This window comes from Pseudomonas sp. NPDC087614, from assembly GCF_044743485.1.
GTDB lineage: Bacteria > Pseudomonadota > Gammaproteobacteria > Pseudomonadales > Pseudomonadaceae > Aquipseudomonas > Aquipseudomonas baetica_A.
In genome coordinates this window covers 1-102,065 of sequence record NZ_JBIUWN010000014.1, presented here as the reverse complement: position 1 = coordinate 102,065, position 102,065 = coordinate 1, and the positions used below count along the sequence as shown (strand labels likewise).

Annotated in this window: 82 protein-coding genes and 1 pseudogene; 32 read left to right on the top strand and 51 right to left on the bottom strand. The window is 59.6% G+C overall.

All coding sequences use genetic code 11. The annotated features are described in order from the left end of the window. Positions 1-129: 50S ribosomal L9 C-terminal domain-containing protein (locus ACIOWA_RS08350; protein ID WP_401136324.1), on the top strand; the 129-nt coding region annotated here is incomplete at its 5' end. A gap of 121 nt (positions 130-250) precedes the next feature. Next, positions 251-1,648 carry a replicative DNA helicase gene (gene dnaB, locus ACIOWA_RS08345; RefSeq protein WP_339433667.1) on the top strand — a complete coding sequence of 466 codons (1,398 nt, stop codon included), beginning with the start codon at positions 251-253 and terminating at the stop codon, positions 1,646-1,648. A 43-nt stretch (positions 1,649-1,691) separates the two neighbouring features. Here dnaB and ACIOWA_RS08340 read toward each other — a convergent pair whose 3' ends face one another. Next, a complete protein-coding gene (locus ACIOWA_RS08340) occupies positions 1,692-6,413 on the bottom strand; it encodes an NEL-type E3 ubiquitin ligase domain-containing protein (RefSeq protein ID WP_401159238.1) in 4,722 nt (1,573 codons plus the stop codon). A gap of 52 nt (positions 6,414-6,465) precedes the next feature. Next, positions 6,466-9,189 carry a hypothetical protein gene (locus ACIOWA_RS08335; protein WP_401159236.1) on the bottom strand — a complete coding sequence of 908 codons (2,724 nt, stop codon included), beginning with the start codon at positions 9,187-9,189 and terminating at the stop codon, positions 6,466-6,468. A gap of 188 nt (positions 9,190-9,377) precedes the next feature. Here ACIOWA_RS08335 and ACIOWA_RS08330 point away from each other — a divergent pair, with 188 nt between their 5' ends. The 4 genes from ACIOWA_RS08330 to ACIOWA_RS08315 all read left to right on the top strand — a co-directional run bounded on the left by ACIOWA_RS08330 (position 9,378) and on the right by ACIOWA_RS08315 (position 18,797). Further along, positions 9,378-11,690: a YgiQ family radical SAM protein gene (locus ACIOWA_RS08330; RefSeq protein WP_339433670.1), complete on the top strand. Its 2,313-nt coding sequence runs from the start codon at positions 9,378-9,380 to the stop codon at positions 11,688-11,690. A 363-nt stretch (positions 11,691-12,053) separates the two neighbouring features. Next, positions 12,054-15,329, top strand: a complete 3,276-nt coding sequence (locus tag ACIOWA_RS08325) for a DUF2126 domain-containing protein (protein ID WP_401159234.1) — start codon at positions 12,054-12,056, stop codon at positions 15,327-15,329. A gap of 88 nt (positions 15,330-15,417) precedes the next feature. Next, entirely contained in the window at positions 15,418-17,904 is a 2,487-nt protein-coding gene (locus ACIOWA_RS08320) for a circularly permuted type 2 ATP-grasp protein (RefSeq protein ID WP_339464591.1), read from the top strand. Beyond that, positions 17,904-18,797 carry a transglutaminase family protein gene (locus ACIOWA_RS08315; protein ID WP_339431779.1) on the top strand — a complete coding sequence of 298 codons (894 nt, stop codon included), beginning with the start codon at positions 17,904-17,906 and terminating at the stop codon, positions 18,795-18,797. The genes ACIOWA_RS08320 and ACIOWA_RS08315 overlap by 1 nt, the downstream gene beginning before the upstream one ends. Positions 18,798-18,925: 128 nt before the next feature. Here the strand turns inward: ACIOWA_RS08315 and ACIOWA_RS08310 are convergent, their stop codons facing one another. Both ACIOWA_RS08310 and ACIOWA_RS08305 read right to left on the bottom strand, forming a co-directional pair. Further along, positions 18,926-19,105 carry a hypothetical protein gene (locus ACIOWA_RS08310; protein ID WP_339431780.1) on the bottom strand — a complete coding sequence of 60 codons (180 nt, stop codon included), beginning with the start codon at positions 19,103-19,105 and terminating at the stop codon, positions 18,926-18,928. A gap of 68 nt (positions 19,106-19,173) precedes the next feature. Continuing rightward, positions 19,174-19,761 carry a TIGR00730 family Rossman fold protein gene (locus tag ACIOWA_RS08305; protein ID WP_339431781.1) on the bottom strand — a complete coding sequence of 196 codons (588 nt, stop codon included), beginning with the start codon at positions 19,759-19,761 and terminating at the stop codon, positions 19,174-19,176. 343 nt (positions 19,762-20,104) lie between these two features. On the opposite strand from ACIOWA_RS08305, the gene azu reads away from it, so the two are divergent. After that, complete coding sequence (azu, locus tag ACIOWA_RS08300) at positions 20,105-20,551, top strand: azurin (RefSeq protein WP_401159231.1); 447 nt, start codon at positions 20,105-20,107, stop codon at positions 20,549-20,551. A 179-nt stretch (positions 20,552-20,730) separates the two neighbouring features. Here azu and nadE read toward each other — a convergent pair whose 3' ends face one another. The 5 genes from nadE to ACIOWA_RS08275 form a co-directional block, all read right to left on the bottom strand. After that, on the bottom strand, positions 20,731-21,558 hold the full coding sequence (nadE, locus tag ACIOWA_RS08295) for an ammonia-dependent NAD(+) synthetase (RefSeq protein WP_339431784.1): 828 nt from the start codon (positions 21,556-21,558) through the stop codon (positions 20,731-20,733). A 4-nt stretch (positions 21,559-21,562) separates the two neighbouring features. After that, positions 21,563-22,786: a nicotinate phosphoribosyltransferase gene (pncB, locus tag ACIOWA_RS08290; RefSeq protein WP_401159229.1), complete on the bottom strand. Its 1,224-nt coding sequence runs from the start codon at positions 22,784-22,786 to the stop codon at positions 21,563-21,565. 49 nt (positions 22,787-22,835) lie between these two features. Continuing rightward, on the bottom strand, positions 22,836-23,090 hold the full coding sequence (locus tag ACIOWA_RS08285; RefSeq protein ID WP_339431785.1) for a hypothetical protein: 255 nt from the start codon (positions 23,088-23,090) through the stop codon (positions 22,836-22,838). Next, positions 23,083-23,352, bottom strand: a complete 270-nt coding sequence (locus tag ACIOWA_RS08280; protein ID WP_339431786.1) for a hypothetical protein — start codon at positions 23,350-23,352, stop codon at positions 23,083-23,085. The genes ACIOWA_RS08285 and ACIOWA_RS08280 overlap by 8 nt, the downstream gene beginning before the upstream one ends. A 135-nt stretch (positions 23,353-23,487) precedes the next feature. Then, complete coding sequence (locus ACIOWA_RS08275) at positions 23,488-24,954, bottom strand: alanine/glycine:cation symporter family protein (RefSeq protein WP_339464594.1); 1,467 nt, start codon at positions 24,952-24,954, stop codon at positions 23,488-23,490. Between the two features lie 174 nt (positions 24,955-25,128). Here ACIOWA_RS08275 and ACIOWA_RS08270 point away from each other — a divergent pair, with 174 nt between their 5' ends. Further along, the gene (locus ACIOWA_RS08270) at positions 25,129-25,938 is read left to right on the top strand and encodes a helix-turn-helix domain-containing protein (protein WP_401159226.1); all 810 of its coding nucleotides are present in this window, start codon (positions 25,129-25,131) and stop codon (positions 25,936-25,938) included. A 35-nt stretch (positions 25,939-25,973) separates the two neighbouring features. Here the strand turns inward: ACIOWA_RS08270 and ACIOWA_RS08265 are convergent, their stop codons facing one another. Then, complete coding sequence (locus ACIOWA_RS08265) at positions 25,974-26,870, bottom strand: LysR substrate-binding domain-containing protein (RefSeq protein WP_339431789.1); 897 nt, start codon at positions 26,868-26,870, stop codon at positions 25,974-25,976. Between the two features lie 162 nt (positions 26,871-27,032). Here ACIOWA_RS08265 and ACIOWA_RS08260 point away from each other — a divergent pair, with 162 nt between their 5' ends. The 8 genes from ACIOWA_RS08260 (at position 27,033) to ACIOWA_RS08225 (ending at position 36,985) form a co-directional block, all read left to right on the top strand. Then, positions 27,033-28,523 (top strand): aldehyde dehydrogenase family protein, encoded by a 1,491-nt coding sequence (locus ACIOWA_RS08260; RefSeq protein WP_339431790.1) that lies wholly within the window; start codon positions 27,033-27,035, stop codon positions 28,521-28,523. 159 nt (positions 28,524-28,682) lie between these two features. Further along, positions 28,683-29,966: an NAD(P)/FAD-dependent oxidoreductase gene (locus ACIOWA_RS08255; RefSeq protein ID WP_401159224.1), complete on the top strand. Its 1,284-nt coding sequence runs from the start codon at positions 28,683-28,685 to the stop codon at positions 29,964-29,966. A 368-nt stretch (positions 29,967-30,334) separates the two neighbouring features. Next, positions 30,335-31,468, top strand: coding sequence for an ABC transporter substrate-binding protein (locus tag ACIOWA_RS08250; protein ID WP_221733066.1), 1,134 nt, complete (start codon positions 30,335-30,337; stop codon positions 31,466-31,468). A 178-nt stretch (positions 31,469-31,646) separates the two neighbouring features. Next, complete coding sequence (locus ACIOWA_RS08245; RefSeq protein ID WP_221733065.1) at positions 31,647-32,561, top strand: ABC transporter permease subunit; 915 nt, start codon at positions 31,647-31,649, stop codon at positions 32,559-32,561. 3 nt (positions 32,562-32,564) lie between these two features. Continuing rightward, the gene (gene livM, locus ACIOWA_RS08240) at positions 32,565-33,866 is read left to right on the top strand and encodes a high-affinity branched-chain amino acid ABC transporter permease LivM (protein WP_401159222.1); all 1,302 of its coding nucleotides are present in this window, start codon (positions 32,565-32,567) and stop codon (positions 33,864-33,866) included. Further along, on the top strand, positions 33,863-34,735 hold the full coding sequence (locus tag ACIOWA_RS08235; RefSeq protein WP_339538214.1) for an ATP-binding cassette domain-containing protein: 873 nt from the start codon (positions 33,863-33,865) through the stop codon (positions 34,733-34,735). Before livM ends, ACIOWA_RS08235 begins: the two co-directional genes overlap by 4 nt. After that, on the top strand, positions 34,732-35,448 hold the full coding sequence (locus tag ACIOWA_RS08230; RefSeq protein WP_339431794.1) for an ABC transporter ATP-binding protein: 717 nt from the start codon (positions 34,732-34,734) through the stop codon (positions 35,446-35,448). Before ACIOWA_RS08235 ends, ACIOWA_RS08230 begins: the two co-directional genes overlap by 4 nt. 772 nt (positions 35,449-36,220) lie before the next feature. Continuing rightward, complete coding sequence (locus ACIOWA_RS08225; RefSeq protein WP_339431795.1) at positions 36,221-36,985, top strand: SDR family oxidoreductase; 765 nt, start codon at positions 36,221-36,223, stop codon at positions 36,983-36,985. 53 nt (positions 36,986-37,038) lie between these two features. Here the strand turns inward: ACIOWA_RS08225 and ACIOWA_RS08220 are convergent, their stop codons facing one another. From ACIOWA_RS08220 to ACIOWA_RS08190, 7 genes are all read right to left on the bottom strand, one after another. Further along, the gene (locus tag ACIOWA_RS08220) at positions 37,039-38,172 is read right to left on the bottom strand and encodes an AGE family epimerase/isomerase (protein ID WP_339431796.1); all 1,134 of its coding nucleotides are present in this window, start codon (positions 38,170-38,172) and stop codon (positions 37,039-37,041) included. A gap of 175 nt (positions 38,173-38,347) precedes the next feature. Further along, entirely contained in the window at positions 38,348-38,920 is a 573-nt protein-coding gene (locus tag ACIOWA_RS08215; RefSeq protein ID WP_401159219.1) for a HupE/UreJ family protein, read from the bottom strand. 27 nt (positions 38,921-38,947) lie between these two features. Beyond that, complete coding sequence (gene ureG / locus ACIOWA_RS08210; protein WP_339431798.1) at positions 38,948-39,562, bottom strand: urease accessory protein UreG; 615 nt, start codon at positions 39,560-39,562, stop codon at positions 38,948-38,950. A 23-nt stretch (positions 39,563-39,585) separates the two neighbouring features. Beyond that, positions 39,586-40,260, bottom strand: coding sequence for an urease accessory protein UreF (locus ACIOWA_RS08205; protein ID WP_339431799.1), 675 nt, complete (start codon positions 40,258-40,260; stop codon positions 39,586-39,588). Further along, positions 40,257-40,757 carry an urease accessory protein UreE gene (gene ureE, locus ACIOWA_RS08200; protein ID WP_339431800.1) on the bottom strand — a complete coding sequence of 167 codons (501 nt, stop codon included), beginning with the start codon at positions 40,755-40,757 and terminating at the stop codon, positions 40,257-40,259. The genes ACIOWA_RS08205 and ureE overlap by 4 nt, the downstream gene beginning before the upstream one ends. Before the next feature lie 300 nt (positions 40,758-41,057). Continuing rightward, positions 41,058-41,690, bottom strand: coding sequence for a TetR family transcriptional regulator (locus ACIOWA_RS08195; RefSeq protein WP_339431801.1), 633 nt, complete (start codon positions 41,688-41,690; stop codon positions 41,058-41,060). A 171-nt stretch (positions 41,691-41,861) separates the two neighbouring features. Continuing rightward, complete coding sequence (locus tag ACIOWA_RS08190; RefSeq protein WP_401136272.1) at positions 41,862-42,284, bottom strand: hypothetical protein; 423 nt, start codon at positions 42,282-42,284, stop codon at positions 41,862-41,864. Between the two features lie 384 nt (positions 42,285-42,668). Here ACIOWA_RS08190 and ACIOWA_RS08185 point away from each other — a divergent pair, with 384 nt between their 5' ends. Beyond that, on the top strand, positions 42,669-44,744 hold the full coding sequence (locus tag ACIOWA_RS08185; RefSeq protein ID WP_401159216.1) for an AsmA family protein: 2,076 nt from the start codon (positions 42,669-42,671) through the stop codon (positions 44,742-44,744). A gap of 59 nt (positions 44,745-44,803) precedes the next feature. Here ACIOWA_RS08185 and ACIOWA_RS08180 read toward each other — a convergent pair whose 3' ends face one another. Then, complete coding sequence (locus ACIOWA_RS08180) at positions 44,804-45,334, bottom strand: bacterioferritin (protein ID WP_221732851.1); 531 nt, start codon at positions 45,332-45,334, stop codon at positions 44,804-44,806. Positions 45,335-45,591: 257 nt separating this feature from the next. Between ACIOWA_RS08180 and ACIOWA_RS08175 the strand changes: the two genes are divergently transcribed. Continuing rightward, on the top strand, positions 45,592-46,470 hold the full coding sequence (locus ACIOWA_RS08175; RefSeq protein WP_401159214.1) for an alpha/beta fold hydrolase: 879 nt from the start codon (positions 45,592-45,594) through the stop codon (positions 46,468-46,470). A gap of 96 nt (positions 46,471-46,566) precedes the next feature. On the opposite strand, the gene ACIOWA_RS08170 is transcribed toward ACIOWA_RS08175, so the two are convergent. Next, positions 46,567-47,454, bottom strand: a complete 888-nt coding sequence (locus ACIOWA_RS08170) for a DMT family transporter (protein ID WP_401159212.1) — start codon at positions 47,452-47,454, stop codon at positions 46,567-46,569. A 96-nt stretch (positions 47,455-47,550) separates the two neighbouring features. Between ACIOWA_RS08170 and ACIOWA_RS08165 the strand changes: the two genes are divergently transcribed. The 3 genes from ACIOWA_RS08165 (at position 47,551) to ACIOWA_RS08155 (ending at position 49,931) form a co-directional block, all read left to right on the top strand. Next, positions 47,551-48,345: an AraC family transcriptional regulator gene (locus ACIOWA_RS08165; protein WP_401159210.1), complete on the top strand. Its 795-nt coding sequence runs from the start codon at positions 47,551-47,553 to the stop codon at positions 48,343-48,345. 63 nt (positions 48,346-48,408) lie between these two features. Continuing rightward, positions 48,409-48,714 (top strand): PsiF family protein, encoded by a 306-nt coding sequence (locus tag ACIOWA_RS08160; protein ID WP_401159208.1) that lies wholly within the window; start codon positions 48,409-48,411, stop codon positions 48,712-48,714. 203 nt (positions 48,715-48,917) lie between these two features. Then, complete coding sequence (locus ACIOWA_RS08155; protein ID WP_221732846.1) at positions 48,918-49,931, top strand: AI-2E family transporter; 1,014 nt, start codon at positions 48,918-48,920, stop codon at positions 49,929-49,931. A gap of 134 nt (positions 49,932-50,065) precedes the next feature. Here ACIOWA_RS08155 and ACIOWA_RS08150 read toward each other — a convergent pair whose 3' ends face one another. Further along, on the bottom strand, positions 50,066-51,340 hold the full coding sequence (locus tag ACIOWA_RS08150) for an Hsp70 family protein (RefSeq protein ID WP_401159205.1): 1,275 nt from the start codon (positions 51,338-51,340) through the stop codon (positions 50,066-50,068). Positions 51,341-51,632: 292 nt separating this feature from the next. On the opposite strand from ACIOWA_RS08150, the gene ACIOWA_RS08145 reads away from it, so the two are divergent. Both ACIOWA_RS08145 and ACIOWA_RS08140 read left to right on the top strand, forming a co-directional pair. Further along, positions 51,633-52,580, top strand: coding sequence for a DnaJ C-terminal domain-containing protein (locus ACIOWA_RS08145; protein ID WP_339431810.1), 948 nt, complete (start codon positions 51,633-51,635; stop codon positions 52,578-52,580). 23 nt (positions 52,581-52,603) lie between these two features. After that, on the top strand, positions 52,604-52,909 hold the full coding sequence (locus ACIOWA_RS08140; RefSeq protein ID WP_339431811.1) for a chaperone modulator CbpM: 306 nt from the start codon (positions 52,604-52,606) through the stop codon (positions 52,907-52,909). Positions 52,910-53,057: 148 nt separating this feature from the next. On the opposite strand, the gene ACIOWA_RS08135 is transcribed toward ACIOWA_RS08140, so the two are convergent. Then, positions 53,058-54,185 carry a HAMP domain-containing sensor histidine kinase gene (locus ACIOWA_RS08135; protein WP_339431812.1) on the bottom strand — a complete coding sequence of 376 codons (1,128 nt, stop codon included), beginning with the start codon at positions 54,183-54,185 and terminating at the stop codon, positions 53,058-53,060. A 430-nt stretch (positions 54,186-54,615) separates the two neighbouring features. Here ACIOWA_RS08135 and ACIOWA_RS08130 point away from each other — a divergent pair, with 430 nt between their 5' ends. Further along, positions 54,616-56,244 (top strand): hypothetical protein, encoded by a 1,629-nt coding sequence (locus ACIOWA_RS08130; protein WP_401159202.1) that lies wholly within the window; start codon positions 54,616-54,618, stop codon positions 56,242-56,244. Between the two features lie 163 nt (positions 56,245-56,407). Here ACIOWA_RS08130 and ureC read toward each other — a convergent pair whose 3' ends face one another. From ureC to cbiE, 25 genes and pseudogenes are all read right to left on the bottom strand, one after another. Further along, entirely contained in the window at positions 56,408-58,108 is a 1,701-nt protein-coding gene (gene ureC, locus ACIOWA_RS08125; protein ID WP_339431814.1) for an urease subunit alpha, read from the bottom strand. Between the two features lie 142 nt (positions 58,109-58,250). Further along, a complete protein-coding gene (locus ACIOWA_RS08120; RefSeq protein WP_007915947.1) occupies positions 58,251-58,556 on the bottom strand; it encodes an urease subunit beta in 306 nt (101 codons plus the stop codon). Next, positions 58,556-59,089 (bottom strand): GNAT family N-acetyltransferase, encoded by a 534-nt coding sequence (locus ACIOWA_RS08115; RefSeq protein ID WP_339431815.1) that lies wholly within the window; start codon positions 59,087-59,089, stop codon positions 58,556-58,558. The genes ACIOWA_RS08120 and ACIOWA_RS08115 overlap by 1 nt, the downstream gene beginning before the upstream one ends. A 5-nt stretch (positions 59,090-59,094) precedes the next feature. Continuing rightward, complete coding sequence (locus ACIOWA_RS08110) at positions 59,095-59,628, bottom strand: GNAT family N-acetyltransferase (RefSeq protein ID WP_401159200.1); 534 nt, start codon at positions 59,626-59,628, stop codon at positions 59,095-59,097. 9 nt (positions 59,629-59,637) lie between these two features. After that, entirely contained in the window at positions 59,638-59,940 is a 303-nt protein-coding gene (gene ureA, locus ACIOWA_RS08105) for an urease subunit gamma (protein ID WP_339431817.1), read from the bottom strand. Positions 59,941-59,982: 42 nt separating this feature from the next. Beyond that, on the bottom strand, positions 59,983-60,822 hold the full coding sequence (locus ACIOWA_RS08100) for an urease accessory protein UreD (RefSeq protein WP_339431818.1): 840 nt from the start codon (positions 60,820-60,822) through the stop codon (positions 59,983-59,985). A 30-nt stretch (positions 60,823-60,852) separates the two neighbouring features. Further along, positions 60,853-61,551, bottom strand: coding sequence for an urea ABC transporter ATP-binding subunit UrtE (gene urtE, locus ACIOWA_RS08095; RefSeq protein ID WP_401159197.1), 699 nt, complete (start codon positions 61,549-61,551; stop codon positions 60,853-60,855). Positions 61,552-61,597: 46 nt separating this feature from the next. Beyond that, positions 61,598-62,467 (bottom strand): urea ABC transporter ATP-binding protein UrtD, encoded by an 870-nt coding sequence (urtD, locus tag ACIOWA_RS08090; RefSeq protein WP_401159194.1) that lies wholly within the window; start codon positions 62,465-62,467, stop codon positions 61,598-61,600. Continuing rightward, a complete protein-coding gene (urtC, locus tag ACIOWA_RS08085) occupies positions 62,464-63,543 on the bottom strand; it encodes an urea ABC transporter permease subunit UrtC (protein ID WP_339431819.1) in 1,080 nt (359 codons plus the stop codon). Before urtC ends, urtD begins: the two co-directional genes overlap by 4 nt. Then, a complete protein-coding gene (gene urtB / locus ACIOWA_RS08080; RefSeq protein WP_401159192.1) occupies positions 63,543-65,045 on the bottom strand; it encodes an urea ABC transporter permease subunit UrtB in 1,503 nt (500 codons plus the stop codon). The genes urtC and urtB overlap by 1 nt, the downstream gene beginning before the upstream one ends. 162 nt (positions 65,046-65,207) lie before the next feature. After that, on the bottom strand, positions 65,208-66,473 hold the full coding sequence (gene urtA, locus ACIOWA_RS08075; RefSeq protein WP_339431821.1) for an urea ABC transporter substrate-binding protein: 1,266 nt from the start codon (positions 66,471-66,473) through the stop codon (positions 65,208-65,210). 326 nt (positions 66,474-66,799) lie between these two features. Next, on the bottom strand, positions 66,800-67,810 hold the full coding sequence (locus ACIOWA_RS08070; RefSeq protein WP_401159189.1) for a FecCD family ABC transporter permease: 1,011 nt from the start codon (positions 67,808-67,810) through the stop codon (positions 66,800-66,802). After that, positions 67,807-68,754 carry an ABC transporter substrate-binding protein gene (locus ACIOWA_RS08065; RefSeq protein ID WP_339464600.1) on the bottom strand — a complete coding sequence of 316 codons (948 nt, stop codon included), beginning with the start codon at positions 68,752-68,754 and terminating at the stop codon, positions 67,807-67,809. Before ACIOWA_RS08065 ends, ACIOWA_RS08070 begins: the two co-directional genes overlap by 4 nt. Continuing rightward, on the bottom strand, positions 68,751-69,539 hold the full coding sequence (locus tag ACIOWA_RS08060; RefSeq protein ID WP_339431824.1) for an ABC transporter ATP-binding protein: 789 nt from the start codon (positions 69,537-69,539) through the stop codon (positions 68,751-68,753). Before ACIOWA_RS08060 ends, ACIOWA_RS08065 begins: the two co-directional genes overlap by 4 nt. A gap of 113 nt (positions 69,540-69,652) precedes the next feature. Further along, positions 69,653-71,776, bottom strand: a complete 2,124-nt coding sequence (locus tag ACIOWA_RS08055; protein WP_339431825.1) for a TonB-dependent receptor — start codon at positions 71,774-71,776, stop codon at positions 69,653-69,655. A gap of 150 nt (positions 71,777-71,926) precedes the next feature. Continuing rightward, positions 71,927-73,306, bottom strand: a complete 1,380-nt coding sequence (locus ACIOWA_RS08050; RefSeq protein WP_339431826.1) for a PepSY domain-containing protein — start codon at positions 73,304-73,306, stop codon at positions 71,927-71,929. Between the two features lie 176 nt (positions 73,307-73,482). Further along, on the bottom strand, positions 73,483-75,600 hold the full coding sequence (locus ACIOWA_RS08045) for a TonB-dependent copper receptor (RefSeq protein WP_339464601.1): 2,118 nt from the start codon (positions 75,598-75,600) through the stop codon (positions 73,483-73,485). A gap of 83 nt (positions 75,601-75,683) precedes the next feature. Beyond that, positions 75,684-76,130 (bottom strand): DUF2946 domain-containing protein, encoded by a 447-nt coding sequence (locus ACIOWA_RS08040; RefSeq protein ID WP_339538207.1) that lies wholly within the window; start codon positions 76,128-76,130, stop codon positions 75,684-75,686. A gap of 21 nt (positions 76,131-76,151) precedes the next feature. Continuing rightward, complete coding sequence (locus ACIOWA_RS08035) at positions 76,152-76,631, bottom strand: copper chaperone PCu(A)C (RefSeq protein WP_339507616.1); 480 nt, start codon at positions 76,629-76,631, stop codon at positions 76,152-76,154. Between the two features lie 48 nt (positions 76,632-76,679). Next, a complete protein-coding gene (locus ACIOWA_RS08030) occupies positions 76,680-77,078 on the bottom strand; it encodes a DUF2946 domain-containing protein (protein WP_339431830.1) in 399 nt (132 codons plus the stop codon). A 112-nt stretch (positions 77,079-77,190) separates the two neighbouring features. Beyond that, positions 77,191-77,514: a DNA-binding protein gene (locus ACIOWA_RS08025; protein ID WP_401159242.1), complete on the bottom strand. Its 324-nt coding sequence runs from the start codon at positions 77,512-77,514 to the stop codon at positions 77,191-77,193. A 4-nt stretch (positions 77,515-77,518) separates the two neighbouring features. Continuing rightward, a pseudogene (locus ACIOWA_RS08020) lies at positions 77,519-77,853 on the bottom strand (type II toxin-antitoxin system RelE/ParE family toxin). A gap of 56 nt (positions 77,854-77,909) precedes the next feature. Continuing rightward, complete coding sequence (locus ACIOWA_RS08015) at positions 77,910-78,635, bottom strand: cobalt-precorrin-6A reductase (protein ID WP_401159185.1); 726 nt, start codon at positions 78,633-78,635, stop codon at positions 77,910-77,912. Beyond that, positions 78,632-79,729, bottom strand: a complete 1,098-nt coding sequence (locus ACIOWA_RS08010) for a cobalt-precorrin-5B (C(1))-methyltransferase (protein WP_339464605.1) — start codon at positions 79,727-79,729, stop codon at positions 78,632-78,634. Before ACIOWA_RS08010 ends, ACIOWA_RS08015 begins: the two co-directional genes overlap by 4 nt. Then, positions 79,722-80,933 carry a precorrin-6y C5,15-methyltransferase (decarboxylating) subunit CbiE gene (cbiE, locus tag ACIOWA_RS08005; RefSeq protein ID WP_401159182.1) on the bottom strand — a complete coding sequence of 404 codons (1,212 nt, stop codon included), beginning with the start codon at positions 80,931-80,933 and terminating at the stop codon, positions 79,722-79,724. Before cbiE ends, ACIOWA_RS08010 begins: the two co-directional genes overlap by 8 nt. Positions 80,934-81,065: 132 nt before the next feature. On the opposite strand from cbiE, the gene cobG reads away from it, so the two are divergent. The 5 genes from cobG to ACIOWA_RS07980 all read left to right on the top strand — a co-directional run bounded on the left by cobG (position 81,066) and on the right by ACIOWA_RS07980 (position 92,780). After that, positions 81,066-82,364: a precorrin-3B synthase gene (cobG, locus tag ACIOWA_RS08000; RefSeq protein ID WP_401159180.1), complete on the top strand. Its 1,299-nt coding sequence runs from the start codon at positions 81,066-81,068 to the stop codon at positions 82,362-82,364. After that, the gene (locus ACIOWA_RS07995; protein WP_339431835.1) at positions 82,357-82,983 is read left to right on the top strand and encodes a precorrin-8X methylmutase; all 627 of its coding nucleotides are present in this window, start codon (positions 82,357-82,359) and stop codon (positions 82,981-82,983) included. Before cobG ends, ACIOWA_RS07995 begins: the two co-directional genes overlap by 8 nt. Then, positions 82,980-83,714 carry a precorrin-2 C(20)-methyltransferase gene (locus ACIOWA_RS07990; RefSeq protein ID WP_401159178.1) on the top strand — a complete coding sequence of 245 codons (735 nt, stop codon included), beginning with the start codon at positions 82,980-82,982 and terminating at the stop codon, positions 83,712-83,714. The genes ACIOWA_RS07995 and ACIOWA_RS07990 overlap by 4 nt, the downstream gene beginning before the upstream one ends. Continuing rightward, positions 83,714-85,402: a precorrin-3B C(17)-methyltransferase gene (cobJ, locus tag ACIOWA_RS07985; RefSeq protein ID WP_401159176.1), complete on the top strand. Its 1,689-nt coding sequence runs from the start codon at positions 83,714-83,716 to the stop codon at positions 85,400-85,402. Before ACIOWA_RS07990 ends, cobJ begins: the two co-directional genes overlap by 1 nt. 307 nt (positions 85,403-85,709) lie before the next feature. Continuing rightward, positions 85,710-92,780 carry a TcdA/TcdB pore-forming domain-containing protein gene (locus tag ACIOWA_RS07980; RefSeq protein ID WP_401159174.1) on the top strand — a complete coding sequence of 2,357 codons (7,071 nt, stop codon included), beginning with the start codon at positions 85,710-85,712 and terminating at the stop codon, positions 92,778-92,780. 131 nt (positions 92,781-92,911) lie between these two features. On the opposite strand, the gene ACIOWA_RS07975 is transcribed toward ACIOWA_RS07980, so the two are convergent. After that, positions 92,912-93,508: a MarC family protein gene (locus ACIOWA_RS07975; protein ID WP_221732815.1), complete on the bottom strand. Its 597-nt coding sequence runs from the start codon at positions 93,506-93,508 to the stop codon at positions 92,912-92,914. Between the two features lie 232 nt (positions 93,509-93,740). Between ACIOWA_RS07975 and ACIOWA_RS07970 the strand changes: the two genes are divergently transcribed. From ACIOWA_RS07970 to ACIOWA_RS07960, 3 genes are read left to right on the top strand one after another with little or no spacing between them, the layout of a single operon-like run. Further along, on the top strand, positions 93,741-94,541 hold the full coding sequence (locus ACIOWA_RS07970; protein WP_401159171.1) for a hypothetical protein: 801 nt from the start codon (positions 93,741-93,743) through the stop codon (positions 94,539-94,541). Between the two features lie 21 nt (positions 94,542-94,562). Beyond that, entirely contained in the window at positions 94,563-95,300 is a 738-nt protein-coding gene (locus ACIOWA_RS07965; RefSeq protein ID WP_339538200.1) for a hypothetical protein, read from the top strand. Further along, positions 95,297-95,938, top strand: coding sequence for a hypothetical protein (locus ACIOWA_RS07960; protein ID WP_401159169.1), 642 nt, complete (start codon positions 95,297-95,299; stop codon positions 95,936-95,938). Before ACIOWA_RS07965 ends, ACIOWA_RS07960 begins: the two co-directional genes overlap by 4 nt. Positions 95,939-95,960: 22 nt before the next feature. Here ACIOWA_RS07960 and ACIOWA_RS07955 read toward each other — a convergent pair whose 3' ends face one another. From ACIOWA_RS07955 to ACIOWA_RS07940, 4 genes are all read right to left on the bottom strand, one after another. Then, positions 95,961-98,735: a response regulator gene (locus tag ACIOWA_RS07955; protein WP_401159166.1), complete on the bottom strand. Its 2,775-nt coding sequence runs from the start codon at positions 98,733-98,735 to the stop codon at positions 95,961-95,963. A 99-nt stretch (positions 98,736-98,834) separates the two neighbouring features. Next, positions 98,835-100,130: a phosphoribosylamine--glycine ligase gene (purD, locus tag ACIOWA_RS07950; RefSeq protein WP_401159164.1), complete on the bottom strand. Its 1,296-nt coding sequence runs from the start codon at positions 100,128-100,130 to the stop codon at positions 98,835-98,837. A gap of 173 nt (positions 100,131-100,303) precedes the next feature. Then, positions 100,304-101,911, bottom strand: a complete 1,608-nt coding sequence (gene purH / locus ACIOWA_RS07945; RefSeq protein ID WP_339431843.1) for a bifunctional phosphoribosylaminoimidazolecarboxamide formyltransferase/IMP cyclohydrolase — start codon at positions 101,909-101,911, stop codon at positions 100,304-100,306. 82 nt (positions 101,912-101,993) lie between these two features. After that, positions 101,994-102,065 (bottom strand): helix-turn-helix domain-containing protein (locus ACIOWA_RS07940; protein WP_401159240.1); only part of this gene is annotated, 72 nt, incomplete at its 5' end.

The window sequence follows — 102,065 nt, the reverse complement described above, 5'->3', positions numbered from 1 at the left end:
GTTGAAGTTGCGAAAAGCGAAGTTCGTCTGCCGAACGGCACCATCCGCAACGTAGGCGAATTCGACGTAGCCGTGCACCTGCACGCCGAAGTTGAAGCCACCGTACGCGTTGTCGTGGTAGCAGCTTAAGTAACACCTGATCGGCTGGCGGCTTGCCCGTCAGACGGTTAACATCGGGCACGATCCTGTCTACAGGTCGTGCCCTTTGTCTTTCTGGTACTCCCGTTTTCAACCCTGACTCCAAGTGGCCATGAACGAAATATCCGCTCCTGAGCAATACGATCTGCAAACCGCCGCCCTGAAGGTGCCGCCGCATTCCATCGAAGCCGAACAGGCTGTACTCGGTGGTCTGATGCTGGACAACAACGCCTGGGAACGCGTGCTCGATCAAGTCTCCGACGGCGATTTCTATCGACATGACCACCGTTTGATTTTCCGTGCGATCGCCAAACTGGCCGATCAGAACATGCCGATCGATGTCGTGACCCTTGCCGAGCAATTGGACAAGGAAGGTCAGACGTCGCAAGTCGGTGGCCTCGGTTATCTCGGCGAACTGGCGAAAAACACACCGTCCGTCGCCAACATCAAAGCCTATGCACAGATCGTTCGAGAGCGAGCGACCTTGCGCCAGTTAATCGGCATCAGCACTGAAATTGCCGACAGCGCCTTCAACCCGGAAGGCCGTACGGCCGCCGAGATTCTCGACGAAGCCGAACGCCAGATCTTCCAGATCGCCGAGGCCCGGCCTAAAACCGGTGGCCCGGTCGGCGTAAACGATTTGCTGACCAAAGCCATCGACCGCATCGATACGTTGTTCAACACCGACAACGCCATCACCGGCCTGTCCACTGGTTATACCGACCTCGACGAGAAAACCAGCGGTCTGCAACCGTCCGACCTGATCATCGTCGCCGGTCGTCCGTCGATGGGTAAAACCACCTTTGCGATGAACCTGGTGGAAAACGCCGTGTTGCGCAGTGAGAAGGCCGTGCTGGTGTATTCCCTCGAGATGCCAGGCGAATCGCTGATCATGCGTATGCTGTCCTCGCTTGGCCGTATCGACCAGACCAAGGTGCGTTCCGGCCAACTGGAAGACGATGATTGGCCACGCCTGACTTCAGCGGTGAACCTGCTCAACGATCGCAAGCTGTTCATCGATGACACCGCCGGTATCAGCCCGTCGGAAATGCGCGCGCGTACTCGACGTCTGGTGCGTGAGCACGGCGATGTCGGCCTGATCATGATCGACTACTTGCAACTGATGCAGATCCCCGGCTCCAGCGGTGACAACCGGACCAACGAGATTTCCGAAATCTCGCGATCCCTGAAAGCCCTCGCCAAGGAATTCAACTGCCCGGTAGTGGCTCTGTCGCAGCTCAACCGTTCCCTGGAACAACGCCCCAACAAGCGCCCGGTAAACTCCGACTTGCGCGAATCCGGAGCGATCGAGCAGGACGCCGACGTGATCATGTTTGTGTACCGGGACGAGGTGTATCACCCGGAAACCGAGCACAAGGGCATCGCCGAAATCATCATCGGCAAGCAGCGGAACGGCCCTATCGGCTTTATCCGCCTGGCGTTCATCGGTAAATACACGCGTTTCGAAAACCTCGCGCCGGGCAGTTACAACTTCGACGACGACGAGTGATGGCTGGCCGAAATCATTCGGCCAGCGCTCCTCTTTTTGCGTGTTATTCAGTTGTGCCGTCTGCCTCCTCGTCAGTGTTGGTGGCAGGATGCTCGCTCAGTTCCTGTCGGGACAACGACTCGATCAGTGCCTCTTCCTCGGTCGCCAGTGATTTTTGCAGCGCCCTGGATTGTGCGTCGTAATCGTTAAACCCAAGCGTGTTGGCTACGTGCGCGTCGTCGAGGGTGGCTTGTCGATCCTGGAACGTCTGGCGGTGCGCTTCGAATTGTGCCCGGTACTTATGAGTGATGAATTCCTGCCAGAACTCCCTCGACACCAACGCCTTGAATTCTTCAGGGGAGTTATCCATAGCGATGACTTTTTTGTACGCCGCATTCAATTGCGCTTTTGACACATTGGCCAGCCGGGCAAATCCCATTTGTTCGGGTTGTCCCGGCAGTTGCAGCCGGTCTTTCAGGAAGTATCGATAGGCGAGTCTGATTTCGACTTCCTCTGACACGTGTGGCGCTGGAGCGGCCGCGCCCCTCTGGGGCCCCCTCGCTTCGATGATTCTTGCCTCACGCTGCGCAATGTCCGCCGATGCGATTTTGTCGACTTCATGCAAGCGGAACAACGCTTTGGAAAGCGCAGACAATTGCGGGCCCCGTGCTTCGTCTTGAGCCTGGGCACGCGCATCGTGCGCCATTGCCCGGGTTTCCAGATTAGCGAACGTGAAGGCTGCCCGATCACAGCAGGCTGCTTCGCCGGCCCGATCAAATACCTCCTTGCGCAGGCGTTCGGACGCCGGATTGTTTTCGGTAATGCTGTCGATCAGCTTCCAGACCCGGCGCTGAAGCTCATTGTGGCCGTCGGGAACCTCGAGCAAGCGTGCAAGCGTATTGAACAGACCATCCGAGCGTTGTTCATCACGCAGTGTTTGCCATTGGACTCTTCTGGCTGATACCTGATCTTCCGATAGCCCTATTGTCCAGCGCGTCATTGGATCATTTGCCGCAATCCGGATGACTGCCCGGACATGGCCGCGCGCCGTAGCGACCAGATCGCGCTGGCTGGTCATCGGTATCTGGGCTTCGATAAGACGGTTGTTGTATTGTTCCAGCCGCGTGCGGGTGGCCGCTGACAATGGATTGTTAGTGATGCTGGTCACGTTATTGACCCGCGCACTGTTGGCGAGTCGTTCAGCCGGCGGGGTTATGACCGCATCGGGGATTTCCTCGATCCGGTTGTTGTTCAGATTCACAATGCCCAGCAGTGGCTGATCGGCAAGCCCGGCAGGGAAGGTGTTGATGCCTGTGTTTGCCAGATCAATCTCGCGCATGTCGGTTATCAGGGTGAAGTCCGGGGTGATACCGAGTTGCGGATTTTCGTGCAGCCACAAGGCTCGCAATGTTGTGCGCTGCGACAAAACGCGGGCAGTGTCGGCGGTCAGGATAATCCGGTTGTTCTGCAGAAACAGGCGAGTCAGCCCATTCATTTCTCCAACTGCAGGAGGCAATTCACGCAATTGGTTGTGCGAAAGATCCAGCCAGCGCACATGGCGAAAATGGGTCAGAAAACCTTCTGGCGAGGTGCTCAGATTCATGTTGCTCAGTTTGAGCGAGCCGACGTGACTGAAGTCCGCGTCGATGTCTGGCAGGCTCGGCAGGCGCAGGCCGCCGAGATTCAGTTCCAGGCCGATGGGTGTACCGTCATTGGCATGTTTTTGCGGTGTTTCCCCCCTCCAGCAACTCAGAATCCGCTCACTTGCCATGACACGGTCAGGGCGGGTTCGCGCGTTGACCGCTAACTGATTCGCCCGAATGTAGCCCCCGCGGTTGCCGCCTCCAGAAAAAACCCAATCGTCGAGCTGACTTTTCAGTACGCGGTGTTCCCGTTCAAGACTTTGGAGTTTCGTTGCTGCCGCGGTTTCACTCTCAAAGCTCCAGAGGTATTCCCTGCACTTCTTGATGTCCTTGCCTGGAAATAATCGCCGATACCGCTGCGCCGGGGAGTTGTCGGTATCAAATATCACTCCATGGTAAGAGGTCAGCAGATCGGGGTGTTCCTCGTTCACTCGACGCCAGTAGTCGTCGAATTTTCTCCAGTAATCGGCAGGGAAATGGTTGCCACCGAGTGACGCGGCTCTATTGATCCGGGCGATCGTCAGCAACTGTTCAGGCGCAGGATTGATAAATGCCTGCGGTACTTCATTCAAGCGATTATTGTGCAGATCAAAAATGAGCAGCCCGGTCTTGTCCTGCAATCCAGTCGGCCATTGATTGATTCCCGTGTTATTCAGCATCAGGTATTTCAGCTTGGACATCTTGCTGAAGTCAGGGGTGAGCGTGAGCGTTGGGTTGTCAGAAAGGTTGATGATCTCCAGATGACTCATGGCGCTGAGCGTTGCAGCGCTTTGCTCGTCCAGTGCAAGGTAGTTGTTGCTCAGGTTCAGATTGTTCAATTTGTCCATCGCGCCAATTTGCCCGGGTAACGTTTCAATCCTGGATCGGGTAATGGACAAACGCTCCAGATTGGGAAAACCGGACAGAAATGTATCGGCATCGCCCGACCAGATAACAGCGCTGAGACTGAGTTGCTTTACATGACTGAAGTCCACGCTCAGGGCCGGGAGTGGCGCGTTGATGGAAGGCAGCTTGAGTATTTCGTCCGAGTCCTGAAGCCAGCAGTTCTTGAGGGTTTGGGCGACACGTTGCGCCTGTATTTTCGCCGGCGTGTCGACGGCGGACGGCTCGGGTTGACTGTCGGCGACATAGGCATCGAGCTGGCTTTCCAGTACGTCCAGTTCCTGAAGGCGTCGACCCAGTTTGGCTTCTGTCTCAGGGTCCAATCCGATAAAAAACTCTCTGGCCTCTTGTGCCGACTTGTCCGGGTACAGCCGCTGTACGTTAGCGACCTCAGGGATATCACCGTCAAGCCTGAACGCACCGGGCAGGCTGTTGGTGCCCAGCCCTGGATGATCGGCTGTGACACGTTGCCAATACAATTCAAGCGTTTTCCAGTAGCCGGCAGGGAATGGATTGCCCTCAAACAGCGTGACGCTGTTGATCCGGGCGATCGCTTCGAACTGATCAGGGGAGGGGGAAAGGATGGCCGATGGGACTTCTGTCAGCCGGTTCCTGCGCAGGTCGACGTGTTCGAGTCCGGTCTGGTGCTGCAAGCCGATAGGCCACTGATCCAATTGTGTATTGCTCAGGTTCAGGGTCTTGAGTTCGCTCATGCCGGTGAAGTCAGGTGGCTTGCCCAACGGGTTGTCCGACAGATCAAGGTTCTTGAGTTGGCCGAGTGCGCTCAGTTTTGCCGCGGTTTGTGCATTGAGCACAATACGGTTCGAACTCAGATCCAGTGTGCTCAGGTGGGGCATATGAGTAACGGCGGCGGGCAGTGTATCGAGCGACGAGTGGGTCACTGTCAGACGCTCCAGGCCGGAGAATCCACTGAGGAATGTATCGGCGGTGTCTGACCAGGTGACGGCGTCCAGATCCAGGCGCCGGATATGGCTGAAATCCGCTGTTAATGCCGGCAGCGTTCCATCGCCCGGCTCAAGTCGAAATGTATCCCCTGTCTGCTGGCGCCAGCAGCGCTTGATGTCATTGGCGACCTGTTGTGCCCAGCCTTTTGCTGTTGCCTGGGGCGAAGCGGTGGACGTGTTTCTGATCCAGATCTTCAGTTCGGCCTTGAGTGTCTTGTAGTCGGTTTCGCGACGGGTCAAGACGTCGCGGACATCACTGCCCAGTGAGCGGATAAAGTCTCTGATCTGATCCTCGGTGTGATCCGGGAACAGTTTTCGGGCACGGGACTCTGGGCTGCGCAGTCGAGTGAGCATCAGCGAGAGTCTTTCCGGCAGGCTCAGGGATGTTGTGGGGTTGGCGTCACTGCGCACCATCCCGCCGGCACCGGCTACCGTAATCCCGACCCAGCCTTGTATGGCATCGAAAACGATGGGCTCCGACCTTCCCGGGCGTGTCGCGACATACAGATTGCCGTTGTCGCTGGACACAGGATCTTCGCCTCGCACGATACGCATTACGGTGGCCAGCGGGGTTGATGCGTCTGGATCGTGCAGTACCTGGTACGTGTGATTCTCGATCACCACGTAGAGTTTGCCGTCGAACTGATGCAGGCCATTGCTATCGGGTGTTGCGTCACTCAAGTCCAGCCCGGTGCGGAAAGCCTCCAGGCGTGTGGAAGATAACGCAAAGGTAATGGGCTCGAAGTCTTCCAGCGGGTGCCACAGGCCGCTGGCGGTGTCACGCAGCATCACCGGACCTGTCGGTTTCGACTCTTTCGCCAGGGCGGCCCGGTACAGTCCCGTGTCCGGATCTTGCTTGACCGGCACGATGGCGCCCCCCGGCTCGTCGACGTATCGGCGCCCCCTGTATGTCCTGAAACCCTCGGCATCGGCGGCCGCCAACGTGGGCGGCGCGCTGATCCGGTAATGCTCCAGCGACTCCACAGCGGGTGTGGGGGTGGCACCGAGCGTCATTGTTTCAGTTGTTTCGTGAACCGTGATCTGTGGTGCCGGCCTGATTGCATCGAGATCGACACCGCCGGTGTTTCTGCCCGATACCGTCGGATTGTCACCCAGGTGCAGGGGGGGCGCGCCAGTGTTGATGCGCGGCGTATTTTCTTGCGGCGATGGGCCTGGGCGATGGTGTATATCGACAGTGGCGTTGCCTCTGACGGGTGGTTTTGGTGACATTCTTTCTTCCTTGATGGGGTGTTTATCCGCGCCCGCGAGGGCGTGCTGATAAGCGTTCGGCGTCATTGCCTGTTTGTGCTGGGGCTACATCAAAGCCTGCTGTTCGGGCTTTGCGCATTTACTCGGAGGCTGCGGCGTGACTGTCTGCCAGGGCGAATATTTTGCTCGCTGTTCTGCCATCGAACCTTTGCCGCCAGATGCCGACGTGCGGCAAACCGGCCCGTTCATCTCGGCGCTGAGACTCGATACCTCGTCTGCTTTGTTCAAGCGTCTTGAGATGAGCGCCATCGACCTTGAAGCTCAGAGGCAGGCTCTTCTCGGCGTCGTAGTGAAAATGCGCGTGCCACAACGGCGTGTTATCGGCGCTGTCGCTGATCGAATAAACATCCAGAAACGACCTTTTCTGGCCTTTGCCCGATTGTTTGCGATCAACGATCTTGCTTGCCTTGAGCTCGTTACGATCCAGCAGATAGTTCAGGCGCATGATGTCCAGCACGTCTTTGTTCTTGTACATCCGCACCAGCGTTTTCTGGCCTAGTTCTGTCAACGAAACGGCGGCGGCGCGCAACTGTCCGGCCAGGTTGATGATCACTCGATCTTCAACATCTGTATCGTGGTTTTCCAGTTGCCTTGCCTGTTGATTGAGCAGATCGGTTTCCTTGCCCAGATCTTCGACGATCTTTGTCGGGTTAGTGTTTTGGGCTTCTTGTGTTCTCGCGTTGGCCGCGTGATCTTCGACCCTGGCCAGTAACCGGTTCGCCTCGCCAATGAGTTGTGGCCGTGGCGTTCGGATAAGCGGAGGAAGCACGGGCAGCCATTCGTCTTCTATTTTTTTGTAGCGCCTGGGAGGCGAATCGGGTCGCAGCAGGTCGGGAACCTTGATGGTGATGGTGCCGTCCAGTGCGGTTTCCGTTTCCCCGACCAACACTCTGTAAGTGCCGTGCTGACGGGTGCGGAATATTTTCCTGGCGCGCGCGGGAGGGGCTGACGCCTCGTTGATAGGTTGCGGCGGGATAAAGTCGAAATCAATGTCTTGGTCGAGGCTCGGCAGATCGTGAGCTCGCTCGGACGCGTCAAGAATTTCGGTCAACTTGTTTTCGATTTTTTTCTCGATGGGATCGATCAGGGTAACGATCTCCCTGATGTATTCGGCGTTGGGATGCTCCGCGGCCAGCAGTGTTTCAAAGCGGGTTTTATCTCCCTTGATTTGATCAAGGGCCAACAGCAGTGCCATTGGATGCTCTCGTTGCGGAGCGTTTTGCAAATCTCCGGTGATCAGATCGATGGCCGAGAGCGAGGGCATGGTCGTGTTTGGCGCATGGTCGGGAGTGTCCGCAAACAGGTGAACGTAAAGGGTCAGTTTGTTGAAGTTGATGCGCTCGGTATCGTGCACCTGGAGGCGTAGTTCGGCGAGTCGAGGGGCTGCTCCGGGTGAGGCTTTTCTGATCTGCTCCATCACCGCCTGGCGCTCTTCGAGAAACTTCAGTTTCTTGTTCAGATGTTTGATGGTTTTCTTGCAGTTTCCGGCACTCAAATCTGTCACCGAAGGCCGGACCCTGAGATCCATGACGGCCATCAGTCTGTTGAGATATTCCACGCGTTCTATCCGGAAGGTATGCAGCTCTTCCTTGAACACCCCGCTTGCTTTGACGAGGGGGAGCCAATCCTTGTTATCAACGAGCGACTGAATAAAGTCCGTCTGTTTTTTGATGTGCTTGAGCAGGTGTACCTCAAGCGCGATCAGGCCCGCCGTTTTGGCCGCGCCATCCGGCAAGTCGCGGACCTGGCCCCAAAGTGTGTCGTAATGTTCAGATGATTCGGTCAGAGCCCGGTGAGCATCCGCGAAAGGTTGGTAACGTTGCATCAGGAGCGCCAGGTTGGCTTGCAGGCCCTCATTGCGGCGCATGCCGCCCCTCAAACCCGTGAGGATGGAAACCCAGGTGTTCTCCTCGCTCCGAATGATCGCCCGGGTTTCGCCACTGCGACTGGCGCGGTAGATGTTCGCGCTATCGGAGGCAACGGGATCCTTGGGGTTAACAATGCGCCACACCTTTTGAGTCGGCGTGGACGCGTCAAGGTCCTGCATGACCTGATACGCGTGGCTGTCGATGACCACATAGAGCTTGCCGTCGTGGCGAAACAGGCCGTCACTGCCAGGCTCGACACCGCTGAAATCCAGATCCGAGCGAAAAGCGTTCAGCCTTGCCTGCGTCAGTGGGAGCCTGCTTGAGTCAACGTCATTGAGCGGATGCCAGAGGTCGCTGTCGGTGTCGCGCAGCAATACCGGACCGGAGGGAAGCAATTCGCTCGAAAGTCGCGCCCGATACAGTCCGGTGTCCGGATCCACTGCGACAAGAACGGTACCGCCATCGGGCACGTCGACATACCGGCGTTTGTTGTAAACCCTGAAACCTTCGCTGTTGGCAGCCGGTAACCCTTTCACGGCTTTGAGCCAGTAGTTCTTCAGCGGCTGATGGATGACGGAAGGCGCTGCAATGGGAGACGGCGTCAGATGAATCATGACGGCAGGGGCCGGTAGTATTGCGTCAAGGTCTGTATCGCCCGGCAGTCTGGCCGGCGGCTTCGCAGGGTCGACAGCGATCCATGGATCGAAGACTTTGCGGCCCGCAGCGTCAGGATGCGGTGCGTCGATGTCCGTTCGTCGATTCGGTCTGATATGGACATCCACATTCAAGTGGGGGCCATTACGAGGTGGTTTTCCTGCCATGTTTTTCATCCTTGAAAAATGCCCTCCGGCTTTCGCGCAAGGGCTTGTTTTATTTGGCATCGTGCCGGTTTGCATGATTGCGCAGGTGGCGGTGGAGCTGTCGGCAGCACCCATCCATGGGCGCCTGACTGGCGTTTGGCATCATTGCCAGTGTCTGGCGGGTCGAAAGCCGCCGTAGCCTTTTCTGCTTGAAGCACAGAAGAGGGGGCTGAGATTAACAACCGACCATTGCCGTCGGAATTGGTCAAATTTTGTGCTATATTCCGCGCCCGCGATTTTTCATCTCAACACCGGTCGTCGACATGCAAGCAGCCAAGCCGTTATTTGACTATCCAAAATATTGGGCCGAATGTTTCGGGCCAGCGCCATTCCTGCCAATGAGCAGGGAGGAGATGGATCAGCTTGGCTGGGATTCGTGTGACATCATCATTGTTACGGGAGATGCCTACGTCGATCACCCGTCGTTTGGCATGGCAATCATTGGCCGGCTGCTGGAGTCTCAGGGCTTTCGCGTCGGGATCATTGCGCAGCCGAACTGGCAGTCCAAAGACGACTTCATGAAGCTCGGCGAGCCGAACCTGTTCTTCGGGGTCGCGGCCGGCAACATGGATTCGATGATCAACCGCTACACCGCGGACAAAAAGATCCGTTCCGACGACGCCTACACCCCGGGCGGCATGGCTGGCAAACGTCCGGATCGGGCCAGCCTGGTTTACAGCCAGCGCTGCAAAGAGGCGTACAAACATGTGCCGATCGTGCTCGGCGGCATTGAAGCCTCCCTGCGCCGTATCGCTCACTACGATTACTGGCAGGATCGCGTGCGCAACTCGATCCTGATCGACGCCAGCGCCGACATCCTGCTGTACGGCAACGCCGAGCGAGCCATCGTTGAAGTCGCGCAGCGCCTGTCCTATGGTCACAAGATCGAAGACATCACCGACGTGCGCGGCACCGCGTTCATTCGTCGCGATACGCCGAAAGACTGGTACGAAGTCGATTCCACACGCATCGACCGTCCGGGCAAGGTCGACAAGATCATCAACCCGTACGTGAATACCCAGGACACCCAGGCCTGCGCCATCGAGCAGGAAAAGGGCCCGGTCGAAGATCCGCAGGAAGCCAAGGTCGTGCAGATCCTGGCCAGCCCGCGCATGACCCGCGACAAGACCGTGATCCGCCTGCCGTCGGTTGAAAAGGTTCGTGGTGATGCCGTGCTTTATGCCCACGCCAACCGCGTGCTGCACCTGGAAACCAACCCGGGCAACGCCCGTGCGCTGGTGCAGAAGCATGGCGAAGTCGACGTCTGGTTCAACCCGCCGCCGATTCCGATGACCACTGAGGAAATGGACTACGTGTTCGGCATGCCTTACGCCCGTGTCCCGCACCCGGCATACGGCAAGGAGAAAATCCCGGCCTACGACATGATCCGTTTCTCGGTGAACATCATGCGTGGCTGCTTCGGTGGCTGCACCTTCTGCTCGATCACCGAGCACGAAGGCCGGATCATCCAGAACCGTTCCGAAGAGTCGATCATTCGCGAAATCGAAGAGATCCGCGACAAGGTGCCAGGTTTCACCGGTGTCATTTCCGACCTCGGCGGCCCGACCGCGAACATGTACCGCATCGCCTGCAAAACGCCGGAAATCGAATCCGCGTGCCGCAAGCCGTCCTGTGTGTTCCCGGGCATCTGCCCGAACCTGAACACCGACCACTCGTCGCTGATTCAGCTGTACCGCAGTGCCCGTGCGTTGCCGGGTGTGAAGAAGATTCTGATTGCTTCCGGCCTGCGTTATGACCTCGCGGTCGAGTCGCCGGAGTACGTCAAAGAGCTGGTGACCCACCACGTCGGTGGTTACCTGAAGATCGCCCCGGAACACACCGAGGAAGGTCCGCTCAACCAGATGATGAAACCGGGCATCGGCAGCTATGACAAGTTCAAGCGCATGTTCGAGAAGTACACCAAGGAAGCCGGGAAAGAGCAGTACCTGATTCCGTACTTCATCGCTGCGCACCCGGGCACCACCGACGAAGACATGATGAACCTGGCCCTGTGGCTCAAGGGCAACGGCTTCCGCGCCGACCAGGTGCAGGCGTTCTACCCGTCACCGATGGCCACCGCCACCGCGATGTACCACTCGGGCAAGAACCCGCTGCGCAAGGTCACTTACAAGAGCGACGGCGTGACCATCGTCAAGAGCGAAGAGCAGCGTCGTCTGCACAAGGCGTTCTTGCGTTATCACGACCCGAAAGGCTGGCCGATGCTGCGTGAAGCGCTGACCCGCATGGGCCGTGGCGATCTGATCGGACCGGGCAAGGATCAACTGATCCCGCTGCATCAGCCGTCCACCGACAGCTACCAGAGCGCCCGTCGCAAGAACTCGACGCCGGCTGGCAGCCATAAAGTGGCGAAAGAGGGCAAAGAGAAAACCACCAAGATTCTCACCCAGCACACCGGTCTGCCACCGCGTGCCAGTGATGGTGGTAATCCGTGGGACAAGCGTGAACAGGCCAAGGCGGCGGCGTTCGCCCGCAACCAGCAGGCCGCCAAGGAGCGCAAGGACGCGGCCAAGGGCAAAGGGCCGAAACCGGCGCGCAAACCGGTGGTGCCACGCTAAGTCGCTTTTTAGCTCAACAGAACGCCAACCTTCGGGTTGGCGTTTTGCATTTCAGGGCTCGGGAAATGTGGTGAGGCTACTGACGCCTTCGCGAGCAAGCCCACACAGGAGATTTGGGGGCGGTTTCAATATGTGTATTCAACACCAATCCAATGTGGGAGCGGGTTTGCTCGCGAAGAGGCCAGAACAGGCGACCTTGATCGCATGCCTGCCACAAATAGAAGCAAACTCCCCAAACCATTTCCCCGCATTGCCCGATTTTGGTGCTGTACTGCCCAAAGCATTCCGGGAAAGCGCCCAAGCCTCTGTATGGCATAAGTCTTGCGCGCTTTCGAATACGCTTAGGCTCGCAGGAGGCACGCCGTGTCGATTCATGTCGCATTGCATCACGTCACGCATTATCGCTACGACCGCGCTGTCGAACTCGGCCCGCAGATCGTTCGCCTGCGCCCGGCCGCCCACAGCCGCACGCGAATTCTCTCGTATGCGCTGAAAGTCTCGCCCGAGCAGCATTTCATCAACTGGCAGCAGGACCCACAGGGCAATTACCTGGCGCGATTGGTGTTCCCCGAGAAAACCGATGAGTTGCGCATTGAGGTCGATCTGCTGGCCGAAATGGCCGTTTTCAATCCGTTCGACTTCTTCCTCGAACCCTATGCCGAGAAAATCCCCTTCGCTTACGCCGCCGATGAGCGCAAAGAGTTGGCGCCGTACCTTGAAACCCTGCCGCTGACGCCGACGTTCGAAGCCTATCTGGACGCGATCGACCGCACGCCGTTGCCGGCCGTGGACTTTCTGGTGGCGCTCAATCAGCGTCTGAGTGAAGACATCGGCTACTTGATCCGCATGGAGCCGGGTGTGCAAACCCCGGAGCACACCCTCGAACACGCCTCCGGCTCCTGCCGCGACTCGGCGTGGTTGCTGGTGCAACTGCTGCGCAACCTCGGACTGGCGGCGCGTTTCGTTTCCGGTTACCTGATTCAGCTCACTGCCGACGTGAAGAGCCTCGACGGTCCCAGCGGCACCGACGTCGACTTCACCGACCTGCACGCCTGGTGCGAAGTGTATTTGCCAGGTGCCGGCTGGATCGGCCTGGACGCCACGTCCGGGCTGTTCGCCGGCGAAGGGCATATCCCGCTGGCCTGTAGCCCCGATCCCTCCTCGGCGGCACCGATCAGCGGCATGGTCGAACCTTGCGAGACGCAATTGAGCCACGAAATGTCCGTGGAGCGAATCTGGGAGGCGCCACGCGTTACCAAGCCTTACACCGATGAGCAGTGGCTGGCGATTCAGGCACTGGGCCGGCAGATCGATGCCGACCTGCTGGAAGGCGATGTGCGCCTGACCATGGGCGGCGAACCGACCTTCGTGTCCATCGATGACCCGGATGGCGCCGAATGGAACACCGCCGCGTTGGGGGCGGACAAACGTCGGCTCTGCGCCGAACTGTTTCAGCGCCTGCGCAAGCATTACGCGCCGAAGGGGCTGGTGCACTTCGGTCAGGGCAAGTGGTACCCCGGCGAGCAACTCCCGCGCTGGTCGCTGAACTGCTATTGGCGCCGCGATGGTGCGCCGATCTGGCACAACGATGCGTTGATCGCCGACGAGCAACAGGATTACGGCGCCGATGGCGAGCTGGCCGGACGCTTTCTGGCGAGTGTCGCCGAACGCCTGAAACTGCCCACACATTTTGTATTCCCTGCCTATGAGGACAATTTCTATTACCTCTGGCGCGAGGGTGCGTTGCCGAGCAACGTCAGCGCCGAAGATTCGCGTCTGGAGGAGCCTTTAGAACGCGCACGCCTGCGCAAGGTATTCAGCCAGGGTCTGGATAAAGTGATCGGCCAAGTGCTGCCGCTCGCACGCACCGCTAAAGGTGATCAATGGCAGAGCGGGCGCTGGTATCTGCGCGACGAACATTGCCGTCTGGTGCCGGGAGATTCACCGCTGGGCTACCGCTTACCGCTCGGTTCGCAGCCCTGGGTGAAGGCGGCGGAGTACCCGTTCATCCATCCCCAGGACCCGAATCAGGACTTTCCCGAACTGCCGGATGCCGCGCAACTGAACAGTCACGGTGAGCCCGCCACGGTTGACGAGCGCACACCGAAAATCGACGAGTCCGCCGATTGGCTGACCCGCACCGCGTTCTGCGCCGAAGCCCGCGAAGGGCGGTTGTACCTGTTCATGCCGCCGCTGGAACGGGTCGAGGACTATCTGGAACTGGTCGCGGCCATCGAGGCCACCGCCGAAGAACTGCATTGTCCGGTGCTGCTGGAAGGCTACGAACCGCCGAGCGATCAGCGTTTGAGCAACTTGCGCATTACCCCTGATCCGGGCGTGATCGAAGTGAACGTGCAGCCTTCTGCGACCTGGGACGAGTTGGTCGAACGCACCGAGTTTCTCTATGAAGAAGCGCGGCAAACCCGCCTGACCACCGAGAAGTTCATGATCGACGGTCGTCACACCGGCACCGGCGGCGGTAACCATTTCGTCCTCGGCGGCGCGACACCGGCGGATTCGCCGTTCCTGCGTCGTCCGGATCTGCTGCGCAGCCTGATCAGTTACTGGCATAACCATCCGTCATTGTCGTATCTGTTCTCCGGATTGTTCATCGGCCCGACGTCCCAGGCGCCACGGGTCGACGAGGCGCGTAACGACGCCTTGTACGAGCTGGAAATTGCCTTCGCGCAGATGCCGGCCCCGGGTGAGGAATGCGCGCCGTGGCAGGTGGATCGACTGCTGCGCAATCTGCTGATCGACGTCACCGGCAATACTCACCGTGCCGAATTCTGCATCGACAAACTCTATTCACCGGATGGCGCCACCGGGCGCCTCGGATTGCTGGAATTGCGCGCCTTTGAAATGCCACCGCACGCCCGCATGAGTCTGGCCCAGCAACTGTTGTTGCGAGCGCTGGTCGCACGGTTCTGGCGCGAGCCTTATGCGCCGCCGAAACTGGCGCGGTGGGGCACTGAACTGCACGATCGTTTCCTGTTGCCGCACTTTATCGAACAGGATTTCGCCGACGTCATCGTCGAACTCAACAACGCCGGTTATCCGTTGCGCGCCGAGTGGTTCGCGGCGCATCTGGCGTTTCGTTTTCCCAAGGTCGGTGACTACGCCGTCAACGGCATCGAGCTGGAACTGCATCAAGCGCTTGAACCGTGGCATGTGTTGGGCGAGGAGGGTACGGCGGGTGGCACGGTACGGTACGTCGATTCATCGCTTGAACGTTTGCAGGTCAAGCTCAAGGGCTTGCCGCCGCAGCGGTATCTGCTGACCTGCAACGGCATTGCCGTGCCGTTGCACCCGACCGGGCGTGTGGGCGAATTCGTCGCGGGTGTGCGCTATCGGGCCTGGCAGCCGGCCAACTGCCTGCAACCGACCATCCCGGTACACGCGCCGCTGGTGTTCGACCTGCTCGACACCTGGATGCAACGCTCGCTGGGTGGCTGCCAGTACCACGTCGCCCACCCCGGCGGGCGTAATTACGAGACGCTGCCGGTCAACGCCAACGAAGCGGAGAGTCGGCGCATGGCGCGTTTCTTCCGTATCGGACACACACCGGGGAAACTTCCCATACCTGATCTGACAATCTCCGACGAGCTACCGATGACGCTCGATTTACGACGTTTCTAGATCGTGCGCGACGCCCGGATTTTTCGTATATCCGGGCGTCATGTGCCTGCGTTAGTCTGACCGTTCCTTGCTGTCTGCCGAGCTTTCCATGCCTGACCTGCTAGACCGCTACCCGCTGACGGCGGGCACCTACCACGAACTGCTCGATGGCAGTGGTGCGGTGCGCCCGCACTGGCAACGCCTGTTCGACCAATTGCAGCGCAGCAGTCCGGCGCTACTGCTGCAGCGTCAGGCGTTGCTGGCCCGGCAGATTCAGGAAAACGGTGTGACTTACAACGTCTATGCCGACCCCAAAGGGGCCGATCGCCCGTGGGAGCTGGACCTGCTGCCGAACGTGATCGCTGCGGATGAGTGGCAGCAATTGTCGGCGGGGATCGCTCAGCGTGCGCGACTGCTCAATGCGGTGCTGGCGGATCTGTACGGCCCGCAGCGGCTGATCAGGGAAGGCCTGCTGCCGGCGGAACTGGTGTTCGGGCACAACAATTTTCTCTGGCCGTGTCAGGGCATCGCGCTGCCGGAGCAAGCCTTTGTGCATCTGTACGCCGTGGATCTGGCGCGCACCCCGGACGGGCGCTGGTGGGTCACGGCGGATCGCACTCAGGCGCCGTCCGGCGCCGGTTATGCGCTGGAAAACCGCACCATCGTGTCGCGGGCGTTTCCCGAGTTGTACCGCGATCTCAAGGTGCGGCATCTGGCCGGTTTCTTCCGCACCCTGCAAGAAACCCTGGCTCGTCAGGCGCCTTGCGATGACGACGCACCGCTGGTGGTGTTGCTCACGCCGGGGCGCTTCAACGAAAGCTATTTCGAACATTTGTATCTGGCCCGCCAGCTTGGCTATCCCTTGGTCGAGGGCGGCGACCTGACGGTGCGCGATGCCACGGTGTACCTGAAAACCCTCAGTGGTTTGCGCCGGGTGCACGCGATCATGCGTCGGCTCGATGATGACTTCTGCGATCCATTGGAGCTGCGCACGGATTCTGCACTCGGTGTGCCGGGGCTGCTGGAGGCGGTGCGTCAGGGCCGGGTGCTGGTCGCCAATGCGCTTGGCAGCGGCGTGCTGGAGTCCCCGGGGTTGCTGGGGTTTTTGCCGAAGATCAACCAATACCTGTTTGGCGAAGAACTGATCCTGCCCTCCATCGCGACCTGGTGGTGCGGTGAAGCGCCGGTGTTGGCCCAGGCTTTGGAAAAACTGCCGGAATTGCTGATCAAACCGGCCTTTCCCTCGCAAAGTTTTGCACCGGTATTTGGCCGTGATCTGAGTGATAAGCAGCGCAAGAGCTTGTCCGAGCGCATGCAGGCACGGCCTTATGCCTATGTAGCGCAAGAATTGGCCCAGCTGTCCCAGGCACCGATCTGGCAAGCCGAAGACGGCCAGTTGCAGCCCCGCGCCATCGGGATGCGCATGTACGCCGTGGCCGGTAGTGACGGGTATCGGGTGCTGCCGGGTGGTCTGACCCGAGTGGCGGCCGACGCCGATGCCGAAGTGGTATCGATGCAGCGCGGCGGGGCGAGCAAGGACACCTGGGTGCTGGGTGATCGAGCGCCAAGCGGCGAGCAATGGAAGACTCAACGCAACGTCGGTGTACACGATCTGGTGCGACGCGACCCTTACCTGCCGTCGCGGGTGGTGGAAAACCTGTTCTGGTTTGGCCGTTACTGCGAGCGTTGCGACGACAGTGCGCGACTGCTGCGGATCATGCTGGCGCGTTACGTCGACGGCGATGACCCGCAAGCTTTGCTGGCCGCGGTCGATCTTGGTGAACGGCTGGCGCTGTTGCCGGACGAAGGTGAGCTGCCAGAGCGCTTGCTGGCTGCGTTGCTCGGCGAGGACTGGTCGTTCAGCCTGCGTTCCAACTTGCAACGCTTGCAGTGGGCCGCTTCGCAGGTGCGCGGCAAGCTCTCGCGGGAAAACTGGCAGGCGCTGGTGGAATTGCAGCGTGAAGCCACGCAACTGGATACCGACGAGCCGGACTTCGGCGAGTTGCTGGATTTCCTCAATCGTCTGGTGATGTCGCTCGCTGCGCTGTCCGGGTTCGCGCTGGACGACATGACCCGCGATGAAGGCTGGCGCTTTCTGATGATCGGCCGGCGCATCGAGCGTCTGCAATTTCTGAGCAGCAGCCTGGCGGCGTTTCTGCGTGGCGCAGGGGCGTTCGATCAGGCGGGGCTTGAATGGTTGCTGGAGTTGGGTAACAGCAGCATCACTTACCGCTCGCGCTACCTGGCGGTGGCGCAGTTGATTCCTGTGCTCGACCTGTTACTGCTTGATGAGCAGAACCCGCACGCGGTGTTGTTCCAGTTGAAACTGGTGACCCGCACGTTGAAGCGTTTGAACGATGATTTCGGTGTGCCAAGGGAGGCCGGGCTGGCGCAACTGGTCGAGCGACTGGGGCGTTTTGATCTGGGGTGTCTGGAGAATCCGTTGTTTGGTGAATCCAGCGTGCGGTCGGCGCTTGAGGGGCTGGCGGATCTGCTGCAGGAGGTCGCCGACGCCAGCGGGCAAGTATCGGATCGTCTGGCCCTGCGCCATTTCGCCCATGTCGATGATGTCAGCCAGCGCACGGTGTCCGTCTGATGAACGCGCATTACCAGATCTTCCACGACACCTGTTATCACTACGACAGCCCGGTGTCCCTTGCGCAACAACTGGCGCACCTGTGGCCGCGTGAGTGCGCCTGGCAACGCTGCACCGAACAGCAATTGCTGATCAGTCCAGAGCCGACCGCGCGTCGTGATGAACAGGATGTGTTCGGCAATCCATTGACCCGACTGGCGTTCGAGCGGCCCCACGATGAATTGCAGGTCAATGCCCGGCTCACGGTTGAAGTGCTGGCGCGGCCAGTATTGGATTTCAATCAATCCCCGGCGTGGGAACTGACGCGCAATGCGCTGACCTACAGCAGCCAGCCGCTGCCCGCCGACCTGCTTGAGGCGTGCCGTTACCGATTCCAGTCACCGTATGTGCATCTCAAGCGCAGCTTCGTCGAGTTCTCGCAAAGTTGTTTCCCCCCAGGCAGGCCTTTGCTGCTGGGCGTGCAGGACCTGATGCAGAAGATTTTCAGCGAGTTCACCTTCGATGCCGAGGCGACGCAGGTAGCGACGCCGCTGGTGGAGGTTCTGGAGCGTCGACGTGGGGTTTGTCAGGACTTCGCTCATCTGATGCTGGCGTGCGTGCGATCACGCGGATTGGCGGCGCGTTACGTCAGCGGGTACCTGTTGACCCAGCCGCCTCCAGGGCAGCCACGGTTGATCGGCGCCGATGCGTCGCATGCCTGGGTTTCGGTGTTTTGTCCGGTGCTGGGGTGGGTGGATTTCGATCCGACCAACAACGTGCAGCCTGCGCTGGAGCACATCACGTTGGCGTGGGGCCGGGATTTTTCCGATGTGTCGCCGTTGCGGGGAGTGATTCTGGGCGGCGGGAGTCATGATCCGGATGTACGGGTCACGGTCATGCCACTGGAGTCATAACCATCAAATGTACGAGCGGGCTTGCTCGCGAAGGCCATTTCCCAGTGACATTCAGGGGTGAATGTCACGACGCTTTCGCGAGCAAGCCCGCTCCCACAGGAACTCTGTTCAACAATTGCGCAAACGGCTCAGGCGTCTGGCGCCAGATCTTTCGGTGCATCAACATCATCATCTGTCGCCACTTCACCGTCAGGGTTCAGTGCTGCTTCTTCAGCCATTTGTTTTTTGCGCAGAAGCTTTTCCTCTTTCTTCTTTTCCTTTTCCAGGTCTCGTTGACGTTTGGCGAAGGAGTAATTGGGTTTGGCCATGGGCGATCCTCTGGGGTCGAAGGTGAGGTTGAGCGGCGCGTATTCTGCCCTGTATCGATGCCTGACGGTTAGCCGGGTTTTTGGTCGACCCACTTTGGCGTGACGGTCGGCCTCCATTGATCGAGGGCATCGAGCAGCGTTTGTGGCGATTCGCTCACTTGCAGCATGTCACGGTGTGGCCCGCGAACGAAGCCTTCGCCGACGATGTGGTCGAGAAATGCAGTGAGTTTGCTGTAAAAGCCGTTCACTTCCAGCAGGCCCAGCGGTTTGCCGTGGTAGCCGAGTTGGCCCCAGGTCCAGACTTCAAACAGCTCTTCCAGCGTGCCGAGGCCGCCGGGCAGGGCGATAAACGCGTCGCTCAGTTCAGCCATGCGTGCCTTGCGGGCGTGCATGCCATCGACGACTTCAAGGCGAGTCAGGCTTTTGTGGCCGATCTCCTTGTCCATCAGGCTTTGCGGAATGATCCCGATGACTTCGCCGCCGGCGGCCAGCGCGGCGTCCGCCACCAGGCCCATCAGGCCCACGGCGCCACCGCCATAAACCAGCGTCAACTTGCGCTCGGCGAGGGCTCTGCCAAGGGCCTGGGCGGCTTCGGTGTAAGCCGGATCAGTGCCAGCATTGGCACCGCAAAACACACAAACGGATTTCAGGGACATGCCTTTCTCCTGGGGCGATCAGTCGCACAGGGTAATGGCTGGCACGCCGCGCTCCAAGGTCTAAACTTCGCGCTGGGGTGTTTCGCAGGTGCCGCTGGCACCACAGGCATACGCGGCAAGCAGGCTGCACAACAGGCTGTTAAAGATCATGACTGGCACTCCGTATCAATGAGATGCGCCGATCATAGGTTCTGCCGGCTGATCTGGCCGTTAGATTGTCTCGATGAGTCTCATAGCCTGAAAGTTGTATACAATTTTTGACTCAAGTCATAGGAACTTGCGAGGATTTCAGGCAGTCTTCCAACCATTAGTGTTTTTGTTAACCCTGCCTTGGAGATTCACCATGTTTTCCAAAGTTGTTGCGGTATCCCTGCTGGCGCTGGCCAGCAGCCAATTGATGGCTGCCGAGTGCAAAACCACCGTTGACTCCACCGATCAAATGTCCTTCAACACCAAGGAAATCGTGATCGACAAGAGCTGCAAGACGTTCACCGTCGAACTGACTCACTCCGGCAACCTGCCGAAGAACGTGATGGGCCATAACCTGGTCATCAGCAAAGTGACCGACATGCAGCCGATCGCTACCGACGGCCTGGCGGCTGGCATCGACAAAAACTACCTGAAAGAAGGTGATGATCGCGTGATTGCGCACACCAAGATCATTGGCGCTGGCGAGAAAGACTCGCTGACCTTCGATGTATCGAAACTGGCTGCCGGCACCGATTACGGCTTCTTCTGCTCGTTCCCGGGCCACATCTCGATGATGAAAGGCACCCTGACCGTCAAGTAAACAGGTCGCGGGCAAGCCCGCTCCCACAGGTTTTGTGTCGGTCACCTATTCTGTGAACAACTCAAACGCTGTGGGAGCGGGATTGCTCGCGAAGAGGCCATCAGCCTCGATAAAGTTTTTGGCCAAAGAAAAGCCCGCTGAGGATCGCTCCCCAGCGGGCTTTTTCGTTCACTCACCGATCACGGCGCAAACGGCATCACGCGCTTGTGATGGGTCTTGTTGTAGGTCGCGACGATGATGTCGAAGGCTTCTTCACGCACCGCCTCGCCATGCAGGAAGGCATCGATCTCGGCATACGTCACGCCGTGGGACGCTTCGTCCGGCTTGCCCGGCGACAGGTCCTCCAGATCCGCAGTTGGAACCTTCTCAACCAGCGACTCCGGTGCACCAAAGTGGCGGGCAATCGCGCGCACCTGGTTTTTTACCAAACCGCTGAGCGGTGCCAGGTCGCAGGCACCGTCGCCGAACTTGGTGAAGAAACCCATTACTGCTTCCGCCGCATGGTCAGTGCCGATCACCAGCCCCTGCGCCGCGCCAGCGATGGTGTACTGAGCCACCATCCTCATCCGCGCTTTGGTGTTGCCGAGGACGAAATCCACCGACACCGCGTGTTTGCCTTCAAACGCCGCGACTTCACTGGCCAGCGACTTTACCGCCGGACCGATATTGACCGTGTGGCGCTCGTCCGGGGCGATGAAATCCACCGAGGCTTGGGCATCGTGTTCGTCGAACTGGGTTTCGTACGGCAGGCGCACGGCGATGAACTTGTAGCGGTTGTCGCCACTGCGCTCACGCAGCTCGCGCATGGCGCGCTGTGCCATCAAACCGGCGGTCAACGAGTCGACACCGCCGCTGATGCCCAGCACCAGGGTCTTGAGTCCGGAATGGGTCAGACAATCCTGGATAAAGGTGATGCGCCGGGCAACTTCGGCCTCAAGGGCCTGGTGGTTGGCGAACGGCGGCTGGACCTTGAGCTGTTCAGCAATCTCACGCTGTACGGCTTGCATGAATTCACTCCTTGCTAGATGGACTGGAATCGGCAGGAACCTGGAAAACATGTCGCAAATAGGCGACGAAATTCGGGTCTTTGCATTGCGACTTGCCTGGCTCGTCGGAGATCTTCGCCACCGGTTGGCCGTTGCAGGCGGTCATTTTAAGCACGATGCTCATCGGTTCGACACCCGGAATGTCACAGGTCAGGTTGGTACCGATGCCGAAGCTCACGTTGATCCGACCGTGCAGCGCCCGGAATATCTCCAGCGACTTGGGCAGTGTCAGGCTGTCGGAGAACACCAGCGTCTTGCTCATCGGGTCGATACCGAGCTTGTGGTAATGGGCGATGCACTTTTCGCCCCACGCCACGGGATCTCCGGAATCATGGCGCAAACCGTCGAAAAGCTTGGCGAAGAACAGGTCGAAGTCACCGAGGAAGGCATCGGTGGTGATGCAGTCGGTGAGGGCGATCCCCAGCAGACCACGGTACTCGCGCACCCAACAGTCGAGCGCGGCAATCTGGCTGTCGATCAGCCGCGGTCCGAGTTGCTGGTGCGCCATGATCCATTCGTGGGCCATGGTGCCTAGCGGCTTCATGTCCAGTTCGCGGGACAGGTGCACGTTGCTGGTGCCGACGAAACGCCCGGGGAAATCGTGCTTGAGCACGTTCACCACTTCTTCCTGCACGCGGTAAGAGAACCGGCGACGGGTGCCGAAATCCGCCACCTGCAATTGCGCCAGTTCGTCTGCCGAGGCGTTGGCGGTCAGCCAGTCGAACTTGCGGTAGAGCTGCTCACGCGCTTGTTCGAGCACGGTTTCGCGGTAGCGATAGCGGTTGCGCACTTCGCTGACGATGGCCAGCAGGGGCACTTCGTAAAGGATCACATGCAGCCAGGGCCCACGCAGGCGGATGAACAGCTCGCCGTTCTCGATGCCGGTGTGCACATAACGCAGGTTGAAGCGGAACAGCCCGAGAAAACGCAGGAAATCCGGTTTAAGGAAGGAGATGCGCTCAAGAAAACTCAGTTGATCGGCGCTCAGGCTCAGCTCGGCCAAACGCTCGATCTGATAGCGAATCTCCGCCAGATACGGGCGCAGATCTTCGCTGTTACGGCAACGAAACTCCCATTCGACTTCGACGTTGGGGTAGTTGTGCAGCACCGCCTGCATCATGGTCAGTTTGTAGAAGTCGGTGTCGAGCAGGTTCTGCACGATGCGATCGGCAAACACACTCTCGCTCATAACGGGTCTCCAGGTACGCCGCGCCGTTGCGCGGGCTCAATCAGTGGCGCTAGTGGCGCATATCAGCGGTGGGGATTGCCAGTGCTTTTTTGCTTTCAGGGGAAAGATCCTCTGATGGTATACATCTCAGCCCACAGAACTTATACGTTTTCGGTTGCACCTCCAGCGCGGCTTGAATGACCTGTTCAAGTCGGTCACCGCTTTTTAAGTAGTCAGCCAATAGAGAGTGTTTTGGTATTAAATTGATTTCAACTGCTTTAATCAAAGCGGCTCTGAGCATTTCGTGGGTGACGATTTTATACATGAATGACACCGCCTTTGAAGGTGATCTGTTCCAGCGTGTCGACGCCGTCCTGAAGTAATACGTAAGCCGGAAGTATCAGTCTATAAAAGTCAGAATCATTGGTGCCTTTAATGGTAACTAAAGTGAATGACTCCAAGAGTCCGGTGGCGGCGCGAATTCTGAAACAGGCATCTTCAAATAATTGGTTGGGCGTGGCGTGTGAATCTATGAAGTATGTAGGGTTATTGGTTGCATTTGCTTTTAGGGGGCAAAAACGATTCATGAGGTAAAGTCCTTCCGTTTGTTTTAGGCGTGACAGATCGAAGGGTTTATAGTTCTTTAGATATGATGTTTGCAGTGTGTTGGTGTAGTTGCTGCAAAGCCATTAATTGTTTTAATGGCTTTGCACCTGCCCGGTCTAAGCCTGTATGGGCTGTTTGCTTACGCTTGAGGAAAGAGCGGGTTCGCTACGAATCATTGTGCCTGAGCCGTCGTGCTGCGGCGGCCACGCTAAAGGATCAAGATCCAGATCAAGGAATTTGCTTGGGTCGAACACAGGCGTCTTGATGCCAGCACGGCGTTGTTCGTCGTAGTCGCGCAGAACACGCATGCTGATGTTGAAGAGCAGAAACATGGCTACCAGGTTGACAAGCGCCAGCAGCGTCATGGTGATGTCTGCAAAAGCCAGAACAGTCGACAGATCTTCGACGGAGCCCCAGAACACCAATATCAACACCAGCACACGATAGAAAATCAGCATTTTTCGAGGTTCATCCAACATGAACCGCAGGCTGTTTTCTCCCAAGTAATAGTTGTAAAGCATTGCCGTGAATACGAATAAGGCAAGCACCACGCTGATAAACATCCGTCCCCATTCCCCGACGATGGCTGCCAGCGAGTTTTGTGCCAGAGCAATCCCGTCACCTTCAAATCCCGGTGTGTAGAACCCTGATAGCAAAATCAGGAGCGCAGTACAGGTGCAGATTACGAATGTATCGATGAACACACTCAGTGCTTGTACCGCGCCTTGTGCAACCGGGTGGTCGATCTTCGCGACTGAGGCGACATTGGGAGCACTGCCCAGTCCTGCCTCGTTGGAAAAAACACCGCGTCTGACACCCATGATGATTGCGCTGCCCACCAATCCACCAAACGCCTGATCCAGACCGAATGCGCTTTTGATGATGGTCATCAGCATTGCCGGAACCTGATCGAACTGCAGAACGATCACATAGGCTGTTACGCCGACGTAGGCGAGAACCTTTATAGGAACCAGAAGGTCGGCTACTGCCGCGATACGTTTTATCCCGCCTACGAAGACAGCTCCCAGCATGAAAGAAATTGCGAGCCCCGACCACATAGGCGGCAGGCCAAACGCATTTTTTAGCGAGTGTGATACGGCATGGGACTCGAGACCATTGATTGCAAAACCAAAGGTCACCAGCAATAACACGGCCGCGACCAACCCGAGCCAGCGCTTGTCCAGACCGTGCTGGATGTACCAGGACGGCCCACCTCGATACAGGCCTTTGCCATCGCTACGTTTATAGAGTTGTCCCAACGTGCATTCGAAGAAGCTGCTCGACATGCCCAGAAGAGCGGTCATCCACATCCAGAACACTGCACCGGGTCCACCCATGCTCACTGCAATCCCCACCCCGACGATATTGCCGGTACCGACACGTCCGGCAAGGCTGAGTGTCAGCGCCTGAAATGAACTCAATTGATGGCTGTCGGTATGCCAACTGCCCCGCAAAATACCGAACATATGGGGGAAGTATCTGAGCTGGACAAATCCTGAGCGGACAGTGAAATAGACTCCCAGTCCAAGAACCAAAGGTATCAATACCTTGCTCGACAGAAAGTCGTTGATGACGTCTAGCATTCGAAGCTCCTTGCTATTTAGAGTGCTGGCGAATTAATGGTGTTGTCAGTCCTGAAGCCTTTCAGGGCTCGTAATATCCAGCCGTATTTCAATTGATGCAATTTCGCAAGTTGCTTAAATGTGATGCGAGTTGCTGCTATGGTTGCTGTCTCTTGATTTTTGTTGAGTCGATCTATGTGCGAGTTTTTTTCTGCTAACTTGAGGCTGCTGTGTAGTCACTACAGATCTGTCGCGGAAGTTTGTAGGAAACTTCGAATTAATCGTGGGCAATTCAATAAGTATCTGTGTGGGAAAAGCATCCCCACACCTTTCAACCTCAAGCGAATCTGCGACTTTTTTGGCGTGGAAGCGTTTGAAATAGCGCTGCCATCGGAGCAATTCGTTGCCTTGATTGGCGTTAGGGCCAATAAAAATCAGGCCTCGGGAGAGGTGAGAGCATCACGGATCATGCATGAACACCTGCGCGAACAGTCCTCACCTGAGCTGAAAGCCCACAGCGGTTATTACTACGAGTATTACAACGCAATGACTGAGCCCGGCTCTATTCTGTGTTCGCTTGTGCATGTACGGGAGGAGGGTGACGACGTTGTCTATGAGCGAAACGAGCGCTTACAGATCGCCGGGGTTGGCGATGATTTCGAGACGTATCGATATTTGGGTGTTGCCTATTACCTGCGCGATCGCTTGTTTTTCGTCGATTATGAATCGCTGACGTCAAACGAGATCAGCCAAACCATCCTCATCCCAAGTTTCAAAAGCTGTATCACTCGGCTCAATGGTTTGAAGCTTGGGGTTTCTGCAGCCGATCATCGTGCTCCTTCATGTTCAAGGGTTGTCTGGGAGTATCTCGGGCAGGAAATCAATCGGGCCGATGCCTATCGGCGCGTAAGGTTGTACAAGGCCAATGATTGCGCTATCGACGCCGATCTGCGCGCACGCCTTGCTCAAGCTCAGGTTGTGGACGGTCTGTTTGTTATTGCCTGACCCCGTCCGTGTAGGAGCTGGCGCAGGGAATGGGATCAGGGGCTATCGATCTGTTCCAGCATCCACTTCACAAAATCGCGCACCTTGGGCACTTCCGCCGAGTGTTCCGGGTAGGCCAGGTAATAGGCGTCGGTGCTGGGCATTGCATGCTGCCAGGGAATGACCAGTTTGCCGTCGGCCAATTCCTCTTCCACCAGAAACCTCGGTAATAGCGCTACACCGCAGCCGACTTGTGCGGCGCGAATGCACATATAAAAGGTTTCGAAGCGCGGCCCGTGGTAGCTGTGCTCGGTCTGGTAACCCTGATTGTCGAACCAGTCGTGCCAGGCCTGTGGGCGCGACGCATTTTGCAGCAGCACCAGATCGGTGAGTTGCGTCGGGTCAGTGAACGGTGTTTGCGGCAGGCTGCCAGGCGCGCAGACCGGCACAAGCTCTTCGCCGAACAGCTTCAGGGATTCAGTGCCGGGCCGCGAACTCTGGCCGAAATAGAACGCCAGATCACTGCGCCCTTGCAGCAAATCATCGGCTTCCTGCTCGTTGCACAGATCCAGATGAATCGACGGATGGCGCAAACGCCAGCCCTTCAGGCGCGGCACCAGCCAGCGAGCGCCGAAGGTCGATGGCGTCGAGACGCGCAGGACTTCGGTCTCACCGCCGTAGGAGCGCAGGTAATGGGTCGACATCTCTACCTGTGTGAGGATTTTTCTGACTTCGACCAAGTACAAATCCCCGGCGGGCGTCATCTGCAAACGGCGACGCACGCGACGAAACAACAAGTGCTGCAACAATTCCTCAAGCTGCGCGACCTGTTTGCTGACAGCGCTCTGCGTCAGGTTCAGCTCCTCGGCGGCGCGGGTGAAACTCAAGTGCCGGGTCACGGCCTCGAAGCACTGCAACGCGGTGATCGATGGCAAGTGGCGTTTGTTCAGCATGGCGGATCCTTTTCTTGTCTTTCTATGCTCAGCATGAATAAACGGAATGATATCTCGCGTAAAGGTCGTTTGTTGCCTTGCCGTTGGGACGCTACAACTAAAGGCCTGCCCGGTCGTGAAAAAGCGGCCGCACACATTCAGTTTTTGCTTGAGGAGTGACCCATGGTTGCCGCATTGCTTGATCGTCTTGGTGTAAACCCGGCCCTTTATCAGAACGGCAAAGTGCCGGTGCATTCGCCGATCGACGGCAGCCGGATTGCCGCCGTGAACTGGGAAGGCGCGGCTGAAGTCGAGCAGCACATCAGTCGCGCAGATCATGCGTTCGAGGCGTGGCGCAAGGTGCCGGCGCCGCGTCGCGGGGAACTGGTGCGTCAATTCGGCGAAGTGCTGCGTGAATACAAAACCGATCTCGGCGAACTGGTGTCGTGGGAAGCCGGCAAGATTACTCAGGAAGGCCTGGGTGAAGTGCAGGAGATGATCGACATCTGCGACTTCGCCGTCGGTCTGTCGCGCCAGTTATACGGTTTGACCATTGCTTCCGAGCGCCCGGGCCACCACATGCGTGAGACCTGGCATCCGCTGGGCGTGGTCGGGGTGATCAGTGCGTTCAACTTCCCGGTCGCGGTGTGGGCGTGGAACACCACGCTGGCGCTGGTTTGCGGTAACCCGGTGGTGTGGAAACCGTCGGAGAAAACCCCGCTGACGGCACTGGCGTGCCAGGCCCTGTTTGATCGCGTGGTGAAGAATTTCACTGACGCCCCGGCGAACCTCTGCCAGGTAATCATCGGTGGCCGTGACGCCGGTGAAGCCCTTGTCGACGACCCGCGTGTGGCGCTGATCAGCGCCACCGGTAGCACGCGCATGGGCCGCGAAGTGGCGCCGAAAGTCGCTGCACGATTCGCCCGCAGCATCCTTGAGCTGGGCGGCAACAACGCGATGATCCTCGGCCCAAGCGCTGATCTGGACATGGCGGTGCGCGCGATTCTGTTCAGCGCGGTCGGCACTGCCGGTCAGCGTTGCACCACGCTGCGTCGCTTGATCGCCCACGAATCGGTCAAAGAAGAAATCGTCACCCGCCTCAAGGCGGCTTACGCCAAAGTGCGCATCGGTCATCCGCTGGAAGGCAATCTGGTGGGCCCGCTGATCGACAAGCACAGTTTCGAGAACATGCAGGATGCGCTGGAGCAGGCATTGAGCGAGGGCGGTCGCGTGTTTGGCGGCAAGCGTCAACTGGAGGATCAATTCCCCAACGCCTACTACGTTTCGCCGGCCATCGTTGAAATGCCGGAGCAGAGTGATGTGGTGTGCAGCGAAACCTTCGCGCCGATCTTGTACGTGGTTGGCTACAGCGATTTCCAGGAAGCGCTGCGTTTGAACAACGCGGTGCCACAAGGTCTGTCGTCGTGCATTTTCACCACGGACGTGCGTGAGGCCGAGCAGTTCATGTCGGCAGTCGGCAGTGACTGCGGCATCGCCAACGTCAACATCGGCCCCAGCGGCGCGGAAATCGGCGGCGCGTTTGGTGGCGAGAAAGAGACCGGCGGTGGTCGTGAGTCGGGCTCGGATGCGTGGCGCGCCTACATGCGTCGTCAGACTAATACCGTGAACTACTCGCTGGAATTGCCGTTGGCGCAGGGCATCACCTTCGACTGATACCTTCAGTCAGATGGATAACCCCTTGTGGGAGCGGGCTTGCTCGCGAAGGTGTCGGGTCAGTCGACTTAGACGTTGTCTGATATACCGCTTTCGCGAGCAAGCCCGCTCCCACATTGTTGAACAGTGTGTTTGTTAGGTTTCTGTTGGAGTCTGGCAATGCCGTTACGCGAAGAATGTCTGTGGGAAAAACTCACGCCGCAAAGGCCCGATAACACCGCGCTCAAGGGTGAGGTCAACGTCGATGTCTGCGTGATCGGTGCCGGGTTTACCGGGTTGTCGGCGGCGCTGCATCTGTTGGAGAAAGGCAAAAGCGTTTGCGTGCTGGAAGCCCATCGCGCCGGTCACGGCGGTTCCGGTCGCAACGTCGGATTGGTCAACGCCGGTATGTGGATCCCGCCGGACGAGATCGAAGCCGGGTTCGGCGAAGCCGTTGGCAGCCAGCTAAACCGCATGCTCGGTGCGGCGCCGGCGCTGGTGTTCAGCCTTGTGGATAAGTACAACATCGATTGCCAGTTGCGCCGCGAAGGCACCCTGCACATGGCCCACAACGCCAAGGGGGAGGCGGATCTGCGCAGTCGTGAGCAACAATGGAAACGCCGTGGTGCCCCCGTCGAATTGCTGACCGGCAAGGCTTGCGAGCAAGCCACCGGCACACAGAAAATTGCTGCTGCGTTGCTCGACCGTCGCGCGGGGACGCTTAATCCGATGGCCTATGTCACCGGGCTGGCGAATGCGGTGATGGGGCTCGGCGGGCAGATGTTCGATCACTCCCCGGTCACTCGTCTCGAGCGTGTGGGCCCGAAATGGTCGGTACAGACCGAACAGGGTTCGGTGCTGGCCGAGCAGGTTGTCATCGCCTCCAACGCCTACACCGAAGGCGACTGGACCGAGCTCAAGCGCACTTTCTTTCCCGGTTTTTACTATCAGGTTGCCTCGGTGCCTTTGAGCGAAGACGCCGCACAGCAGATCCTTCCGGGCGGGCAGGGCTCGTGGGATACCCGGCAAGTGCTCAGCAGCATCCGCCGCGACAAAGACGGGCGGTTATTGCTTGGCAGTCTCGGTAATGGCAATCAGAAACCGACGTGGTTCCTCAAGGCCTGGGCCGACCGGGTGCAGCAGCATTACTTCCCCAATCTGAAGCCGGTCGAGTGGGAGTGCACCTGGACCGGGCGCATCGCGTTTACGCCCGATCACTTGATGCGTCTGTTCGAGCCGGCACCGGGACTGGTGGCAGTCACCGGTTACAACGGCCGGGGTGTGACCACGGGCACGGTGGTCGGCAAAGCCTTCGCCGACTATCTGTGTAACGGTAATCCTCAAGCCCTGCCGATTCCCTTTGCACCGATGCAGCCCCTGTCTGGCGCGGGGTTGCGCAGTTGCCTGTACGAGGCCGGATTCTCGCTGTATCACGCGGGCCAGTGCCTGCGCATTGTCATTTGAATGTTGAAAGATGTTGCGTAACGCGGCGCTTTTGCGCGTAGCGACTAGCCTGTAATGGTGCGGGTTGTAGCAGTCCCGCACCAGCAGTGTGCAGTTCGGTGACGCGAGCGGTTACAGGCTGGTTGCACGTCGTTTGGTGCCGCGGTTGCAATGATGGCGCACGCGGGTTGCGCCTGAAATTTTAAAAGGTTTCACCTTCCGCGGTTTAGACGGTTGCACGCCCAATGAAAATGGGAACGAAACAGTCGAAATAACAAGAAAGCAGCGACTTTTTGAAGAATAAAAAACCGATGGCACGGCCCTTGCTCTGAGCATTCAGTGAAATGAAGTCGCAGTGCCAACTAAAAAAAACCTTGGAGCACCACCTCATGTCCCAGACGTTTTACAAGAAAGGCTTTCTGGCCCTCGCAGTGGCTACTGCGTTGGGTGTTTCTGCGTTTGCTCAGGCTGACATCAAAATCGGCGTAGCGGGTCCAATGACGGGCGCCAACGCGGCATTTGGCGAGCAGTACATGAAGGGCGCCCAGGCGGCAGCCGATGCGGTCAACGCGGCCGGTGGCGTCAACGGGGAGAAAATCGTTCTGGTCAAGGGCGATGACGCCTGCGAACCGAAGCAGGCTGTGACGGTCGCCAAGGACCTCACCAACCAGAAAGTCGCCGGCGTGGTCGGTCACTTCTGCTCCTCTTCGACCATTCCAGCGTCGGAAATCTACGACGAAGCCGGCATTATTGCGATCACCCCGGGCTCCACCAACCCGCAAGTGACCGAGCGCGGCCTGAGCGCCATGTTCCGTATGTGCGGACGTGACGACCAGCAGGGCATCGTCGCCGGCGACTACATTGTCGACGTGCTCAAGGGCAAAAAAGTTGTTGTTCTGCACGACAAGGACACCTACGGCCAAGGTCTGGCTGACGCCACCAAGGCTCAGTTGATCAAGCGCGGCGTGACTCCGGTTCTTTACGAGGGCCTGACCCGGGGCGAAAAAGACTTCAGCACCATCGTGACCAAAATCCGTGGCGCTGGCGCCGACGTCGTCTATTTCGGTGGTCTGCACCCGGAAGCCGGTCCTCTGGTTCGCCAACTGCGTGAACAGGGCTTGAAAGACGTCAAGTTCATGTCCGACGACGGCATTGTGACCGACGAACTGGTGACCACCGCCGGTGGCCCGCAATTCGTCGATGGCGTCCTGATGACCTTCGGCGCCGACCCGCGTCTGCTGCCAGACAGCAAGGCGGTCGTCGATGCGTTCCGCAAGGCCGGCACCGAGCCTGAAGGCTACACCCTCTACGCTTACGCCTCTGTACAAGCCCTGGCTGCAGCCTTCAACGGCGCCAAGTCCAACGACGGCGAAAAAGCGGCTGTATGGCTGAAGAAAAACCCGGTCAAGACCGTCATGGGCGAGAAATCCTGGGACGCCAAGGGCGACCTGAAAGTCTCCGACTACGTGGTTTACGAATGGGACAAGGACGGCAAATACCACCAGCTGGAAAAACAGAAGTAAGGGCTGACGCGATCACCTGAACGCCATAAACCCCTGTGGGAGCGGGCAAGCCCGCTCCCACAGGAGGCGGTGGCGATAGGTAAATCGCGCTCTGACATTGCTCCGACGTAAATCTGTATTTTCCCTAGAAGAGCCGCACGCCTCAGGTGTGCAGGTTCTCACTGCGTGAGATTGCGTTATGGATGGTATTTTCCTGCAGCAACTGGTCAACGGCCTGACCCTCGGGTCGGTCTATGGCCTGATCGCCATCGGCTACACAATGGTCTACGGCATCATTGGCATGATCAACTTCGCCCACGGCGAGGTTTACATGATTTCCGCTTACCTGGCGGCAATCAGTCTGGCTCTGCTGGCTTACTTCGGTATCGAATCCTTCCCACTGCTGATGCTCGGCACGCTGATCTTCACCATCGTCGTCACGGCGGTCTATGGCTGGGTCATCGAGCGTGTAGCCTACAAACCCCTGCGTAACTCCACCCGACTGGCACCGCTGATCAGCGCCATCGGTATTTCCCTGATCCTGCAAAACTATGCACAGATCGCCCAAGGCGCGAAGCAACAAGGCGTGCCGACCCTGCTGACCGGTGCCTTGCGTGTCGACATCGGCACCGGCTTCGTGCAACTGACTTACACCAAGATCTTCATTCTGGTCGCGGCGTTCGTGGGCATGGGCCTGCTGACCTACGTGATCAAGTACACCAAACTCGGTCGTATGTGCCGCGCGACCCAACAAGACCGCAAGATGGCTTCGATCCTGGGGATCAACACCGACCGGGTGATTTCCTACGTGTTCATCATCGGTGCGGCCATGGCGGCGCTGGCGGGCGTACTGATCACCATGAACTACGGCACGTTCGACTTCTATGCCGGTTTCATCATCGGCATCAAGGCGTTCACCGCCGCGGTGCTTGGCGGGATCGGTTCATTGCCCGGTGCGATGCTCGGCGGGATCATCCTCGGGATCTCCGAGTCGCTGTTCTCCGGCCTGGTCAACTCCGACTACAAAGACGTGTTCAGCTTCTCGCTGCTCGTACTTGTTCTGGTCTTCCGGCCGCAGGGCCTGTTGGGCCGTCCTCTTGTGTCGAAGGTGTAAGCGATGTCTTCAACCACTCAAAAAAACATCGATATCAAAAAAAGCCTGGTTGAGTCGATTCTTGCCGGCCTCATTGCCTTGGTCGTGTTTGGCCCGATTGTCGGCGTCGTACTCGACGGCTACAGTTTCAACCTCGAATCGACCCGTGTGGCGTGGATTATCGCCATCGTCATGGTTGGCCGATTTGCCCTCAGCCTGTTCCTGCAAACGCCCAAGGGGCTGAAGATTCTCGACGGATTCGAGAGCACCAGTTCCGGCGTGCATGTGCTGCCAGCCGATCACAAATCAAGCCTGCGCTGGATCATCCCGTTACTGATTCTGCTGGCCGTGGCCGTGCCGTTCTTCTCTAACTCCTACCTGCTTGGCGTGGTCATCCTCGGGTTGATTTACGTGTTGCTGGGCTTGGGCCTGAACATCGTGGTGGGCCTGGCCGGTTTGCTCGATCTGGGTTACGTGGCGTTCTACGCCATCGGTGCCTACGGGCTGGCGCTGGGTTACCAGTATCTCGGTCTGGGCTTCTGGACCGTGCTGCCGCTGGCGGCGATCACGGCTGGCCTTGCCGGCTGTATCCTCGGTTTCCCGGTCTTGCGCCTGCATGGCGACTATCTGGCAATCGTGACCCTGGGCTTCGGTGAAATCATTCGTCTGATCCTCAACAACTGGTTGTCCCTGACGGGCGGCCCGAATGGCATGTCGGCACCGCTGCCGACCTTTTTCGGTCTGGAGTTCGGCAAACGGGCGAAGGAGGGTGGGATACCGTTTCACGAGTTCTTCGGCATCGCCTACAACTCTGACGTGAAGTATTACTTCATTTACGCGGTGTTGTTCCTGGTGGTGCTGGCCGTGCTGTACATCAAGCATCGTCTGGTGAAGATGCCGGTCGGCCGCGCCTGGGAAGCTTTGCGTGAAGATGAAATCGCTTGCCGTTCGATGGGCCTGAACCACGTACTGGTCAAACTGTCGGCGTTCACCATCGGTGCGTCGACGGCCGGTCTGGCCGGTGTGTTTTTCGCGACCTACCAAGGTTTCGTCAACCCGACCTCGTTTACCTTCTTCGAGTCGGCGCTGATCCTGGCCATTGTCGTGCTCGGCGGCATGGGCTCGACCATCGGTGTGGTGATTGCGGCGTTCGTGCTCACGGTGGCCCCGGAACTGCTGCGCGGCTTCGCCGAATATCGCGTGCTGCTGTTCGGCATCCTGATGGTGTTGATGATGATCTGGCGACCACGAGGGCTGATCCGCATCAGCCGTACCGGGGTCACTCCACGCAAAGGTGCCATTCACTACGAGAGGACTGCGCCATGAGTGAAGTCGTACTCTCTGTTGAAAAACTGATGATGCATTTTGGTGGCATCAAGGCGTTGAGCGATGTCAGCCTGAAGGTCAAACGCAATTCGATCTTCGCGCTGATCGGCCCCAATGGCGCCGGCAAGACCACGGTGTTCAACTGCCTGACCGGGTTCTACAAAGCCTCCGGTGGCAAGATCGAACTCAATGTGCGCGGCCAGAAGACCAACGTCATTCAATTGCTGGGCGAGTCGTTCAAACCGACCGATTTCGTTTCGCCGAAAAGCTTCCTCAGCCGGATGTACTACAAGATGTTCGGTGGCACCCATCTGGTGAACCGCGCAGGCCTGGCCCGCACGTTCCAGAACATTCGCCTGTTCAAGGAAATGTCGGTACTGGAAAACCTGCTGGTGGCCCAGCACATGTGGGTCAACCGCAACATGCTGGCCGGCATCCTCAACACCAAGGGCTATCGCAAATCCGAAAGCGACGCGCTCGATTGTGCGTTCTATTGGCTGGAAGTGGTCGATCTGGTGGACTGCGCCAACCGTCTGGCCGGTGAGCTCTCCTACGGCCAGCAACGCCGACTGGAGATCGCCCGGGCCATGTGCACACGGCCGCAGATCATCTGTCTCGACGAACCGGCCGCCGGCCTCAACCCTCAGGAAACCGAAGCGCTGAGCGCGATGATCCGGCTGCTGCGCGACGAGCACGATCTGACCGTGGTGCTGATCGAACACGACATGGGCATGGTCATGAGCATTTCCGACCACATTGTGGTGCTGGACCACGGTATCGTTATCGCCGAGGGCGGGCCCGAAGCCATCCGTAACGATCCAAAAGTGATTGCCGCCTATCTGGGCGCCGACGAAGAGGAGCTGGTATGACTCAACCGATCCTCGAACTCAAAGACCTCGACGTGTTCTACGGTCCGATCCAGGCACTCAAGGGTGTTTCGCTGCAGATCAATGAAGGCGAAACCGTCAGCCTGATTGGCTCCAACGGCGCGGGCAAGTCGACGTTGCTGATGTCGATCTTCGGCCAGCCGCGAGCGGCGAGCGGGCAGATCCTCTATCAAGGCGTCGACATTACCCACAAGTCTTCGCACTACATCGCCTCCAACGGCATCGCGCAGTCGCCAGAAGGACGACGGGTGTTCCCCGACATGACCGTCGAGGAAAACCTGTTGATGGGCACCATCCCGATTGGCGACAAACACGCCAAAGAGGATATGCAGCGCATGTTCACGCTGTTTCCACGGCTTGAAGAACGGCGCAATCAGCGAGCGATGACCATGTCCGGCGGCGAACAGCAGATGCTCGCCATCGCCCGCGCCTTGATGAGCCGGCCAAAGTTGTTGCTGCTCGATGAGCCGAGCCTGGGCCTGGCGCCGATTGTGGTGAAGCAGATTTTCGCCACTCTGCGCGAGCTGGCGAAAACCGGCATGACCATTTTCCTCGTCGAGCAGAACGCCAACCATGCGCTGAAGCTGTCGGATCGGGCGTATGTGATGGTCAACGGCGAGATTCGCCTCACGGGTACGGGGAAAGAGTTGCTGGTGAACGAGGAGGTGCGTAACGCCTATCTGGGCGGGCACTGAGTTATCCCCAGATACACACAGCCCCGGCGACGCAAGTCCCGGGGCTTTTTCATTCCTCGAACCACCACAGCCCCCTGTGGGCGCAAGCTCGCTCCCGCAGTTGATATGCGCAAGTTCCAGAATTGTGGAAAACAAATTCCCCAACCTGCCAAAGCGCGACATATAGACGCTGCAATTGGCTGTTTTTCCACAGTTTTGACTTGTCCCCGTTTGCTGTGGAGCCGGCTGTGAATAACGTGGTAGTAGCTGGCTGCGAGCCTTTGAAACCGTGGCTTTCAGGCGTGTGATTGTTTTTTGATCAGGCTTTTTTGCGTGAGTGACAGACGCCGTTGTCAACCTTTTTATGGGGCGTGTATTGCCGTCGACCCGAGGTTGGTCAGGCTGTGGATAAGTCTGTGATTAAACTCTGGAAAGACTCCGCTAAGCGGCGTAATGACTGGCTTCGCGCAATCATCGCGGTGACTGCTCGGTCGTGCAAAATGCCATGTCCCGCACATCTGCCGCTTCAGGGTCAAGCAAAAAACTTTCTATTCGTCCCGCAAAGCCTTGTGTGGCGAGGCTTTACGCGTTTCCACTTGCCCCCGGAAACTGTGGAAGGGCCTGTGGATAACGTGCGTGCACATGGCTACAAGCCACGTTCGCTATAGCGTTGGCGCTGCTGGTTGTTTTTTGCACAGTTCGCGAGTGTTGCTCGTGATTGCGAGGCCGGGCATGCTGCCACCTGATTTTCTATTTCAAGGGCTGCCTTGGCGGCCGAAGCAAGGAGAACACGATGTCCAACACCCTGTTTATCACCGGCGCGACGTCCGGTTTTGGTGAAGCCTGTGCCCGCCGTTTTGCCGAGGCTGGCTGGAAACTGGTGCTGACCGGCCGTCGTGAAGAACGCCTCAATGCCCTGTGCGCCGAACTGTCCAGGCAAACCGAAGTGCATGGCCTGGTGCTCGATGTGCGTGATCGCAAGGCGATGGAGGCGGCGATTGCCAACCTGCCGCCATCGTTCGCCAAGCTGCGTGGCCTGATCAACAACGCCGGTCTGGCGCTGGGCGTCGACCCTGCGCCGAAATGCGATCTGGATGACTGGGACACGATGGTCGACACCAACGTCAAAGGCCTGATGTACGCCACGCGTTTGCTGCTGCCGCGCCTGATCGCCCACGGTCGTGGCGCTGGCATCGTCAATCTTGGTTCTATCGCCGGCAACTATCCGTATCCGGGCAGCCATGTGTACGGCGCGACCAAGGCGTTCGTTAAGCAGTTCTCGCTGAACCTGCGTTGCGACTTGCAGGGCACGGGTGTGCGGGTCAGCAACATTGAGCCGGGGCTGTGTGAAAGCGAGTTTTCGCTGGTGCGTTTTGCCGGCGATCAGGAGCGTTACAACGCGACCTACGCCGGTGCCGAGCCGATCCAGCCGCAGGACATCGCCGAGACGATTTTCTGGGTCATGAATGCGCCGGCGCACATCAACATCAACAGCCTTGAGCTGATGCCGGTGAGCCAGACCTGGGCGGGTTTTGCCATCGAGCGCAACAAGGTTTAGAGCCAGCAGCCTGTGCCGAGCGAGCACGCTTGGCACAGGTCACAGGCAGCCCATCAACGAAGATAGGCCGCCAGTCCGCTGTAGCAGGTCGCAAGGTGATAGGGCGTCGTCGAAGGCATGTCCTTGCGGCTGACGTCACCTTGTTCATCGCGGCACTCATGCCAGCCACCGGCATGCAGAAAGCGCTGTTGCAATGCTTGCAATTGATGCAGCACCACAGCCTCGCTGTCGGGGCGTAAGGTCAGCGCCCGCAGATATTCGGCCTGCGCCCAGATCCGTTGAGTCGAATCTTTCGGGCGTCCGTCCAGTTCCAGATCAAGCATCGCCCGCACGGCGCCGCACGGCTGCTGCACACCGAATTGCTCGGTAAACGCGAACGCCTTGTCCAGCGCCGAATGCAGTTTCGAGCCGCGCAACAGCGCCGAGGATTGCAGCAGGAAGTACCACTCGAACTGGTGCCCCGGCTCGTACCAGTTATCCACAGCCCCGAGCGGTTTCTCCATCAACACGCCATGTTGTGGATCGATGAACCGCTTGTGCATGGCTGTGCATAACTCAACGAGCGCTTGTTGCGTTGCCGCGTCTTCACGCACTGACAATGTCGCGAGAAAGGCTTCGGCCAAGTGCATCAGCGGGTTCTGCAACGGGCCGGTTTGCAGGGTGATCCAGTCGCGCTCAAGGCACGCTTCGTACAAGCCGTCACCGGTCGCAAAACGGCGGCCGATGATTTCCAGTGCGGCATTGAGCGTCGACTCCACCAGCGGCTCACGGGACTTGTCCCAGTAATGTGCGCAGGCGAACAGGATAAAGGCGTGGGTATAGAGATCCTTGCGCTGATCCAGCGGTTTGCCCTGTGGATCAATGCTGTAGAACCAGCCGCCATGTTCGCCATCGTGGAAGTGTCGTTGCAGCGAGCGAAACAGCGCGGCCGCGCGATCTTCGGCGTTATCCACAACCCCGATCAGGCTGGAAAACAGATACAACTGCCGCGCGCAGGCCATCGCCCGATAGCGTTGCGGTGGCAGCGGCTGATGTGCGGCGTCCAGCGCCTCGTAAGGCAGCGCCATGTCGGCGTTCCAGCCCGGGCCTTGCCAGAGGGGCACGATCACGTTGACGAAATGCTGTTGCACGTCGCTGAACAGGGCGGTCAATTCAGGCAGGGACTTGGAGCGGGAAGCGAGGGGCATGGGCGGACGTCGTCACGGCTGGGGCGATTGCGCGACATGGTAGCAGACAGCATGGGGGGAGCGATGCGGTGTCTGATCGGCCGTCTTCGCGAGCAAGCCCGCTCCCACCATGGATTTAGGGTAAACACAAAACCTGTGGGCTTGCTCGCGAAGGGGCCTGCTCAGGCGATAGAAATCAACCGGCCAGCAACCACGCACCCGTCACCGCCGAAGCAGCACCCGCCAGGCGCACCAGCGGCGCAGCAGCCTGAGGCAGAAAACGAACCACCGCATAACCGGCGGCATGCAGCGCAGCGGTCGCCGCCACAAATCCCGTCGCATACGCCCAGGGACTCGACATGTCCGGCAACTCCAGGCCATGCGCGACACCATGGAACAGCGCAAACAACGCCGTCGCCGCCACCGCCACAACCAATGGCGGACGCACCGCCAGCGCAACCGCCAGGCCCAGCGCCAGCACCGACGCCGCAATCCCGCTTTCCAGTGCCGGCAACTCCAGCCCTTCAAAACCGAGCATGCCGCCGATCAACATGGTGCCGACGAAGGTGCACGGCAGTGCCCAACGCGCCGCGCCTTGCTGCTGAGCCGCCCACAAACCGACGGCAATCATCGCCAGCAAATGATCGAGGCCGCCCATCGGATGGCTGATACCCGCGATCAAGCCACTGTCGCCATGCCCTGGGTGAGCAAAGGCCAGCGCCGGGGTCAGCAGCAGCGCCAGGGCGCCCAGAATACGTTTGAATGTCATGGATAAGCTTCCTTGTTGATAAGTGAATCAGGCTGCGGTCAGCAGGCCCTGGCGTTCAATGAAGGCGATGATCGCTTCCAGGCCCTGACCGGTTTTCTGGTTGCTGAACACAAACGGCTTGCCGTTGCGCATGCGTTTTGTGTCGCTGTCCATCATGTCCAGCGAGGCGCCGACCAGCGGGGCGAGATCGATCTTGTTGATCACCAGCAGGTCGGACTTGCAAATACCCGGCCCGCCCTTGCGCGGCAGCTTGTCGCCGGCCGAAACATCGATCACGTAGATCGTCAGGTCGGACAGTTCCGGGCTGAACGTCGCCGAAAGATTGTCGCCGCCGGACTCCACCAGAATCAGATCCAGCCCCGGGAAGCGTCGGTTCAGTTGATCGACCGCTTCGAGGTTGATCGAGGCGTCCTCGCGGATCGCCGTGTGCGGGCAGCCACCGGTTTCCACGCCGATGATCCGCTCCGGTGCCAGGGCTTCATTGCGCACCAGAAAATCGGCGTCTTCGCGGGTATAGATGTCATTGGTGACCACGGCGAGGTTGTAGCGCTCGCGCAGTGCCAGACACAGGGCCAGGGTCAATGCGGTTTTGCCGGAACCGACCGGGCCGCCGATACCGACGCGCAGAGGTTGTGTGTTCATATGCTTCTCCAAAATAACGGGCCCTAGGAACGGAACAGGCGGCTGTACTGGCGCTCATGGGCCATGCACGCCAGGGACAGACCGAACGCGGCGCTGCCGATGTGTTCGGGGTTGATTCGGGTGGCGTCCTGCTGTGCCTGTTGCAGCAGCGGCAGCAGTTCGCTGGTCAGGCGCTGGGCGGCTTGCTGGCCCAGCGGCAGGGTTTTCATCAGAACGGCCAGCTGGTTTTCCAGCCAGCTCCACAGCCACGCGGCGAGGGCGTCCTGCGGGCTGATGCCCCAGGCACGGGCGGCCAGCGCCCAGCCGAGGGCCAGATGCGGTTCGGTGCACTGCTCAAGAAAATCGCGTGCGGGTGCGTCCAGTTCCGGCAAGCCGTTGAGCAGTTGCTGCAACGAGTAACCCATCTGCCGGCTCTCCAGATGCAACTCGCGGGTCTCACGGCTGGCGCGGTGGGTTTCGCAGATCTGCAGCAGTTCGCCCCAGTTTTCATCCGCCGCGGCCTGACAATGGGCGAGCAGCAGCGGCGCTTCGAATCGGGCGAGGTTGAGCAGCAACTGATCACTGATCCAGCGGCGAGCGCTGTCCGGGTTGTTGACCCGGCCGTTATCCACCGCCATTTCCAGGCCTTGGGAATAGCTGTAGCCGCCAATCGGCAATTGCGGACTGGCCAGGCGCAACAGCGCCCAGGCCGGATTCACAGACGCACGCCGAACTGGTGGAGTTTGGGCGCGTAGTTGAAGTCTTCGTCGCCGTGCCGCGAATGGTGATGGCCGCCGCCGTAGGCACCGTGCTCCGGCTGGAACGGCGCTTCGATGGCTTCGACCTGCGCGCCGAGTTGCTCGAGCATCGCCTTGAGCACGTAATCATCGAGCAAACGCAGCCAGCCCTCGCCGACTTGCAGGGCAACGTGGCGATTGCCCAGGTGATAAGCGGCGCGGGTCAGTTCAAAGGCATTGGCGCAGGTGACGTGCAGCAGTTGTTCGGGGCGGGCGCAAACTCGAACGATGCGTCCGTCTTCAGCCTGTAGGCATTCGCCGTCATACAGCGGTGCCTGACCGCGCTCCAAAAACAACCCGACGTCTTCACCTTCGGCACTGAAACAGCGCAAACGGCTTTTGCTCCGTGCTTCGAAGGTCAGGTGCAACTCGGCGGCCCAGAGGGGTTGAGGGTCGATTCTGCGATGAATCACCAGCATCGGAAAGCTTCCAGCAGTGGACAATACTCAGGCTAGAGCAAGGGGCTTGCCAATCGGACGAGATGTAGGAAATCCCTGTCGGAGCGTAGTGGATGTTTCAAGATGTTGCGGGAATTTGAGAGGTTTTGGTGCATGAAGATTTTTACATGCACCAAATGGAGGCCGAGACGCTGATCCAATTGTGGGAGGGGGCTTGCTCCCGAAAGCGGTGTGTCAGGCAGGCATGTTTCGACGGGCACACTGCATTCGGGAGCAAGCCCCCTCCCACAGGAGATGTATGACTATTTGGAGGGAGGAGGGTTATTCGGTACTGCCCAGCCCTTGCCAGTGCTTGAGACCGATAAAGATGAAGCGCAATTGCTGGGTGATCTTCGCCTGAGGCGTCAGATGCTCCGGCAAGGCTTCGGCGGGCGGGTCGATGATGTCCGGCAGGGTGGCGAAAACGGATTTGACGATCAGGTCGGCCATCACGCTCAGGCCGGCTGCGTCCAGGTGCTGAAGCTTGGGCATCAGCCCAAGGTCAGCCGCCAGGTCTGCGCTGATGTTTTCGCGCAAGCGGCCAATCGCCTGTCGCACCGGTTGCGAGCCGCCGTACTGCTCACGGGCCAGAAACAGAAATTGCGAACGGTTGGCGCTGACCACATCAAGAAAGATGCGCACCGACGCATCGATAATGCCGCCCATGACGAATTCGTTGTGGCGCACCAAGCGGATGGTCTCGCGGAAGGTCTGGCCGACTTCACTCACCAGCACCAAGCCCAATTCGTCCATATCGGCAAAATGCCGATAGAAACCGGTGGGCACGATTCCGGCGGTTTTCGTCACTTCGCGCAGGCTCAGGCTGCCGAATCCTCGGCCGCTTTCCATCAAGTGGCGGGCAGCGTCCATCAGGGCGTTGCGGGTCTGTTGTTTCTGTTCGGCGCGGGGCAGCATCGCAGACGTGTTCTTTGGCAGGACAAGCGCCGCACTCTAGCAAATCGGCTTTATCGGCGTCGAACGGCAGCGGGGATGCAACGGAGGGAAATCGCGACTTCTTTAACGCTGTGGCTGAAAAGTCAAAAGCCCAATCGGGGAATTGGGCTTTTTTTCCAGGCCACCACGGGCTTAGCTTAAAGCGGCGTTGCGTTCGATCACACGGTCACCACCACCTTCGGCGAGCGCCTGGCCTTGTGGGGTTTTGTCGTAACCGTCTTCAACCAGGCCTTTTTGTTCAAGGCGGTTGCGACCGTTTTCGGCGAGCGCCTGGCCTTGTGGGGTTTTGTCGTAACCGTCTTCAACCAGGCCTTTTTGTTCAAGGCGGTTGCGACCGTTTTCGGCGAGCGCCTGGCCTTGTGGAGTTTTGTCGTAGCCATCTTCAGCCAGGGTCTGGCCTTGTGGCGTGCGGTCGGAACCGTCAGCAGCAACGGTCTGGCTGAATACGGAGTAGCTGGTTTTGACTTGTGGAGTCGCCTGTTCGGCAGCGGGCAGGGCGAAAGCAGTGCTGGCTAGCATCGACAGGGTAAGGCTGAGCAGTAATTGGCGTTTCATGATGGGTTGCTCCTTGGGAGGGCGATAAAGTGGGTACGAGGGCAATGCTACTCTCGATAAGTCGATATAAAAGTTCATAAACGCAATGGTAATAATCAACAGAATTGATTGTTCTGGCGGGAGGCTCTAGAACGGGCCTTTCAGGGTGACGGTTTTGCACCTTGGTGGGTATTTTCGACCCACTCGCGCCTCACAAAAGTGCGGGGGGCGGTAACGCTGTTCGACCAATCGGTCAGATTTGCGTGGCTTTTTCCGCCCAGATCCGGCTTTCGATTAAACCTGCGGGCCTTTTGCCAGTCACAGAATTCATGAGGGCCGCTTTGGCCCGTCGTTTCAGCCGTTCGCCGTGATGTGGGCGTGCGGTCGTCATCAGGAGCTTTGTGCATGACGCGCACCGGAAAAATCTTCAGTTGGACCTTCGCCACCCTTGTACTGCTCTTGGCCGTGCTGGTCCTGATCATCGTGTTCTTCGACTGGAACCGGATCAAACCGCCGCTCAATGCCAAAGTCTCGCAAGAACTGCATCGACCATTTGTCATTAACGGCAACCTGGCGGTGATCTGGCAGCGTGAACCGGATGAAGGGGGCTGGCGTGCCTGGATACCCTGGCCGCATGTGGTCGCCGAGGACTTGAGCCTGGGCAATCCGGGCTGGTCGAAGACGCCGCAGATGGTCACGCTCAAGCGCGTTGAGCTGCGCATCTCGCCTCTGGCGTTGTTGGCGCAACGTGTGGTCATCCCGCGCATCGACCTGACCGAGCCCAACGCTGAGTTGCAACGCCTGGCCGATGGCCGGGCCAACTGGACGTTCACGTTTGATCCCAAGGACCCGAATGCCGAACCGTCGAACTGGGTGGTCGATATCGGCGCCATCGGTTTCGACAAGGGCCATGTGACGCTTGATGATCAAACCCTCAAGACCAAGCTGGATGTGCTGATCGATCCGCTGGGCAAGCCGATTCCGTTCAGCGAAATCGTCGGTGACAAAGCGGCGAAAACGGCGAAGGACAAGGGCAGCGCGCCACAAGACTACGCGTTCGCGTTGAAGGTCAAAGGCCAATATCACGGCCAGAACCTCACCGGCCAAGGCAAGATCGGCGGGTTGTTGGCGTTGCAGGACGCGAGCAAACCGTTCCCGCTGCAAGCTCAGGCGAAAATCGGCGACACCCGCATTGAATTGGCCGGCACCCTGACCGACCCGCTCAACCTCGGCGCCCTTGACCTGCGCCTGAAACTGGCCGGTGCCAGCCTCGGCAATCTCTACCCGCTGACCGGCGTGACCCTGCCGGATACGCCCCCGTATGCAACCGACGGCCATCTGATCGCCAAGCTGCATGACGCGGCGGGCGCGACATTCACCTATGAGCAATTCAACGGCAAGATCGGCGGCAGCGACATCCATGGCGACCTGACCTACATCGCCAGCCAGACACGGCCAAAACTCAGCGGCGCGCTGGTATCCAATCAATTGCTGTTCGCTGACCTCGCGCCGTTGATCGGTGCTGACGCCAATGACAAGCAAAAGGCCCGGGGCGGCGAGAGCAAGCAACCGGCCGATAAAGTGCTGCCGGTCGAGGCATTCAAGACCGACCGCTGGCGGGCGATGGACGCGGATGTTGAATTCACCGGCAAGCGCATCGTCCACAGTGAAAAACTGCCGCTCACCGACCTCTATACCCATCTGAAACTCGATGACGGTGAGCTCGGCCTGGAACCGCTGCGCTTCGGCGTCGCGGGCGGCAATCTCGACGCACAGATCCGCCTCAACGGGCGCACCGAACCTTTGGAAGGCCGGGCCAGATTGACTGCGCGCAAGTTCAAACTCAAGGAACTGTTCCCGACGTTTGAGCCCATGAAGACCAGTTTTGGTGAGCTCAATGGCGATGCCGATATCAGTGGTCGCGGCAACTCGGTTGCCAAGTTGCTGGGCGGCGCCAACGGCAGCCTGAAGATGCTGATCAACGACGGCGCGATCAGTCGTGAGTTGATGGAACTGGCCGGTCTCAACGTCGGCAACTACGTGGTCGGCAAGATCTTTGGCGACAAGGAAGTGAAGATCAACTGCGCGGCGGCGGACTTCGACATCAAGACCGGTTTGGCGACCACGCGACTGTTTGTCTTTGATACCGAGAACGCGATCATTTACGTCGACGGCACAGCGAACATGGCCACCGAGCAACTGGACCTGACGGTGACCCCCGAATCCAAGGGCTGGCGTCTGATCTCGCTGCGCTCGCCGCTGTATGTGCGTGGCAAGTTCATCAAGCCCGATGCCGGGGTCAAAGCGGTGCCGCTGTTGCTGCGCGGGGCGGGGATGGTGGCGTTGGGGGTGATTGCTGCACCGGCGGCAGGGCTGCTGGCGTTGGTGGCGCCCAGTGGCGCAGAGCCGAATCAGTGTGCGCCGCTGCTTGAGCAGATGAAGGCGGGCAAGGCGCCGGTGACCGTCAAGCCAAGCAAGTAAATCTACAGCGCCTGTCAGGACGCCATCGCGGGTTTGCCCGCGATGGCAATTTCGAAGGTTTAGAGGTCGTTCAGAATGTCCGCCATGTCATCGGCATGTTCTTCTTCCTGAGCCAGAATATCTTCGAAGATACGCCGGGTGGTCGGGTCTTTATCACCGATGTACTGAATGATCTCGCGGTAGCTGTCGATAGCGATCCGTTCGGCCACGAGGTCTTCGTAGACCATTTCCTTCAAGGTGTTGCCGGCCACGTACTGGGCGTGGGACATCTTGGACAACAGGTCGGGGTTGAACTCAGGCTCGCCGCCCAATTGCACAATGCGTTCAGCCAGGCGGTCAGCGTGTTGCGCTTCCTGAATGGCGTGTTCGAGGAATTCGTCGGCGGCCACGCTGGCTTTCAAACCGTTGGCCATGAAGTAGTGGCGCTTGTAGCGCAAGACGCAGACCAGTTCGGTGGCCAGCGATTCGTTGAGCAAGCGCAGCACCTCTTCACGGTTGGCGCTGTAGCTTTCGGTGACGGCACCGTTTTCAACGTGTTGCCGTGCGCGCTCGCGCAGGGTTTGAACATCAGACAAATGCAGGTCGCTCATTTCAGTCTCCTGGAGGCTAATCCGATTGGCGCCACGTTCTACAGTCGTGATCGCCTACCCAGGTTGTGAGTCTTGAGCGACGCAAAAAGTTTTATGGGATTTTTTGCGGTCTTGGCGCCCGTCATCCAAACGCTTACCGGTGGGGCTGATGGTGGCGGGGCGGCAGGCTGCTCATCGAGTTGTCATCTTCAGGGCGGATGCTTGGCGGGCGTTTTGCATGCCTTGCATCCACTCACCGACCACAAGGATGTTTGCCCATGTCGACGCGTTATCCACTGGTGCTGGTGCCGGGCATGCTCGGGTTTATCCGGCTGGTATTTTATCCGTATTGGTTCGGGATCATCAAGGCGTTGCGCCGTGGTGGTGCGACGGTGATTGCCGTGCAGGTGTCGCCGCTCAACTCGACCGAGGTGCGCGGTGAGCAGTTGCTGCGGCGCATCGAGGAGATTTTGCGCGAGACCGGCGCGGCCAAGGTCAACCTGTTCGGTCACAGCCAAGGCTCGCTGACGGCGCGTTATGCGGCGGCCAAACGTCCGGATCTGGTGGCTTCGGTGACCTCGGTCGCCGGGCCCAATCACGGTTCGGAGCTGGCCGATTACCTGCTCAAGCACTACCCCGCGGACAGTGCCAAAGGGCGCGTTCTTGATGCGTTGCTACGCGCTATCGGCTGGATGATGGCGTTACTCGACACCGGTTATCACGGGCCGAAACTGCCGGTGGATATCCATGCCTCGCATCACTCGCTGACGACAGCAGGCGTGGCGCTGTTCAATCAGCGTTATCCACAGGGGCTGCCCGACACCTGGGGCGGGCACGGGCCGGAAGTGGTCAATGGCGTGCGTTATTACTCGTGGTCGGGGACGTTACAGCCGGGCAAGACCGATCGCGGCGGTAATCTGTTTGACGGCACCCATCGCAGCTGTCGGCTGTTTGCCACGACGTTCGATCGTGAGGCGGGGCAGTGTGACGGCATGGTCGGGCGTTACAGCTCGCATCTGGGCACGGTAATTGGCGATGACTTTCCTCTGGACCATTTCGATATCGTCAACCAGTCGCTGGGGCTGGTCGGGAAGGGGGCTGATCCGGTGCGGCTGTTTGTCGAGCATGCGGCGCGGCTCAAGGCTGCCGGGGTCTAGCGGTCAGCCCAAGTGAGCGTTCTTCGCGAGCAAACCCGCCCCCACAGGAAAATGCAGGCCAAATGGGGCAGTGGGCTTGCTCGCGAAGAGGCCGGATCAGGCAACGCGGCGTTTATGGCCCAGCACGGTGGTCCAGCGCTCGGAAAGAATCACCCCTCCCAAGGTCAACAACCCGCCGACCAAGTGATACATCGCCAATTGCTCCTTCAACACCAGCGCCGCAATCAGCGCCGTGATCAACGGCAGCAGGTTAAAGAACAGTGTGGTGCGACTCGGCCCCAGGCGCTGCACCGCCTGCATCCACGCCAATGGCGCCAGCATCGAAGCCAACAGACACGCGTACAACACCAACGGAATGTTCTGCTGGGTCAGGCCGGTTTTCGGCGAAACAGCAAACAGCGGAAACAACACCACAATCGCCACCAGCACCTGCAAATACAGCAACACCAGCGGCGGCAAACGCAGCTGCCATTTCTTCAGCAACGTGCTGTAAACCGCGTAAGCCAGGGTGGCGATCAGCATCATCGCGTCCCCCAGATTCACCCCGTGTTGCAGCAGCGCGCCGAGGCTGCCGGACGACACCACCACCAGCACACCGGCAAACGACAGCACGGCACCGACCAATGCACCGGCGGTCAGGCGCTGGCCCAGGCTGATGATCGCCATGGCCAGCGACATCAAGGGCATCAGCGACAGGATGATGCCCATGTTGGTCGCTGTGGTCAGGGTCGCTGCGAAATAGGCGAGGCTTTGGTACACCGCCATGCCGAGCACCCCGAGCACAAAGATTTTGCCCAGGTTCGGGCGGATCTTCGACCAGTGGGCAATCACCGGTTTGAGCATGAACGGGGTGAACAGCAAGCCGGCGAGCAGCCAGCGGTAGAAACCGATTTCGGCCGGGAAGATCGCGCCGACGGCGAGCTTGTTGATCACGGTGTTGCCGGCCCAGATAAAAATCGCCAGCAGGGGAAAAGCGTATTGCATGCGTTGAAACCAGAACGTTAATGAAGCGTGATTATCCTCTGTCTGGATACAGCCCTATACTTCGAACCGGACAACCTGCCTCTGAAACCGGACAGCATGAACAGCAAACACATCGATCTGCTGGATTTCAGCGAACTGCCGTCGACGGTGTACTTCCGTTACGCCGACTTCAACGCCCACGAATTCGCCGCGCCGCACCGCCATCCGTGGGGCACGCTGGAGTATGCGGCTCATGGCGTGCTGCACATGGACGTCGACGGCAGCCGTTTCATGTCGCCGCCGCAATACGCGGTGTGGGTGCCGCCGCAGGTCGAGCACAGTTTCTACAGCCATCAACCGGTCAATTATCGGGCGGTGTGTCTCGCGCCCAAGGTCTGTGCCGAGTTGCCGGCGCGGGCTTGCACGCTGGCGATCAGCGACATTCTCAAGGCGATCCTCAAGGACTTCGCCGCCCGCGACGTGAAGATCCCCGAACACGATGCCGATCAGCGTCTGGCCCAGGTGCTGGTCGATCAACTGCAACAGGCGCCGGTGCATGAGTGTTACCTGCCGTATGCCAGCAGTCCCGGTTTGCTATCGATCCTCGACGCGTTGCAGGCCGATCCGGGCAACAACCAGCCGTTGGCACAGTGGGCGGCGCAAGTGCATGTCAGCGAACGCACGCTGGCTCGGCAGTTCGTGCGCGAACTGGGGATGAGTTTCGGTGAGTGGCGCCAGCGCCTGCGCTATCTCGCCGCGATCGATGCACTGGAAACGTCGCGCAGCGTGCAGGAAATCGCCTTCGACCTGGGTTACAGCAGTGGCTCGGCGTTTATCGCCATGTTCGCCCGTCAGGCCGGATGTACGCCGGAGCAGTACCGGCGCAGCCACCTGGAAGGCAGGAAGGTGTAACAAGATTTGGCTACACTTCTGCGTAGGCCGCATCCATCGGTGCGGCGACAAGGAGAAAACTCCATGAAGATGTTGCGTGTCCCTTTGTTGATGATCGGTCTGCTGCTGTGCTCCCAGGGTTTTGCCGCCACCGCGCAACAGAACAAAATGACCACCTGCAATGCCGATGCGACCGCCAAGAGCCTGAAAGGCGATGAGCGCAAAACGTTCATGAGCACCTGCCTCAAAGCCGTGCCAGCAGCCAACGATGGCAAGGCGATGACGCCCCAGCAGCAGAAAATGAAAACCTGCAACGCTGATGCGAAAACCAAGGCGTTGACCGGCGATGCACGCAAGACTTTCATGAGTGATTGCCTGAAGAAAAAGTAATCAGCAGGGATATGCGGCGAACGGGCCGGCCTCTTCGCGAGCAGGCTCGCTCCCCCATTGAAATGCGTACCCCAGTGGGAGCTAGCCTGCTCGCGATGGGGCCATTGAGCGCACCCACACTCCTCGCCCCTGCATATTCCTAGTGCTCCCCCCGGATCGCTGGCAGACTGCCCATCCTTTTACGCCGTTCGTTTTGAGGCTGTATGCCAACGTTTTCTCAGCGTCATGTTGTGTTCTGGGTCAGTTGCATCATCATTTTCGGCGGTTTGCTGCTGGTGTTGCCGCTGCGCTTGCTGCCCAGTCTGTTGGCCGGATTGTTGGTGTTCGAATTGGTCAACATGCTCACCCCGCAACTGCAACGGCTGATTGAAGGCCGCCGCGCACGTTGGCTGGCGGTGGCGTTGCTCGGTACGCTGGTGGTCAGTGTGCTGGCGCTGCTCTTCGCCGGCGCCATCAGTTTCCTGCTGCACGAAGCGGAAAATCCCGGGGCGTCGCTCGACAAATTCATGGGCGTTATTGATCGCGCGCGCGGTCAGTTGCCGCCGTTCATCGACGCCTACCTGCCGGCCAGTGCGGCGGAATTTCGCGTGGCGATCGGCGAATGGGCCGGCAAACACCTGGCCGATCTGCAACTGGTGGGCAAGGACGCAGCGCACATGTTCGTCACGCTGCTGATCGGCATGGTGCTTGGCGCAATCATCGCGCTGCAGCGCATACCGGACGTGACCAAGCGCAAGCCGCTGGCCGCCGCACTGTTCGACCGCTTGCACCTGCTGGTGCAGGCGTTTCGCAACATCGTCTTCGCGCAGATCAAGATTTCCCTGCTCAACACCTTCTTCACCGGCATCTTCCTGGCGGTGATCCTGCCGATGTTCGGCATCAAACTGCCGCTGACCAAAACCCTGATCGTGCTGACCTTCCTGCTCGGCCTGCTGCCGGTGATCGGCAACCTGATGTCGAACACCCTGATTACCATTGTCGGTCTGTCGCTGTCGATCTGGGTGGCGCTGGCGGCGCTGGGCTACCTGATTTTTATCCACAAGCTCGAATACTTTCTCAACGCGCGCATTGTCGGCGGGCAGATCAGTGCCAAGTCGTGGGAGTTGCTGCTGGCGATGCTGGTGTTCGAGGCCGCGTTCGGCCTGCCGGGGGTGGTGGCGGGGCCGATTTACTACGCGTATCTCAAGAGTGAGTTGAAGCTGGGCGGGATGGTTTGATTCAGATTTTGTAGTGTTTGAGCGGGCCTCTTCGCGAGCAGGCCCGCTCCCACATTTGACCGCATTGCTTCAGCTAGAATGCAATCCAGTGTGGGAGCGGGCTTGCTCGCGAAGGGCGCACCGCCGATTTCGGATCAGGCCATGGCGCCATAACGCTTCATGGCTTCAATCGCCAGACCGCTGCCGATGCTGCCAAAGATATTGCCTTCGACATGTCGCGCATTCGGCAGCATCGCCGAGACGCTGTTGCGCAGCGCCGGAATGCCGCTGGAACCACCGGTGAAGAACACCGTATCCACCTGACCTACCGATACATTGGCGTCGTTCAACAGTTGCGTGACGCTGCCGCGAACCCGTTCCAGTTGCGCGTCGATGGCTGATTCGAACAGGGCACGGGTCAGTTCCACGCTCAGCCCGGCTTCGATGCGATCCAGCGGCACATGCCGGCTGTCGGTATGCGTGAGCTGAATCTTGGTCTCTTCCACTTCCATCGCCAGCCAGTGCCCGGCGCGTTGTTCGATCAGTTTGAACAGGCGATCGATGCCGCCGGTGTCTTCGATGTCGTAGCGCATGCTACCCAGCGCCAGGCTGGATTTTTGCGAGTACACCGAGTTGATCGTGTGCCAGGTCGCCAGGTTCATGTGGTGGCTGGTCGGCATGTAGGCGCCGCTCTTCATGCGGCTGCCGTAGCCGAACAGCGGCATCAGGCCTTGCAGGCTCAGTTGTTTGTCGAAGTCGGTACCGCCTATGTGCACGCCGCCCGTGGCGAGGATGTCGTCGTGACGGTTATCCACACCGCGACGCTCGGGCGACAGACGCACCAGCGAGAAGTCGGACGTACCACCGCCGATGTCGACGATCAGTACCAGCTCTTCTTTCTCGATGGTCGACTCGTAGTCGAAGGCCGCGGCAATGGGTTCGTACTGGAATGACACTTCCTTGAAGCCGATCTTGCGCGCGACTTCTACCAACGTGTCTTCGGCTTCCTGGTCGGCCAGCGGATCGTCATCGACGAAAAACACCGGACGGCCCAGCACCACTTGCTCGAATTCACGACCGGCGGCGGTTTCGGCACGGCTCTTGAGCTGACCGATGAACAGACCGAGCAAATCCTTGAACGGCATCGCGGTGCCCAGGACGCTGGTGTCGTGCTTGATCAACTTGGAGCCGAGCAGGCTCTTGAGCGAGCGCATCAGCCGGCCTTCGTAGCCTTCCAGGTACTCGTGCAGCGCCAGGCGACCGTACACCGGACGGCGCTCCTCAATGTTGAAGAAGACCACTGACGGCAGGGTGATCTTGTCGTCTTCCAGCGCGATCATCGTTTCCATGCCGGGGCGCAGCCAGCCGACGGTGGAGTTGGACGTGCCGAAGTCGATGCCGCAGGCACGGGCTGGAGAGGCGTTGTTCATGTCTTTCGGGTTCCGGTCAAAAAACGGCCGCGCAGTGTATGTCAGTGCGCGGCAGATTCGAAGGCCGGTCATCAGCTATTTCACGACCAGGCTGGGTTGAAAGTCTCAGCTTTGCCCCAAACTTGCTGGCATGGGCCGGCAGACATACCGGCGGTCGCAAGAACCGCCGCCCACTGCCGATAAACTTCTGTTGCGCCACCCGGTCACAAGTTTGAGATCGGTCAACCCGGCACGCGCAAATAGGCGCATGCTGGCATCGGCGCGAAATCGATAACGGATGGTGACTCCTTCAATGGACTTCAAAGACTATTACAAGATACTCGGCGTGGAGCCGACAGCAGACGACAAGGCCATCAAGGCGGCCTATCGCAAGCTGGCGCGCAAATACCACCCCGATGTCAGCAAGGAAAAAGACGCCGAGGCCAAGTTCAAGGATGCCTCGGAAGCCTATGAAGCGCTGAAAAGCGCGGACAAACGCGCCGAATACGACGAACTGCGCCGCTATGGCCAGCACGGACAACCGTTCCAGGGGCCGCCGGGCTGGCAGAGCCGTGGCGGCTTTGGCGGCGGTCAGGACACCGGCGATTTCTCGGACTTCTTCAGTTCGATCTTCGGCAATCGCGGCCCCGGTTTCGGTGGCGGCGAAGGTCGGCAACAACGCAGTACGGGACGCCGAGGGCAAGACGTGGAAATGGAACTGCCGGTTTTCCTTGAAGAGACGCTTTCGAACGAATCCAAGAAAGTCACCTTCCAGGTGCCGCAATACAACGCTAACGGCCAGCACGTCAGCAACACCACCAAGAGCCTGAACGTGAAGATCCCGGCAGGCGTGGCCGACGGCGAGCGCATCCGCCTCAAAGGCCAGGGCGCACCGGGCATCGGTGGCGGGGCGAATGGCGATCTGTACCTGACGATTCGTTTTGCGCCGCACCCCAAGTTCGATGTCGAAGGCGACAACCTGATCATCACGCTGCCACTGGCGCCGTGGGAGCTGGTGCTGGGGGCTGAAGTGGCCGTGCCGACCCTGACCGGCAAGATCAACCTCAAAGTGCCGGCCGGCAGCCAGAACGGTCAGCGCATGCGGGCCAAGGGTCATGGTCTGAAAAACAAGGCTGGCGAGCGCGGTTACCTGTTCGTGCAGCTCAAGGCCGTCATGCCGAAAACCGCAGACGATGAGGTCATCGCGTTGTGGCAGGAACTGGCGAAGAAAGCCGCCTTCAATCCGCGAGAGAACTTCTGAACCCAGCGACGGAGTAGCCCAACATGAGCAGCCCCCTGATCGTTCAACTGGACATGGCAGAATTCTGTGAGGCAGCCGATTTATCGGACGTCTACGTGATCGAAATCGTCGAACACGGCATCCTCGAACCTCAGGGCGCACAGCCCCGGGACTGGCGTTTCACCGACTACGAACTGGCCCTGGCCAAACGCGCCGCCAAGTTGCGGCGCGATCTGGAGCTGGAGTGGGAAGGGGTGGCGCTGGCGCTCGATCTGCTTGAGGAGGTTCGCCAACTGCGGGCCGAGAACCGCATGCTCAAGCAGCGGTTGGGGCGCTTGGTGGTCGAATAGCTTGTCTGATGTCGATCGGTTGTTTGGGCATGGCCCTTCGCGAGCAAGCCCGCTCCCACAATTGGCATGCGGACTTCGGTGCGCAGTGAAATGCGGACTTCTGTGGGAGCGGGCTTGCTCGCGAAGAACGATAACGCGCTAATCCTGACTAAACGTTTCTGGGCAACACCACGCTGAAGCGCGTCCCGTCAGCCTCGTTCGAGCTGACTTCAATGGTCCCGCCATGGGCGCTGACCACTTCCTTGACGATGAACAAACCCAACCCCAGGCTGGTTGACGGCTGACCGAGTTGCTCGTCGGCGCTGCGCACTAACGGGTCGAAAATCGTGCCAATCGCCTCTTCGGGAATCGGCGTACCGTGGTTATGCACTGACACAAGCACGCTGTCGCCTTCGCCCCTGAGGTCGATCGCTACGTCGCGTTGATTCGAACCATGCTGCAAGGCATTGCCGATCAGATTTTGCAGCAACTGATCGATCCGCCCCGCGTCCCACGTTCCGTGAGTGTCGCCGCTGATTTTCAACGTTGGATGGCACTGCGGATTGCCGGCGCGGGCCTCGGCAATCGCTGCCCTTGCAGCGTCGGCCATGTCCATTGGCACTGACTCGATCGGCAGGCTCTTTCCCAGACGACAGCGCACCAGTTCGAGTAAGTCGCTGACCATCGACGCCATGTGCCGGGCGCCACGCTTGATGTTCAGGGCACAGGTCAGCGCATCTCCCTCCAGACTGGTTTTGCGCAAGAGCAATTCGCTGGACATGCTCACCGCTTGCAGCGGCACGCGCAAATCGTGCCCCAGGATGGCGAGAAAAATGTCCCGCGAACGCTCGACCTGCTCGGCGTAGGCTGCAGTCGACTCGGCCAACGCTTGGTCGATGGCTTCGTTGAAACGGATCATGTCCTGGAAGTACACCATCTCCGGCGTCCCCAGACTTTCGACCCAGCGGCGGATCACGCAGGCGCGCAAGTGGCGAAACTCCGAGGTCATCTGCACCAGATCAAAACCGACGGTGTGGCGCAGTTCGCCATGGCTGGAGCCGGCCTGATTGAGGCTGGGGGTTACTTCCAGGCCTTCACCCTTGGCTTTGGCCGCTTGCTCGTCGGGGCTCTGCGGTTTGTTCATGTCCCGTGCGGCGGCCAGCAGGATGGCCTTGGCGTGATCACGCAGCGCGGTCGAGTCCAGATAATCGGCGGCGGGCGTAATGGTGCCTGCGAACTCCTCCCATTCATCGACGATACGATCAACGTGTTGCCTGATGAATTCGGATAGGCGCATGGCAGGTTCCCTTCTGGATTGTTTCGGGATATTAACCTCTTTGTAGCCCCTGCCACAGTACCGTTGATACGTATCGGAAAGTTTCTATTGTACTGATAGTACTGTTTGGTATTGATTCATAAATTTAAACTTCGAAATTGTGAATGATTGGCTGCTATTTGTGAGCTGTTTCTTGATGATTTTTAGTTGTTTTTATCTGCGAGGTATCTGGTATTTTTATCGTGCATGAAAGAGTTGCAGATGATCTTAAGTGCATGCTTTCCGTTTTATAAGATGTTTTGGTTGTGTTGTTTATATAGCGTCGTACATAAGGATATGTACTTGTCTGATACCGGGCGCGGCAGTTACACAGTCAACAAGCAATCATGCAGCACGCTACTCGGTTACCGATGTCGGTCACTGATAAAACCTATTCAAGGACGAATAATTCATGGTACGAAAACCGCCTTCCAAAGGCCCTGCCTCTGTCGATGGGCACACAGGGCCCACGCCACCGTCGGGCGCTGTCTCGCCGCCTCGCGATACGCTACACCGCTTCGATTTCCTTTCTCCTGACATCGCGCCAGCGCGAAATCTGCGCGGTGACGGCACCGCCGCCGGCGTGACGCCTGATACATCTTTGCCAGCATCCACGGTCACGATCAGCGCGGTCACCCCCCCTCCCGACTTCGCCCGGGCGGTGACTCGAAACACTTTGCCAGATTACGCGTTCAGGGCGTCGGTCCAACTGCCGGAGGCCGACGCGCACGGTTTACGGTCAGTCAAGGGACGTGGTTATGCCGAAGTGTCGGGCGGAGATATCGTGCCTGTCGCAACGGATCCGCAAACCGGTCTGTACCGGGCACGACTGGAAAGCGAACGGTTTGCGTCGGGGCCTGCGCTGGAGCGTGATCCTGTCAGTGGGCAATGGGCCGAGCTGAGTGAATTCGGATCGGGTGCCAGCCGATCCGCCAGCCCTCGGATATTCGCATCTGACAAAACCGTGCAACTGAAACTGTCGGCCGCGCACGAAGTGGAATTCAACGGCGCCAAATACTTCGCCGCCCGGTCACCTGACGCGGGAGACGGGCAGCATTACCTGCTGCGGGTACGCGACCCCCAAAAACCGTCCGAGCTGCTCAGCAGCGGGATCATTGCCACTCCCGATGCGGCGGGTACCTGGCATCGTCGAGGTCGCAAGGGCGGAATGAAGGCCGGGCATTCCGATGAAGAGTTCGAATTGGCGCTGGAATCATTGCCGACGCGATCGGATTCTCCCGATGATGTTTTTGAACTGGCGTCGGAGTCGATGCCGATCAAGCCTTATACCCCTGAAGAACTCAGCAGCATGCGCCACTATGTGCGTTATTCGGGCGAGAACAACAAGCTGGGCTCATACAACCGTGCCAACAATGGTAAATATCCGATCAGGGGAATTGATGGCAAACCGATGTATGTCAGAAGCATTGAGCCAGAAGCGTCCATGGCCAGTGGAAACAGATACACCTCGGAGCAGGTTCTGCCCTACCTGAAGGCGGGTGGTTTTGAACAGGTCGCCAGGTTGTATGAGGAAAAACTGCAGTTACGGACCTTTACTGAAGCAGACATTATCGTTCCCGGCGAAAAGGCTCTGATCGGACAATCGATGGTGGTGGCGAACCGGCGCATCGGCAAAGGGGAAATCATTGGGGTATATGGTGGAGATCTTGTACCTGCCGCTCGCCTGTCACTGGCCGAACAAACATTTGCCATGTACGCAACTACCGGCACTTTTATAGAGGATGGCAGGCCACGGGAATTTTCAATCGTTGTGGCGGGCGACAATATTGTTTCCAGAATCAACACCAACTTCGTATTTAACGCGGCCGGCCGGCCACTGCGACAATCGCCGGGAGGGTATAACGTTGAAACCGTTGCTTTTCGCGTTGACGCCGAAGACCGATCCGGGGGAGAGGTGGTTCGCAGAGGATTAGAGCTGAGTACTGTTTTTGCAACCACGGATATTCCGGCGGGTAAGGAACTAAGGTTGAATTATCACTACTCTCGCGAGATGGTCGCTTTGTTGTTTCCGGCTCCATGATGGAATGTTTGTAATCTCATTGCCGATACAACACTGAGCGGGGCGGATTCAAGAGCGTGGCTGATCTGTGGGTGAGTCATCAGTCCCGCCGTAAATCGGGACACCGTCACCTATGCAGGGATCTCGAGTACGGACACGAGTGTCCGTACTCGGGACGCGGGCTCTAAAACAGAAAGTAGCGTTGAGCCATCGGCAGCGTTTCCGCCGGTTCACACCACAGCAGCACACCGTCAGCCTTGACTTGATACGTCTGCGGATCGACATCGATGTTCGGCAGGTAGTCGTTGTGGATCAGGTCGGTTTTCTGCACCTCGCGGCAACCTTTGACCACGGCGATCTTCTTCTTCAAACCCAATGCTTGGGGCAAACCGGCCTCCTGCGCGGCCTGGCTGATGAAGGTCAGGCTGGTGGCGTGCAGCGAACCACCATAACTGGCAAACATCGGGCGGTAGTGCACCGGTTGCGGGGTCGGGATCGAGGCGTTGGCATCGCCCATCAGGCTGGCAGCAATCGCGCCGCCCTTGAGAATCAGCGTCGGTTTGACACCAAAAAACGCCGGACGCCAAAGCACCAGATCGGCCCACTTGCCGACTTCGATCGAACCGACTTCATGGCTGATGCCATGGGTGATCGCCGGGTTGATGGTGTATTTGGCGATGTAGCGTTTGGCGCGGAAGTTGTCGTTGCCTTCGCCATCCTGCGGCAACGGGCCGCGCTGCTTTTTCATCTTGTCGGCGGTTTGCCAGGTGCGGGTGATGACTTCGCCAACACGGCCCATGGCCTGGCTGTCGGAGCTGATCATCGAGAAGGCGCCGAGGTCGTGGAGGATGTCTTCGGCGGCAATCGTCTCGCGGCGGATGCGGCTTTCAGCGAACGCGACGTCTTCGGCGATGCTCGGGTCGAGGTGGTGGCAGACCATCAGCATGTCCAGGTGTTCGTCGATGGTGTTGCGGGTGAACGGCCGGGTCGGGTTGGTCGAACTCGGCAGCACGTTGGCAAACCCGCAGGCCTTGATGATGTCCGGCGCGTGGCCGCCACCGGCACCCTCGGTGTGATAGGTGTGGATGGTGCGGCCCTTGAACGCGCCGAGGGTGGTTTCGACGAAGCCGGATTCGTTGAGGGTGTCGGTGTGGATCGCCACCTGCACATCGTATTGATCGGCAACGCTCAGGCAGTTGTCGATGCTCGCCGGGGTGGTGCCCCAGTCTTCGTGCAGCTTGAGGCCAATGGCGCCGGCCTTGACCTGTTCGATCAACGGCTCCGGCAGGCTGGCGTTGCCCTTGCCGGTGAGGCCGATGTTCATCGCGAAGGCGTCGGCGGCCTGGAGCATGCGCGCCAGATGCCACGGGCCGGAAGTGCAGGTCGTCGCGTTGGTGCCGGTGGCCGGTCCCGTGCCGCCGCCGATCATGGTGGTGACGCCGCTCATCAGCGCCTCTTCGATCTGTTGCGGGCAGATGAAGTGGATGTGCGTGTCAATGCCGCCGGCGGTGAGGATCATGCCTTCGCCAGCGATCACTTCGGTGCCGGCGCCAATGGCCATGGTCACGTTGGGTTGCACGTCCTGGTTGCCGGCCTTGCCGATGGCGGCGATGCGGCCGTCCTTGAGGCCGACGTCGGCTTTGACGATGCCCCAGTGATCAACGATCAGTGCGTTGGTGATCACGGTGTCGACCACCTCGGCGGCCAGCAACTGGCTCTGTCCCTGGCCGTCGCGGATGACTTTGCCGCCGCCGAATTTCACTTCTTCGCCGTAGGTGGTGAAGTCTTTTTCGACCTCGATCCACAGCTCGGTGTCGGCCAGGCGCACCTTGTCGCCGACGGTGGGGCCGAACATGTCGGCGTAGGCTTGACGGGAGATCTTCATTCGTTCGCCTTGAAATTCAGTTGAGTTTGAGACTGTTCGCTGCGCTCACAGATTCGCGAGCGAGCCCGCTCCCACAAGGGAGCGCGGTCCAAATGTGGGAGCGGGCTTGCTCGCGAAGGGGCCAGAGCAGACACCGCATTACTTAGAGATCACCCATCACCCGTCCGGCAAAACCGAACACCCGGCGATGCCCGGCGTAATCCACCAGCTCAACCTCGCGACTCTGTCCCGGCTCGAAGCGCACCGCCGTGCCAGCCGGAATATTCAGGCGCATGCCACGGCTGGCCGCTCGATCAAAGGTCAGGGCGTCATTGGTTTCGAAAAAGTGATAGTGCGAGCCGACCTGAATCGGCCGGTCGCCGCTGTTGGCGACTTTCAGGCTGACCGTGCGGCGGCCGACGTTGAGTTCGATGTCGCCGGGCTGGATCTGGTATTCACCGGGAATCATCACTGGGCTCCTTGCAGAATCTTGTAGTAGAGGGCGGTTGGCCGGTAGGTGCCGTGCGGGTCACAGGCGTAGTCGGGGATTTCACCTGCGCGGATATAGCCAAGCGCCCTGTAGAAGTCTTCGGCTGGAGAGCCGGCTTCGGTGTCGAGGTAAAGCATGCCGCGTTTGTGCCTTGGGGCTTCAAGCTCCAGGGCGCTCATCAATTGCTGGCCAAGGCCACGCCGACGGGCGTGTTCGCGCACGAGCAGCTTCTGCACTTCGGCGCGATTGAGGCCGTTGGCCTTCTGGCACAGTCCCAGTTGCACGCTGGCCTGCACTTGCTCGTCCTTGACCACCACCCAGAGCAACACGCTGCCTTTGTTGATGTTGTCCTGAACCTCATCGAAATAGGCGCGAGCCTGAGCCGCATCGAGGTCGGCCATGAATCCGACACTGGCGCCATAACCCACTGCATCGAGCAGCAGATCGATCAGGCCCTGACGATAGTGGGCAAAGCTTTCAGCATTGACGCGGCGCAGTTGGGCGGCGTTCATCGATGTCACTCCTTGTTGGCGTCAGGCGGCTGCGCGCCAGGGTTGAGGGTGAGCTGCATGAAGGTCAGGTCGAGCCAGCGACCGAACTTGGTGCCGACTTGCGGCATCTGGCCTGTGGTGATGAAACCGGCGCGTTCATGCAGAGCAATCGAGGCAGCGTTGCCAGTTTCGATGGCGGCGACCATGACGTGTTTGCCACAGGCCCGGGCCCGCTCGATCAGCACGCTCATCAGTTGCGGGCCGAGGCCGTTGCCGCGTTGGTCGCTGCGCACATAAACCGAGTGCTCGACGGTATGACGAAAACCGTCGAATGGCCGCCAGTCACCAAAAGAAGCGTAGCCGAGCACCGCGTTGTCGGCGTCGACGATCACCAGAATCGGATAAGCCTGGGCCTGACGGGCGCTGAACCATGCCTGACGGTTGCCGAGGTCGACGGGCGCGTCGTTCCAGATCGCCGTGGTGTTGAGCACCGCGTCGTTGTAAATGTCGCGGATCGCCGGCAGGTCGGCATGCCGCGCATCGCGAATGCTGTAAGTCATGGCCCGGCCTCAGACGATCGGTTGGTGAACAGTGACCAGTTTGGTGCCGTCGGGGAACGTCGCTTCGACCTGGATCTCGGGGATCATCTCCGGGATGCCTTCCATCACTTGTTCGCGGGTCAGCAGGGTGGTGCCGTAGTGCATCAGCTCGGCCACGGTCTGGCCGTCACGGGCGCCTTCGAGCAGCGCGGCGCAGATGTAGGCCATGGCTTCGGGGTAGTTGAGCTTCACACCGCGCGCCAAACGCCGCTCGGCGACGAGGCCTGCGGTGAAGATCAACAGCTTGTCTTTTTCGCGTGGGGTCAGGTCCATTGTGGATATCCATCAGGGCAGATTGAAAAGTTGTCATGCATTTCAGGTGTTCCAGATTCTTGGGGGCAGGGCGTCGCGGCCTAGCAGGGCGGGGCGCAGCAAGCGCCACAAGTCGATCAGCCAGGCGCGGGCCAGCAGTGCCTCGCTCGCCAGGCAACGGGCAACCAGCAATCCCGGCAACTGCGTCAGATCCCCGCGCACGTCATGGCCCAGCGAGCGGCAGTGTTCCAGCCGTTCGGCATCAATCTCACCGGTCACCAGCAACGTGGCAAACACCGGTTGGCCGTCCAGCCCTATCGGCGAATCGAGCAAACCGTCATCGCCGACAATGCGCTGGCGCTCATGCCAGAGCAATCGACCGTCGCGACGAATATCCAGGTGCGATTGAAAATGCCCGAGGTCGAAACGCTCGCCGCTGGCCGGACGACCCAGCGCCACCACGTCCCAGTAGAACAGCCGCGCATCCCCCTCAAGCTCAATCGAGGTGGTCAGCTCGGCCTGTGCTGCGCTGTAGACGATGGTTTCCTGTGGCAGCCATTCCAGCGTTGCTCCGGCAGCGACTTTCAAGTCGAGCTTTTGAAAGGCCGGGCCCGCGGCGCGATACCACTTGGCCGCGCCGGGGCTGGTGATCTGCGCCCAGGCGTGTGGTTCGACGCGAGCGCTGATGTCCAGCCGATCACCGCCGGCAATGCCACCCGGCGGGTGGACGATGATGTGCTGGCAGACCTCGGGGCCTTCGGCATACAGATGCTTCTGCACCCGCAGCGGGCCGAGGTGCCGGCGCTGCACCGGGCGCGTGCAGTCGCCGAAGCGGGCGTACGCCAACTCCAGCTCGGCATGCCAGCTCGGGGTAAACAGGGCAGTCGTTAAAGGTAAATTCATGTTTTCTGATTATCGTCAGGACGCTACAGGTTAGATCGTAACCAGTCCGCGCACACCCTCGGCTTCCATGTTTTCTCCGCGTCCCTGCTGGACAATTTCGCCCCGGGACATCACCAGGTACTGATCGGCCAGTTCAGCGGCGAAATCGTAGAACTGCTCCACCAGCAGAATCGCCATGTCGCCTCGGGCGGCGAGCTTTTTGATCACCGCGCCAATCTCCTTGATCACCGACGGCTGAATACCTTCGGTGGGCTCGTCGAGGATCAGCAAACGCGGGCGGCTGGCCAGGGCTCGACCAATGGCCAACTGTTGTTGCTGACCACCGGACAAGTCGCCGCCGCGCCGCTGCTTCATTTGTAGCAGCACCGGGAACAATTCGTAGATGAAACCTGGCACCTCTTTGGCTTCGCTGCCGGGAAATCGCGACAGCCCCATCAGCAGGTTTTCTTCCACCGTCAGGCGGCCGAAGATTTCCCGGCCCTGCGGCACATAAGCGATCCCGGCGTGCACCCGCTGATGCGGCTTGAACGTGGTGATCGGTTGGCCTTCCCAATTCACTGCGCCTTCCTTGGCCGGCAACAGACCCATCAGGCATTTGAGCAGGGTGGTCTTGCCGACGCCGTTGCGCCCGAGCAGGCAGGTGACTTCCCCGACCTTCACGTCAAAGCTCAGGCCGCGCAGGATGTGGCTACCGCCGTAGTACTGGTGCAGCTTGTCGACTTGCAGCATGTTCAGAGTCTCCTCAAATCCCCTTGTGGGAGCGGGTGTTTGCAGTTCAGCGGCCCAGGTAGACCTCGATCACCCGCTCGTTTTCCTGCACCTGCTCAAGCGACCCTTCGGCCAGCACGCTGCCCTGGTGCAACACCGTGACGTGATCGGCAATCGAGCCGACAAAGCCCATGTCGTGTTCCACCACCATCAGCGAATGCTTGCCTGCCAGCGACTTGAACAGCTCGGCGGTGAACTCGGTTTCAGCGTCGGTCATGCCCGCGACCGGTTCGTCGAGCAGCAGCAGTTGCGGGTCTTGCATCAGCAACATGCCGATTTCCAGAAACTGCTTCTGACCATGAGAGAGCAAGCCCGCCGGGCGATTGACCGAGGCGGTCAGGCGAATGGTCTCCAGCACTTCGCTGATGCGATCCTTCTGCTCGCCACTGAGGCGCGCACGCAAACTGGCCCACACCGACTTGTCGGTTTTTTGCGCCAGTTCGAGGTTTTCGAACACGCTCAGCGCTTCGAACACCGTCGGCTTCTGGAACTTGCGGCCGATGCCGGCCTGGGCGATCTGCACTTCGCTCATCTGCGTCAGGTCCAGGGTTTCGCCGAACCAGGCCTTGCCGTGGCTGGGGCGCGTCTTGCCGGTGATCACGTCCATCAGCGTGGTCTTGCCCGCGCCGTTGGGGCCGATGATGCAGCGTAATTCGCCGACGCCGATGTACAGGTTGAGGTTGTTCAGCGCCCGGAAGCCATCGAAGCTGACGCTGATCTCTTCCAGGGTCAGGATCGTCCCGTGACGCGTGTCGAGCCCCGGGCCAACGCGCTGGCCAAGGCCGATCGAGTCGCGGCTGGTGCCCTCATCCTTGTTGGGCTCCACGGGAAAAAAGGCCGGTTCGAGCATGAATTCAGCACTTGCCGTGACTCTCATTGTTCACCTCGTTTCTTCAGCAGACCAATCACGCCTTTGGGCAAATACAGGGTCACGATGATGAACAGCGCACCGAGGAAGAACAGCCAGTACTCGGGGAACGCCACGGTGAACCAGCTCTTCATGCCGTTGACCACGCCGGCGCCAAGCAACGGCCCGATCAACGTGCCGCGCCCGCCGAGGGCGACCCAGACCGCCGCTTCGATGGAGTTGGTCGGCGACATTTCGCTCGGGTTGATGATCCCCACCTGCGGCACGTACAGCGCACCGGCCAAGCCACACAACACTGCGCTCAACACCCAGACAAACAGCTTGAAGCCACGCGGGTCGTAACCGCAGAACATCAGGCGGTTTTCCGCATCGCGCAGCGCCGTCAGCACTCGGCCGAACTTGCTTTGCGCCAGACGCCAGCCGATAAACAGACTCGCCACCAGCAGCAACACCGTGGCCAGGAACAGCACCGCGCGGGTGCCCGGTTCCGTGATGCCGAAACCGAGAATCGTGCGGAAATTGGTGAAGCCGTTGTTGCCGCCAAACCCGGTCTCGTTACGGAAAAACAGGAGCATGCCGGCGAAGGTCAGGGCCTGGGTCATGATCGAGAAATACACGCCCTTGATCCGCGAACGGAAGGCGAAGAAGCCGAACACCAGTGCCAGCAACCCCGGCGCCAGCACCACCAGGCACAGGGCCCAGACAAAGCTGCTGGTGCCGGCCCAGTACCACGGCAATTCGGTCCACGACAGGAAGGTCATGAACGCTGGCAAATCATCACCGGCGGCCTGACGCATCAGGTACATGCCCATCGCATAACCGCCGAGGGCGAAGAACAAGCCGTGGCCGAGGGACAGCAGACCGGCGTAACCCCAGACCAGATCCAGCGCCAGCGCGACGATGGCGTAGCAGAGGATTTTGCCAACCAGCGTCAGGGTGTACGCCGAGACATGCAGCGCGTTTTCCGGCGACAACAGCGACAGCAAAGGCATTGCGATCAGTAGCGCGAGGATCACCGCGCCAACGGCAATCGTGATTTTCGGGCCAGCCTTTTGCGTGGCCGTGACTAATAGAGGCTGGTTCATCAGTCGATCACCCGTCCTTTGAGTGCGAAGAGGCCTTGCGGACGTTTCTGAATGAACAGAATGATCAGCGCGAGGATCAGGATCTTGCCGAGCACCGCACCGATCTGCGGTTCGAGAATCTTGTTGGTGATACCGAGGCCGAACGCCGCCAGCACGCTACCGGCCAATTGGCCGACGCCGCCGAGCACCACCACCAGAAATGAGTCGATGATGTAGCTTTGGCCGAGGTCCGGGCCGACGTTGCCAATCTGGCTCAGCGCCACACCGCCGAGGCCGGCGATACCGGAACCGAGACCGAAAGCGAGCATGTCGACGCGTCCGGTCGGCACGCCGCAGCAGGCGGCCATGTTGCGGTTCTGGGTGACCGCGCGCACGTTGAGGCCCAGGCGCGTCTTGTTCAGCAGCAGCCAGGTCAGCACCACCACAAACAACGCGAAGGCGATGATGACGATGCGGTTGTACGGCAGCACCAGATTCGGCAGCACCTGAATGCCACCGGACAGCCATGCCGGGTTGGCCACTTCAACGTTCTGTGCGCCGAACAGTAAACGCACAAGCTGAATCAGCATCAGGCTGATGCCCCAGGTGGCGAGCAGGGTTTCCAGCGGTCGGCCATACAAGTGGCGAATCACCGTGCGCTCCAGCGCCATGCCGATGGCGGCGGTGACGAAGAACGCCACCGGCAGGGCGATCAGCGGATAGAACTCGATGGCCTGTGGGGCGTAGCGCTGGAACATCAGTTGCACCACGTAGGTCGAGTAGGCGCCCAGCATCAGCATTTCGCCGTGGGCCATGTTGATCACGCCCAGCAGACCGAAGGTGATCGCCAGGCCCAGCGCCGCGAGCAGCAGGATCGAGCCGAGTGACATGCCGCTGAACGCCTGGCCGAGTATTTCGCCGATCAACAGTTTGCGTTTCACCTGAGCGAGGCTGGTTTGGGCGGCAGTGCGCACGCCGACATCGGTTTCGACACCGGGTTCAAGCAAGCCTTCAAGACGAGTGCGAGCCAGCGGATCGCCGGTTTTACCGAGCAAGCGCACGGCGGCCAGCCGCACGGCCGGGTCAGTGTCGACCAGTTGCAGATTGGCCAGGGCCAGACTCAGGGCGGCGTGGACGCTTTCATCTGTTTCGCCAGCCAGTTGCTGGTCGAGGAATTTCAGCTGCGCGGGTTTAGCGCTTTTCTGCAATTGCTGCGCGCCAGCCAGACGGATTTTGGCGTCGGCGGCGAGCAATTGGTGGCTGGCCAGAGCGGTGTCGATCAGCCCCCGCAGGCGGTTGTTCAGGCGCAGGGTTTTGGCTTGGCCGTCGACGGTCAGTTCGCCTTGTTGCAGGGCGTTGATCAGCTCGATACGGGCCGGTTCGGGCTGCGCGGCCCATTCTTGCAGCAGTTTGGCCTGTTGCATGGGGTTGGCGGCGACGAAGTCTTCGGCGTCGCCGGCATGGGCGGCCATCGGCAGCAGGAGCGCGATGGCGAGCAATAGACGGTAAAGGGCAGTCAGCATGTCATTGGCCTTACGCGGACAATGTGGGAGCGGGCTTGCTCGCGAATACGATGGGTCAGTCACATTGATGTTGGATGTGCCGCCGTCTTCGCGAGCAAGCCCGCTCCCACAGGGAATTGCATCAGGTCCGGGTTTTGTACTCGGGCCCTGACACCCAGTGGCTCAGTTGCTCTTCACCGCATAATCCGGCTTCTTGTCGTTGCCCTCGATAAACGGGCTCCACGGCTGCGCACGGATCGGGCCTTCGGTCTGCCAGACCACGTTGAACTGACCGTCGCTCTGGATCTCGCCGATCATCACCGGTTTGTGCAGGTGGTGATTGGTCTTGTCCATGGTCAGGGTGTAGCCCGACGGTGCGGCAAAAGTCTGGCCGGCGAGGGCTTCGCGGACTTTGTCGACGTCGGTGGACTTGGCTTTCTCCACGGCCTGAGCCCACATGTGGATGCCGACGTAGGTGGCTTCCATCGGGTCATTGGTCACCGCTTTGTCGGCGCCCGGCAGGTTGTGTTTCTTCGCGTAGGCTTTCCAGTCCGCGACGAACTTCTTGTTCACCGGGTTCTCCACCGACTCGAAGTAGTTCCATGCCGCGAGGTTGCCCACCAACGGTTTGGTGTCGATGCCGCGCAACTCTTCTTCGCCCACCGAGAACGCCACCACCGGTACGTCGGTGGCTTTCAGGCCCTGGTTGGCCAGCTCTTTATAGAACGGCACGTTGGAGTCGCCGTTGACCGTGGAAATCACCGCAGTCTTGCCACCGGCCGAGAATTTTTTGATGTTGGCAACGATGGTTTGATAGTCGCTATGACCGAACGGCGTGTAGACCTCTTCGATGTCCTTGTCGGCCACGCCTTTGGAATGCAGGAACGAACGCAGGATCTTGTTGGTGGTGCGCGGGTAGACGTAGTCGGTGCCGAGCAGGAAGAAACGCTTGGCGCTGCCACCTTCTTCGCTCATCAGGTATTCAACCGCCGGGATCGCTTGCTGATTGGGCGCAGCACCGGTGTAGAACACGTTCGGCGACATCTCTTCGCCTTCGTATTGCACCGGGTAGAACAGCAGACCGTTGAGTTCTTCGAACACCGGCAATACCGATTTACGCGACACCGAGGTCCAGCAACCGAACACCACGGCAACCTTGTCCTGGGTCAGCAACTGCCGGCCCTTTTCGGCGAACAACGGCCAGTTCGACGCCGGATCGACGACCACCGGCTCCAGCATCTTGCCGTTGACGCCGCCCTTGGCGTTGATCTCATCGATGGTCATCAGCGCCATGTCTTTGAGCGATGTTTCGGAGATCGCCATGGTGCCGGACAACGAATGCAGAATCCCGACCTTGATGGTCTCGGCGGCCTGGACAGTCCAGGTCATGCCCATCGCGGCAATGGATGCCGTGAGTGTGAAAGCCTTGATCAAACTGCGACGCTTCATTGTGCGATCTCCATGAACGTTAAAGTTTTTTATGGTTGGCAGATGCGGACGACTGAAGGGTGTTTTGCAAGGGCTGTGCCCGGTCGGGGATGGGCAGGAAAATGTCGGTTTAGAGCGCTTGCGCGTGGGTTGGGTGCACCATGAAGGAACGCTCGTGGAGCGTTGGTGCAGGCGGCCGCGCCAGATTGGGGCGCGATCTGGTGGTAAACAAAAATCAAATGTGGGAGCGGCTTGCTCGCGAAAGCGGTCTGTCAGTCAATGCATAAGGTGACTGGCACGACGCCTTCGCGAGCAAGTCCGCTCCCACAGTTTTGAAAGGTGGAGAGTCAGCGACGGCGCATCAGACCGATGAAGAACAGCCCGCCAATGGCAGCGGTCGCGACGCCGATGGGCAGGTCTTCGGGGGCGATCATTGTGCGCGCGGCCACATCGACCCAGATCAGAAACACACTGCCGAGCAACATGCACACCGGCAGCAAGCGCCGATGTTCGGCGCCGACCAGACGCCGCGCAATGTGCGGCACCATCAGCCCGACAAACCCGATGGAGCCGCTGATCGACACCAGCACCCCGGTCATCAACGAGGCGATGACAAACACCCGCAAGCGTACCGAGCGAGCATTCAGGCCGAGGGTCACGGCGGTCTGCTCGCCCGCCATCAACGCGTTCAATGGCCGCGCCATGCCCAGCAGCAAAAACAATCCGAGCAATACGCTGGCCGCGGGCACCGCGAGCAACTCCCAGCGCGCCAGCCCGAGCCCGCCGAGCATCCAGAACATCACCGCTGAACTGGCGCGGTGATCGCCCATGAACAGCAGCAGATTGGCGATCGCCATCATCACGAACGACACCGCCACACCGCACAGCAGCAAGCGATCGCTGTCGAGCCGGCCATGGCGACTGGCAATCGCCACCACCACGAGCATGCTCAGCAACGCGCCAATGAACGCCGCAATCGGCAAGGTCAGCAGGCCGATGATTTCACCGACGTGCAGCACCACAATCACTGCGCCCAACGTCGCTCCGGATGTCACACCGAGCAGATGCGGATCGGCCAGAGGGTTGCGCGTCACCGCTTGCAGCACCGCGCCGATCAGTGCGAGGCCGGCACCGACCAGCGCCCCGAGCAACATGCGCGGGACGCGGATCAGCCAGACGATATGTTCCTGCCCGGCGCTCCAGTTCAGCTCGCCGAAACCGAGCGTCTTGTGCAGGATAATCCGCCACACCACGTCCACCGGCACCCGCGCCGGGCCGAAGCCGAGCGACACCACACACGACACCAGCAACAGGGCGCCGAGGGCCATCAGCAACAGGGCGTAGCGACGGTTGATCATTCGCCGTGGAAACCTTTGGCCAGTGTTTCAACAGCCAGCACGTTGTCGATTCCCGGTGTGGCCTGCACATACGGAATGACGATAAAGCGCTGGTTCTTGATCGCGTCCACCGATTGCAGGGCCTTGTTCTTCAGCAGGAATGCGATCTTTTGATCGGCGGTGATTTCGCTGTAGTCGACGATCACGATGACCTGCGGATTGTGCTCGACCACGGTCTCCCAGTTGACCCGCGTCCAGCTCGCTTCGACGTCATCGAGAATGTTGCGCCCGCCGGCGGCATCAATCAGCGCTTGCGGCATGCCGAGACGGCCGGACGTCATGGCGCGGTCTTCGCCGCTGTCGTAGAGGAACACTCGCGGCTTGTCGGCGGGCAGGTCTTTGCGGATCTCGGCGACCTGATTCTGCATCCCGGCGATCAGTGCATTGGCGCGATCCTGCACGTCGAAAATCTTCCCGAGGTTGCGCAGGTCGTTATAGGTGTCGTCCAGCGTCGCCGCCGGGCGCTTCATCACGAACGCGCAGGACTCGGTCAGCTCATACACATTGATGCCCAGCGGTTGCAGGGTTTGCGGCGTGAGATCGCCGCCCACGCGCATGCCGTAATCCCAGCCAGCGAAGAAGAAATCGACGTTGGCGTTGAGCAGGGTTTCCACCGACGGATATTTCGCGGCCAGCTCCGGCAAACCGTCGAGCAGTGACTGCATCTGGGGCGTCACTGACTTCCAGCCACTGACGCCGCTGTAACCGGCCATCCTCGGTTTGAGGCCAAGGGCGAGCATCATCTGGGTCATGTTGATGTCGTGGCTGACCGCGTGTTTTGGCGCTTCCTTGAACGTCACTTCGCGGTTGCAGCTTTGAACGGTCAGCGGGTATTTCGTGGCCTCGGCCAAGGCTTGGGCACTGCACAGCACAAGAGCGACGCAAAGCAGGGAACGCACAGTCATGGTCGGGTTATCCAGGTGATTCGCGGGTAGTCGTGAAGGGGGTGAGAGTCGATCAATGCCTCGACGCCGAAGACGTCACGCAGCAGTTGGGTGGTGAGGACTTCTTGCGGTGTGCCACTGGCGACGATGCGGCCGTGGTTGATCACGTACAGTCGATCGCAGAACGCGGCGGCCAGGTTCAGGTCGTGGATGCTGGCGAGGGTGCCGATCTGCAGGCGCTTGACCCGTTGCAGCAGCTCAAGCTGATAACGCGGGTCGAGGTGGTTGGTCGGCTCGTCGAGGATCAGCAGTTGCGGTTGCTGGGTCAGGGCGCGGGCAAGGATTACCCGCTGTTTTTCACCGCCCGATAGCGTGGCGAAAGCGTGGTCTTCGAAGCCGTCGAGACCGACGGATTTGAGCGCTTGAGTCGCCAGGTTGCGATCTTCCTGCGTGTCGCCATCGAACAGGCCTTTGTGCGGCGTGCGGCCCATGGCGACCACTTCTTCGACGGTCAGGCCAAAGGCATCGGGGAATTCCTGCAAGACCACGGCGATGCGTTTTGCGCACCAGCGCGAGGATTGCTTCCACACATTGTGGTGATCGAGTCTGACCTCACCGCTTTCCGGCTGACTGAATCGATAGGCGCACCGCAGCAGGCTGGTTTTGCCACTGCCGTTGGGGCCGATCAGCCCGACGAACTCACCGGCGGCCACTCGCAAGGAGGCGTCACGCAGCTGGAACTGGTGATGGCAGTGGCCGTGGCCCAGGGGTGTCCAGGCGAGGTTGGCGATTGTCAGTGAGGTCATCGTCTACTCTGAAATATCGGGTGCTGCTGATGACGCCTTCGCGAGCAAGCCCGCTCCCACAGTGGAACGTATTTCAATGTGGGAGCGGGCTTGCTCGTGAAGGGGCCGGTGAATCAAAAGGTGTAATCAGCAGTGACAAAGAACGACCTCGGCTCGCCGAGTATCCACTGCTGGCCCTCATTGTATTGGCTTTGTGCGTACTGGCGGTCAAACAGATTGTTCACCTGCAAGCCCAGCGTGGTGTTGCGCAAGGCTTTCCACGACAGGGTCGCATCCACCACGGTGTAACTCGGCAGCTTATTGCGGTTGGCCATATCGGCGTAGCGCGCATCGACATAACGCACACCCGCACCGGCCTGCAGGTCATCGCTGATGCTTTTGTTCAGCCACAGATTGGCGGTACGACGTGGTACATCCAGCGGACGGTTGCCGTTGTACGACAGGGTCTGCCCGTTCACCGCTTCGGAAAAATCGTCGTACTTGGCCTTCACAATCGCCGCGTTGGCTTGCAGTTGCCAGGCGTGCGGCAATTGCAGGTCAAGGCTGGCTTCCAGGCCATTGGACGATTGCTGGCCGACTTGCTGCTTGAGCGTCGGGTTGCCCGGATCGTCGGTCAGCAGCTTCTTCTTGACGATGCGATAAGCCGCCAGCGTGAACTCGCCGCGCTGATCCCAGAACAATTGCTTCAGGCCGATTTCCGTCTGCCGGGCAGTCGATAGATCGTATTGCTGCTGGCTCGGGCTCAGGGAAATCAGCCCGCCGACGCCATCGGTGCTGGTCGCGACCTGGCCATAGAACGAAGTCTGCGGCGTCAGCGCAAACACCAGCCCGGCCTTCCAGTTGTTGCCGGTCAGGGTCTTGTCGCTCTGGCTAATGTCGACCAGATTGTTGCGATCCACGTGCACGTAGTCGCGGCGCACGCCGGTCACCAGCGACCAGCGCTCGCTCAGTTGCGTAAGGTTCTCGGCAAACACCGACATCTGTTTGGTGGTGCTGTCGAACTGATCCCGGTACGGGTTGGCGCTTTCGAAGTAGCCCGGTTGCGGGTGATACAGATCCAGCGCCTGGCCTTTGGGCAGCACGTCGTTGAACGGCGAGTTGCTGTCGAGCTGGAAGCGGATGCGGTTGTAATCGACGCCGGTCACGGTCTGGCTGTCGAGGCCGAACAGCGAGTGCTTGAAGGTGAAGGTCTGACGGTCGCCGACCTGCTCCTGTCGGTGGCCGATGCCGAAATAGCCACTGCGGCTGAGTTGTTGGGTGGCGGTGTCGAAGTTGTAGTTCTCGGCGTTCTGCCAGCGGCGCTGGGCCTTGAGGTAATACAGCTCGTTGCTGGCGCTGACCGCGTCGTTGATCTGCCAATCCGTGGTCAGGCGCGTCCACTGATCGTTGTAGTGCTGCTGGTCGTCGCGCACGTTGTAGTTCTTGTAGCGCAGGCTGTCGTGCAACCGGCCATTGATCAGCGGCGTGCCAAAGTAGTTTTGCGGGTGCTGGTCGCCGTAATCGTGAGCGAGGGTGAAGGCCAGATCATCGGTGGCCTGCCAGCGCAGGGCAGCGCTGATGAAATCGCTGGACGAGTCGCCGCGATCAATCCAGCCGTTGCTGCGCAAGCGATTGAGATTGAGGCGATAGCTCAGGGTGTCGGTCAGCGAACCGCCGCTGTCGAAGGCCTGCTGCTGGCTGTCGTAGGAGCCATAGCCGACGCGCACATGGTTTTCGATTTCACCTTCGAACGGCTTCTTCGGGGTCACGTTGACCACCGCGCCGGTCGCGCCTTCGCCGTACAACACCGAGGCCGGGCCGCGCAGCACATCGACGCGTTCCACCGACCAGGTGTCGACCGGAAAGGTCACTGTGCCCATGCCGCTGTACATTCGATTGCCGTCATACAACTGCATCACCGAACTCTGCCCGGTAAACCCGCGTGCCTGCAACGAGGTGCCGCCATCGCCTGGCGTACCGGTGCGGCTGATGCCGGTGCTGCGTGACACGGCGTCCTGCACGCTGCGATCGCCCCGGGCGCGAACCTGTTCGCCGCTGAGGCTTTGGACGCTGGCAGGGGTTTGCATGGCGTTGAGATTCAGGCGCGAGCCGGCGGTGGTCGGCGTGTTGAGGCTGACGCTTGCGTCGTCGATGACCGGTGCGCTGATGGTGCCGGTGGGCAGTGTCAGCGCCTGGTTGTCGGCATGGGCGTTGTTCAGGCCGAACAGACAGAGGCTGGACAAGAGGTACTTGTTCATCGGGGTGGTGAATCACTTCTTCAAAAGAAAGCCCGCAACTTTTGGTTGCGGGCAGAGCGGCATATTTGCGTTATACAGTAACACTAAAAAAGGCCGGAGTTTAAGCCCCAGCAGTTTATAGATCTGTCTAAACCGCGCATCTCGCCTGCTTCACGATGAAGTTGAGGCAGATTCAGCTTGGCGGCCCAGGCGCGACAACAGCAGGCGATCCAGCAACCACACCACCACCAACGAAGCGCCCACCAGCGGGAAAATCACCGCCAGCGCGAGCATGATCACCACCCCGGTTTTCCATTTTGGCAAATCATGACGCAGCGGTGGCACACCCAACTTGCCCTGTGGCCGACGTTTCCACCAGATCACCACACCACTGACGGCGCTGAGCAAAATCATCAGGCAGATCAGTAGCACGACGATCTGATTGAAAGTGCCGAACATCTTGCCTTCGTGGAGCATCACGCCGATTTCGGTGGCGCGGGCCACCGCGCCGTACTGCTCGAAACGCACATCGGCGAGGACCTTGCCGGTGTACTGATCGACATGCAGGGTGGCGTCGTTGCGAGGGTCGTCGGCGAACACGGCGATGGTGAATACGCCGGTCGCGGTGGTTGGCAGGGTGATGCTGTAACCCGGCTCGACCTTACGTTGGTTGGCGATGTCCTGCACCGCTTGCAGGCTGATGGCAGGCGCCGCGGGGCCCGCGTGGGCGTCACCGTGGGCCATGTGCTCGGCGTGATCGCCGGACATCGGCATCGGCGTGTTTTCCATCGCCCATGGCACGGTCTGGCGGGTGGCGCTGTTAAGGCTGCGGGCCTCGACGTCAGAGGTCGGCACGTTGTCCCACATGGCGGCCGGGAACACGTTCCACACCTGTGCGTATTGTTTGCCCCAGAAGCCGGTCCAGGTCATGCCACTGAGCAGCATCACCAGCAACAGGGTCGCGCCCCAGAACCCGGTGACGGCGTGCAGGTCACGCCACAACACGCGGCCGCGACTGTTCAAGCGCGGCCAGAGAATCCCCGCTGCCTGACCGCGCGGCCACCACAGGAAAAGCCCCGACACCACCAGCACCACGCCCCATCCGGCGGCCATTTCGATGAGACGGTCACCGACAGTGCCGATCATCAATTCGCCATGGATCGCCCGGGCGATGGCTTGCAGGTTCTGCTTGGCATCCTGCTCGCCGAGGATGTCGCCGTGGTACGGGTCGACGAACACATTCAGTTCGTGCCCGGCGTTCTTGACGACAAATTGCGCACTGCGCTCGGCGTTCAACGGTGGCAGGTATTGCGTGACCTGGCCTTGTGGGTAGGCGCTTTTCACCCGTTGTAGCAAGTCGTCGGCCGCAACAGTGTGGTGCCCGGCCGGGACGTTGAGCAGGCTGCTGTACATCAGCAAATCGAGCTGCGGTTTGAACAGGTAAACGATGCCGGTCAGGGCCAGCATCACCATGAAGGGCGCGACGAACAGACCGGCATAGAAATGCCAACGCCAGGCCAGGTTGTAGAAATTCGGTTTGGGCTTTTGCATCACGTTTGCTCCGCTTGGCTTGGATCTTTTAGTTGTTCTGCATTGGGTGGAACACCGCATTACCCCTGTGGCAGCGGGCTTGCTCGCGAAGATGGCGGCACAGCCAACATTGCTGGCGCCTGATACACCGCTTTCGCGAGCAAGCCCGCCCCCACAGGGGAGGGGGGGCAGCTTCGTTAGAAACTCATGTCCACCTTGGTCCAGAGCGTGCGCCCCGGTTCATTGATGGCTTGCGGGTCGTTGGCCGGGTAGCCGAAACCGGCGTTGCCCGCCAGGTTCAGGTGTTCGGCGTAAGCCTTGCCGAACAGGTTGTCGACGCCGGTACTGACCTTCCAGTGCTTGTTGATCCGGTAGGCACCGTTGAGCGAGAACACACCGAAGCCCGAACTCTTGTCGTAGTCCTTGCCGACCACGTTGCCCTTGTTCTGGTCGATACGGTTTTGCTTGGCCACCACTCTCCACAGTGCACCGGCGCTCCAGTTGTCTTCGCTGTAAGTCAGGCCCAAACGTGCGTCGAGCGGCGGCATCTGCGGCAGGGCTTTGCCGTCGCTGCTGTTCTTGCCCCAGGCGTAGGCCAGGGTTGCATCGGCTTTCCAGTGATCGGTGAGTTTGTAAGCCGTTCCGAGTTCACCGCCCATGATTCGCGCGTCGATGTTCTCGGCGCGGGAGGTCGTGCCCATCATCCCGGGGGTGTAATCGAACAGGATGTAATCGCGCACCACGCCGATGTAGCCCGACGCCCAGGCTTCGAGTTCGGCGCTCTTGTAGTTCACGCCGAAATCGAACTGGGTGGTCTTTTCCGGTTTGATCGAGTCGAACGCGTTGACCGAACCTGCGGGGCCCGACTTGGGCGAAAACAGTTCCCAGTAATCCGGGAAGCGCTGCACATGGCCGAGGCCGGCGAAGAGCGTGGCCGGGCTGTCGGCCAGGTCATGCTCGTAACGCACGAAGCCGCTTGGCAGTGTGTCGGCACGGGTGTTGTCGGCGGTTGGATTGGGGCGCGACATCATTCCCGAACCGGTGCTCTGCCGATAATCCTTGGCTGACGCCCGGTCGACCCGAGCGCCGGTGATCAACCGGTCACGGTCCGCGGCGTACCAGGTCATCTCGCTGAACACGCCATAGTTATGGAAGTCGGCGTCCTTGGTATACGGCAGATCCTTGTAGGTATCGATGCCCATCGAACTGCGCTGACGGTGTTCGTTGGTCTGTGCATCCAGCCCGGTGATCAGTTGGATATCGGCCCAGCGCCAGGTCGCTTTGATGCGTGCGCCGAGGGTCCGGCGATCAACGTTGGAGGCCATGGGGCCGGCCATCATCCCCGTACCGGACGGCGTGCGCAGGGTGTAGTTGTCCATCACATGGTCGGCGTAGTTGTAGTAGACCTGTGCTTCGAGTTTCTCCAGCACATCGCTGATGTTGGACTTTTCGAAACGCAGGCCGAGGCTTTCGCGCAGGAACTGCGAACCGTCCATGCCGCGACCGGCGTAGCGGGCTTCGCCGTCGCCCTTGCCGGCAGTCAGCTCGATCAAGGTGTCGGCGTCTGGGGTCCAGCCGAGCGCCACGTCGCCGTTCCACTTGTCGTAGCGTGAAGCGACAGTGTCATTGTTGCCGTCGCGATAGTCGTCCGAATGCGCGGTGTTGCCGATCACCCTTACATAACCCAACGGCCCGCCGGCAGCGGCGTCGATGACCTTGTCGAAGCGCCCGTGGGAGCCGGCCAGGATGCTGGCATTCACCCGCGTGCCGAGTTCGCCGAAGCTTTCCGGTTCACGGTCGAACAGCACCGTGCCGGCCGATGCACCGGGGCCATAAAGCACGGTTTGCGGGCCTTTAATGACGGTGAGCTTGTCGTAGGTTTGCGGCGAAATGTACGAGGTTGGCGCGTCCATGCGGCCAGGGCAGGCGCCGAGCATCATGCTGCCGTTGGTGAGGATGTTGAGCCGCGAACCGAACATGCCGCGCAGCACCGGATCGCCGTTGGTGCCGCCGTTGCGCACCAGGGCGAAGCCCGGAATGGTCTTCAGGTAATCGCCGCCATCACTGGCCGGCACCGGTTGGCGCGGGTCCTGGGGGTTGGTGACAACGGTCAGTGGCGAACTCGGTGCAATGGCGGTGATCACCGTCGGGCTCAGTTCATCCGCGTGTGCGGCGTGATCATCGGCCAGCACCAGTGGGGACAGCAGGACGCCGCAAAGGACGGCGGTCGCGTGCCTGAAACGAATACGCGATTCGTTCAAAGCGAAGGACGCCTGGGCAGCGCCCGAGCGTGGAACAGCAGAAAACCTGGACATGACAATTTCCATCAAACAGTCGTAAACGACACGGCCGGCAGCCTGAAGCTGTCTTCTCAACCGTGTGCAATCAGAGGGGGTGTTTACGCGGCGACGGGCGGGGCGCGGGGGCGGGCGCCGGGGAAGAAGGTTGGCCGTGCATGGCCCAGGCGCGGGGAGGGCGGGGTGAACGTGTTGGTGTGGGCGATGCTGAACGCGGTAAACGTGCCGCCACCGGTCAGCGCCGGGCAATTGAACAGCAGGCTGCAATAACCGCACTTTTCCCACAGCGCATGATGCGAGGATTGCGGCGGGCAGTGTTCAGCGCTGGGTTTGGCATCGTGCCGGGCATGATCCATGCCCGGCATGTCCATCGACATCTCCATGCTCATCGGCATGGAGGTCGAGGCGTGTTGATCCATCGGCATCGACTGAGAAATCAGTGGGCCGATGAAAATCATCAACATGGCGAACAGGGCAATCCAGCTGCCGCAGGTCAGGTGTTCAGTCTGACGGCGTTGCAGGGATGGCCTGGCGCTCAGCGGGCGCATGGGCGTCGTTAACCGTATCGGTTATTGGGCGTGCGCGTGTTCCGGCATGTCGTGCGGCGGTTTCTTCTGCACGGCGACTTCGACGGTGACGTCCCCGGCCTTCTCGAAATGCATCGTCAGCGGGAAACGTTGGCCGTCGCTGAGCAGGCTGCGATCGGTCGGGTTGAGCAGCATGACGTGATAGGCCATCGGCGCGAACGTCACCTTGCCGCCGGCCGGAATGTCTACGCTCGGCACTTGCTGCATCTTCATCAGATCGCCCTGCATCACATGCTCGTGCAATTGCGCTTGGGGGGCGATGGGCGAGTCGACACTGAGGAGTCGATCGGCCGTCTTGCCGGCGTTGTGAATCACGAAATACGCCGCGACGGTGGGTGCGTTGGGCGGCAGTTCCTGCGACCACGGGTGGGCGATTTCCAGTTCCCCGGCCTTGTATTCATGGGCATGGGCAAAACACGCAGGCAACAGCAACGCAGCGAGGACGATGATTTTTTTCAACATGGCAGTTCTCCAGAACGATTTGAAACGCAGGTCAATTGCGCGAACAAATCAAACCAGAGGGGAAGCGCGGGGATTGAGGCTCGGCCATTGCTGGCGCGGTGTGGGTGTTTGCAGTGAAACCGGCGCGACGCTGCGATGGCTTTCGTAACGGGCGAAATACAGCTGCGGCGCATGCCCCGGCAGCGCCACCAAAGGCGCCGACCCGGAGCAACACCAGCAATGCTGCATGTTGGAATGGCTGTCGCTGGGCGGGGCTTGCTGATCCGTGGCGCCGATGTCGATCGCCACCATTTTCGTCCCGCTGCCGGTGCAGAAACTGCTCCACAGCAGTTGTTCGGCCGGTGAATTGGCCGCTTGCGCCATCGCCCCCGTCATCGGCATGGCGAGCATGTTGAACAGCACTGCAAAGCAGGCGATCCAGGCAATGGCTAGCCGTTGTCGGTTCATGGGACAGATCCGTTGGGTGGGCGATCAGGCGCGGCTATTTAGCCTGATCGGGGCCGATAAGTAAAAAAGCGTCGTGCGGTTTGGTGTCGCAGCGCTCTCTTCAATTACTTGCTCAGTTCACTGGTACGGCATGAACCTGCATATCGACACCAAGCGTAGCGCGGATTACCGAAAATATTCTGGCCAGGTTGTCCATGCTCGGATTACCGTTGGCTGACAGCATTCGATGCAGGCTTTTACTGGGTTTTTGGGTCTCCCTTGCAAGCTCTTCGAAGCCGACCGTCGCGTTAACAAGATCGCGCAAAATGATCCTCGCCAATTCTGGTTCGCCATTCAGGAACAGCGTAGCGGCCTCATCCAGCAATGCTTGAGCAAACTCCGGGTCTCGTTGGGCACGTTCTGCAATTGAATGTTTGTAGCTTCGAGTGAGAACCATCAAATTACCTCCGGTCCTGTTCAGCTTTTTTTCGAGTTCGAAATTCGGCTATCAACGCTTTCGCCTGTTTGATGTCTTTTTTTGTGTGGATTTGTCTCCTCCTCCGAACAAAATGATCAGCCGTTTTCCTTCTTGTACGAGATAGATTCTGTACCCTGGTCCCCAATTGATTCTGTATTCGCCTAGACCGTCGAACCATTTGATGTTGGAAGTGTTGCCCATTTCCAATCGAATCATTGCATTAGAAACCTTGATTGGCGCCTGTACGTTCAGCGTGGAAATCCACCGGCCAAACGGGCTTGATTCATCTTCCTGCAGATATTCTTCGAGTGTGATCACGGCTGGCTCAGAAGGTAGCGAATAGGTTACTTATCACGCAAGCTATGGATCTTGCCCTACAGGTCGATTGCCTCCAACGCAGCAAGTGTTTCTTGAAGCGACAGAAACTCCCGATCAGCCCCCGGCAACCCCGGCCGCTTCAACACCAGAACCGGCACCCCACGCTCGCGCGCCACTGCAAGCTTCGGCTCGGTCGCGGTGCTGCCACTGTTCTTGCTGATCAGCACATCGATTTGCCGTCGCTCGAACAACGCTCGTTCATCCTCCAGCAGAAACGGCCCGCGCGCGCCGATGACTTCGCAGCGTTCGTTGCCGGGATAAACATCGAGGGCGCGCAGGGTCCAGAATTGATCCGCCGGGATTTCGTCCAGATGCTGCAACGGTTCGCGACCGAGGGTGAACAGTGGGCGGCGAAACGGCGCCAGAGCGCTGATCAATTCGGTCCAGTCGCTGACTTCGCGCCAATCGTCACCCGGTTGCGGCTGCCATGCGGGGCGGCGCAGGGCCCAGCAGGGGATGCCGGTCAGTTGCGCGGCGGTGGCGGCGTTCTGGCTGATTTGCGCGGCATAGGGGTGGGTGGCGTCGAACAGCAGATCAATGCCTTCGTCACGGATGAATTGCGCCAGCCCTTGGGCGCCACCGTAGCCGCCGATGCGCACCTGGCAGGTCAGGTCGGTGGGCACACGGCCCACCCCGGCCAGGCTGTAAATGTGCGAAGGCCCTAAAGTCCGGGCGATGGCCAGTGCTTCGGTCACGCCGCCCAGTAGCAAAATGCGCTTCATGCAAACCCTCCTGCGTGACCGACGATGCCGCCCTGACGGTCAATCGCAAACACTTCGACCTGTACCTGCGCCGGCACCACGCTGCGGGCGAAATTCAGCGCATGACGACACACCTCATCGCCCAGCGCGATCCCCACCGCACTGGCCATGGCCAATGCCTGCTGGCTGGTGTTCGCTGCACGAATGTCGCGCTGCAAACCTTCATCGGCACCGATGGCGGCGGCCCATTCGGCCAGTTGCGGCAAGTCGATGCTGGAATGTCGCGAGTGCAGATCCATATGCCCGGCCGCCAATTTACTGATCTTGCCGAAGCCGCCGCACAGGCTGAGTTTATCCACAGGCACCTTGCGCAGATGCTTGAGCACGGCACCTGCGAAGTCGCCCATTTCGATCAGGGCGATTTCCGGCAGGTCGTAGACCCGGCGCATGGTGTCTTCGCTGGCGTTGCCAGTGCAGGCCGCGATGTGCAGAAAACCGTTGGTCTTGGCGACGTCGATGCCTTGATGGATCGATGCAATGTACGCCGCGCAGGAAAACGGCCGGACGATGCCGCTGGTGCCGAGGATCGACAGCCCGCCGAGAATGCCCAGGCGCGGGTTCATGGTTTTCAGCGCCAGTGCTTCACCGCCCTCGACATTCACCGTGACCTCGAAGCCGCCAGCGTATCCGGTCTCGGCGGCGAGCAGGCTCAGGTGGTCGCTGATCATCTTGCGTGGCACCGGGTTGATCGCCGGTTCCCCCACGGCCAGCACCAGGCCCGGGCGTGTCACGGTGCCAACGCCCTTGCCGGCCATGAAACGAACGCCTGGCTCGGTCATCAGTTGCACCTGCGAGTAGAGCAGCGCGCCGTGGGTCACGTCCGGATCGTCGCCGGCGTCCTTGATCGTCCCGGCTTCCGCGCCGTTGTCGGTCAGTCGACAGAACTCCAGACGCATCTGCACCTGTTTACCTTTGGGCAGCACGATTTGCACGGCGTCGGCAGCAGTGCCGCCGAGCAACAGGCGTGCGGCGGCGAGGCTGGTGGCCGTGGCGCAACTGCCGGTGGTCAGGCCGCTGCGCAGTGGTGCGGGTTGTTCGGCTGTTTCGTCACGCATCGAGAGGTTTGACCAGATCGAGCAAGGTGATCGGCAGCGCCTGACGCCAGGTGTCGAACTCGCCCAGGGGTTGCGCCTGGGCGACGTGGATGCGCGTCAGCTCGCCGCCGTAACGTTCGCGCCAGTTCATCAAGGTGATTTCGCTTTGCAGGGTCACCGCGTTGGCGACCAGACGGCCACCGGGTTTGAGCTGCTCCCAGCACGCCTCGAAGACACCTTCGCGGGTTACGCCGCCACCGATGAAAATCGCGTCCGGGCGCTCCAGACCGGCGAGAGCCTGCGGCGCACGACCACGGATCAGTTGCAGCCCCGGCACACCCAGCGCCTCGCGGTTGTGTTCGATCAATTGCTGACGGCCCTCATCGGCTTCGATGGCCAGCGCCCGGCAGCCCGGGTGGGTGCGCATCCATTCGATGCCGATCGAGCCGCTGCCGGCGCCGACATCCCAGAGCAATTCGCCCGGCGTCGGGGCGAGGCGGGCGAGGGTGATGGCGCGCACGTCGCGCTTGGTCAGTTGACCGTCATGCCGGAAGGCCGAGTCGGGCAGGCCGGCGAGGCGCGACAGACGCGGAGTGTGGCTGTCGGCCAGGCATTCGATGGCAATCACATTGAGATCGGCCGTCGGCGCGTTGTTCCAGTCATTGGCGCTGCTGTCGAGCCGCCGCTCGGCCGCACCGCCCAGATGCTCCAGAACGCTCATCCGGCTCGCGCCAAAACCACGATCACGCAACAGCGCCGCCACAGCCGCCGGGCTCTGCCCGTCGTTGCTCAACAGCAACAGGCGCACGCCGCTGAACAATTGGGCATTGAGCGCCGCCAGCGGCCGGGCGACCAGTGACAGTGTCACCACGTCCTGCAATGGCCAGCCGAGGCGGGCAGCGGCCAGCGAACAGGAGGACGGCGCGGGCAGAATCAGCATCTCGTTGCTCGGCACCTGACGCGCGAGGCTGGCGCCAACGCCGTAGAACATCGGGTCACCGCTGGCCAGCACGCAGACGGCCGCGCCGTGTTGTTCCAGCACCGGCGCGAGGGAAAACGGGCTCGGCCACAACGCCCGCTCGCCGCGAATGCACACTGGCAGTAAATCCAGTTGCCGCTGGCCACCGACGATTCGCGAGGCGCCCATCAGGGCTCGCCGGGCGTTTTTGCCCAAGCCCTTGAAGCCGTCTTCACCGATTCCCACAACCGTCAGCCAGGGTGACATCTATATTCCTCTAAACATGTCGATCCGACGGGCAGACTTTTCATGCCACCGGACAAAGCAGGCATAATACCGCGCCTTCGTCCACGAAGCGCCTTTCCCACGCAGCCGGTCAGCCCCTTGAACGAACGCCCGATGTCCACCGCCATACGCCCCTCGGCCTGCCCGGGGTTGCTGCGTATCGTCCAGGCATTGGACGGTGGCATCTGCCGGATCAAGCTCAATGGCGGCTCGATCACCGCGGATCAGGCCGATGCCGTGGCGCAGGCTGCCCAGCAGTTTGCCGGCGGCGTGATCGAGGCGACCAACCGCGCCAACCTGCAAATTCGCGGGATCGGCCCGCACAGCGCCGCCCTGATCGACAGTCTGCTGGCCGCCGGTCTAGGGCCGCGAAGTGCTGCCGGCGACGATGTACGCAACCTCATGCTCAGCCCTGCCGCCGGTATCGACCGGCAGATGCGTGTCGATACCCGCGCACTCGCCGCGCAGATTCTCGACACCTTGCAAAGCCACCCACGCTGCTCTGAGCTGAGCGCCAAGTTCGCCGTGCAACTGGACGGCGGGGAAGCGCTGGCGATGCTCGAACATCCGCATGATCTGTGGCTGTCGGCGTTCGAACACGACGGCGAAGTGCTGTTGGCGTTCGGGTTTGCCGGATGCCCGACGGACCGGGCAGTCGGCGCCGTGTCGCTGGAAAACGGCCATGCGCTGGTCGTGGCGGTGCTGGCGTTGTTCCTTGACCTGGCCCGACCGGAGCAGACGCGCATGCGTCATTTGCTCGAAGAGTTGCCCATGCGGGCCTTTCTTGAGCGGTTGCGAGAGCGTGTGCCGGTTAAATCGGTCATGGACTGGCAGCGCGCATCAGCGGCGGATGATTTGCACATCGGCGTTCATCCGCAGCACACCGATAACCGGGTCTATGTCGGTGCCGTGCCGCCACTGGGGCGTCTCGACCCGGTCATGCTGCGTGGCGCGGCACAACTGGCGCGTCAGTTCGGTGATGGCAGCCTGCGTTTCACACCCTGGCAAAGTCTGTTGCTGCCCAACGTGAAACCGTGTGACGCGGCGCAGGTGCTGCGCAGCCTGCAACACCTGAACCTGTTGACGCAGCCCCTCGAACCGTTGGCGCGACTGATCGCCTGTACCGGTTCTGACGGCTGTGGCAAAGGTCTGGCCGACACCAAACAGGATGCCCGCCTGCTGGCGCCACTGCTGCCCCCGGGTGTGAGTGCGCACCTGTGCGGCTGCCCGCGTTCGTGCGCCGCCGCCCACTGTGCCCCGGTGACCTTGCTGGCCGTCAGTCCCGGTCATTACGACCTCTATTTTCGCGATGCTTTGCTGCCGGGATTCGGCGCGTTGCGCGCAAGCAACCTTACTATTGAAGCGGCCGCGACCCTGCTCGACGCCCGCTCTCGGAGCTCCCTTGATGCTTGATTACATCCGCGACGGTCAGGAGATCTATCGCAACTCCTTCGCGATCATTCGCCGCGAGGCCAATCTGGCGCGCATCCCGGCCGACCTGGAAAAACTCGCGGTGCGGGTGATCCACGCCTGCGGCATGGTCGAGGCTGTCGACGGTCTGCAATTCTCGGCAGGGGCAGGCAAGGCCGGGCGCGATGCGCTCGCTGCCGGTGCGCCGATCCTCTGTGATGCACGCATGGTCTGCGAAGGCGTGACCCGCGCGCGTCTGCCGGCCAACAATGAAGTGATCTGCACCCTGCGCGATGAGAGCGTGCCGGTGCTGGCGCGTGAGTTGGGCAACACCCGTTCTGCCGCCGCGCTGGAACTGTGGCGGCCGCATCTGGAAGGCAGTGTGGTGGTAATCGGCAACGCGCCGACCGCGCTGTTCTATCTGCTGGAAATGCTCGACGCCGGGGCGCCGAAACCGGCGCTGATCCTCGGCTTCCCGGTGGGCTTCGTCGGCGCCGCTGAATCGAAAGCCGCGCTGGCGGCCGACAGCCGAGGCGTGCCGTTCGTGATCATGCAAGGCCGGCTCGGTGGCAGCGCGATGGCCGCCGCCGCCGTCAACGCCCTCGCCACGGAGATCGAATGATGCAGGCAAAAGGTCGTTTGATTGGCCTGGGCGTCGGCCCCGGTGACCCGGAACTGATTACCGTCAAGGCGCTGCGCCTGCTGCGCGAGTCGCCCGTGGTGGCGTACTTCGTGGCCAAGGGCAAAAAGGGCAACGCATTCGGCATCATCGAAGCGCACCTGCAAGCAGCACAGAACCTGCTGCCATTGGTTTACCCGGTGACCACCGAAGCGCTGCCGGCACCGCTTTCCTATGAACAGGTCATCAGTGATTTCTACGATGAAGCGGCCCAAACGGTGGCTGCGCATCTGGATGCCGGTCGCGACGTCGCGGTGATCTGTGAAGGGGATCCGTTCTTCTACGGCTCCTACATGTATTTGCATGATCGCCTCGCCAGCCGCTACGAGGCGCAAGTGGTGCCGGGCGTGTGCTCGATGCTCGGCGGCGCTTCGGTACTCGGCGCGCCGTTGGTGTATCGCAATCAGAGCCTGTCGGTGCTGTCCGGGGTCTTGCCCCATGAAGAGTTGAAACGACGCCTGGCCGATGCCGATGCGGCGGTGATCATGAAGCTGGGGCGCAATTTCCCCAAAGTGCGTCAGGTGCTCGAAGAGCTCGGTCTGGCTGAGCGCGCGCTGTATGTCGAGCGCGCGACCATGGCCAATCAGAAAATCGTGCCGATGGATCAGGTCGAGCCGATGTCCTCGCCGTACTTCTCGCTGATCATCGTGCCTGGCGAGCGGTGGCAAGGCTGATGACTCACTCCACACCCGCCATCGTCATTCTCGGTCAGGGCAGCCTGGCCACCGCCCGCCGTATTCAGCAGGTATACCCCGCTGCGCAGATCCATGGCCTGGCCGGTCGGGTCGAAGGCGCTGACTGCACCTATCCGGAGTTCGGCGCCACGCTGCGTGACTTGTATCAGCAGGACACGCCGATCATTGCCCTGTGTGCGGCCGGGATTGTCATTCGCACGCTGGCACCGCTGTTGCTGGAGAAGGGCGCCGAGCCTGCGGTTCTCGCCGTCGCCGAAGACGGCAGCGCCGTGGTGCCGCTGCTTGGTGGCCTCGGCGGCGTGAACGTCATGGCGCGGGAAATCGCCGCCGGGCTGCAAGTCGCCCCGGCCATTACGACCAGCGGCGAGCTGCGTTTTGGCACCTGCCTGCTCAATCCCCCGAGCGGCTACGCACTGGCGGATCTGGAGCTGGGCAAGCGTTTTGTCTCCGATCTGCTGGCCGGGCACAGCGTGCGCATCGAAGGCGCCGCGCCGTGGCTGGCGCAGGCACAGTTGCCGGAAGATCCGCAGGCGCAGCGTTCAATTCATGTGAGCAGTGCCGAGCGCGAAGCCAGCGCCAATGAGCTGCTGATCTATCCGCGCAGTGTGGCGGCGCTGGTCAGCGCCGACGTCACCGATCTGCCAAACACCCTGCGTACAGCGTTGCACGACGCGAAAGTGGCGGTGCAATCGTTGGCGTGTCTGGTGGCGATCGACACGCAGATGGCTTCGGCGAATCTGCGTGAAGCGGCGTTGGAACTGGGCGTGCCGCTGCGGTTTATTGGCGCAACGGACGAACTCCCGGCATTGCCGGGCGTGTCGATGATTGAATCTGTACACGGCATCACTTTGGCTCTCGCTGAGCAACCGTTGGACATCGCGCAAGTTGGGCGTGCGCGCGGTCGTCTCGCCGTCATCGGCCTCGGCCCCGGCGCTGCCGAACTGATGGTGCCAGCGGTGAAAGCCGAACTGGCCCGCGCCACCGACGTGCTCGGCTACGAAACCTATGTGCGTATGGCCGGCCCGTTCCGCGACGATCAGGTGCAGCATTGCACCGACAACCGTGAAGAGATGCAACGTGCCCGCCACGCCTTCAGGCTGGCGGCCGCCGGGCGTTCGGTGATTGTGGTGTCGTCCGGTGATCCGGGGGTGTTCGCCATGGCTGCGGCAGTGCTCGAAGCGCTGCACGAGTCCGATGACCCGGCCTGGCACAGCGTTGATCTGGACATTCTTCCGGGCGTCTCTGCTTCACTTGCCACCGCCGCTCAGGCCGGTGCGCCGCTGGGGCATGATTTCTGTGTGATGTCGCTGTCGGACAACCTCAAACCCTGGTCGATTATCGAAAAACGTCTGGATCTGGCCGGCGAAGCGGACCTGGCACTGGCCTTCTACAACCCGATCTCCCGTGCGCGCCCATGGCAATTGGGCCGCGCGCTGGAAATCGTGGCGCAACATCGCAGCGCCGAAACGCCCGTGGTACTGGGGCGAGACATCGGGCGTCCGGGGCAGACCTTGCGTACGACGACCCTCGGCGCCTTGACCCCCGATCAGGTGGACATGCGCACCATGGTGTTGATTGGTTCTTCCACCACTTGCACTTTTGCCCGTGCCGGCGGTGGAGATTGGGTCTATACGCCACGCTGGTATGGGGAAAAACCGGTTTCTTGAAAAAAACCATCGTTGCAGCGTCGAGAATGTTGTAAGCAACTTCAAGTCGACGTGACATCGGGTTAATACTTTTCGCGTTTAAAGTCAGTGCGTATAAACAAGGCCGCGAACCTTCCGGGTTCGCGGCCTTGTGCGTTTATTGGTTTGAAATGCCCCGGCGCAGTTGTTGCCGAATTATGCCGTTGTCGACGCTGAATGTTGTTCAATGTTTCGTTTGACATTACTTGCGTTTCTTCACTTTTGAGTGCTCCGTATTTACGCCTTAGTTTTGTCCGACTTTTGAATAGTTGATTCAAGGATGAGAGCGATGAAAAAGAATACGGATGACTACAGGTTCATATCGGCTGAAGATTATTCAGCACTTCAAATGGCATTGAGCGAGTTTGCCGGTTCCGCCGAATACACGGCACTGGCCACGTACTATCAATTGTTCAATCAAACGCACAATGAAGCCGAACAATGGCTGTCGCTGAAACTTTTCCAAGAGTCGCTGACAACATTTCTGGGCCGCAAGAAGACACCCGTGCCTGTGGAGATCAATCGGATTCAAAACTGGCTGAGTCAGTCGGAGGCGAGGCTGTCGGCGACGGTGGACATGCTTCATGGCGTCGCCCGGCCAGTGCCGAAGATCATGCACTTCGTCTGGGTTGGTGGCAGTGAAGTCGGTGACATCCAGCGTGATTACATGAACATCTGGCGCGCAGTACTGGAGCCTGAGGGGTATCGGTTCAATCTCTGGTTCGACAGTGATGCATTGTTGGCGTTTGAGATGAACCGGGTGATTCTCGACAGTGCAAGAGCGCATGCCATGGAGGCGGGAGGCGACAAGGTCACCCACCCCAACTACCTGGCACGGATGATCGAGGATCGCGCACGGGTGTTGAAACACCAGATGTTCGAGTATCTCGAACAACCGCAATGGCGCGGTCAAGCGGACGCGGCACGCATTGACCTGATGGTCCGCGCTTACGGCAAGGACCGTGCAACCCTCGACGCCTTTCGCCAGCGCTGCCTTGAGACGCATCTGGCAATGGCCGGCCAGGATCTGCAGTTGCGTGACGTCAGGCATGAGTTCTCCGACCACTTTTTACAGGATGTCTACCAGCGAGAAGTCGCCCTGCGTGGCAATTTTGCCGCGGCCAGTGATGTTGTGCGGTTGCAGGCCGAGTATTTGGAGGGTGGTCGTTACAGCGATATGGATTACTTGCCACCGCTGGCCGATAAGTTGGGTGGGGTGGATATCAGTGGTTTCGATGATGTACAGCGGTTGGGTGTCTTGCAGTTGTTACTCAATCACAACGAGGCACTGATGCCGGGGCGGGATCGCGCACGCTATGCGGATAAAACCGACAAAATTCCTGCCAGTCACAAGGCGTCGCTGCTCGCTTTCGCGCGCGGCAAGCCGGATGCCCGTGACATATTTGTTCCATCGGCCGATGCGCGAGTGCCCGAGAATGGATTTCGCATGGGCATTCAATTCGACCGACAAATGAATGCGCACTTCCTGGCACATCCTCGTAGTGGTATGACCCTGTCGATCATGCAGTTGATTCGCTTCAATTATGACGCTTTGCAAACCGTTGAACGCAGGGCTGCCGAGGCGGGTATCAACTGGTCGGAAATCGACAAGTTGTCGGGTCTGATTGAAAACGTCATGAACGAAAAAAGAGCAGAAGGAAAGCTCACGCCATCAGTCGAAGATTTTCTGAGTCATTTGGCTCAGTCCATTTTAAGTTACTACCAGGACGGTATTCGCATCGACGCTCGCGGCACAATAAACCTGACGGGCCCCGGTGCCGCCAACATAGGTTTGCGGGGATATATCGAAACTCATCTTCAAACCGACTACGTCGGCATCATGAACAGACTGGCGCTGAGTGAAGGCTATAACTTCAATACCGAAGAGGAAACGATCTCCGGCTGGACCGTCAATGCCCAGCCTGAAGAGTGGTTGGCGAAAGAGCAGGAAAAATGGCAAACCGGCAAACTCAAATCACGTTATGCCGGCAATCTGGCAGAGTTGCTGAATCAGCAGACCCTGACGTTCAAACAAGGCTGGCCGGTGATTGAAGGCAAGCCGGTGCTGTTGACCTCGGTATTGCAACAACTGATGGATGAGTTGGGCGAACCGTTCAATCGTGCAATGAAGGACAAGTTGAGTGGTGACATCACCTTCAACAAAAACGTTTCCATCGGATTCGACGCACGCCAGGAAATCCTCGCGCAGCCTAACAGTGACTTACCCGTTTCTCATGGGGCGCAGTCCACCACAAACTTGAACGAGCTGTTCTCCCATGTTGCTCACGGTTCACTGACGCTTGAGCAGTTGAGCCCGCTGCAGCGGGTCATGCTGGGCGGTATTTTCGGTGCCATGCACCTGGATGCCAACGGGTTTGCCGGCGCATGGCAAGAGGTGCTGACTATCGCTCGCGAAACCTCTGAAGGGGGAGTGTTCGCCCGTTTCAATGCCATTGAAAAAGCCTTGCGCCAGCGTCCGTCACCGGCATTTCAGGCAGGCCTTGCGCGCGGTGGCGTATCCGGCAAACACACGGCGCGCGAACTCAAAGTGCTCGCGCTCAACCAACCTCTGACTCTGAGTCAATGGGGCGAGCGCCTCGGGCAAATCAACAACACCGCGCAACGTCACTATCACCTGCGCATCCTCAATCGCGGTACCCAGGTTCGTGAGGCATTTGTCAAGGCAGGCGCCGTTTCTTCCCGGCAGGTGCCGCAAGACCTGCTGATGCAGACAACCGGTGACCCCGGCCGCAGGTGTTATCCGCTGGCACTGTTGATGGCGGCGGCACTGCCTCGTGGCGAGTCAGCGGAGCGGGCGTTGATCGGCAGTGTGGCCAACGCCAGCCAGACCCCTGAAGACGCAGACGCCCGGACCTTGCTGCAGGCGCTGGATGAATTGCATGACTTGCCTCTGAGTGATGTCGGCAAACCGTTGGGCAGCCAAAGCCTGGAACACATCGCACAGGCGCTTGAGGCGAAAACGGCGCCCGTCGTCATGCTGCTCGATACCGGTAATCACGCCCTGCTGGTGGCGAAAACCAGAGTGGGTGATCAGAGCGTCTATCGTTTTTATGAGCCTAACTTTGCGATCTATGGGTTTGCAGGTGTACAGGAACTGAAGCAGGGCGTGGCGCATTACCTGAGTGCCGAGAACGGCGCCTTGGCCAGGTTGTACGGTCTGGGTGACGGCGTTCATCCGCAATTCAACGTCATCGAGTTGAATACCGCGGCGATTGCGCAAAAGGTTGTTTCGGTGAATCTGCTGCTGGACGGCTTTGTGCAAAACTCCGCCGTTGTTGACACGCAAACCGCCACGGTGTGGGACAAACAAGCCATCGCGCGTACACGCTCGTTAAACGACAACAGCCGGATGGGGGCCAGTCTGGCGCAACTCGATGCTCGGTACTGGGCAGGTGAGCTTGAACAGGCCACTCATGCCTTGCGCACTGAACACAAAGTGGGGCGTGAGTACTTACCCCTGCTGGAAACGGTTCGGGAAGATTCCGATAGCCGTTACAGCGTGACGCTGGTGGATGCGCGCAACCCGCAAAAGACCTTGAATATCACCACCCTCGATTCGCGGCTAAGCAACGTCAAAAAACATGTGCAGCGTCTGGTGAAAAGCCTGGCAGGCGCTGACCGCGCATCGAGTGAAGCCGATGGCGGCAGTCGTTTGAGTTTTGCCTTTGCGATCCAGACGCTGATCACCGAAATGCGTCATCGCGACTATCAGGCCGACCACGGTCAGGTCCCGGCATTGTCGATAGCCCTGCAGGTGCAGGTGTATGTCAGTTACGCCCAGTTGGGGTATGGCGTGTTGAGCGATTCGCTACAGACAATCCGCCTGGTGCGTCAGGTGGCGGCCAGTGAGCAGAGTCTGGCGCTACGCCAATCGTCATTGTCCGGACGGCTTCTGGGGCGTGCAGCCACAGGCGTCGGGACTGTTTTTTCCGTGGCCAATATCGGCTTCGACATTTACGGCCTGGCGGTTGCCACCCACCAGGAGCAGCGCTCGCGGCTGGCCACGCAACTGGTGTTCGATGCGTCAGCGCTGGGGCTGGATATCGTCGCACTGGCCGCGGGTGGAACCGTCGGCGCTGCCGCCGCTATTGTGTCAGTGCCGTTGCTCGGTGTTGGCATCGGTGTATCGGCCATCGCCAGTAACCTGGGGCAGATCAGCGACAAGGCCCGGGCCGTGGGTGCCCATTTGCGCAAGATTCAGAATGCTTACGGAACGGCCGGTTACACGCGCAAGGGCCGTGTGCTGCGCTTCGAACCGGAGGCGGTCGTCACGCGATTGGATCTGCAAAATAACCAGGTTTATTTTGACAGCCAGAAGTTCTACCCCATGGATCGCGCAGGGTTGGAGTTACCGCAGTACAACGATGATCCGAAGCGAATTCATCAAGCCATCGATATCCGTCAGTCGCTGGGACTGCCCGGGCGAATCGATCTGGTCAGGGTCGTGCCCGACGATATCCAGACGGTCGTGCTGCCGTGTACGCCGACCTGTTATTACGGTTACGAATACCAACTCGGAACGCCGGGTTTTGCCTACACGCCAATGCCCGGAGAATGGCACGAACCACGGGCCAGCAGCGAGGTCCCGACATCCTTCGCCTCGTACGTTGTGCCTGGCCTGGCATTGCTGGATTACGCCAGCGGTAGCATTGAAACCTGGTACCCGGATTTGCGTAACAGCGCAGTAGAAAAGCTGGAGTACGACGAGCATGGTCATCAGCGTTTCTATTTCACGGTCAACACACCGTTTCCGCACATTCTCTACAAACTGCACCCGGTCTATAAGCCGACGACGATCGAGGTGCAACTGGACGAGCATGTGCGTCAGTTGGTGGTGCCGGAGCTGCCGGCGGAGTGGAAAAATCTGGTTTCCTATGAAATCACCGCTCAAACCGGGCTCTACCATTTCTGGCTCACACCAGGGATTGTCGCCGTGACGCTCCCGCAAGGGCGCGCTCAATGGGTGGTTCGCGCGCCTTGGGCCAGCCTCGAACGCGTGACCTTCGACGATCCCCAACTGAAGGTCGACGGCATTGTGCTCAATGCCTTCGACGGGTTTATTGAGCTGGCCGGGGGCGAGTTATTCCGGATCAACTGGAATGACCTCAGATTGCATCTGGTCTCGATCACGCTTGATGCCAGCCGCAGCATGGCGCAGGTTCTGGCACATCTGCGTAAACGGGTAAACGAGCAGCGATGGGTGACCGGGTATGTGCCTCTTTACGCGTTCAAGGTGCCTTTCACTCCGGGTGAGCGATCGGTGTTCACCACCGCTTTCTATGATGTGCTGCGGGATCGAATGTTGTACGCCCGCAATCTGCCGGTTGTTGTCAGGGAGGGGATCGTGCTCGGTGGTGCCAGCGTCGACCATGCCTGGTTCTACCACCCTGATCACGCGACGGTGTGGTGTGTCGATGCGGTCACCGGCACAGTCGTTCACCGTTTTCGTTTGATGAACCCGGCGAGTGGCTCGAAGATCATCGGCTGCCTACAGGATGACGACGGTACGCTGCGGGTATCGCAACGCATGCTTGAGCAGACGGAGGTCGAGGTCACGTTGCATTACCGGATCGCGGATTGGAACGTGGCGCTGACGGGGATCAAGACTTCGTCTCTTGCGCGCGACTATGTCAACAAGCCAGGCGCCGTGTACTGGGCTTCCCTGATCAATCACTTCGCGACGCCACGTCCTTTCAGGGATGAAACACCGGGCATGATGGCCGGGACAAGCACCTGGCAATCCGCCTTGTTCGTTCACGCCCGGGCCTACATTCTTGAAGGTCTGCACGATCAGGCCTGGCTTGGCGAGGGTGGCACCGGCAAGTACTTTCGCGCCGAACTGGGCAGTGACCGGGACATGGTAATGCTGATGCCGCATGAGCCTGATGACTTCGCGATGCTCTTTTACAGCAAGCAAAGCCGGCTGATCAGCCGAGGCGTGGCGCCTGGAGTGGCGGGTGGTTTTTATCGAAACGAAGTGCTTGAGCGTGACGTCATCGCGGTCACGCAGGCTGGTAAACGCTACATCGCCACCAAGGCCGATGGCCGGCTATTGGAGATCGATAAACACGGTGCTCTTGAGTTTGTCGGCCTCGGCCAGCAATGGCTGAAAAGGCACCCGGACTGGCTGACCGCGCTACCTGCGCTGGCCGAATCGTACAAAGGCGCACCTTTCCCGATCATCGGGTTAAGCAACGTGTCCGGTAGTGGCTTCGTGGCTGTGTGGTGCATTGACGGGCAGGGAGTGCTGGTCGATAACGCCGATGGCAAGGAGCTGGAACTGCTGGGGCTGACGCCTGACAAACAGGCTGCCTGGCTGCTGGATGTTTCTGTGGGGCAGCTTTACCGGCAGGCGTTGGTCACGTTCGAGACGTTGCGCCAGGCTTTTGCCGATGGCACGCGGCTGGTGTCTGTCGAGCAACTGCCGTTGGTACAAAAAGTCTGGCCGCAATGGGCGTTCGTCCAGGTGCTCAAACATGGCCAGGGTCTGTTGGGGCGCACCCGCGAAGGTATCAATCTGGAACTGCTCGACCAGCAGCCGGCCCGCATCGTCAGTGTCGAGAATCAGTGGTCGCAGGTTCAGGGGCAGACGCCTGCACAGTTGCAGGCGCGTTTGAAGGCGCTGCTGGATGGGCAATCCCACGCCTCGGTACTGCAAGTCGAGCAGTCTGCGGATCGCTATCAGTATTACGTGCCGGAACTGGATCGCCTGTTCGCTGTTACAGGACGGTCCGACGGGCAGTGGGCGGTGTTTCTCGGTACTCGCCAGGCGTCGATACCGATGCTGTTTGACCCGATTGACGGCCTGATCTTCAGCCCTGACGCTGCCGATCGTTCGTGGGGGCCCGGTAACTATGCGCATCGTGAGGAGGACGTCCTGTCGCTCGAGTTGAGCGGTGAGATCGCGCAGGTTATGGAGCTGTTACCCGACGGCGTCGACACGTTGATTCTGGCTTTCGGTTCGCAGGTGTCGAGCTATCGGGTGTCGGAACAGGCGTGGCAGCGGTTGAGCTGCATCGTGGTCGATAGTCGGCGTTCTTCAGGAGATCAAATGCCAAGCGCTTGCACACTGGTTCTGGACATGGCCGCCAGCGAGCGGCTGATGATGTCGCTGGTCGATGGGCAACTGGTGTTCACCGATCCGGACAATGCTCACAGCCTGATTGTGCGGGACGTGAAATCCGATGAGGGTGAGCCGGGTGTGCCAGTGCAGATAAGTGTCCGGATCGATGGTCAGCACCACATGCATGGGGTCGAACATTGGCTGAAAGCCTTGTCGCAAGCCAGAGTCGATCAAGGGGTTGCGACCCTTGAAAAGGTCATTCAAAAGATCGTCTGAAACATCGAGCCAGACTAAAAATAAAAGGTCGTGAACAAACAGTTCGCGACCTTTTTATTTTTGATGCCGGGCAGGAATGGGCCCACTGGCGGGCTCGGCGTTCGCTGGGTAGACGTTGTCGATAACCCTGCTCAGTGCACCAGATACCCTTTAACGCCGGTAAAGATAATCTGCGCTGCCAGTGCGCAAACAAACAATCCCATCAAGCGACTGACGATCTGCAAACCCTGATCGCCGAGAATCCGTTCGATACGGTTGGACAGATAAAGCACCACGCCAACGGTAAAACTGGCCAGCGCAATACTCATGATCGCCGTGAGTTTATCGTCCCAGTGCGGCTGGCTGACGCCCATCACCAACAAGGCACCGATGGTGCCGGGGCCGACAGTCAATGGAATGGTCAGGGGGACGATAGTCACATCCTGCTGCACATTGTCGGCCTGCACCGCGGGTTTGCCCTGTGCCATGCCCAGTGCCGAAATGAACAGCACGCTGCCGGCGCCGATGCGGAACGCATCCACAGTAATGCCGAACACATCGAAAATCACCCGTCCGAACAAGTACAGCAGAACGCTGGAGACCAGCGTGGCGACGGCCACTTTCCAGGCCAGGCGGCGTTGCTCCTTGCGCGAATAGCCACGGGTCAGGCTGATGAAACAGGACAGCACGAAGAACGGGCTGTAGAGAACCAGCATTTTCAGGTAAACGCTGAATAACACGTGGAGCATGGTCTTGGCTCGCAGCAGTAGAGTGTAGGGAGAAGTCTATCAGTCGTTCAAGGACTTGTGGGTATTGTCTTTTAGAGTGTTATGCGTAGTTGGTTGTTTGCTTGATAGTTGCTGTTTTTTTTGTTTTGGTAATTGGTGTTACATGTTTAAGTTTGTGCGTTCTTGGTGGGTTGGTTATTGTTGTTTTCACAAGTTCATGAGGGCTTGTTTAAATGATGATAAGGAATTCGTTATGAGTAACCAAGTAATGCAACAAGGGTTTATTGCTAGCTGCTTAAAAGATATTCAGCAGTATGAGGTCGATCAAGTGCCTGCTATTCATAGTCGCAGTTTTACCTCGGGTATTACCGCAGGGGATGCTGTTGAAGTACCGGGTAAAGGCTCTATCGTGGGTGAAGGTATCTTGACCTTTACGGGTAACCTCAGTGAGGTAAATCGAACCGATGCGCAAAATGCCTTTCTTTTCGCCAGCCTGGCGGCGAACAAAAAGTATCCTCAGGAAGATCAAGGCCAGGATTGGTATCTTCATTTCCGTAAGGCCATGACCTCCACGGGCTGGACGCCTACCAGTATCTACTACAGTGATCTTGAAGTCGGCGGCACCAGTGTCCGCATGGACAAACTGGTGTTGGAGATTCTGGGCTCGGTGCTCGCGGGTGTCGCAGTGCCCGGTCCGACCAGCGCATTGATGCTGAAAGTGGCAACTGATGCCGTTGCGGCCCTCAGCAAACGTGAGACGGCGTTAACGCTGTATGAACGAAACCTTCTGAATAACGGCGTAGGTGGTATCTCCACCGGTGCCTGTACCGAAGTAAACGGCGTACCCAAAATGGCTGTCGGTGCCGTTCGTTTTCTGCGCAGGAACACATCGGACAAAGTGTTGTTTGTCGATGTGGATATTCGCAACGTAAAAATGTACCGCGGCGAAACAGTATTTGAAAAGAATAATGATGTCGCCAACGCAACGCGCGAGTATATCCGCAATGCATTGGGTCTGAATGCGCTTACTAAAATCGAAGAGTTCGAGATTTAATAAGTAACGCAGGGCAGTCGAATGTCGACTGCCCGTTTTTATATTCAAGGGGATGATATGGTCGACGAATATTTAACGGTGGTTGTTGGTAATTCCATTGTGCTTGTGCCTGAGGCTGATGGTGTGGCGGCTTACGACGATCTGCTCAACTCGACCTTGCTGGCGCAATTGGTGGCTAATAAAAAGGTCGAAAAATCCACCGGGATAAACTGGTATGACGCTTATGTAGGTGTTCTCGATGACTTCTGGTTGCGCCAGAAAAAGACGAAACAGACATGGGAGTTCAGTCTTGACGCCGAAGAACTCGCGCCCGATGTGTTTACCGCCATGTTGACTAACGGTGCTTTGGGTGAAACCCATACAATCGCCACGGTTCTAGCGCGAATTGCAACGTTGCCGGGCGACGATCCCGCGCTCCAACTGCTGCGCCGTTGCATGCAGGCATCAGTTGAGCCCGAGTCGAGCGCAGAGCCAGCGCCGCTGGCGGATGTACGTTTGCTGGTGATATGCGCGAAATCTCCCACCTCGATCACCAGTGCGTATGTCGAGTTCAAAACTCGACGAGTATTAGGCCCCAATCCATTCCAGCAGCCATACCCCACTTGTGATCTGCAAGGTTTGGTTTACGTGCATCACGCTCGGGCAAATCTTTCCGAAACCCTTTACGGCCCTGCGCGTGATGCGATTGCCTTGAAAGTCAGCGGCAAGGTCGCGGGCAATGTTGCGACGTTGACCCTGCCAACGGAGATTGAATCATGACGGATCCGATGACACCGCAAGCAGCGGTGGTGGGTGGTAGCGTTGTGTCATTTGCCGGTGGCCTGCCCGCGTCACACCGAGATGACATCTGCATGAGCACCGCTTATGCACAAAGGGCTACGCGCGCGGCGTTTGAAGATGGGTTATCGGGGGACTGGTTCGAGTACTACCGCAACGTACTCAAGTTTGTCGGTTGGGATGTGCCGAAGCCACAAACCTTGCCGCCCTTGCAGAACAATCTGATGGCCGGCCAGGGCGCGCAGCGGATCTCAACCCTCATGGGCGAGGCGTTTTCCGAGCCCATGCGTCTTGCGCTGGTGGCGATGGAGCGAAACGCATCGGCGCGAGATGTGTTCGAGTCCACCAGCCTGCACGGCAGTGTCGGTATCTTTCAATTGATCCCCTGCATCATGAGCGGGCCGAACAAGGTGGAGATGGGCATTTATTCTCGACAGTTCAAGATTGAGCGCCAGGTGCCCGGATTCCTGTACTCCGAGGATGAATCACTGGTCTGCGAAAGCGTTGAGCAATTTGCAGCCATCACCTTCAACACACTTCACTACGCCCAGTTTCGGGAAAAGGTCAAAAAGTCGGTGATAACCGGCTCGCTTAAATACCTGAGCAGTCTCCAGATTTGATCGAATCGATGTACAAGGCCACTCAGAAGGTCGATGCCGTCCGGTTTTGCTGGTCACGCTGTGCGACCCAATGTTCGACCAATTCACGCAACTGCGACAGTTCGACAGGCTTGGACATGTGCCCGTCCATCCCGGCCTGGCGCGCGCGTTCCTTGTGCTCTGCAAGGATGTGCGCCGTCAGCGCGACGATTGGCGTGCGGATGCGTTGGTTGCTGACTTCCCAGGCGCGCAATTGCTGCGTCGCGGAGAAACCGTCGAGAATCGGCATTTCGCAATCCATCAATACCAGGTCGTATCGCTGGGCTTTCATCGCTTGCAAGGCTTCTTCGCCGTTGCTGGCGGTGTCCGGTTGCAGGTTGAGCTTGCCGAGCATGCCGCGAATCACTTTGGTCGAAATCGTGTTGTCTTCGGCGACGAGGATGCGGAAGTCGCTCGGCACTTTTGCCGCCGTGGCGGGGGTGACCACTTGCGGCTGGAACACCACCTGGCCTTTGTTGCGCTGGTTGAGTTCGTCCGCCAGGGTTGTCTTGAGGGTGTAGCCCGCCACCGGTTTGGCCAGAATGCGTTTGATCCCCGAGTTGCGCGCAATGATCTTGCTCGGCGCATTGCTGATGCCGGTGAGCATGATCAGCAGGATGTCGTGGTTCAGGCTCGGGTCTTCCTTGATCTTGGCCGCCAGTTGCATGCCGGTCATGCCTGGCATGTTCTGATCAAGTAGCACCACATCGAAGTAATCGCGCAGGTGCGCCTTGGTACGCAGCAGCGCCAGCGCCTCCTTGCCCGATGGCACGGCGCTGACGTTCAAGCCCCAGGCGCTGCATTGCTGCACCAGTACTTTGCGGCAGGTGTCGTTATCGTCGACCACCAGTACCCGCGCACCTTGCAGCGGGCTGTCGAGATCGGAGGTGGGGTGTTCGAGACGGTCGGGGTCCAGTGGCAGGGTCAGCCACAAGGTGCTGCCCTGATTGGCGCCGCTCTTGATACCGAATTCGCCTTGCATCAAACGGATCAGTTGGCGTGCGATCACCAGCCCGAGATTACCGCCCAGACGATTGGCCGAAAGGAAGTGCTTGCTGTGCAGTTCGGCGTGCATCAGTGCATCGCGCTCTTCCTGCTCCATTGGCGCGCCGCTGTCTTGTACGGCAATACGCAGGCGTGGCTTGGCGCTGCGCTCGTCGAGAGCGACGACGATCAGCACTTCACCTTCATCGGTTTTCTTCAGGGCGTTTTCCAGCAGGCTCAGCAACGTTTGACGCAGACGGGTCGGGTCACCGCTGATGACCCGTGGCACTTGCGGCTGAATGAAGCTGATCAGTTCGACGTTCTGTTGCTCGGCCTTGGCCCGATAGATGCTCAGGCAATCGTCGATCAGGGCGTTGAGATCGAATTGCACGTCATCGAGTTCGATCTGTCCGGACTCGAGCTTGGAGATGTCGAGGATCTCGTTGATCAACGTCAGCAGTTCGTTACCGGCACTGTGGATGGTCTGCACGTAGTCGCGTTGCTTGACCGATAACGGCGTGCCGAGCAGCAGTTCGGTCATGCCCAGCACGCCATTCATCGGCGTGCGGATCTCGTGGCTGATCTTGGCGAGGAATTCGGCCTTGGCGTTGATCTCGGCATTGCTGGCGGCCAGGTCGCGGCTGATGCTGAAACGACTTTCGGTGATGCTGCGCTGGCGCTCGCCCAAAGCGATGCTCATCAGCAGGCCGCTGATGCAGATGAACGCCATCAGGGTCATGATCAGGCCTTGCGGAGCGACCAGGGTCAGCCCCAGCAGCGCTGGCAGGATAATCAGTGTGCCGATGTTGAACACAACCATTGCTGCGACGAACAGGCGTGCCGGACGATAACCCTTCTGCCAATGGTAGGAGCCGACCAGCAGCATGCTAAGGCCGGCGAGGGCCACCAAGGCGTAGGTGATGATGTTCAGCGGCAGGGTGTTGACGAACAACAGCAGCAGGCTGCAGATCACGATGAACAGAATGTCGCCCAGCAACAGTTTATTCAGCGGGTGCGGGCCGAGCGGGGCGAAGAATCGGTAGGCGAACATCAAACCCGCCGGGGCGGTCAGCAGCAGGGCCAGATAAGCCCCCGGGGTCTGGATCGCGTGCCAGTTCGGCAGCCAGGGGCCTGCGAGGTTAAGCAACAGTAGCAGGCTCAGACTGAGCAGAACTTCGCAGACCGCAAGCCACAGACTGCTGCGAGAGCGGGTGTAGGCGTAGCGGATGAGATTGTGCAGGATCAGCATGCCGAGGCAGCCGAACAGCAGGCCGTAGAGCAGCGTCTGGTTGTGGTTGGCCGCGCTCATCACGGCTGATTGCAAGGTGATGTACGGACGCAACTGATGGTCGGAAACCATCCGCAGATAAACGTCGAGGGGCTTGTCGCTCTGGGGCAGCGGCAACAGGAAGTCACTGCTCGGCAGCGGCCGCTCGGACTGGGGCTGGTCGTTGCCGGTGTTGCGTTGCTCGATCAGCTTGTCGCCGTCCAGCACGTACAGATTGAGGTGTGAAAGGTCGGGGGCGAAGATGCGCAGCACTTGTTCGTGCTTGCCGGGCGCCAGTCTGAATCGCAGCCACAACGCGCCATCGGGCTCGGCTGCCGTGAGGCGGTCAAGGTCGATGGGGCTGAATTGATTGGTGTAGCGGGCTGAGCGGATGTCGCTCAGTTGCAGACTGCCCTGATCATCAAGCAATACCGACCAGCCACTGCCTTGTGCGGCCAGGGCCGGGAGCATGCAGAGCAAGGTCAGCAGCGTGACGGTGAAGCTTATGGCAATCCTGAGCCAGCGCACGGCGAAATCCCTTCGTAGGTTGATGCCAGAATATAACGATGCGCGGCGGCGGAACAGCCCGGCGAGGAACGGTATCCCAGGCCGGACTTGATGCACAGCTTATTCCTGGGTTTCGCCACGTTCACGGGCAATGGCGCGGTAGCCAATGTCCTTACGGTAGAAGCAGCCTTCCCAGTCGATGGCCGCCGCCAGCTTGTAGGCTTGCTGCTGAGCTTCGCCGACACTGGCGCCCATGGCAGTGGCGCAGAGTACGCGACCACCGGCCGTCACCACATTGCCATCCTTCAGCGCAGTACCGGCATGGAAGACTTTGCCTTCCAGGCCTGCGGCTGCGTCCAGACCGTTGATCGCTGCACCCTTGGCGTAGTCGCCCGGGTAACCGCCGGCGGCCAGTACAATGCCGACGCTTGGACGTGGGTCCCATTGCGCTTCAACTTTGTCCAGCGCTTGTGCCAGAGCCGCTTCGACCAGCAGTACCAGGCTCGACTGCAGACGCAGCATCACCGGTTGGGTTTCCGGATCACCGAAACGGCAGTTGAACTCGATGACTTTCGGGTTGCTCGCCTTGTCGATCATCAGACCCGCGTAGAGGAAACCGGTGTAGACGTTGCCTTCTTCAGCCATGCCGCGCACGGTCGGCCAGATCACCAGATCCATCACACGCTGATGCACGTCGGCGGTGACCACCGGGGCAGGGGAGTAAGCCCCCATGCCGCCAGTGTTCGGGCCGCTGTCGCCGTCGCCGACGCGTTTGTGGTCCTGGCTGGTGGCCATGGGCAGTACATTCTTGCCGTCGACCATGACGATGAACGACGCTTCCTCACCGTCGAGGAACTCTTCGATGACCACGCGCGAACCGGCGTCACCGAAGGTATTGCCGGCGAGCATGTCGCGCACGGCGTCTTCGGCTTCAGCCAGCGTCATGGCAACGATCACGCCTTTACCGGCGGCCAGGCCGTCGGCCTTGATCACGATCGGCGCGCCTTTTTCACGCAGATAAGCCAGGGCTGGCTCGATCTCGGTGAAGTTCTGGTAGTCGGCCGTCGGGATCTTGTGGCGCGCCAGGAAATCCTTGGTGAAGGCTTTGGAGCCTTCCAGCTGTGCAGCGCCGGCGGTCGGACCGAAGCAGTCCAGGCCACGGGAGCGGAACAGATCAACCACGCCAGCCACCAGCGGCACTTCCGGGCCGACGATGGTCAGGGAAACGTTTTTCTCGGCGAAGTCGGCAAGCTGCTCAAGGGCCAGCACGTCGATGGCGACGTTCTCGCACTTGGCTTCGATCGCCGTACCGGCGTTGCCCGGCGCGACAAAAACCTTCTGTACGCGCGGATCCTGAGCCACTTTCCAGGCCAGGGCGTGTTCACGGCCACCGCTGCCAATGATCAAAACATTCATTTCTAAAACCTCGGATGACGCTCATTCTGGAGGCAGCAATGAAGCTGCTTTTTTGTGGGAGCGGCGGTGCGACGATTCGACTTGCTCGCGAAAGCGCAGTGTCAGTCGAAACCGTTGTCGCTGACAGATTGCATTCGCGAGCAAGCCCGCTCCCACATTTGGATCGCGTTGAATCAGTGACGGAAGTGGCGCATGCCGGTGAACACCATGGCGATGCCGGCTTCATCGGCCGCTGCAATCACTTCAGCATCACGCATCGAACCACCCGGCTGGATCACCGCAGTGATACCGACCTTGGCCGCGTTGTCCAGACCGTCGCGGAACGGGAAGAACGCGTCCGATGCCATGACCGAGCCCGCCACTTGCAGGCCAGCGTGCTCCGCCTTGATCGCGGCGATACGCGCCGAGTTCACGCGGCTCATCTGGCCGGCGCCGACACCGATGGTCTGACGGTTTTTCGCGTAGACGATGGCGTTGGATTTAACGTACTTGGCGACTTTCCAGGCGAAGATCAGGTCGTTGATCTCTTGCTCGGTCGGAGCGCGCTTGGTCACGACTTTCAGGTCTTCGCTGCCGATCATGCCGATGTCACGGCTCTGTACCAGCAGGCCGCCATTGACGCGCTTGTAGTCCCACGCCGCAGCGCGGTCAGCCGACCACTCGCCGCAGGCCAGCAGGCGCACGTTGGCTTTGGCCGCCACAATGGCGCGGGCTTGTTCGCTCACCGACGGGGCAATGATCACTTCGACGAACTGACGCTCGACGATGGCTTTGGCGGTTTCAGCATCCAGTTCGCGGTTGAAGGCGATGATGCCGCCGAACGCCGATTCGGTGTCGGTGGCGTAGGCCAGTTCGTAAGCTTGACGAATGCCGCCTTCGGCGTCCGGGCTCACAGCCACGCCGCACGGGTTGGCGTGCTTGACGATCACGCAGGCTGGCTTGACGAAGCTCTTTACGCATTCCAGCGCAGCGTCGGTGTCGGCCACGTTGTTGTACGACAGCTCTTTGCCCTGCAGTTGGGTCGCGGTGGCGATACCGACTTCGGCCGGTTTGGCTTCAACATAAAACGCCGCGCTCTGGTGCGGGTTCTCGCCGTAACGCATTTCCTGAGCCTTGATGAACTGGCTGTTGAAGGTGCGCGGGAATTCGCTGCGACCTTCAGTGCTCAGTGTCTCGGCAGCCTGGTTCACGGTGCCCATGTAGTTGGCGATCATGCCGTCATAGGCGGCGGTGTGTTCGAAGGCCTTGAGCATCAGGTCGAAACGCTGAGCGTAGGTCAGGCCACCGGCTTTGAGGCTTTCGAGGACATTGGCGTAATCGCTGGCGTTCACCACGATCGCTACGTCTTTGTGGTTTTTCGCGGCCGAACGGACCATGGTCGGACCGCCGATGTCGATGTTCTCGATGGCGGTCGGCAGGTCGCAGCCAGGCTTGTTGATGGTGGCTTCGAACGGGTAGAGGTTAACGGCAACCAGATCGATCGGCTTGATGCCATGCTCGTTCATGATCGCGTCGTCGATGCCGCGACGGCCGAGAATGCCGCCGTGGATTTTCGGGTGCAGGGTTTTCACCCGACCGTCCATCATCTCTGCGAAACCGGTGTAATCCGCGACTTCCACTGCGGCAACGCCGTTGTCCTGCAGCAGCTTGAACGTCCCGCCGGTGGAGAGGATCTCGACGCCCAGCGCTTCTAGCTCCTTGGCGAATTCGAGGATCCCGGTCTTGTCGGAAACGCTGATCAAGGCGCGGCGGATCGGCAGGCGGGTAGTCTGGTCGGTCATCTCAATTTCCATCAAAAGCAAAGGAAGTCAGCAAAAAAGGCGACCGGTTTTACGCGGGCGCCTTTCTGGTTTGATTGAATGCTTACAGCAGATCGTACTGCTTGAGTTTCTTGCGCAGTGTGCCGCGGTTAAGTCCCAGCAGCTCACTGGCCTT

Excerpts from the sequence above, each read along its gene's own strand:
- urtD (WP_401159194.1), bottom strand. The coding sequence starts at position 62,467 with ATGAGAGTCACGGCAAGTGCTGAATTCATGCTCGAACCGGCCTTTTTT.
- urtE (WP_401159197.1), bottom strand. The coding sequence starts at position 61,551 with ATGCTGCAAGTCGACAAGCTGCACCAGTACTACGGCGGTAGCCACATC.
- urtA (WP_339431821.1), bottom strand. The coding sequence starts at position 66,473 with ATGAAGCGTCGCAGTTTGATCAAGGCTTTCACACTCACGGCATCCATT.
- ACIOWA_RS08195 (WP_339431801.1), bottom strand. The coding sequence starts at position 41,690 with ATGCTGCCCCGCGCCGAACAGAAACAACAGACCCGCAACGCCCTGATG.
- ACIOWA_RS08100 (WP_339431818.1), bottom strand. The coding sequence starts at position 60,822 with ATGAATTTACCTTTAACGACTGCCCTGTTTACCCCGAGCTGGCATGCC.
- ACIOWA_RS08055 (WP_339431825.1), bottom strand. The coding sequence starts at position 71,776 with ATGAACAAGTACCTCTTGTCCAGCCTCTGTCTGTTCGGCCTGAACAAC.
- ACIOWA_RS08185 (WP_401159216.1), top strand. The coding sequence starts at position 42,669 with ATGACGCGCACCGGAAAAATCTTCAGTTGGACCTTCGCCACCCTTGTA.
- ureC (WP_339431814.1), bottom strand. The coding sequence starts at position 58,108 with ATGAAGATCTCCCGTCAAGCCTACGCCGACATGTTCGGCCCCACCGTC.
- dnaB (WP_339433667.1), top strand. The coding sequence starts at position 251 with ATGAACGAAATATCCGCTCCTGAGCAATACGATCTGCAAACCGCCGCC.
- ACIOWA_RS08180 (WP_221732851.1), bottom strand. The coding sequence starts at position 45,334 with ATGAGCGACCTGCATTTGTCTGATGTTCAAACCCTGCGCGAGCGCGCA.
- ACIOWA_RS08060 (WP_339431824.1), bottom strand. The coding sequence starts at position 69,539 with ATGACCTCACTGACAATCGCCAACCTCGCCTGGACACCCCTGGGCCAC.
- ureG (WP_339431798.1), bottom strand. The coding sequence starts at position 39,562 with ATGAACACACAACCTCTGCGCGTCGGTATCGGCGGCCCGGTCGGTTCC.
- ACIOWA_RS08110 (WP_401159200.1), bottom strand. The coding sequence starts at position 59,628 with ATGACTTACAGCATTCGCGATGCGCGGCATGCCGACCTGCCGGCGATC.
- ACIOWA_RS08265 (WP_339431789.1), bottom strand. The coding sequence starts at position 26,870 with ATGCTGAACAAACGCCACTTGCCATCGATCACCGCGTTGCAGTGCTTC.
- ACIOWA_RS07975 (WP_221732815.1), bottom strand. The coding sequence starts at position 93,508 with ATGCTCCACGTGTTATTCAGCGTTTACCTGAAAATGCTGGTTCTCTAC.
- purD (WP_401159164.1), bottom strand. The coding sequence starts at position 100,130 with ATGAATGTTTTGATCATTGGCAGCGGTGGCCGTGAACACGCCCTGGCC.
- ACIOWA_RS08050 (WP_339431826.1), bottom strand. The coding sequence starts at position 73,306 with ATGCAAAAGCCCAAACCGAATTTCTACAACCTGGCCTGGCGTTGGCAT.
- cbiE (WP_401159182.1), bottom strand. The coding sequence starts at position 80,933 with ATGTCACCCTGGCTGACGGTTGTGGGAATCGGTGAAGACGGCTTCAAG.
- ACIOWA_RS08065 (WP_339464600.1), bottom strand. The coding sequence starts at position 68,754 with ATGACTGTGCGTTCCCTGCTTTGCGTCGCTCTTGTGCTGTGCAGTGCC.
- nadE (WP_339431784.1), bottom strand. The coding sequence starts at position 21,558 with ATGCAAGCCGTACAGCGTGAGATTGCTGAACAGCTCAAGGTCCAGCCG.
- cobG (WP_401159180.1), top strand. The coding sequence starts at position 81,066 with ATGTCCACCGCCATACGCCCCTCGGCCTGCCCGGGGTTGCTGCGTATC.
- ACIOWA_RS07995 (WP_339431835.1), top strand. The coding sequence starts at position 82,357 with ATGCTTGATTACATCCGCGACGGTCAGGAGATCTATCGCAACTCCTTC.
- ACIOWA_RS08310 (WP_339431780.1), bottom strand. The coding sequence starts at position 19,105 with ATGGCCAAACCCAATTACTCCTTCGCCAAACGTCAACGAGACCTGGAA.
- ACIOWA_RS08225 (WP_339431795.1), top strand. The coding sequence starts at position 36,221 with ATGTCCAACACCCTGTTTATCACCGGCGCGACGTCCGGTTTTGGTGAA.
- ACIOWA_RS08275 (WP_339464594.1), bottom strand. The coding sequence starts at position 24,954 with ATGCTAGACGTCATCAACGACTTTCTGTCGAGCAAGGTATTGATACCT.
- ACIOWA_RS08130 (WP_401159202.1), top strand. The coding sequence starts at position 54,616 with ATGGTACGAAAACCGCCTTCCAAAGGCCCTGCCTCTGTCGATGGGCAC.
- ACIOWA_RS08135 (WP_339431812.1), bottom strand. The coding sequence starts at position 54,185 with ATGCGCCTATCCGAATTCATCAGGCAACACGTTGATCGTATCGTCGAT.
- ACIOWA_RS08250 (WP_221733066.1), top strand. The coding sequence starts at position 30,335 with ATGTCCCAGACGTTTTACAAGAAAGGCTTTCTGGCCCTCGCAGTGGCT.
- purH (WP_339431843.1), bottom strand. The coding sequence starts at position 101,911 with ATGACCGACCAGACTACCCGCCTGCCGATCCGCCGCGCCTTGATCAGC.
- ACIOWA_RS08340 (WP_401159238.1), bottom strand. The coding sequence starts at position 6,413 with ATGACGCCGAACGCTTATCAGCACGCCCTCGCGGGCGCGGATAAACAC.
- ureA (WP_339431817.1), bottom strand. The coding sequence starts at position 59,940 with ATGGACCTGACCCCACGCGAAAAAGACAAGCTGTTGATCTTCACCGCA.
- ACIOWA_RS08175 (WP_401159214.1), top strand. The coding sequence starts at position 45,592 with ATGTCGACGCGTTATCCACTGGTGCTGGTGCCGGGCATGCTCGGGTTT.
- ACIOWA_RS07965 (WP_339538200.1), top strand. The coding sequence starts at position 94,563 with ATGTCGACTGCCCGTTTTTATATTCAAGGGGATGATATGGTCGACGAA.
- ACIOWA_RS08010 (WP_339464605.1), bottom strand. The coding sequence starts at position 79,729 with ATGCGTGACGAAACAGCCGAACAACCCGCACCACTGCGCAGCGGCCTG.
- ACIOWA_RS08070 (WP_401159189.1), bottom strand. The coding sequence starts at position 67,810 with ATGATCAACCGTCGCTACGCCCTGTTGCTGATGGCCCTCGGCGCCCTG.
- ACIOWA_RS08270 (WP_401159226.1), top strand. The coding sequence starts at position 25,129 with ATGTGCGAGTTTTTTTCTGCTAACTTGAGGCTGCTGTGTAGTCACTAC.
- ACIOWA_RS08235 (WP_339538214.1), top strand. The coding sequence starts at position 33,863 with ATGAGTGAAGTCGTACTCTCTGTTGAAAAACTGATGATGCATTTTGGT.
- ACIOWA_RS08245 (WP_221733065.1), top strand. The coding sequence starts at position 31,647 with ATGGATGGTATTTTCCTGCAGCAACTGGTCAACGGCCTGACCCTCGGG.
- ACIOWA_RS08305 (WP_339431781.1), bottom strand. The coding sequence starts at position 19,761 with ATGTCCCTGAAATCCGTTTGTGTGTTTTGCGGTGCCAATGCTGGCACT.
- ACIOWA_RS08165 (WP_401159210.1), top strand. The coding sequence starts at position 47,551 with ATGAACAGCAAACACATCGATCTGCTGGATTTCAGCGAACTGCCGTCG.
- ACIOWA_RS08035 (WP_339507616.1), bottom strand. The coding sequence starts at position 76,631 with ATGTTGAAAAAAATCATCGTCCTCGCTGCGTTGCTGTTGCCTGCGTGT.
- ACIOWA_RS08120 (WP_007915947.1), bottom strand. The coding sequence starts at position 58,556 with ATGATTCCCGGTGAATACCAGATCCAGCCCGGCGACATCGAACTCAAC.
- azu (WP_401159231.1), top strand. The coding sequence starts at position 20,105 with ATGTTTTCCAAAGTTGTTGCGGTATCCCTGCTGGCGCTGGCCAGCAGC.
- ACIOWA_RS08215 (WP_401159219.1), bottom strand. The coding sequence starts at position 38,920 with ATGACATTCAAACGTATTCTGGGCGCCCTGGCGCTGCTGCTGACCCCG.
- ACIOWA_RS08170 (WP_401159212.1), bottom strand. The coding sequence starts at position 47,454 with ATGCAATACGCTTTTCCCCTGCTGGCGATTTTTATCTGGGCCGGCAAC.
- ACIOWA_RS08045 (WP_339464601.1), bottom strand. The coding sequence starts at position 75,600 with ATGTCCAGGTTTTCTGCTGTTCCACGCTCGGGCGCTGCCCAGGCGTCC.
- ACIOWA_RS08160 (WP_401159208.1), top strand. The coding sequence starts at position 48,409 with ATGAAGATGTTGCGTGTCCCTTTGTTGATGATCGGTCTGCTGCTGTGC.
- ureE (WP_339431800.1), bottom strand. The coding sequence starts at position 40,757 with ATGCTGGTGATTCATCGCAGAATCGACCCTCAACCCCTCTGGGCCGCC.
- ACIOWA_RS08255 (WP_401159224.1), top strand. The coding sequence starts at position 28,683 with ATGCCGTTACGCGAAGAATGTCTGTGGGAAAAACTCACGCCGCAAAGG.
- ACIOWA_RS08150 (WP_401159205.1), bottom strand. The coding sequence starts at position 51,340 with ATGAACAACGCCTCTCCAGCCCGTGCCTGCGGCATCGACTTCGGCACG.
- ACIOWA_RS08230 (WP_339431794.1), top strand. The coding sequence starts at position 34,732 with ATGACTCAACCGATCCTCGAACTCAAAGACCTCGACGTGTTCTACGGT.
- ACIOWA_RS08320 (WP_339464591.1), top strand. The coding sequence starts at position 15,418 with ATGCCTGACCTGCTAGACCGCTACCCGCTGACGGCGGGCACCTACCAC.
- ACIOWA_RS08285 (WP_339431785.1), bottom strand. The coding sequence starts at position 23,090 with ATGTATAAAATCGTCACCCACGAAATGCTCAGAGCCGCTTTGATTAAA.
- cobJ (WP_401159176.1), top strand. The coding sequence starts at position 83,714 with ATGACTCACTCCACACCCGCCATCGTCATTCTCGGTCAGGGCAGCCTG.
- ACIOWA_RS08145 (WP_339431810.1), top strand. The coding sequence starts at position 51,633 with ATGGACTTCAAAGACTATTACAAGATACTCGGCGTGGAGCCGACAGCA.
- ACIOWA_RS08140 (WP_339431811.1), top strand. The coding sequence starts at position 52,604 with ATGAGCAGCCCCCTGATCGTTCAACTGGACATGGCAGAATTCTGTGAG.
- ACIOWA_RS08115 (WP_339431815.1), bottom strand. The coding sequence starts at position 59,089 with ATGAACGCCGCCCAACTGCGCCGCGTCAATGCTGAAAGCTTTGCCCAC.
- ACIOWA_RS08220 (WP_339431796.1), bottom strand. The coding sequence starts at position 38,172 with ATGCCCCTCGCTTCCCGCTCCAAGTCCCTGCCTGAATTGACCGCCCTG.
- ACIOWA_RS08260 (WP_339431790.1), top strand. The coding sequence starts at position 27,033 with ATGGTTGCCGCATTGCTTGATCGTCTTGGTGTAAACCCGGCCCTTTAT.
- ACIOWA_RS08155 (WP_221732846.1), top strand. The coding sequence starts at position 48,918 with ATGCCAACGTTTTCTCAGCGTCATGTTGTGTTCTGGGTCAGTTGCATC.
- ACIOWA_RS07990 (WP_401159178.1), top strand. The coding sequence starts at position 82,980 with ATGATGCAGGCAAAAGGTCGTTTGATTGGCCTGGGCGTCGGCCCCGGT.
- ACIOWA_RS08025 (WP_401159242.1), bottom strand. The coding sequence starts at position 77,514 with ATGGTTCTCACTCGAAGCTACAAACATTCAATTGCAGAACGTGCCCAA.
- ACIOWA_RS08015 (WP_401159185.1), bottom strand. The coding sequence starts at position 78,635 with ATGAAGCGCATTTTGCTACTGGGCGGCGTGACCGAAGCACTGGCCATC.
- ACIOWA_RS07980 (WP_401159174.1), top strand. The coding sequence starts at position 85,710 with ATGAAAAAGAATACGGATGACTACAGGTTCATATCGGCTGAAGATTAT.
- pncB (WP_401159229.1), bottom strand. The coding sequence starts at position 22,786 with ATGAGCGAGAGTGTGTTTGCCGATCGCATCGTGCAGAACCTGCTCGAC.
- ACIOWA_RS08190 (WP_401136272.1), bottom strand. The coding sequence starts at position 42,284 with ATGAAACGCCAATTACTGCTCAGCCTTACCCTGTCGATGCTAGCCAGC.
- ACIOWA_RS08040 (WP_339538207.1), bottom strand. The coding sequence starts at position 76,130 with ATGCGCCCGCTGAGCGCCAGGCCATCCCTGCAACGCCGTCAGACTGAA.
- ACIOWA_RS08280 (WP_339431786.1), bottom strand. The coding sequence starts at position 23,352 with ATGAATCGTTTTTGCCCCCTAAAAGCAAATGCAACCAATAACCCTACA.
- ACIOWA_RS08335 (WP_401159236.1), bottom strand. The coding sequence starts at position 9,189 with ATGGGTGCTGCCGACAGCTCCACCGCCACCTGCGCAATCATGCAAACC.
- ACIOWA_RS08315 (WP_339431779.1), top strand. The coding sequence starts at position 17,904 with ATGAACGCGCATTACCAGATCTTCCACGACACCTGTTATCACTACGAC.
- urtB (WP_401159192.1), bottom strand. The coding sequence starts at position 65,045 with ATGCTGACTGCCCTTTACCGTCTATTGCTCGCCATCGCGCTCCTGCTG.
- ACIOWA_RS08030 (WP_339431830.1), bottom strand. The coding sequence starts at position 77,078 with ATGAACCGACAACGGCTAGCCATTGCCTGGATCGCCTGCTTTGCAGTG.
- ACIOWA_RS07970 (WP_401159171.1), top strand. The coding sequence starts at position 93,741 with ATGAGTAACCAAGTAATGCAACAAGGGTTTATTGCTAGCTGCTTAAAA.
- ACIOWA_RS08330 (WP_339433670.1), top strand. The coding sequence starts at position 9,378 with ATGCAAGCAGCCAAGCCGTTATTTGACTATCCAAAATATTGGGCCGAA.
- urtC (WP_339431819.1), bottom strand. The coding sequence starts at position 63,543 with ATGAACCAGCCTCTATTAGTCACGGCCACGCAAAAGGCTGGCCCGAAA.
- livM (WP_401159222.1), top strand. The coding sequence starts at position 32,565 with ATGTCTTCAACCACTCAAAAAAACATCGATATCAAAAAAAGCCTGGTT.
- ACIOWA_RS07960 (WP_401159169.1), top strand. The coding sequence starts at position 95,297 with ATGACGGATCCGATGACACCGCAAGCAGCGGTGGTGGGTGGTAGCGTT.